Raw genomic sequence first — 86369 nt, forward strand, 5'->3', positions numbered from 1 at the left:
GTTGTTCTCCATTGCAGATACCAGCTTGAATCACGATCAGCGCCCGGTGGAAATCCCTTTTGTCAACACGGCCTAGTGGGCGATAGGCCGCCTTAAGCTTCACTCCATAGCAATCTTATGGAGTGCATCACATGTCGGAAACCTACCTCACAGACCGCCAGATTGGCGCTCGCTACGGTGTCCATCAGCTGACCCCGCGCCGCTGGCTCAAGACTGACCCGACCTTCCCCAAACCGATCCGCCTGACGCCCGGCTGCACCCGCTGGAAGCTGTCGGATATCGAGGCGTGGGAAGCCGCGAAGGCCACCGCCGCATAACGAAAAACCGCCCCCCATTGAACGGGAAGCGGCTCTATTCGTTCAAGCTGTCACATGCGCATGAATATCCCCGTCCCGTTCTGGTTTCAAGAAAGGAAACCGGACGATGAAAGTAAAGGCGAAGATCGAAACGGGCGACACGCCCATCACGTTGCATCTGAAAGGCCGTGTGGCCTGGACCTTGCTGGAATTGGTCAAGGCGGGCGACAAGGGCATCACGCCCCTGCACAATCCCGCGCCGCGCGTCTCGCACTATGTCCTGACACTGCGCCGCAAGGGCGTTGTCATTGATACCGATATGCAGCCACACGGCGGGGCCTTTCCCGGCGAACATGGCGTCTATCGCCTGAAAAGCGCGGTGACGATTGAACGGGTGGAGGGCCGCACATGATGGCCCTGCGCATTGCCCGCATTTGCCGCGAATTCGGGGTTTCCCGGTCGGTGGCCAAAAACATCGCAGCCCTTGTCTATGGGGAGGGCAAGCAATGACAGCCCTTCGGAACTCTGGTTTGCCCGAAGAGATTCGCAACGAAATGGTCCGCCTGAAAGGGGCGGGCCTGTGCCTCTTGCCATTGGGCGGCGGGGCTGACGGCAAAGCGCCCTTGCTGAAGGCATGGGCTGGCCCCGGCCTGACCCTTTCGCAGATACTGGCCCCGATGCACCGGACAGGCTCGCAGGTCTATGGTGTGCGGCTGGATGGGCTGGTGGTGATCGACTGCGACTGTGACGACCTGGATCTGGTCGCGCGGATGGAGGCGCGTTTTGGGGCCAGCCCCGTCCACGTCAAAACCCCGCGCGGCTGGCATCTGTATTACCGCGCTGCCGGAACAATCCCGAACCTGCGCGGCGAAGGTCTGCCGGTCGATATCAAGACAGGGGCGCGCAGCTATGTCGTGGGGCCGCTGTCACAGCGCCTTGACGGGGGGCTGTATGGCCCGGCCAAGGGTTTTCTGGGGAAAGATGCTCTGCCAGTCTTGCGGTGCGCCCTACAGGCCAAGGCGGTGTCTATTCCAACCGGGCATCGTCACGTTGAAATGGTGAAGGAGGCGATGCGGATGGTCGAACTGGTGGACAGTGCAGATGAATTGCAGGCCAACCTTGCGGGTATCCGTGATGACTGGTGCCAGGATCCAGCGACGATGCCGGATAGCGAATTGCGCGATATCGCTGGATGGGCTTGGAAGTGCCGTTTGGAAAACCGCGTCTACCGTGGTCGGGACAGCGCCTTTCCCATGCAACGGCTCGCCTTGGACGCATTGCGCGGCACGCCCAATGGGGCAGATGCAATTGCCTTGTTGGTGATGCTGTTAGATCAGCATGGTCACAGCCCCGGCAAACGCTTCCCCTTGGACTTTGACGCCATGCGCTTGGCGGGTTTGGTGAACCTGTCAAAGCCCCGGTTGCGCGCGGCGCGGCGCACCTTGCAAGAGGCCGGGCTTTTGCGACTGGCGGGCAAGCATAGGGCGGGATCGAGGCCACAAACCTTTGTCCTGACCCGGATGCGCCCGAACCTGACCGATGCCCAAAGCCTGCCGACACAGAACGTCAAGGCGGGAGGTATGGCGGGGGGAGGGGCTATTATTACTTATGACGCGCGATTTCAGACCTACAAAACCGGCGGGCAAGCCGATGAGTGATTTGGTTCTGACCGTGTGGGGCGCATTGGCTGATTTGGCTCAATCCGACCTCGGGCCTGCGCTGTCGCCGCGCTGGCACATCATCCTGACCGGACAGATGGCGCATATCCTTATCGGGGTGGCTTTGGGCTTGTATCGCGTTCCTGTGGCTCTGGTTTGGGCGGTGTTCTGTGGCTGGGCTGCGAAGGAATTGTTTGGCGACATTCCGAACGGTGGCGGCGCTTGGCCCGTGGTGGCTGACAGCCTGGCCGACCTTTGTTTCGGATCATTCGGCTACTTCGCCGCCAAGACAAGATTGGAGAAAGCACGCAATGGCCAAGACTGACCCCATCACGCCCCGAACAGACCCCGATACCGCGCAGCCCGCTGGCCCGGATGCACAAGAGCGGGCGCGCATCGTCGCGGTTGCGGAAAGGCGGGCGCGGCGCGCCGATGGACCGCCGATGAAACTGGAAATGGTTGACGGGGTTTTGCAGGTCACCTTCACCCATGCAGATCCTGACTTGGCAGAAGTGTTGCTGATGGCAGACCTTGGCACATGTGACCCCGATTTTATGAAGGGCATTCAAGGCCAAGTGGCCTGCATCGGTGCGCCTGGCCGAAAGATCGACGAAAGTGCGAGCAATTTCCTGCTGTCGGTGGTCCGGGGGGTGCAGCCGCGCGACGAATTGGAGGCCATGTTGGCGGTGCAGATGGGGGCAATCCACCAAGCCACCATGATGATGGCCCGGCGGTTGAACCATGTGGAGAACATCACACAGCAAGACTCCGCCGAACGCGCCTTGAACAAACTGGCCAGAACCTTTGCCACCCAAATGGAGGCGCTAAAACGCTATCGCACAGGCGGGCAGCAAAAGGTCACGGTGGAGCATGTGACAGTGAACGAAGGCGGGCAGGCCATTGTCGGAGCGGTGGCGCAAGCTGAAAACCGTTGAAAAATGCAGCCGCTGGTCGGATGATTGACGTATGGCAAGCTGACCTAGGCGCTTGATCTGGGCATATTGCTGCCTCTTTGATAATTCGTGGGTATGTGGAGATTTCTTCTGTATGGACGGTATTCACTTCGGACAGATTGTCACGGCTGTGCTGCTGGGGAACGCCCTAACCGGCTGGTTCATCCATTCGGCATGGGTCGTGACGCGCATAGAAAAGGCTGGGGGCAAGCCGTCTGACGCGCCTTGGTTGGCGCTGCTTGGGCTTATCGTCCCATGCCTTCTAGGGGCCGGGTTTGCCTATCTGCTCACCGAGGGATAACTTCTGCGCCCCGCTCGCCACCGCGAATGACGCCCTCGACAATGCGCCGCCCCTGAATGAGTTTGATTTACTTCCACATGTGGGAGGGGGTGAATGTGAATAATGACGCCAACCCCATGCAAAGGGCGCATGGCGCGCTAAGGTGCAGGGCAACTTCGAAACGCACAGGCCTGCCATGCAAAAGCCCTGCCGTTAGGGGCTGGAAGGTCTGCCGGATGCATGGTGCGGGTGGCGGCGCACCGACAGGCCCGGCAAACGGCGCTTGGGTGCATGGCGAGCGGTCGAAAGCCGCTGTCGAAAACCGGCGCAACCTTATGGCGCTTGTGAAGCTGGCACGAGATTGCATTAAGGCGGTGCCAAACTAAGTGCGCGCGTGGATGGCCATTTGTTCCGGGCAAGCCGCCAGGGTGACGCGTTGCGGTGATTTTGAACGGGTGGGGGGAGGCCGAATCCTTGAAACGTCAGATTCGGGACCGCGCGGGGTAGCAAATTTTACGCGCGGGCAGTTTGGAGGCAAAAAGCTGCAAGCAATCCGATGCAGCCCCAAGCGTTTTTTCTATGTGGGGTAGGATGTGGGGTAGATCGGCTTAAGTGCCAAATTTACCAATGAAATCAATAGGTAATGGCGGAGAGGAAGGGATTCGAACCCTCGAGACGGTTCCCCGCCTACACACTTTCCAGGCGTGCGCCTTCGACCACTCGGCCACCTCTCCGCCGACGCGTTTAGCAAAGCGTGGCAGGGGGGCGCAAGCGGAATTGCGTTAAATTCCTTACGGCAAAGAGTGCACGCCTCCAACAGCTTCAAATTAATCCATTCCAGTTGGAAGCAGCGTCGTTCCATGAATGGGCAACCTTGCTCGGTGTCTTGCGTTTAAAGATTTGATTTATTTACTAAAAATGAAAATTTTGACGTTTGGAGGTGGCGCGGCACCGGTAGGGATGGCTGGCCAGTTGGTATGGGTGAAGTTTGTCTCTGTGTACATGCTTTTCCAAGACGAATCTGGACAAGTCATCCAGGGAACTCGGTCCCACACCACGCGGTATGGGAGGTGCAGGGGATGAACCTGACGTGCGACCCTATGGAAAGTGGCTATATCCGGACAATCGCGGTTGGCGGGATCGCAGTTTTTGGGCGTCAGTACTTGGGGTCAGCTGCTAACCTGTTCGCGCAGGATTGAGGCCGTTAGCGAGATCATCAGATAAGCGCCGGAAAATATCAGGAAGGCGAGGATCGTGTTCTCGAATTTGCGGGGATAGCTGGGATCCTCTGACGCCACCGGGAACACCGAAGTGGTCAGGTAACGGGCCTGAGTCTCGGCGTCACGACGGGCCTGTTCAAGCCGCTCCAAGGCGGTTTGCAGCATCAGGTCACGCGTCGCCAGATCGGCCTCGGCCAGTTTCATCTGGACGGCTTTTTCAGCCAAAGAGTCTTCTCCCGATGCGGCGGTGGTCATTTCGGCGTTCAAAGCGGTCAGCAGATTCTCCAGCCTTCGCACATCCCCTTGAGCCCCCTCCACCTTGGCGCGGTTCGGGCGGGAGTTGTCCAACAGCGCCTGAAGCTGCAGCTTTTTCTCCTGCAGTTGCAGCTCGTAGGTGTTGATTTGGGCGCGTAGGGCGGTGATTTTGCCTTGCGGGTCGACAATATTGCCATCCTGTTGCATGCGGACCAGCTTTTCCTGAGCTTCACGCCGGGCGGTGTCGGCCTCGCGCAGGCCCTCTTCTGCATCTTTCACGGCGTTCGAGCGTTTACGCAGCGACAGGTTGTCCACCCGTTCTTCGGCGTAGCCAATCAACGCTTTGCTGAACTCTGCGGCAACCTCGGGATTGGCGGCCATGATTTCCATCTTGATCACGCCTTCGGTCGGATCATATCCGATCTCGATGTTGCGTTTGTACAGCTTGTAAGCTTCTTCGTTTGACGGGTTGTCGCTAAGTCGCTGGATCGGATCGATGAAGTCCTGCGTGTAGTGGGATTTGAACCCGACATCCTGATCCAGACGCAGCATCGCGTCCTTTGATTTCAAATAACTTTGAACGGCAATTGCGTCCTGATTGGTGGCGAACTGCGTCCCCGAAAAGAGCGACCCCATGGTACCGCTGCTTTCGGCCTTGAGGATGAGAAATTCCGACTTTGTCGAGTACATCGGCGTTGCAACGAAATAGAAATAATACCCTGCGATCAGCGTCGGCAAGCCCACGAAGAATGCCAGCCGGGTGAACAACAGCACCATTTTCTTGCGACGGCGGCTGGCCAGATCTTTCTGGATTTGCATGATTTCAGCGGCGCGGCGTTCTGCCGGGCTTGCGATCTCGGTCGAGGGAAGCTGCTTTTTCTCGATCGCAACGGTTTGCGGCAATTGCACCTTGGACTCGGGCTGGGGTTTGGCGGATTGGCCACCGGCCTTTTCGCTGTCGGCGACAACCAGCTCCAGCATGTTCGTGCGTTGAAACGGGTCGATCCCACGGGCGCGCAGCAGACGCACGGCGTCGAAATCCGAGGTCGGGGCCAAGCCGTTCTTTTGCGCGACGCGGCGGGCCATGCGCAATTGGCGACCTGTCAGACCTTCTTTGCGGATCGCGTCCATATCGGTTTCCCCGGCCACTTGGGTGGCAGAATCAACCTGACCTTCCCGCGCGGGGGCGGGTTTTGGCGCGGGCGATGGGGCCTTTGCCTGCGGCTGGACCGGTTGCTTCAATTGCTCGGGTTGAGGGCGCGGCGGCGCAGGTTTCTTGGGCGCAACAGCGCCCTCGGCCGGGCGTGTGCCTGAGGCCTCTCCTTGCGCGCCATCGATCGGATCGCGCCGGATGCGGAACTTTTTAGCCTTGGGTTTCGTAGTCATAGAGCTGTTTCGCTTCTTCCAAGGTGTCGAACATATGCAGCTTGCCATCCATCAGGACAGCCGCCTTGCGGGCGAATTTTTCGAGGATCTTCGGCTGGTGCGACACGATGATGATCGTTGTCGTCCGCAGTCGTTCAGCCAGAACATCGCCAGCCTTGCGGTTAAAGTCCACATCGGTGGAACTCGGCATGCCTTCGTCGATAAGATACATATCAAAATCGAGCGCAAGCATCAGTGCAAAAGTGAATCGCGCGCGCATGCCAGATGAATAGGTGCCAATCGGTTGGTCGAAGTATTCATTCAACCCACAAAGCCAGCGGCAGAAGGATTCCACATAGTCCGGGTCGAGACCGTAGAGGCGGGCAATGTAGCGGGCATTTTCACGCGCCGAGATTTTCGAGATCACGCCACCCATGTACCCCAGCGGGAAGGAGATACGGCAACCACGCCTGATCTCGCCTTCGTCCGGCTTTTCAAGGCCGGCCATCATCTTGATCAAGGTTGTCTTGCCGGTTCCGTTTGGGGCGAGGATGCCCAGAGATTCCCCCAATTCGACGCGGAAGGACACCCGGTCAAGGATCACCTTGCGCTGGGTGCCGGTCCAAAAGGACTTGCTGACCATGTCGAACTCAAGCATTGGGGTTGCCCCGGTTTTACCCGCACTGTCCCATATAGGGGTTTCCAAACTCCTACGGACTAAATTTGTCTACATTATGGCTCTTGGCGGAAACAAAAACAACGCGGGGCCCGTAAAGGGCCCCGCGCATGCAACAGTTAACTCTGTTGGTTTCAGAATTCGTGCTTTTCCACGCGGGTGATCTTGCCGACCACGATGGAAATGATCGCAGCGGCAAAGCTGAACAACGCACCCATTTTGGCCGCATCCTGAACCGGGCCTGCGTCAAACGCGACCGAGGCAACGAACAGCGAGACCGTAAAGCCGATCGCGGCAACACAGCCAATCACGACCAGATCGATAAGCCTCATCCCCTGGGGAATGCCAAGGCGTAGCGGCACGGCGGCGATCCAGCCGAAGATGAAAATACCTATCGGCTTGCCGATCAGCAGGCCAAACAGAACCAGCCATGTGGCATCGCCCATCGAGCTGAATTCGACCCCGGCGTTGAGAAGGCCAAAGAAGAACAAGATGATCTCTACCGGGTGCTTGAGCGCATGTTCGATCATGTTCAGAAGGTCGGTCAGGTGTTGCTCGGCCTCAGAGAAGATGCCGAAAGCGCGGTCGGCGTGGGGGATTGTTGGCACGATGGGCAGCAATCCCAGCGCTGGGTGCAGGCCGGACATCATAAAACCGTACCACGAAAAACAGCTTGCGATCAGGTAGGGCCAGAACGACAGCTTTTCACGCACCCATGTTGAGTTGGGCCTGTCCTGGTTGCCGCGGTCCATTTTGCGGGGCAGCCAGTTGGCCAGAAGGAACACCGCCAGCGCCGCGCCAACAGACAGCAGCAGCCAGATCGGCGCGAGATCGCCGCTTGGGTAGAAAATCGCAAGGATAATCAATCCGGCCGCGTCATCGGCGATGGCGAGTAGCAGCAGGAAACGCACCGCCGGGTGCCCGGCACCAAAGACGATGCGTCCAACCAGATAGCTGAAGGCAATGTCCGTGGCGGTCGGGATCGCCCAACCGTTGGCGACGGCGCTGTAAGTGTCAGACCCAAGGATCATGGCAAGGCCCAGATACACGGTGATCGGTCCCAACATCCCACCAGCCGTTGCAAACAGGGGCGTCGCAGCCTTTTTGCCGCGCAGGCTGCCGTTTTCCAGAATGACGGCTTCCCAGACTTCCTTTGCGGCGATGGCGAAGAACAGAGCCATCAGCAGGTCGTTGACCAGATAGTGAAGCGTCAGGGTGCGGTGTCCGTCGTGCAGGTGCCCGATGGGCGCGTTGTCCCAAAGGACCATATGCACAAAGTGATGATAGCTGTCCGGGTTGGTGTTCGCCCAGAAAAGAGCCGTCAAAGCGCCGATGATCAGTAGAAGCGAGTAATTCGCCAGAAAGTTCCAAACGCGATACATGTGGCCCCCTTGTGCAATCCACCCGTCCCAAACGGTTGCGTTTGGTGTTAACGGATTGCTCGGCGATGGGCAACGCACCCTGACGCCGCTTCTGAACAAAGCCGTCCGGGAGGCACCGGATCGGGTCGGCTGAAATCAGAAGGCGTGCAAACCCGAGATTGGGGGGTGCGATCATCGCGCCGGGGACCTAAATTCGCAGGATGCAGCAGCTTGCCTCTGACATCCGTGCCTGTCGCCTCTGCGCCGAGCGTTTTGCCGCCACCGAGACCGCGCACCAACCGCGCCCGGTTTTTCGTGGCCTGCCTTCTGCGCGGCTGTTGATTGCCGGGCAGGCACCCGGCGCGCGTGTGCACGAGAGCGGGCTGCCATTTACTGACCCCTCGGGGGACAGGCTGCGCGACTGGTTGGGGTTGGACGACGCGGCGTTCTACGACGAAACCCGCGTCGCCATCCTGCCGATGGCCTTTTGCTTTCCGGGGTACCGCAAGGGTGCCGATCTGCCGCCGCCACCGATCTGCGCCCGCACATGGCGCGACCGCTTGGTTCGGTCCTTTCCACACATTGGCCTGACGTTGGCCATTGGCGGTTACGCGCAAAAGTGGCATCTGCCAAAGGCCGGGCCGGTGACTGAAACGGTTGCGCGTTGGCGCGACCATCTTCCACATGTGATCCCCTTGCCCCATCCTTCGTGGCGCAATACCGCTTGGATCAGGAAAAATCCGTGGTTCGAGGCTGAGGTATTGCCCGTTCTGCGCGCCCGAGTTGCCGAGGTGATGAATGACGATGACGCCGATTGATACTGCCCACGCCGCGATGGAGGCCGCGCCGGAGGACGACGCGGCACGCCTGCGGTTCTACGAACGCCTCGCGGACGCCGAACTGTTCCTGATGCTGACCGAAGAGCCGAAGGGCGACAACATCTCGCCCGAGGTCTTTGAAGTGCAGGATTCAAGCTTTGTGTTGGTTTTCGACCTTGAGGAACGTCTGTCCGGCTTTGCCGGGCGCGCCGTGCCCTATGTTGCCATGTCAGGGCGCGCGCTGGCCCGGATGTTGGCGGGGCAAGGCATTGGTCTTGCCTTGAATATCGAGGTCGCACCCTCGGCCATCCTGCTGCCGCCGCAGGCGCTGGAATGGCTCAGCCAAACGTTGGACCATGGTCCATCCGAAGGCGAAGCGCGGCCCGAAAGCCTGCACGCCCCGCGCGATCTGCCCGAGGCATTGTTGCAGGCCCTTGATACCAAGCTTGCGGCCACGGCAGGGCTTGCCCGCAAAGCCTATCTGGCGCGGGTGACCTATGAGGGCGGTACGCAGGGGCATCTGTTGGGCATCACCGGCGCGGTGCCCGGGGCCGAAGCCGCCCTGGCGAAGGCGATCAACGAGGCGCTGGTATTCTCAGGCCTCGAGGCGGGCGCTTTGGATGTCGCCTTTCTGGCAGATAGCGATCCGCTGACGGCGCAATTGGCCGGGGTGGCGCTGCGGTTCGATTTGCCCGAACCGCCAAAGCCTGAGCGCATCGAACGGATTGCCCCGGGTTCCGACCCGGACAAGCCCCCCCTTTTGCGCTGAGCATTGCGGCATCAAACGTGCCTGCGCTTAGCGCCCCAGTTCCGATCTGAACGTCGGCAGGGTGTCGCCCGGGGCGGGTGTTGCCTCCCACACGGCGCGGGCGATGGCGCGCGCCAGACACAGGCTCGCCGCATGGCCGATCCATGCCAACTGCATTTCAGGCGCGTCCAACTGGCGCGCGCCGGTCGAGGCGGCAAAGACAAGGTCCCCGTCCATGGGCGTGTGCGAAGGCTGGATGGCGCGCGCCATGCCGTCATGCGCGGCCACGGCCATACGGTGACATTGTGCCTTGGTCAGGGCGGCGTCGGTTGCGACAATGGCGATCGTGGTGTTGCCAATTCCAGCCATCGCTTGCAGTTTCCGGCTTTCGGGAAGGGGATGAAAGCCCTTGGCCGGGTCGGGGCCGAGCCCACCGAATTCGTCGCCGAACTCGGCCGCAGAAGCCCAGAAATGCCGCCCCGAGGGCGTTGTGACGCTGCCCATCGGGTTCACTGCGACAAGCGCGCCAACCGTCGTCCCATCGTCCAGCACCAGACTGGCTGACCCTAGCCCGCCCTTGTGCATGGCCGTTTGTGCCCCGGTTCCAGCGCCGATGCTGCCCTGCGAAAAGTCTGTGTTGGCAGCGCGCAGGGCGGCTTGGCCAAGGGTGGGATAAGGGTTTTCGCGCCACTCCTTGTCGCCGCCGTTGAGCAGGTCAAAGATGATTGCCGCCGGGACAATGGGAACACGGGCCGACAGCACCGCAAAGCCGCGTCCCATGGCGTGCAATCCGTCCATGACACCCTGCGCGGCGGCAAGACCAAAGGCGCTGCCGCCCGAAAGCACCAGCGCATCGACACCGGGCGCCGTCTTGTCCGGAGCAAGCAGGTCGGTCTCGCGCGTGCCGGGTGCGCCGCCTTGAACAGCGACCGAGGCGGTGAAGGGCTGATCGCCCAGCAGCACCGTGGTGCCGGACTTCAACGCAGCATCCTGCGCGTTGCCAACCCGCAGGCCAGCGATGTCGGTGATCAGGTTTCTGGGTCCGGGGCGCATGGTTTCCTCATTTCTTGCCGGCGCGGCAGGGGCGTGTCTACGGACAAGCCCATCCTAGATGCAGCGGCCGCCGTCCACCTCCATGCAAACGCCGGTGATCATGCTGGCCTCGTCCGAGCATAGGTACAGCGCGGCATTGGCGAGGTCTTCTGGCGTCGAAAATCGGCCCAGCGGGATGGTCGCGAGGAACTTGGCGCGCATTTCCGGCGTGTCCTCTCCCATGAAGCTTTTTAGCAACGGGGTTTCGCCCGCGACAGGGTTCAGGGCGTTGACGCGGATGCCGGAAGGGGCAAGCTCGACCGCCATGGTCTTGGTTGCGGTGTTCACCCAGCCCTTGGAGGCATTGTACCAGTTCAGATTGGGGCGCGGCGAAATCCCGGCGGTCGATGAGATATTCAGGATGTTCCCTGTGCCGCGGTCCTTGAGATGCGGCACCAAGGCCCGGGCGCCAAGATAGATGGACTTGCAGTTCACCGCCATGACCCGGTCGAAGTCATGTTCCGAGATGGTTTCCATCGGGGCGGGCAGATGGGTGACGCCAGCGTTGTTCACAAGGATGTCGACATGGCCCATGACCTCGATGGCGCGGGCGATCATGGCCTCCATGCTTTCGCCGTTCGAGACATCGACAGCATGGGCGATGCCGCCGAATTCCTCGGCGACGCCGCGGGCGTTTTCCTCGTGGATGTCGGCGATCATGACCTGCGCGCCTTCGTTCAGAAAACGCCGCGCGATTCCCGCGCCAAAGCCTGATCCGGCCCCGGTGACGATGGCGGTTTTGCCCTCAAGCCTCATTGGCTGTCCTCCTTCTGTGAATGTTCAATAGGTGGCGCGGCCGCCGGATTGGTCAAAGACCGCACCAGTGGTAAAGGATGCCTCGGACGAAGCCAGCCAGCAGACCATCGCGGCGATTTCGTCGGTAGTGCCAAAGCGACCCATGGGAATCTTGGATTTCATGTAAGCGATGAAATCGTCGGTCATCTGAGACAGGATCGGGCTTTCCACCACGGCAGGGGCAACCGCGTTGACGGTGATCTGCGTGTCGCTCAGTTCCTTGCCCAGCGATTTGGTCAGGCCAATGACCGCCGCCTTCGAGGTGGAATAGGCCGAGGCGTTGGGGTTGCCCTCTTTCCCGGCGATCGAGGCGATGTTGACGATGCGGCCAAAGCCATTCGGGCGCATCAGCGCAGCGGCCGATTTGTTGCAGTAAAAGACGCCGTGCAGGTTCAGGTCGATGACCTTGTGCCAGTCCTCGATCGGATAGTCGATCACGGTGGTGTTTGGCCCGGTGATCCCTGCCGAACAGATCAGCGTGTCCAGCCCGCCCATGGCCTCGGCGTCCTGACGCATTGCGGCGTCGACGGCGGCCGGGTCGGTGACGTCAATCTGGCGGGTGCGGATGTTGTCGCCTTCGGCCTTGGCAAGGTTGTCGGCGCTGATGTCCCAGATGGTGACGGTGGCCCCTTCGGCGGCAAGGCGCCGGGTGATGGCAAGGCCGATGCCCGATGCGCCGCCGGTCACGATGGCCTTGCGGTTCTCAAATCGCATGTGATCTCTCCCCCATGTTTGCGCGCATGTTGCGCTGCGGGCGTTCTGGCGTCCAGAGGTTTTGGTATACCATTCTACCCGTGCCGGGCGGCTACGGTTTTGAGCGTCGAAAACCCGTAAAGCGCCTCAAAGCCCTTTTCGCGACCATGACCGGATTTCCCGGTGCCGCCAAAGGGCAATTCGACCCCGCCCCCCGCACCGTAATTGTTGATGAACACCTGCCCGGATCGCAGCGCCTTGGCGAGCCGCATCTGGCGGGCGCCATTTTCCGTCCAGATGCTGGCCACAAGGCCGTAGTCGGTGCCGTTGGCGATTTCCACGGCCTCGGCTTCGTCTTCAAAGGGAATGATGACCTGAACGGGGCCAAAGATTTCCTGCTGTGCCAGCGGGTGGTCGGGTGACACCGGACCGTACAGGCTGGCAGGAACGTAAAAACCGGGGCCTTCGGGCGGCTCGGCGCGGGCAATCAGGGGAAGATCGCTGGCCTTGGCCAGAAAAGCCAGAACGCGCTCTTTCTGGCGGGCGTTGATTAGCGGGCCGATGTCAGGGTCGTCCATGGCGGCGCCGATATGCTTGGCGCGGTAGGCTGCGGCCATGGCGCTGATGACTTCCTCTAATCGGGAGGTATGGACCAGAATGCGCGATGAGGCCGAGCAGGTCTGCCCCGCGTTCTGAAGGCCCGCGTTCACCAGAAAGGGCAGGGCGTCGTCAAGGTTGGCATCCTCGAAGACAATTTGCGGGCTTTTTCCGCCTAGTTCCAGCGTGACGGGCACCACGTTGGCCCCCGCTGCAATCTGGACCGATGCGCCCGTCGCCACCGATCCGGTAAAACTGAGATGCTGAATACCGGGATGCGCCGAAAGCGCCGCCCCCGCCTCGGCCCCCAGCCCGGGAACGACATTGAGCGCGCCGGCAGGCAGGCCGGCCTGAGTCGCGAGATAGGCAAAAAGCAGGGCCGTCAGGCAGGCATCCTCGGCGGGCTTCAAAACGCAGGCATTGCCCATCGCCAGTGCCGCGCCGACAGACCGGCCTATGATCTGCATCGGATAGTTCCAAGGCACGATATGCCCAGTGACGCCATGCGGTTCGCGCAGAGTATAGACGGTATAGCCGTCGAGATACGGGATGGTTTGCCCGTGCACCTTGTCCGCCGCACCGCCGTAGAATTCGCAATAACGGGCAAGGGCAAGCGCATCGGCGCGGGCCTGCGAAATCGGTTTGCCAACGTCGAGCGCCTCGAGGGTGGTCAGCAACTCCGTATGCTCCAGAACAAGCTGGCCAAGGCGGGTCAGGATGCGGCCTCGGTCGACGGCGGTGGTACGCCCCCAGTCGCCGTCCCGCGCCTGTTCGGCGGATCGGACCGCGGCATCAACATCCTCCGCACGACCGCGCGCGATCTGGCAGAGCACCTCGCCTGAGGAGGGGTTGGTCAGCGGCAAGGTGGACTGCGCGGGGCACCAAGTGCCGTCAATCAGCATGTGCGCGGTGTCGATTGGCAAGTCAGGCAGCATTGGGGCCTCCGATATCTGGCAGGGCGGGCGCGGCAGCGATCAGCTTTTGCGTGTAAGGGTGCTGGGGGGTGTCGAACACTTCGGCCGTGGGGCCGCTTTCGACGATCTCGCCTTTGCGCATGACCAGCACGCGATCGGTGATCGAGCGGACCACGGACAGGTCGTGGCTGATGAACAGATAGGTCAGCCCATAGTCGCGGGACAGTTGCGCCATGAGGTCGAGAATGGTCGCCCGGACGCGCACATCCAGCGCGCTGACCGCTTCGTCAAACAGGATGAGCTTGGGGCGGATGATCAGGGCACGCGCAATGGCGATGCGCTGGCGCTGCCCGCCGGAAAAGGCATGGATGTGTTTGTTGGCATCCGAAAACTGCAGTCCCACCGCCTCCAGCGCCTGGGCGATGGCCCGTTCCCGGTCGGAGCCGCTGGGTGGGTTGTCCAGTAGGTGGAACGGTTCGGTGATCAATCGGGCGACACGGTGCCGGGGGTTGAAGCTGCCATAAGGGTCCTGAAAGACCACCTGCATCTTGCGGCGCACATCAAGGTTTGGCTTGCCATGGGTAAAGACCGGCTGACCGCCGAGGGTAATCTGCCCTTCCTGAACCTGTTCAAGGCCAAGGATGGCGCGGGTCAGGGTGGACTTGCCGCAGCCGGATTCACCCACAAGGCCAAGCCGTTCGCCCTGTCTGATCTCAAAGCTGACCTTGTTGACCGCGCGAAAGTGTTCGCGCGGCGCAAAGGGGCGTTTGCGCGGCAAGTGGTAGTCGCGGCTGACATTCTCGACCCTCAACAACGGAGCCTCAGCCGTGGTCTCATGCAGGTCCGCCTTGTGGCGCGAGGCTTCGAACAGGGCCTTGGTGTAGGGGTGCTGCATCTGCGCGAAAAGCTGCTGCGTCGGCGCCTGTTCGACGATCTCGCCGTGATGCATGACGGCGATATGGTCCGCCATGTCCGACACCACGGCAAGGTCATGGGTGATCATCATCAGCGCCATGCCTTCGGATTTCACCAGATGTTTGAGTAGTTTGAGAATCTGTGCCTGCGTGGTCACGTCCAGCGCGGTCGTGGGTTCATCGGCGATCAGCAATTTCGGGCGCAGGGCGATGGCCATGGCAATAGCGACCCGCTGCCGTTGCCCGCCGGACAATTCGTGGGGGTAGCGGCCAAGCGGTAGATCTAGACCGACCTTTTCCAATGTCTCACTGGCGCGCGCCTTGGCCTGCACTCGCGACAGGTCAGAGTGGATCTGCAGAGTCTCCATGACCTGTGCGCCGATGGTTTGCAGCGGATTCAGGGCGGTCATGGGTTCCTGAAACACCATGCCGATGTCCCGCCCGCGATAGGCGCACAATTCACGTTCAGGAAGGGAAAGCAGGTCAGTCCCCTCCAGTCGGATCGCACCGCTGACATGGGCGGTTTGTGGCAACAGTCCCATGATGGCCAGCGCCGTCATGGATTTCCCCGAGCCGCTTTCGCCCGTCAGCGCCGTGATTTGCTGTGGGAACAGACTGAGCGAGAGATCCTTGATGACCGGCTTTTCGTGGATGGTGACGGTCAGATGATCGATGACCATTTGCGGAACATAGTTGCCGCTGTCCAGATATTGCTGCCGTTCCGGTGTCATCATGTGCGGATCACCTTGAGGCGCGGATCCAGTTGGTCGCGCAATCCGTCGCCCAGAAGGTTCAACCCCAGCACCATGAAGACAATGGCAAGACCCGGGATCAGGGCGACATGCGGGGCGAGGGCGACCATGGTTTGTGCATCGGCCAGCATGCGCCCCCAGCTTGGCGTCGGCGGTTGCGCACCAAGGCCGACATAGCTGAGGCCCGCCTCGGCCAGGATGCCCAGCGAGAACTGGATGGTGCCTTGCACGATCAACAGGTTGGTGATGTTCGGCAGGATATGCTCGGCGCTGATGCGCGGGCGGGATTTGCCGGCAACCCGGGCGGCGAGAATGAAATCGCGGGACCAAAGCGACAGCGCGGCGCCGCGCGACAGGCGGGCAAACACCGGCACGTTGAAGATGCCGATGGCGATAATGGCGTTGATCGCGCCGGGGCCAAAGATCGCGGTGATCAGGATGGCGATGACAAGGCTCGGAAAGGCAAAGATCAGATCGTTCCCGCGCGAGATCAGCTCATCCAGCCAGCCGCCCTTATGGGCCGCCGCGGTCAGGCCCAGCGGTACGCCCAGCCCCATGCCGATGCCGACGGCCACCAGCGCCACGGCAATCGAGGTGCGGGCGCCAACCATGATCATGCTCAGGATGTCACGGCCAAAATGATCGGTGCCAAGCAGATGCGCGGTGCTGGGCGGTTTGAGGCGCTGGGCGATGTTCATTGTCTCGGTATCGAAAGGGGTCCAGAGATAGGACAGCAGCGCGGCGGCGATGAACAGTGCAGTCAGCAGGGCGCCGGTAAGCAGGGTCTTGTTCATGTGCGGCGCCTCAGTCTGGGATCGACAAGCGCATAGGCGAGATCGGTCAGAAAGTTCACCATGATCACCGCGAAAACCAGCAACATGACCACGCTTTCGACGACAATCAGGTCGCGCTGGCTGATCGATTGGAAAATCAGACGGCCAAGGCCGGGCAGGTAGAAGACCTGTTCAATGATGATTGCGCCAGCCAACAAGAATGAGAATTGCAGCCCGATGATGGTCAGCACCGGGATCAGCGCGTTGCGCAGCCCATGGCGCCACAGCGCCTGCCCGCGCGACAGGCCTTTGGCGCGGGCCGTGCGGATGTAGTCTTCGCCCAAGGCGTCGATCAGCGACGATCGCAGGACGCGGGCGAGGATCGCGGCCTGCGGCAGGGCAAGCGCGATAGCCGGCAGGGTCAGGGCCTTGATCGCCTGCAACGGGTCGTCCCAGCCGGGAAAACCGCCCGAAGGCATCCAGCGCAGTTTGATGGCGAAAAGCAGGACCAACAACATGGCGAACCAGAAGTTCGGGATCGCGACCCCAAGCTGCGTGGCCGCCATAACGCCCAGATCAGCGGGCTTGCCCCGACGCGAGGCGGCCAGAATCCCGGCGGGAAAGGCGATCAGCGTCGACAAAGTCAGCGCGAAAAGTGCCAGCGGCAGCGAAATCCACAGCCGGTCGGCGATCATCCCCGAGACTTCCGTCCGGTAGGTGTAGGAGGTGCCGAAATCGCCCACCAACATGCCGCCGACCCAAGTCAGATAACGCTGATAGCGTGGCACATTCAGGCCCAATTCATCGCGCAGCGCCTCGACGGTATCGGGCTGGGCGTTGATCCCAAGCATGTAGCTGGCCGGATCGCCGGGCGCGACTTCGACCACAAGAAAGATCACCAGCGAGGCGACGGCCAAGCTGAGGATCAAGGAGGTCAATCGGCGGGACAGATAGGCCAGCATGATCACACGTTAGGGGCGCTGGGCGGGGCGGTCCAGTGGGTTGCGCATCCGGCGTAGAGAGGTGAGATGAATCCCGCCCTAAATCAGCTCATCGAGAAAGGCGAGAAGGGCTTTTGTCGTATCTTTCGGGGATTGATCGACAAAGAAATGGCCGCCCGGAACGCCTTGGCTGGTCATGTCGGAAAGCCGGTCCGCCCAAGTTGCGGGTACATCATAGGCCTTGGCCATTGCGCCATCGGCCCCGTAAAGCACCAGCGCGGGGCAGGTGATCGGGCGGGTCAGGTTCGCGGCATCCAGCGCAAAATCCACTTCGATCGCAGCGCGGTAATCGTCACACATGGCGCGGATGGTATGGGGATCGCGCCAGGCGCTGCGATAGGCGGCAAGGGCTTTGGCATCGAACTCTTCAAGACGGGCAGAGCCCCAGCCCAGCAGGCAGGACTCGTAGAAATGATCCGGATCGGCGCCGATCATATGTTCGGGAAAGGGCTCTGGCTGGGCAAGGTAGAACCAGTGATAATAGGCCTTGGCCACCGGAAAGGTCAGTTGATCCAGCAACATGTGGGTCGGGATGATGTCCATGACGGTCAGGCTTTGCACCGCATCGGGGCTGTCCAGCGCCAGCCGATGCGCCGTGCGCCCGCCGCGGTCGTGCCCGACCAGATGAAAGCGCTCGAATCCCAGGTGCGCCATCAGGGCGACCATATCGGCGGCCATCGCACGAAAGCTGTAGTTTTCCAGCCCCTTGGGTTTGCCGCTTTCGCCATATCCGCGCAGGTCGGCGGCGATGACAGTGAACTGCTGCGCCAGTTGCGGCGCAACGTGAGACCACATTGCGCGCGTTTGCGGAAACCCGTGCAACAGCAACAGCGGCGGGCCAGAGCCACCGGTCTCATAAGCGATGAACTGGCCGTTCACGGTTGTGCTGGACGCGGTGAAACCGGGAATGTCGTTGCGGATCATATGGGCCTCTTGTGACTTCGGGCGCCACGGTCTGAGGCGCCCGACGTCAGGGTAGGGGCCAAATGTCAGGTGGTCCAGTGCGGCTTAGCCAAACTTGAGGAACAGCTTGGAGTACGGCACCTTTAGCCCGCCGACCGCCGCTTTGACCTGCTCTGGGTCACCCGCCCGCGCGGCCTCGACCAGTGCTGCGACCGAACCGGCAAAGGCTTTGGACAGACCGCTGTAATCGTCACTGCCCTCTGCCTCGGTCGAGGGATTGTCCAGTAGATCCTTGGCCAGATAATTCAGAACTGCGGCGTGGTCGCGGATCTTGGCGACACCCGCCGTGTCCAGCGCAGAAACGTCCATGGCAAGCAGATCTTCCATTTCCGCGTGGTAGGCGTTCATCCTGTCCGAGAAGGTTTGCACGCCATTGCGGCGATGCAATTCGCCAAAGAGATCGCGCACCGCCTCAAGGGTTTCATGCGCTTCGGTCAGCGTTCCTTCGGTGATTTGAGCCTGCGCGGTTTCAACCGTGGCGGCGGCTTTGGTCATGGTCTCCAGCCACATCGGATCGTCCTCATATTGCGGAGGTGGGGTTTCCCCAAAGCTGACGATCATCATGTGCAACTGATCTTGCAATTTGGCAGCGGAGTCGGCCGAGACATCCTGCTTGCCTGCGTTCGTGCCAAACAGAGCCGTGCGATAGGCGCTGTACATGGCGCGGAAGTCTTTTTCAAAGTCCGCAACGGGTCCGGCAAAAGCGACCGAGCCCAAAAGGGCAGCTGCGGCGGTCAATGTGATCAAGCGTTTCATTCGCGTCTCCATAAACATTCCCAATGGTGAATGTTTCACACGGAATGGGGAAGCGAACCTTGATGCAGATCAGCAAAAGCGCGAAGAAAAAAGGCGGCCCCGGAAAGACCGCCTTTGTCGCCTGAGAACGGGCTTATTCAGACCAGCTGACCCCGGTCAGATCGGTGGCCTGTGTCGGCTGGTTCAGCCAAAGCCCCCGAAGCCGCGCATCGGCGACCGTGGGATAGGCCAGTTGGAAGAGGTAGCCGTTGACATAATCCTCGGCGATCATTTTCTGCGCCTGACGCAGCAGGGCGCTGCGCTGTTCGGGGTTCGTGGTTCCCGTCAACTCGGTCATCAGCGCCTGAAAGGCCGGGTTGTCATATTGGAAGTAATAGTCGGGGCGCGCATAAATCCCGATGTCCATGGGTTCGGTGTGGCTGACGATGGTCAGGCCAAAATCCTTGCCGCGGAACACCTCTTCAAGCCATTGCGCCCATTCGAGATTGGTGATCTCGGTCTGGATGCCCACGGCGCGCAGTTGCGCCGCGATGATCTCACCTCCGCGACGCGCGTAGGACGGCGGCGGCAGTTTGAGGGTGGTGGTGAAGCCATCGGGCAGCCCGGCCTCGGCCAGCAGCGCCTTGGCCTTTTCCGGATCGTATTCCGACATACCGGTCAGATCGACGTAGTCAGGGTTATGCGGTGCAAAATGCGTGCCGATGGGCGTGCCAAGGCCAAACATCGCGCCGTCGATGATTTCCTGCCGGTTGATCGCATGGGCAATGGCCTCGCGCACCTTCACGTTGTCCAGCGGTGGCAATTTGTTGTTGGTGGACAGGATTGTTTCACCCTCGGTGCTGCCGACCAGCACTTGAAAGCGCGGGTCCGCTTCGAACTGCGGCAGATTTTCCGGCGCGGGGAAGCCGGCAAAAGCGTCGATGTCCTGCGCCATCATGGCGGCAAAGGCGGCGGTCGGATCGCTGATGAACTTGAACGTCGCCTCGGTCAGGGCGGGTTTGTCGCCCCAATAGGCGTCGTTTTGCACCAGATGGATGCTGTCGCCCTGCGTCCAGCTGTCGAACTTGAAGGGGCCGGTGCCGATTGGAGTCTGCTTGATGCCCTCGATCGATTCGGGCGCGACGATCACCGCGTCCCCCCATGCCATGTTGAACAGGAAACTGCCGTTGGGCTTGGAGAGCGTTACGGTGACGGTCTGGGCATCGGTGGCCTCGACCGATCCGATCTCGGCGAACAGCGCCTTTTGTGCGTTCTGGCTGTCCTCGGCGCGGGCGCGGTCAAGGCTGAACTTGACGTCCTCGGCGTCCATCGTCGTGCCATCATGGAAGGTCACGCCATCGCGCAGGTGAAAGCTGTAGGTCAGGCCATCCTCGGAAATGTCCCAGCTTTCGGCCAATCCCGGCACGACCGAGCCATCGGACATGAAGCGGGTCAGCCCCTCGAAGACGTTGGAGTACAGCACCGAGTCGATGGCCCCTGCGGCGGCGGAGGTCGGATCAAAATGCGGTGGTTCAAGTTGAATGGCGATGGTCAGGTCCGTCTGCTGGGCAAAGGCGGCCCCGCTGAAACCAAGGGCCGCCGCGCAGACGGTGGCCAGAAAAGCGTTACGGGTCATTGAGGTCTCCTTGTCATATGCGGCCTGTTTGCCGGACGCTGAGTTAGTTTTCCTCGCAACTCCGGCGTCAATCAAGCCCTTGGCACGGAATCGTGCCCAGCTTGCCCAACTCCGGCCGTTTTTCATTCTTAGCAAACCAATAACCAGGTTGGAGGAACGAGTGATGTTGGGCAGGATCAAGCGCGTCTTGAATGGAACCCTCGGGCGCGAGGCCTTTGAGAATCGCAAGTCCGGCGGCGGGCGCCGACTGGGCGGTGTCACACCTCCTCCTGAGGGACCAAGCCCGGGCCCGCAGCCCCAGGTGCCCATGGTGCGCGAGATCGTGGTGCCCCGTTCGGCCATTGAGGCATGGCCCGAAACTGCCGATCCCCTGGTCGGAGCGGTGGTCGACTATGTGAATTACCTGATCAATCAGGCGAAATACAAACGGACCGAAATCAACCCGGCAGCGATGCAGGCCTTTCACAGCGATTATTATCTGGCGCAGGTGCTGAACGGCGGACACGCGCAATTCGTCGGCAACGCATCGGCATTTCTTGAGGCGACAATCGTCGATGTGCTGTCCGGGCTGCGTGCGATGCAGCAAAAAGAGTACTTCCTGCTTGCCAGTTCCATGAACAAGTGGGTGGCCGAAAATCCTGACGAAGCGGCGCAACAAACCGGCTTTGCAGGTGGGATCGCCCCGGCTCTGGCGGCGCTGGATACGCCGTTTTACAAGCTCAACCGAAAGCAACCTTTGCGCCGGGAAATCGCCGCATGGTTGGTCGCGCACCCGGATCTGAAAGTCGTGCCCGACGCCGACGTGCCAGCGGAATTGGCGCGCATCGCCGAGGTCAACACCGACGCGCCCCGTCGCCGGGCAGTGATCGAATGCGCCACAATCGCGGGTCAATTGGCCGATCCTTTGCGGATAGGCGTCTCGATGGCCTGTGCGCGGATCGACCCCATGGATTTCTTCCAATCGCTGACCGCAGGCAGTTATCGCGAAATCGAAGGCGCGCAGCGCATGGCCATTGGCGTGCGCACCTTTGGCGGGCTTCGCTATGCGGTGCCTGTCGAGGGGCAGGGGGTGCTGATCTATGAATGCATCCAACATGACAACAGCCACCTGCCAAAAAACAAGTTCGACGCGACGTTGGATGACATCCAGCGCTTCAAACCGGACGAGGTTGGAAGCTGCATTGCACGGGCCGAGCAGGACGAAATTCTTGCAGCGATTGATCAGGCCAAGCGTTTGGAGGCCGGAGCGGCCATACATCTGCTTGTTTCGCGCCAATCCTTGTTGATGGATGTGCCAGCCCTGACACTTAATTTTTTCGGAAACGCCGCCTCGGGAGGTGAGGCAATGACCTTTGCGTCAATCGTGGGCGATCAAGTGCTCCTGTTCGTGATACGCGGGGACATGGCGCTGTTGCGGGATACCAAGACGAAAGAGGACCTGGCGATAGCCAGCCGCGCCGAGGTCACGTTTCACGCCCGATCCCATGCAATCGAAACCTTGATCTGAGCCGCGACGCATCTTTGCTGGCGCTGCAATGCAGCAAATGCTAAACCTTCGCGCAACATTATTGCGTGAGGAGGCGCGATATGAGCGCAGAAACCGGCAAACGGGCGCCCATGCCCGAAGATATCCTTGCCCGCAAGGGCGGAGAGCCGATCGTCAGCCTGACCTGCTATACGACCCCAATGGCAGAACTCATGAGCCCGCATGTAGACTTCGTGCTGGTTGGGGATTCGGTCGGGATGGTGCTGCATGGGTTGAAATCCACCGTCGAAGTTACGATGGAGATGATGATCCTGCACGGCAAGGCCGTGGCGCGTGGGCTGTCCGGCGCGATGATGGTGATCGACTTGCCCTTTGGCAGCTACGAAGAAAGCCCGGTGCAGGCCTTTCGCAATGCCGCGCAATTGATGCGCGAAACCGGCGCGGGCGCGGTCAAGCTTGAGGGCGGCGTCGGCATGGCCGAGACCATCCGCTTTCTGGTGGATCGCGGAATCCCGGTGATGGCGCATGTGGGCCTGACGCCGCAATCGATCAACACGCTCGGCGGTTACAAGGTGCAGGGGCGCGGGGATGCCGGGGCGGCTTTGATGGCCGATGCAAGGGCCGTGGCCAACGCAGGCGCCTTTGCGGTTGTGCTGGAGAAGGTACCCGAGGCTTTGGCCGATCGCGTGACTGCCGAAGTGGCGATTCCAACCATTGGCATTGGCGCCAGCGCAGGCTGTGACGGTCAGATCCTTGTGGTCGACGACATGTTGGGCTTGTTCACCGCCTTCAAGGCCAAGTTCGTGAAACGGTTTGCCACATTGGGTGAGGATGCCGAGGCCGCAATTGCCGACTATGCCCGCGCGGTGAAGGCGCGGGAGTTTCCCGGGCCGGAACATGTCTTTGGCGAGGCCCCCCCGACCCAAAAGCCGGGAAAGGCCAAATGATTCCGCCGATACTCCGCACCAAGGCCGACTTGCGCGGCCGTGTGAACGATTGGAAACGCGCGGGCGAGGAGGTGGGCGTTGTGCCAACCATGGGTGCCTTGCACGACGGGCACCTCAGCCTTGTTGCCGCCGCCAAGGCCGCCTGCGACCGGGTGATCGTGACGATCTTTGTGAATCCCAAGCAGTTCAACAATCAAAGCGATCTGGACAACTATCCGCGCACGGAAGAGGACGACGCCCGCAAGCTTGAACGTTTTGACGTGGATGCCGTCTATGTGCCGGGAGGGGATCAGATTTACCCCGACGGCTTTGCGACTTCGGTTTCCGTTGCGGGGCTGACAGATGTGCTGTGCGGCGCCCATCGACCGGGGCATTTCGACGGTGTGGCGACGGTTGTGACCAAGCTGTTCACCCAGACCCGCGCAGACAAGGCGTTTTTTGGTGAAAAGGATTTCCAGCAGTTGCAGGTGGTGCGGCGGCTGTCAGCGGACCTTGATCTGGACGTCGAGGTGGTGGGCTGCCCGACGATCCGTGAAATGGACGGGCTGGCGATGTCCTCGCGCAACCTGCTTTTGTCGGACCGCTCTCGGACCAAGGCGGCGGCCTTGCATGAGGTGATGCAAGACATGGCCGAAGGGCTGCGCGCCGGTGGATTGGCCAATGACTTGGCGCAGACCGCAAGGGCGCGCATTCTGGCGGCGGGCTTTACCGAGGTCGAATATCTTGACCTGCGGGCGAATGCCGATCTGACCTTGCTGGATAAACCCGACAGGCCCGCGCGGATTTTGGCGGCGGCGTGGTTGGCCGGGGTGCGGTTGATCGACAATATCGCAGTTTGAACGCGCGAAGGCGCGCACCGCGTCCTAAGCCCTTGAACCTGTCGAGAAAGGCGTCACACTCAGGCTTTGGAGGTGCTGGCATGAGCGACGGGCTGGGCAAACGTATCGAAGACAAGCGCGATGATCTGGTCGCGCTGACGCGGGATCTGATCCGAATTCCGACACTGAACCCGCCGGGGGATCGCTATCGCGACATCTGTGATTTTCTCGAACGTCGACTGGCGCCGAATGGGTTCGACTGCCAGTTGATCCGCGCAACGGGCGCGCCGGGAGACAGCGACCGCTATCCGCGTTGGAACATCGTGGCGCGGCGGGAAGGCACTCGTCCGGGTGACTGCGTGCATTTCAATAGCCACACCGATGTGGTCGAGGTCGGGCGCGGCTGGACGCGTGATCCCTTTGGCGGCGAAGTCGAGGGGGACAAGATCTATGGGCGCGGCGCATGTGACATGAAGGGCGGGCTTGCGGCGTCGATCATCGCAGCCGAGGCGTTCCTCGAAGAACACCCCGAGTTTGCTGGGGCCATCGAAATCAGCGGCACGGCCGACGAGGAATCGGGTGGCTATGGCGGCGTCGCCTATCTGGCCGAGAAGGGGTTCTTTGACCCCGAGCGCGTGCAACATGTGATCATCCCTGAACCGCTCAACAAGGACCGGATCTGCCTTGGCCACCGCGGTGGGTGGTGGGCAGAGATCGAGACCAGGGGTGAGATCGCCCATGGCTCGATGCCGTTTCTGGGCGATTGCGCGATCCGGCATATGGGCGCGGTTCTCGATGCCTTTGAGGATCAGCTTTATCCGGCCATGGCGACACGCCGAACCGAAATGCCAGTTGTGCCGGAAGGCGCGCGTCAATCGACGATGAACATCAGCGCGATCCACGGCGGATCGGACGAGTTGCCGAAAGATTACAGCGGATTGCCTGCCTGTTGTGTACCCGACAGTTGCAGGATTGTGATCGACCGGCGATATCTGGTCGAGGAACCCTTTGAGGCGGTTCAGGGCGAGATTGTCGGAATACTGGAAGGGCTCAAGGCCGACCGGCCGCGTTTTGACTATGAGTTGCGAGAGATCAACAAGATCATCCCGTCCATGACCGACCGGGACGCGACGGTGGTTACCACCGTCGCCGAAGCGGTGCGCGAGGTTCTGGGAAAAGAGCCGGATTTTGTCGCATCGCCCGGGTCTTATGACCAAAAGCACATTGACCGGATCGGGCGCCTGAAGAACTGTATCGCTTACGGACCAGGTGTACTGGACCTTGCGCATAAACCCGACGAATGGGTCGGGATCACCGATATGGTGCAGTCGGCGCAAGTCATGGGGCGGGCTTTGGAAAAGCTTTTGTTGGTCTGAGGATAAGGGGCTGCACCGCCAGTTGTCGCGAAAATGCAGCCAGTTATTTGAAACGGATCTTTGGGGCGTTGCCGAGCGGCAAGATCCCCATCGAAATCTTGCCTTTGTCAAAGCTGAAGGTCAGGTCGAGGGTCTTTTTATTGCCAGACAGGCTGGCCACAAGGCCTATGGAGTCTGACAGGAGTCCCGCCAGCCCCTCGGGCAGATCGCCGTTGGATGTGGCGTTGTCCAGCATGTCGCGCCAATTGACCGCGCGTAGGGTGCCAATGCCATCAAGGCGGCCCTTGCTGTCGACGTCCCATTCGCCGGTGGCCTTCAGCTCCAGTTTACCTGCCTTGTATTCGGCAAGCGGCAGATTGATCCGGGTGGGTTGCGGTTTGTCGCCTTTGAGCGCGTCCTTGGTCCAGACCTTGTCAAAGGTCATTTCGGTGCGCAGGGTGACCTCGTCGAGTTTGTCGGCAGTTGTGGGGCCCAACGCGCCGCGCGAACTGGCGATGGATTGGGCGCTAAGGCCGATGCGCAGGCGGTTCGGGGTTTCCTCCTCGGCGGCGACGCCAAAGTTCAGCCCGGCCATAGCCAGATCGGTGGGGCCGGAAATGTTCAGGATTGCAGCCTCAAGGTTGGTGCGCAGGATACGATCGTCTTCGGTCACAAGCGAGGCGCGCAGCCCTTCGGACGTGATCTGGTAGGTGCCATCCTTGGTGCCCAGCGTCTGGGTGTCCGGCCAGGCAAAGATCCAATGGCCGGGAGTGTAGACCAAAGAAAACATCTGGAAAAATGGCGCTTCCCAGACAGTTTGATTGTCCGGATTCGCAAGAACCAGATCCGTGAACGTCACGTCCAAACGGTTAGGAAAGCCGCGCACGGCAAGATCGCTGTAGGAGGCTTCCCAGCCATCTTCTTGACGAGCTTCGAACCAATGCTCGAGGCTGTTGCGCAGGGAGTAGGCCTGAAAGACCCAATAGCCCGACCACAAGAGCGCCACTGCAACGATGGCAAAGAACAGACGTTTCACTTGGGGCGCCCCTTTAAACTCGTTTGTTTGTGGTGTTTACAGGTATGAAACGGCAAGGACCAGAACCATGACGCTATGGGTTTTCGGATATGGATCGCTTTTGTGGCACCCGGGGTTCGAGGTGGCCGAGCAGCGGCACGCGCGCCTTGCAGATTACTCCCGCAGCTTTTGCATGCGCTCGATCCACCATCGCGGCAGCGAGGAAGAGCCCGGTCTTGTTCTGGCGCTGGATGCACATCGCGGCGCCCTATGCGAAGGGGTGGCGCTGCGCGCGGAACCCGGCAGCGAGGACCAGACGCTTGAGTATCTGCGCGAGCGCGAGCTGGTTTCGGCGGCCTATCTGGAAAAGACCCTGACGCTGGATCTGGAGGACGGTACGCGGATCGACGCGGTGGCCTATGTGATCGACCGCGACCATGTGCAATACTGCCGGCTTTCGCTTGAAGAGCAGGCGCAGATCATCGCCAAGGCCCATGGCGGACGCGGGCCGAACACGGAATACTTGTACAATACCGCCGCGCATCTTGAGGAATTGGGCATCCCGGATGCAGAACTGCAATGGCTTGTGGATCGCGTGAGGCATCTGACCGCATAAGCCCTTGGCTTAATGGCGCTTAGCCCTTAACTTCTGCCCAGTAAAACAAACGCGTCAGGTGTCCGATGGACCAGCCCGACCTCGAGGCCGAGCTTCATTTTTCCCAACCTGTGCGGCAGGTGACCCTCATGCTTGTCGTGTTGGCACTGTCGGCTGTGGGCGCTTTTCTGGCGCTGCCAAGGGTCTTGCCGGTCTTTGAATCCAATCCCTATCTGAACGGGTTCATCCTGTTTGTCTTTGTGATGGGGGTGCTGGCCTGTTTCTATCAGGTGGTGCAACTGATCGTCTCGGTCCGCTGGATCGAACAGTTCGCCGCGCCGGGGAATCAGCAGGGCACGCGCGCCGGTGCGCCGCAGTTGCTGGCGCCGCTGGCCGCGCTGCTGCGCCGCCGCGACAAGCGGATGCAGATCACCACCACCTCGACCCGGTCGATCCTGGACAGTGTGGCGACACGGATCGACGAAGCGCGCGAAATTACGCGATATATCGTGTCCTTGCTGATTTTCCTCGGTCTTTTGGGCACGTTCTATGGCCTTGCCACCACGGTTCCCGCGCTGGTCGATACGATCCGCAGCCTTGCCCCACAGCAAGGTGAATCCGGGACCGAGGTGTTCGGCCGCCTGATGTCCGGCCTCGAAGACCAACTGGGCGGGATGGGTGTGGCCTTTGCCTCGTCGCTTTTGGGTCTGGCCTGTTCACTGGTCGTTGGGTTGTTGGAACTCTTCGCAGGCCATGGGCAGAACCGTTTCTACCGCGAGCTTGAGGAATGGCTGTCCTCGATCACCAAGCTGGGCTTTTCGCATGGCGAAGGGGACGGTGATGGCCCCGATCTGGGCGCGGCCGGCATCGTGCTTGACCGCATGGCCGAGCAGATCGAGACCTTGCAATACCTTTTCGCGCAGTCGGAACAGGGCCGCTCCGAGGTGGACAGTCGCCTTGGGCAATTGGCGGATTCGATCGAACGCATGACCGAACGGATGGAGGCGACGGCGCCCACCGCGTCGTCGATGGCACGGATTGCCGAAGGGCAGGAACTGCTGGCCGAAGCGATCCGCGAAAAGGAAACCAGCGAAGGGCTGGACCCCGAAAGCCGGATGCGCCTGCGGTCGATCGACGTCCAGATGCTGCGCCTGCTCGAAGAAATCAGCGCCGGGCGGCAGGAAAGCATGGCCGAACTGCGCACCGAAATTGGCAGTATGTCCCGCAGTCTGGCTGCCATCGCCAAGCGCGCAACAGGGGGCTAAGCCATGGCCCTGTCACGACGCACCGGCGCGCGCTTTCAGGCCAATATCTGGCCCGGATTCGTCGATGCGATGACCGGGCTCTTGCTGGTTCTGACCTTCGTTCTGTCGATCTTCATGATCATCCAGTTCGTGCTGCGCGAAACCATCACCGGTCAAGAGGACCAGCTGAACACGCTGTCCTCGGAGATCGCCGCTTTGGCCGATGCGCTGGGCGTGCAGGAACGCCGGAACACCGCCCTGACAAACCAGATGGGCGAGCTGGAATCCACGCTCTCCAGCGCCGAATCCCGGCTGGCCGAACAAGTGCGGATCATCAGCACCCTGACCGCCACCCGCGACCGTCAGGCCGCCGAACTTGAGGCCGCCCAGAGCCAGATCACTGATTTCGAAGCGCAAGTTGCGAACCTTCTGTCGCAACGCGACAACGCCCGCGATCAGGTGACCGAACTGACCAGCGCCCGTGATGAATTGACCGCCCGGCGCGAGGCGCTGGAGGCTTTGGTGGCGGATCTTCGCAAGGAAAATGCTGATGCGACGGCGCAGATCACAGCGCTGTCCGGGCGCGTGGATGATTTGTCTCAGGCGCTGACCGAAGAAGAGAAATCCAAATTGTTAGAGGCAGAGGCCGCCGCCGCCCTGCGCAAACGGCTTGAGGGGGCTGATGCGGAGCTGACCGCCATGACCATGGCCCTCGAGGCCGAGCGCAAGCGGGCCGAGGATACCTTGACCCTGCTGGCCGCTGCGCGCGAAGCGGAAACCGATCTGAACGCCCGCCTTGCCGCCGCGCTGTTGGCAGGCGAAGACGAGGCGCAGGCCCTTCAAACCAAGCTGGACGCGGCGACAACCGAGATTGCCCAGCTTTCCGCGACCTTGGCTGACACCCGCGCTGCCGGAGCCGAGACCGATGAACGGCTTGCCACCCTGCGCGAGGATTTAGCCGATGAACGTGCGGCCAGAACCGCTGCCGAACGCGCCTTGGACGAAGAGCAGAAATCCCGTGAAGCTACGGAACGCGATCTGGCCTCGGCGCAGGGGGCTGCGGGGGCGGCGCAGACGCGATTGTCCGATCTTTCGGCTCAGTTGGCGGCTGCCCTGGCGCGTCTGACCGAGGCCGAGTCGCTCCAGACTGAACTTGAGGCCCTGCGCCAGCGCAACGATTCCCTTGTGGCTGATCTGTCGGCTGCGCAGGGGGCTGCAGCAGATGGCGCGACCGCATTGACCGCCCTGCGCAGCGAAAAAGCAGCGGTAGAGGCGGAATTGACGACGGCGCGCGGCGCCGCCGAGGAGGCGCGCGCGGCGCTCGCAGACCTGCGTAACGACAACAGTCAGTTGACTGCGCGTTTGGCCGAACTTGAGGGCCGCGACAGCACGCAAGGTGACCAGATCGCCCAATTGCAGGGCCGGGCGGCGCAGTTGCAGTCGCAACTTGATACCGCGCTCGAGCGGGCCGAGGCGCGCTCCGGACGCGTAGCCGCGCTCGAAGCGGAAAATGCAGCCCTGTCCGAGCAGCTTGGCGAAGGTGCGGACGCCAACGCGCTTGCCGCGCAGAACGAACGGCTCAGCGTCGAACTGGATGTTGCCCGCGCCCGAGCGGCGCAGCGCGACACTGTGATCGCCAATTTGCAGCAAGCTCTGGCCGAGGCCGAAGCGCGTGCGGCGGAACGAGTGGATGATGCCCGCTCACTGGAAGAAAAACTGGCCGATGCCCTTGCCGCCCGCCTGGCTTCGGACGCAACCGTTGAAGAGACCCGTGCAAAATTGACTGCGGCATTGGCCGCGCAGAAGGCCGCCGAAGCCCAAGCCTCAGCGCGCTTGTCTCAGGCCGAAGAACGGCAAGTCTTGCTGTCGCAGGCGCGCGAAGAACTGGCCGTCAGTCAGGAACGCAGCAGCGAAGCGCAGAAACAGGCTGAACTTTTGAACCAGCAAGTTGCCGCGCTGCGCCAGCAGTTGGGCGAACTGCAGGCGCTGTTGAACGATTCGCGCGCCTCGGATGAGGCGGCGCAGGTTCAATTGCAAAACCTGGGCTCTGAACTGAACGCCGCGCTGGCCCGCGTCGCCGCCGAGGAACGCCGCCGCCGCCAGTTGGAAGAGGCCGAGCGCATTCGTCTCGAAGAGCAGGCCAAAGATCTGGAACGCTATCGGTCGGAGTTCTTCGGCCGCCTGCGCGAGGTCGTCGGAGACCGCGAGGGCATTCGGATCGAAGGCGACCGGTTTGTCTTTTCCTCTGAAGTTCTGTTCCCTCTGGGCGAGGCAGACCTGTCAGACCTGGGCAAATCCGAGATTGCAAAGGTCGCGGGCATCCTGCGCGAGATCTCGGATGAAATTCCTGATGGCATTGACTGGATCATTCGGGTTGATGGCCACACCGATAATGTCCCGATGCGCGCGGGTGGAAAATTTCAGGACAACTGGGATCTCAGCCAGCAGCGTGCGCTGTCAGTCGTGCGCTATATGATTGATTTTCTTGGCATTCCGCCGACGCGATTGTCGGCCAACGGCTTTGGCCAATACCAACCTGTCAATCCAGAAAACACACCGGAAGCGCGGGCACAGAACCGCCGGATCGAGCTGAAGCTAACTGAACGCTGAGCTCTATTTGACCTCGATAAAGGCGTAGCGTTTGGCAATCAGCTCACCCTTGCGGGTCAGGGTCAAATCGCCCCGGTACATGCCCGATGGCCATCCCTCAGCGGGCGCGCGTCGTCCGAAGGCGCGCATCAGGTTTATCTTGGGGGCCTTCAACACCTGCGAGTGTTCAAAGATTTCGCCCTTCGGTCCATGCGCCTTGAACTGAAGCACATCGCCGTGCTGGGCATGGAAAATTCGTCCATAAACAACCAGTGCGTCTTCCGGGGAAGCTGACGCTTTGCGCGCTGCGCCTGAGACGACGGCCTCCATGCTGGGGATATTGGTTGAAAACCCGGCAGTGAAAAATCCGGTCTTCTGATATGCGGGCGGGTCGTTCCAAAGCGTTTTCTGCTCCAATCCGCAGGTGTCTTTGGCTTCGGGTGCAAATGGGTCGATACCGGTGCCGGATCTGGTCAGGACAGACATGTGGACGTGGGGGAAATTGGTCATCCCGCTTTGGCCGACCAGCCCGATCTGCTGCCCCGTCGTGACGGTGTCTCCGCTGCGGACGGCGACAGAGCCCGTTCTCATGTGGCAATACAGGGTCTTGAGCCCGTTATCATGCCCGATCCGAACTGCATTGCCGCATTCGTTTTCGCCTTGGAAACGGTCGTAGGGGGGCAGATCGGGAACGCCGTCACGGGTTGCTTCGACCACGCCGTGCGCCGCGGCGAGGACAGGAACGCCCATGTCAGCCATCTCAAAACTTTCAACGGCGATGTCGATACCACTATGCTTATCGCGCGTTCGTAATCCGCAGGTGTAATCGGCACGGCCCGGGCTCGGGTCGGTATCAACGTAGGCTTCGATATAGCAGTCTTGGCCCAAGGTGCAGGCAATGGGCAGGTCCAGAAACGGTTCCGCCGCGAGCGGACTCGCGGCGGAAACAAGTGCAATCAGAGCTGACTTCATTCAGCCGTCAGAAGCGGAGGCTTTTTGGAACTGAGCCGCGGGCTTTCCGGGCCTTCCAGCTTCAGATCCAATTCGCCGTCCTTGACCGAGACGTTGACGATGCCACCCTTGGCCAGCTTGCCGAACAGAAGCTCTTCGGCGAGCGGCTTTTTGATGTATTCCTGAATCACACGGCCGAGCGGGCGCGCGCCCATCTTGTCGTCATAGCCCTTGTCGGCCAGCCATTCGGCGGCGGGCTTGCTCAGTTCTATGGTCACGTTGCGGTCCATCAGTTGCGCCTCAAGCTGAAGCACGAACTTTTCGACCACCTGCAGGATGGTATCCTTAGGCAGCGGAGCAAAGCTGATCACCGCATCCAGACGGTTGCGGAATTCCGGCGTGAAGGTGCGCTCGATCGCGGCGGTATCTTCACCCTCGCGGCGGTCGCGACCAAAGCCTATAGCGGCCTTTGCCTGCTCGGCGGCGCCCGCGTTGGACGTCATGATCAGGATCACGTTGCGAAAGTCCACTGTCCTGCCATTGTGGTCAGTCAGGGTGCCGTGGTCCATCACCTGCAGCAAGATGTTGTAGACATCCGGGTGCGCCTTTTCCATTTCGTCCAGCAGCAGCACACAGTGCGGATGCTGATCGACGCCGTCGGTCAACTGACCGCCCTGATCAAAGCCGACATAGCCCGGAGGCGCACCAATCAGACGCGAAACCGCATGCTTCTCCATGTACTCGGACATGTCGAACCGCAGCAACTCCACCCCTAGGGTGCTTGCCAATTGCTTGGCCACCTCGGTTTTACCGACGCCCGTCGGGCCGGCAAAAAGATAGTTGCCGATGGGTTTTTCCGGCTCGCGGAGGCCAGCACGGGCCAGCTTGATTGCCGAGGACAGTGCCTCGATCGCCTTGTCCTGACCAAAGACCACGCGCTTGAGGCTCTTTTCCAGATCCTTGAGCACCTCAGCATCGTCTTTGCTGACGTTTTTCGGAGGAATGCGGGCGATCTTGGCCACGACATTCTCGATCTCCTTGGTGCCGATGGTCTTACGGCGCTTGGATTCGGCCACAAGGTGCTGCGCGGCACCGGCTTCGTCGATGACGTCGATGGCTTTGTCCGGCAGCTTGCGGTCATTCATGTAGCGCGCCGAAAGCTCGACCGCGGATTTGATCGCATCGGCAGTGTATTTCACGCCGTGGTGGTCCTCGAAATAGGGCTTGAGGCCCTTGAGGATCTTGATCGTGTCCTCGACCGAAGGCTCGTTCACGTCAATCTTTTGGAACCGCCGCGACAGCGCGCGATCCTTTTCAAAGTGCTGACGGAATTCCTTGTAGGTGGTCGAGCCCATGCAGCGCAGTTTCCCGCCCTGAAGCGCCGGCTTCAGCAGGTTCGAGGCGTCCATAGCCCCACCCGAGGTTGCGCCAGCGCCGATCACGGTGTGAATCTCGTCGATGAAGAGCACCGCGTCCGGGTGATCTTCGAGTTCATTCACCACGGCCTTGAGCCGCTCTTCAAAGTCGCCGCGATAGCGGGTGCCTGCCAAAAGCGCGCCCATGTCGAGGCTGTAGATCGTGGTGTGGCTAAGAACTTCGGGAGTTTCGCCAGCGACGATCTTGCGGGCCAGTCCTTCGGCTATCGCGGTTTTGCCAACGCCGGGATCGCCAACCAGAAGCGGGTTGTTCTTGCGGCGGCGGCACAGCACCTGAATGCAGCGCTCAACCTCGTGATCACGACCGATCAGCGGGTCAATGTCACCATCGCGGGATTTCGCGTTCAGATCGACGCAATATTTCGCCAGAGCCGATTCCTTTTCGGCGCTTTGCGCTTCGGCTTCGTTCTGATGCGACTCTTCCTCTTCCGGAGCGCCCTGAACAGGCCGCGCTTCGCCGTAGGCCGGGTTCTTGGCGACGCCATGGGCGATGAAATTCACCGCGTCATAACGCGTCATGTCCTGTTCCTGAAGGAAATAGGCCGCGTTCGACTCGCGTTCTGCAAAGATGGCGACAAGTACGTTGGCACCGGTCACTTCTGTACGTCCCGAGGACTGAACATGGATCGCCGCGCGCTGGATCACGCGCTGGAAAGCGGCGGTCGGCACCGCTTCCGATCCTTCGATGTCGGTCACGAGGTTGGACAGGTCTTCGTCGATGAACTCGACCAGCGTGGTGCGCAGTTCTTCGGTGTCGACCGAGCAGGCCTTCATCACCCGCACGGCGTCTGGTTCGTCAATCAACGCCAGTAGCAGATGCTCCAGCGTGGCAAACTCATGGCTGCGCGAATTCGCCAGCGCGAGAGCCGAGTGGATTGCCTGCTCAAGGGTGTTCGAGAATGAAGGCACTTGAGTGCTCCTCTTGATTTGCGCCGCTCCCAAGGGACCAGCATTGCCTCATTGTCTTAAAGTTTGGTCGATATTCCCAACTCTTCAAGTTTTTTCTATGTACGCACCGGTCACTTTTGCGGTTTCTCTGCAAAAAGACGTGATCGGCGTCAAAATTTATCCTTGCGGGCACGGATTTCGGTGAAGACCTCGACGTCCGAGGCGTTCTCCATTCCCAAGGCGCGTTTCACGTCTGGATTTGAAGCCCGTAAGAAGGGGTTGGTGGCCAGTTCCAAAGAAAGCGGAACCTGGGCGGTGGGACGGCCCGCGGCGCGGGCTTGTGCGATTTCTTCTGCACGAAATTTAAGCGCAGAATTGTCCGGTTCAATAGTCAGCGCGAATTTCGCATTCGACGTCGTATATTCGTGACCCGAGTAAACAATGGTCTCGGGGGGCAGGGCGGCGAGTTTGGACAGGCTTTCCCACATCATTTCCGGCGTTCCTTCGAAGACACGCCCGCAGCCCAGCGCCATCAGGCTGTCAGCGGTAAAGACGGCGCCGCCGTTGGGAAAGTAGAATGCCATGTGTCCCAGCGTATGGCCCGGCACCATCAAGGGTACCGTGTAGGCTTCGCCCGTGCCGCCATTCATGCCCTCTTCGAGTGCCATATCCAGCGGTGGCAGTTTGGCCTCTTCGGCCTTGGGGCCCATGACTTTGCAGCCATATCGTGCCTTGATCTCTTCGACACCCTGAACGTGATCCCAGTGGTGATGGGTCAACATGATGACACCGGGCGTCCAGCCCCTCGCGTCAAGTGCATCGATGATCGGGCCAGACTCGGGGGCGTCGATCACGCATACGCCGTCGGGTCCTTTGACCAGATAGGCATAATTGTCGGACAGGCAGGGGATTGTGACGATTTCAAGGGGCATGGTCTTTCCTTCCGCGCTTTGTCAGACTGGCTGCAGTCAAACGCATCAAGGGCCGGACTGCAATGCATCTGGACGTGCAGACCTTACGGGACTTTTATTATCGCAGCGCGCTGGGGCGGGCGGCGCAGAAGGTCATTCGCAACCAGACCCTTGGATTCTGGCCCGAGGCCAAGCTGAAAGGGCAGACCGTCGCCGGATTTGGCTTTGCGGTGCCGCTTTTGCGCCCGTACCTCAAGGAATCCCGCAGGGTGATCGCGCTTATGCCTTCGCCGCAGGGGGTTATGCCCTGGCCCGCAGGGATGCCGAACGTGTCCGTCCTGTGCGAAGAGACCCAGTGGCCGATCGAGACCGGGCATGTGGATCGGCTGATCCTGATGCACGGGCTGGAGACATCCGAAAAGCCATCCGAGTTGTTGGATGAATGTTACCGGGTTCTGGGGCCAGGGGGTAAAGCGCTGTTCGTGTTGCCGAACCGGTCAGGGCTTTGGGCGCGTTCGGATGCGACGCCGTTTGGGTATGGGCGGCCCTATTCGCGCGGTCAGCTGGAAGTGCAGCTCAAGCGGCACGATTTTCTCCCCGAGGCGCATGTCTCGGTGCTGTACCAGCCGCCATCCACGCGGCGGTTCTGGATGAAGACGGCGCCGATGTGGGAACAGGCCGGGCGCGCCATTCCGGCGGTGATGGCCGGCGGCGTGATGATGGTCGTGGCCTCGAAGCGCTATCCGCCGACTCGCAAGGGACTGGGCGAGTCGGCGCGGGTTCTGAATCCGCTGGAGGTTCTTACCCCGAAGCCGGGCAAAGTGGCCAAGCCGATCTGAGCTGGCCGCTGTGCGGCGCTCGCTTTTGCAAAGCATCGCCCCGCCCACCGTCCCGTTACCGCCCGGTGGTCACGGTGATGTTGGACGGCAAGGTGCCGGGCACTGGCTCGAAGGGGGTGGCGGGCCCGCCGACAAAGCGCGCCAGTTCCACGCCGTTGCCAACGATCAGGTAGTCGTGCCGGATGCCATAATTCTGAGAGGGATCGGATGCGTTGGGCGCCACGGTAAATGACCCCGGCGTTCCGGCGGGCACCACGACGGCGATCTCGGCATCAATGGGCAGCCTGCGCATCAATCATCGCCACGGGCGTGATTGTCAGAGCTACTTCGCTACCTGCATCGCGTTCGAACACATCCTGACCGAATTGCACGTCCACCGCACTCCCGTCGTGGAAGGCCACGTCGTAGCCGCTGCCCAGCGCACCGACGAACACGTCATCGCCTTCTTCACCGAAGGCTTCCATGTGGTCACCGGTGACAGTGAAGCTGTCGTTGCCCGCGCCGCCATAATATGTTGCCAGTGCCGGATTGTCGCCCGGTTCGGGCACCAGAACCGGTTCGATCGAGCTGATGTAAGGCGTGTCCGCGGGAGCGTCGGCGGCTTCATGCAGGAAGGTGTCATTGCCAGCCCCGGCCGCAACCTCCGGTGATCCGCCGGCCGTTGTCATCACATTGCTGCCTTCGCTAAGGTTCACCACGGCGCGCCCACCCTCATGGGTGGCAGCGTCATCCTCATCGCCGAACAGGTCCCCGCATCCGCCACTGTCACGGTCTCGCCGGGCGCGACCGTGAGGAAGGGCAGGTCCTTTCCGGTAACGTAATCATGCAGATACACGTCCTCTGTCGCGAGTGACATGACCCCCGGCAAAGCGATGTCGAAACCGGCCTGCGTGTCAGTCTCGACTTCAACCTAATGGGTTTTGTTTGCAAAAGTCAGGCCGCCTGGCAGGCCCTGATCGTCGTTGCGGTGTTGGCCAAGCCGGAAGTCCAGAACCAGCTTGTCTTCAACCGGCGTATAGTCCCCGATCGTTACCGCCTGCGGCGCGCCCAGCGTGCCATAGGGGTAGGTCGCGACCTCGAAACGGTCTTCGCCGTCACCGCCGGTCATAACGGCCCCGCCATTGTTGTCGGAGAGGTTCACGCGCAGGGTGTCATCCCCTGGTCCGCCTTCCAAGGTGCATGTGGCAACAGCCGTCATCAGAGCCCATCGTGAACAGACCCGCGAACAGCAATAGCGCCAAGACCATTCCATTGATACTCTACGGTACGGTCGCAGATGTGGTCACAGAACGCCATGGATCGGCAGGCATCAAGGGCAGATTCGCGGCGCACCCGCGCGCCGTGATTGAAAACGCGCGTGGACGATCGGGCATCTGGCGGCGATCCATGCACGCGAATTCGCACTGATTTGAAGTTTCGGAATCGGTAAATCCGCCCAAAACCTCATTTTTTTGTCGTTCAAAAGGTGCACACATGGTCGCACTTTAGCCAAGTGCCTGAAAACAAGAGGTTTAGCGTAAACGTTAAAAGAGTGTTAGTATGTTGCGACGTGGGATAGGCTCTGCTACATCCGCCGCGATCTATATTGCCTTGGACCTAATCAAGGTGCGACCAAGCCCTCGGCCGCCCGGGATACCGGTGCGACACGGGGGCATTATATCGGAAGGGTGGACGTGTCTGAATCAGCATCTGTTTCCTCCGGCATCGCCGAGCGCTATGCCACCGCCATCTTCGGGCTTGTGAAGGACGGTAACGATCTTCCCAAGCTTGAAGCTAATCTTGACGACTTGTCAGCAGCGTTGGACGGCAGTGCCGATCTGCGCGATCTGATCAGCTCGCCGATCTATTCGCGGGACGAGCAAGGCGCCGCCATCGTGGCTATTGCCAAGAAAATGGGCCTGATCCCCGCTGTGCAGAATGCGCTGGGTCTGATGGCTGCCAAGCGTCGCCTGTTCGTGGTGCCCGCCATGGTGCGCCGCCTGCGCGAGATGATCGCGACAGAAAAGGGTGAAGTGACCGCAGATGTGGTTTCGGCGCAGGCCCTGACCGCGGACCAGTCCAAGAAACTTGCCGAGACGCTCAAGGCCCAGATCGGCAGTGACGTCAAAATCAATGCGACCGTTGATGAAAGCCTCATCGGCGGTCTTGTCGTTAAGGTGGGCTCCAAGATGATCGACACGTCGATCCGCGCAAAGCTCAACTCCCTCCAGAATGCAATGAAAGAGGTCGGATAAATGGGTATCCAAGCAGCAGAGATTTCTGCGATCCTGAAGGACCAGATCAAGAACTTCGGCATGGACGCCGAAGTTGCCGAGGTCGGTCGCGTGCTTTCCGTCGGTGACGGTATTGCCCGCGTCTATGGCCTCGACAACGTTCAGGCTGGCGAGATGGTCGAGTTCCCGGGTGGTATCATGGGAATGGCCCTGAACCTGGAAACCGACAACGTCGGTGTGGTTATCTTCGGTTCCGACCGGGACATCAAAGAAGGTGACATCGTCAAGCGCACCAACTCCATCGTGGACGTTCCTGCCGGGAACGAACTGCTGGGCCGCGTTGTTGACGGTCTGGGCAACCCGCTGGACGGCAAAGGCCCGCTGAACGCGTCCGAGCGCCGCGTGGCAGACGTCAAGGCGCCGGGCATCATCCCGCGTAAATCGGTGCACGAGCCGATGGCAACCGGCCTCAAGGCTGTGGACGCCATGATCCCGATCGGCCGTGGCCAGCGCGAGCTGATCATTGGCGACCGTCAGACCGGCAAGACTGCCGTTGCTCTGGACGCGATCCTGAACCAGAAGTCCTACAACGAAGCCGCTGGCGACGATGAAGGCAAGAAGCTGTACTGCATCTACGTTGCCATCGGTCAGAAGCGTTCGACCGTTGCGCAGCTGGTGAAAAAGCTCGAAGAAACCGGCGCCATCGATTATTCGATCGTCGTTGCGGCAACCGCATCCGACCCGGCCCCCATGCAGTTCCTCGCGCCCTACGCCGCGACCGCCATGGCCGAGTTTTTCCGCGACAATGGCCGTCACGCCCTGATCATCTATGATGACCTGTCCAAGCAGGCCGTGTCCTACCGCCAGATGTCCCTGCTTCTGCGTCGCCCGCCGGGCCGCGAAGCTTACCCGGGCGACGTTTTCTATCTTCACTCGCGCCTGCTGGAGCGTTCGGCAAAGCTGAACGAAGACAATGGCTCGGGCTCGTTGACGGCTCTGCCGATCATCGAAACCCAGGGCGGCGACGTTTCGGCCTTTATTCCGACCAACGTGATCTCGATCACCGACGGTCAGATCTTCCTCGAAACCGAACTGTTCTATCAGGGCATCCGTCCTGCCGTGAACACCGGTCTGTCGGTTTCGCGCGTTGGCTCCTCGGCTCAGACCAAGGCGATGTCTTCGGTTGCTGGTCCGGTGAAACTGTCGCTGGCTCAGTACCGCGAAATGGCGGCCTTTGCGCAGTTTGGTTCTGACCTCGACGCCGCAACCCAGCAGCTGCTGAACCGTGGTGCGCGTTTGACCGAGCTGATGAAGCAGCCGCAGTATTCGCCGCTGACCAACGCCGAGATCGTTTGTGTGATCTATGCCGGCACCAATGGTTATCTGGACAAGATTTCTGTCGGTGATGTTGGCCGCTTTGAAGCTGGCCTGCTGGCACACCTGCGCGGCAAGAACGCTGACCTTCTGAATGATATCGAAACCAACGATCAGAAGGTGAAGGGCGAGTTGGCCGACAAGATCAAGGCAGCACTCGACGATTTCGCCGCCGACTTCGCGTAAGGAGATAAGGCAATGCCAAATCTCAAGGACCTTAAAACCAGGATCGCGTCGGTCAAATCGACCCGCAAGATCACCAAGGCCATGCAGATGGTCGCGGCTGCAAAATTGCGCCGCGCCCAAGATGCGGCCGAAGCGGCCCGCCCCTACGCGGACCGTTTCAATGGTGTGATGGCGTCGTTGGCCGCTTCGGTCGGCACAAGTGACAGCGCGCCCCGGCTTTTGGCCGGGACGGGCAAAGACGATGTGCAGTTGCTCGTCGTGATGACTTCTGAACGTGGGCTTTGCGGTGGCTTCAACTCGAACATCGTGAAGCTTGCCAAGCTGAAGATCGAAGAGCTGCGCGCGGCTGGCAAGACGGTCAAGATCCTGACTGTCGGCAAGAAGGGCCGCGAACAGCTGAGACGGGAGTATGGCAATCTGTCCATCGGCCACGTCGATCTGAGTGATGTCAAGCGCGTCGGCTACGGCAACGCTCAGGACATCGCGCGCGATATTCTGGCCCGTTTCGACAACGGTGAGTTCGACGTGGCGACGATTTTCTACGCCAAGTTCAACTCGGTCATCAGCCAAGATCCGACAGCCATGCAGATCATCCCCGCCGCTTACGAAAGCACCGGCGAGGAAGACCAAGGTGCCTCGACGCTCTATGACTATGAGCCGAGCGAAGAGGAAATCCTTGCCGATCTGCTGCCGCGCGGTGTCGCGACTCAGATTTTCTCGGCTCTGCTCGAGAATGGCGCTTCTGAACAGGGTGCCCGGATGTCGGCCATGGACAACGCAACGCGCAATGCTGGCGAAATGATCGACAAGCTGACCATCCAGTACAACCGTTCGCGTCAGGCCGTCATCACGAACGAACTGATCGAAATTATCTCGGGCGCCGAGGCGCTCTAAGAACCGGAGACGATTAATGGCAAACGCAAAAGGCAAAATCACCCAGGTGATTGGCGCCGTGGTCGACGTGCAGTTCGAAGACCACCTGCCGGAAATTCTGAACGCGCTGAACACCGATAACAACGGCAAAAAGCTGGTGTTGGAAGTGTCGCAGCACCTTGGCGAAAACACCGTGCGCTGCATCGCCATGGACGCGACCGAAGGTCTTGTCCGTGGTCAGGAAGTGCGTGACACCGACGGCCCGATCTCGGTGCCGGTTGGCAACGCTACGCTTGGCCGCATCCTGAACGTGATCGGCGAGCCGGTTGACGAAGGCGCGCCGCTGAACGCGACCGAGTACCGCTCGATCCACCAGCCCGCCCCTTCGTTCGAAGAGCAGTCGACCGAATCGGAAGTTCTGGAAACCGGCATCAAGGTCATCGATCTGCTGGCCCCCTACGCCAAAGGCGGCAAGATCGGCCTGTTCGGCGGCGCCGGCGTGGGCAAGACCGTTCTCATCATGGAACTGATCAACAACATCGCAAAGGTGCACTCGGGCTACTCCGTGTTCGCCGGTGTTGGCGAACGGACCCGTGAAGGCAACGACCTTTACCACGAGATGATCGAATCCAACGTTATCAAGCTGGATAACCTGGAAGAAAGCCAAGTGGCGCTGGTCTACGGCCAGATGAACGAGCCTCCGGGCGCGCGTGCCCGTGTTGCTCTGACCGGCCTGACCCTGGCCGAGCAGTTCCGCGACCAGTCCGGTACCGACGTTCTGTTCTTCGTGGACAACATCTTCCGCTTCACGCAGGCCGGTTCCGAGGTGTCCGCACTTCTTGGCCGTATCCCTTCGGCTGTGGGCTACCAGCCGACGCTGGCCACCGACATGGGCGCCATGCAGGAACGCATCACCTCGACCAAGTCGGGCTCGATCACCTCGATCCAGGCTGTGTATGTTCCCGCGGACGACCTTACCGACCCGGCGCCTGCAACCACCTTTGCCCACCTTGACGCGACCACGGTTCTTAACCGCGCGATCTCGGAACTCGGCATCTACCCGGCTGTGGACCCGCTCGACTCGTCCTCGCGTCTCATGGATCCGCAGATCGTTGGTGAAGAGCACTATCAGGTGGCCCGTGACGTTCAGGGTATCCTGCAGCGCTACAAGTCGCTTCAGGACATCATCGCCATCCTCGGGATGGACGAACTGTCGGAAGAGGACAAGCTGACCGTGGCCCGTGCCCGCAAGATCCAGCGCTTCCTGTCGCAGCCCTTCGACGTTGCGAAGGTCTTCACCGGCTCGGACGGCGTGCAGGTTCCGCTTGCGGATACCATCGCATCGTTCAAGGACGTTGTTGCTGGCAAGTATGACCACCTTCCCGAAGCGGCCTTCTACATGGTTGGCGGCATCGACGAAGTGCTCGCCAAAGCCGAGAAAATGGCCGCTGACGCTGCCTAACTCAACCCAGTCGGGGGGCCGCTGTGGCCCCCTGATGTGAAAGGAGTTTCACATGGCAGAGACAATGCAATTTGATCTGGTCAGCCCGGAACGCAGCTTGCTGTCGACCCGTGTTAAATCGGTTCAGATCCCTGGTGCGGATGGCGACATGACCGCCATGCCGAACCACGCGCCGACGATCACAACCCTGCGCCCCGGTATCCTCAAGGTGGAAACCGAGAGCGGGATGGAAGAATTCGTTGTTACGGGTGGTTTCGCGGAGATTGGCGAGAGCCTGTCGGTTCTGGCTGAAAAAGCGCTGCCGCGTTCGGATATGGATCAGGCGACCTATGAGGCGTTGGTGAAAGAGGCGCAAGACCTTTATCACCAGACCAAGGAAGCCTTTCAGAACGAGCCTGGCCCGGTGGACGATGCGGCCAAGCTGCTTCAGGACATGGTCGCCGTGGGCACCCACATCGGTCTTGATCCGATGAGCCCATCGTTCTGAGATTGTAGACCTTGAATTTAAAAGCCCCGCCCGGGTCACCGGAGCGGGGCTTTTTGTTTATGGGTGCGGGTTATCATATTGAGCGCCTTCGGCGCACAGGATATCGCGGGTCGCGCCTCCGGCGCGATCCGCGGGGCACGTGGCGCGACCGTGGGCACAACATATCGGCCAAAGGTCTTGGCATTTGCCTTTTGCGTTCCAATTTTTGCCGAAATGACGAAATACTACCTCAAAGGGAAGGACTTAGAGGGCGCCCATGAAGAAGTATGTCGGATCGCTTATCGGGATTGATCAGGGCAATGACGAGGTGTTCTCGGATTTTGCCAGTGGCGGTGATATGTGGACCGGCCACGGATCGCGGGAACGGCGCAAGAAGATCAAGTTCTCGGAACCCTTCCGCTCAATCCCTTCGGTTCAGGTTTCGTTGTCGCTTTGGGACATGGATCAGGGGGCCAATGTCCGCGCGGATATAGCGGCAGAGATGGTCACCGAAACCGGCTTTGACCTTGTTTTCCGCACATGGTCGGACACGCGGGTCGCGCGTGTTCGGATGACCTGGATGGCGATTGGCGAGGTGTCGAGCGAGGACGATTGGGAGTTGTACTGATCCCTACTGCATCTGGCTTTGCAGACGCTCCAGAATGATCGGGATTTCATCCAGTGTCAGACGCCCGTGTTCATGCAGGAACGCTTGGATATCGCGCCCGGTGTAACGGCCAACAAGCCGTCCGTCTTCCTCTACCAGTTTGAGCCGGGAGAGCACGACAGCCCGTTCATGGCAGATAAAGCATTTGTCCTGAAACAGCTGGCCACCGGAATTGATCGCCTCGAAATGGGCGATCAGCGTGTCGGTTTCCGCAGAGCTGAGCCGACCGTGACCTGCGCCAAGAAGATCGGCGACCAGCTTTCCGGTGGTTTTGCCTTCAAGCCCCGCGCCGGTCATTGTCATGCTTTCAAAAACGAAATCGCCAGAGTGGGCGCGGTGACAGCCCGCGCAGGCGGATTCGTAAAGCGCATGGGGATCGATATCCTGCGCATGCCCTGCTGATGCGGCCGCAAGAAGTGCCGCAGCCATCATGAAATTTTTTGGCATGGGCGGACCTCACATTTCAGCTTTGCGGAACAATCGGACGAGTCGATGCGCCAGGCATTGACGCGGATCAACCCGGCGCGAAGCTTTTTCAGAGGATGCCTTCGTAGATCGGCCCAAGCGTGTCCGTTTCGAACAATGACGAGACCGATGTACCGTTCCAGATGTTCAGGATGCTTTGCGCGAACATCGGCGCCGTCGGAAGGATGCGGATGTTCGGAGCGCTGGCGACGGCTTCAGTGGGTTGGATCGAATCGGTCAGAACAAGCGATTTCATGACCGAATTGGTCACCCGCTCGACCGCCGGCCCGGACATCACGCCGTGGCTGATATAGGCGTGCACCTCGGTCGCGCCATGCTCCATAAGCACCTCGGCGGCTTTGCACAGCGTTCCGGCCGTGTCACACATGTCATCGACGATAAAGCATTTCTTGCCGGTCACATCGCCGATCACGGTCATTTCGGCCACTTCGCCGGGCTTTTCACGGCGCTTGTCGACGATTGCCAGTGGAGCATTGATCCGTTTAGCCAGTTCGCGGGCGCGGGCCACGCCGCCAACGTCGGGCGAGATCACCATGATATCTTCCATGTTGCCCTTGAACTGGCGCAGGATGTCCAGTGCAAAGATCGGAGAGGCATAGAGGTTGTCCACCGGAATATCGAAGAACCCCTGAATCTGCGCGGCGTGTAGGTCCAGCGTCAGAACCCGCTCGATCCCTGCTTCGGCGATCATGTTGGCAACCAGCTTGGCGGTGATCGGGGTGCGGGCCTTGGTGCGGCGGTCCTGACGGGCATAGCCGAAGTACGGGATCACCGCGGTGATGCGGCTGGCCGATGAGCGGCGCAACGCATCTGCCATGATCAGCAGCTCCATCAGGTTGTCGTTGGCCGGGTTCGAGGTGCTTTGGATGATGAACATATCCTCGCCGCGGACATTCTCGTAAACCTCGACGAAAATTTCCTGATCGTTGAAACGTTCGATGCGAGCATCGACAAGGCCAACGCTCATTCCACGATAAAGCGACATCCGCCGGGCAATCGCCGCAGCAAGGGGTTTGTTGGCATTGCCCGAGATCAGCTTGGGTTCAACGACGATGGCCATGGGCGGCAGCTCCGGAGATTGTGAAGGATTCGTAACGTTGCGGATCGCTTAGCATGGCCCTAGTTTGCCTTCCAGCATCACGCGCGAAAGGCGACGACATGGCCCACATTGACTACTTTTTTGCGACTTTGTCGCCCTATGCATATCTTGCAGGCACCGAACTGGAGGATATTGCCGCCAAACATGGCGCAACGATCACATACAAACCGCTGGACATTCTGGCATTGTTTGCGCGCACCGGTGGCACGCCTCCGGGCGAACGTCATCCCAGCCGTCAGGCCTATCGCGCGCAGGAACTGACACGCCACGCGAAAAAGCGCGGAGTGCCCTTCAACCTGAAACCAGCGCATTGGCCGACGAACATGGCGCCGTCCTCTTATGCCGTGATCGCGGCGCAAAACGCCGGGGGCGGTGATATGGGCAAACTTTGCCACGCGATCCTGCGGTCGTGCTGGGCCGATGAAAAGGATGTCGCCGACGATGCGGTGATCCGGGCGTGTCTGACCGAGGCTGGGTTTGATCCTGCGCTGGCCGACAGCGGGCTGCTGGTCGGGGCCGAGACCTATGCGCGCAATCTGGATGAGGCCGTGGACAAAGGCGCCTTTGGAGCGCCTTTCTACGTTGTCGACACCGGGCAGAATTTCTGGGGCCAGGACAGGTTGGCCGATCTTGATCAGCACTTGGCGGGCGAGCTTTGATGGAGGGAATGTTCGTCGAGGCCGCTTCAGTGAACATCCGCAGCTTTGGCCATGGGGCTCAGCACGCGCTGGCGCTGCATTGCGGGCTAGGCAGTTCCGGGATGTGGAAAGCGATGGCCAGTGGTTTGGGTGAACGCCTGACCATCACCGCGCCGGACTTTCCCGGCCATGGGCGCAGCGCGCGCTTTTCCGACGAAGGCGACGTGCATGATCAGGCTTGCGACGCGGTGCGCGGATTGCTCTCGCCCGATATGCATCTGATCGGTCACAGCTTTGGCGCAACGGTGGCGTTGCGGCTGGCCTTGGAGGCGCCGGAAAAGGTGGCCTCGCTCACATTGATCGAGCCGGTGTTTTTCGCGGCGGCCAAAGGGCGACCGGGATATGATGACCATCGTGCCCGGGAAGAAGATTTCTTTGCCGTCTGTCACAGCGGGAACATGGCCGAGGCGGCGCGCACCTTCAACCGGATATGGGGTGGCGGCATTCCTTGGGACAGGTTCCCCAAATCGGTGCAAGAGGACATGGCGCGCGGCATGCCGTTTGTCGCAGGAACCGAGCCGAGCCTTTGGCAGGATCGCAGCGGCATGTTGGCTGCGGGCCGGATAGAACGGTTGACCTGCCCCGTCGTGTTGATCCGGGGCGCCGAAACCGTGCCGATCATAGCGCAGGTGCACGAAGGTTTGCTGGACCGGTTGCCCAACAGCCGCGAAGTCGTGATCGAGGGGGCGGGGCATATGCTGACCGTGACCCATGCAGCCGATGTGGCTGGCGTGATCTCTGAGGTTGTCTGAGGCGAGGCCCCGGGGGCTTTAGGCGTTTATTTCTGGCCGATCTTTGGCTCGGTCCCGTCCTTGAGTCGCGCCAGATTGGCCCGGTGCCGCCAGTAGATCAGGAAGGTCAGGATCGTGCCCATGACCAGCAGATCGACCCGCGCCATCATGAACATCCAGACCGTGGTGGACATTGCGGCCGTCAATGCAGCCACCGAGGAAATGCGCGAGATGATCGCCGCGAACAGCCATGTCGCGCAGCACAGCAGGCCAACCGGCCAGCTCAGCGCGAGAACGACGCCGAGATAGGTCGCCACGCCCTTGCCGCCCTTGAACCTAAGCCAGACCGGATAGCAATGGCCGATAAAAGCGGCGAGCCCGGCCCATTTTGCGATGCCTGCGGGCGCCAGCGCACTGGCCAACAGGACGGCGACGGCGCCTTTCAGGGCGTCGAACAGCAGCGTCGCGGCGGCGGCTCCTTTGTTGCCGGTGCGCAGAACGTTGGTTGCGCCGATGTTGCCCGAGCCGATCTGGCGCAGGTCGCCCAAACCCATCACCCGGCTGATGATGATGCCAAAGGGGATGGATCCCAGCAGATAGCCGATGACGACCCAGAGGATCAGGGGAAGCGTTTCTGCGGTCATATGGTCCTCTTTCCTGCACGGCCTGCCATTTGGCCTTTGGTTCTTTTCATTACGCCCGGTTGCGCCAGATACTCAGCCAAGGCCTTGGCGTCCCGCCCGCTATCACGCTTCGAAAACGCGGGCGCCGCCGACCCATGTGCCCAGCACCTTGCCCTGAAGCCGCGCGCCATCAAAAGGTGTATTCTTTGATTTCGACCGCAGCTTGAAGCGGTCGAGCACCAGCGGCTTGTCCGCATCGAACAATACCAGATCGGCTGGCGCCCCGACGCTGAGCCGACCACCCGCCAGCCCCAGCCGTTTGGCGGGGTTCAGCGACAGCGCGCGGAACAAGGTGGGCAATTCAAGCTCGCCGGAATGGTAGAGGCGTAGCAGCACCGGCAGCATGGTTTCCAGACCGACAGCACCGCTGGCGGCCTCTTCGTAGGGCAGGCGCTTGCTTTCCTCGTCCTGCGGCGTGTGGAAACTGCCGATGATGTCGATCAACCCGGAGCGGATCGCTTCGATGATCGCCTGCCGGTCTTCTTCCGATCGCAGCGGCGGTTTGACCTTGAAAAAGGTGCGATAGTCCGCGACGTCCAGCTCGTTCAGCGTCAGGTGATGCATCGAGGTGCCGGCGGTCACGTCAAACCCGTTCTTCTTGGCGCGTTCCAGCGCCGGCAGGGCGCGGGCGGTGGTGATCTGGTCAGCGTGATAGCGCACGCCGGTCATCTCGACCAAGGCGATGTCGCGGTCCAACCCCATCCGTTCGGCCATTGGCGAAACCGCTGGCAGACCCCGCAGGGTGGCGAACTTGCCCGAGGTCACAGCGGCACCTTTCGACAGGAGCGGCTCTTGCGGGTGGCCCATGACAAGGGCACCAAGGCTGCGCGCATAGGTCATGGCGCGGGTCAGGACCTTGGTGTCGGTGACAACGCTGTCGCAATCGGTAAAGCCGACGGCCCCCGCATCCATGAGAAAGCCGAACTCGGTCATCTCGCGCCCTTCGCGGCCCTTGGTCAGGGCGGCCATGGGCAGGACGTTGACGGGACAGTCATCCTCGGCGCGTTCAAGAATAAAGCTCAGGACTTCGGGCGTGTCGATTGCGGGGCTGGTATCGGGGCGGGTGACGATGGTGGTCACACCGCCTGCCGCTGCGGCCAGACCGGCGGATTTGTAGCTTTCCTTGTGGCGTTCGCCCGGCTCGCCGACCTTGACACCAATGTCGATGATGCCCGGAGCCAGAAACGCGCCACCGCAATCAATGACGTCCGCGTCCTCGGTCGGGCCAAGGCGATCCTGCTCGGTCATGATTTCGACAATCTTGCCGTCGGCAACCAGCACGGCACCGGGGGCAATGCTGTCGTTTTCAGGGTCGATCAGGCGGGCGTTGAGGAAAAGTGTCTTGGTCATTCATTGCTTCCTTGCGCGCGGGCGCTTTCGATCCGGGCGATGGTGGCCTGCGGGTCAGCCTGAAACTTGATCAGGTGTTTGTCCCCGGTTCGGGTGATGATCTGCACCGCCGAGCCAAGGGCACGCAGCTTGGCGATCTGATCAAGGGGCACGATGCGGCCCGCCGGGCCATTCAGCGCGCCGTCAACCAGTTCCCAATGGGCGGCCAGTTCTTCGTCCATCAGATACCAGCCGCGAATGGCCACGGCGGCCAGCCCGCCAATGGCCCCGGTCCAGACATACGGATTGCCCGCGGCCCAAAGGATCGCCATCCCGGCCGCCATTGCTATGGCGGCCAGCGTCAGGTGCGACTGGACATAGGTGCTTCGATCCGGGGCAAAACTGGCTTGGGTCATGATGCCTCGGTTTGGAGCGAACGCATTCGTTTGTAAACCTCGCGCGCGTCCGGAATGCGGTCAAAACCGTAGGGAGTGGTACCAATCACCGTGCGGCTGATTTCGTCGCCAAACCGATGTGTATGGGTGGCGAACCAGACCGACCCCGGGGGACGGTCATCAAGAATCAGCGGGGTAAGGGCTGTAATCGGGTGGCTTTCGATGCGAACGGGCAGCAATGGCGCGTCGATGTAGATCACGGCCTGTTTGTTGGTCAGGAAATAGCGCGTGTAACGACGTATCCATGCGCGGGTAAGTGCGTAGCCGCCGATCCCGTTCAGCCCGCTAAGCAGCAGTGCAAATAGAAACGCCAGGATCAGAAGCTTAAGCCAAAGCGCGCCGGGATCAAAATTCCACATGGCCCAAAGGCCGGGGCCAGCCAGCAACGCAATCAACAGGATGTCGAAAAAGATGACCGAAGCTGGCGGGCGCGGGTGCAGGCTGGGTGAGCAATTGGGGCGGCCCTGCCACAGCAGCGTCTCGCCCGATATATCGAGCGGTGGCACGGCCCCGGCGGGATCGATCATCGCAGGATCTTGGCCAGCACAAGAAGAACCAGCAGGCCGAGGCCGATGAGTATGACCTTGAGCAGCGTAGACGTGCTGCGCCCCGGCGGGACGCCTTCGCCGCCGCCGACGATGCCCCGCGCCGATGCTGAGCGGATGCGGGCGCCGCGCCCGCGCGGCGCGTCCTCGGAGAATGTTCCGACCCAACGCAGCGGCGCGGCCACCGAAAGCGTCTGCGTCGTGTTGTCAAAGGCTTGACTGGGCAGGATCACGGCGTGCCCTTTCAAGGCGTCGATCTGCGGGCGGGCGGCATTGAAATCAGCGCCCGAGGCATTGTGCGCTTCGGCCATGTAGCGTGACAACGGCATGTCTTCGAGATCGCTGATATCGACCACATCAACAAAGGCCGGACGCAGCGCCGTGGCCCCCAGTCCGTATTTCAAGGGCCATTCGCCAGTGCCTGCCATGGTGGTAAAGCGCTCGATCGCCTCGGCGGGCAGGTCGAGGTGGAACAGCCGGACCGTTCCGGTTTCCGATCCGTTGATGTTCATTTTTGTCATGCCATGACCTCGGTTGGACGGGCGCGCAGGTTGCGGGCCAGAAGGTCCATCGCGGCCATACGCACCGCGACGCCCATTTCGACCTGATCCTGAATGACGCTGCGGTTGATGTCATCGGCAAGCGTGCCGTCGATCTCGACGCCCCGGTTCATCGGTCCTGGGTGCATGACGATGGCGTCTTCCCTGGCGTTCGACAGCTTTTCGGCATCCAACCCGTAGCGGTGGTAATATTCCCGCTCGGACGGGATGAAACCGCCGTCCATACGTTCCTTTTGCAGGCGGAGCATCATGACGACATCGACGTCTTTCAAGCCTTCGGCCATGTTGTCATAGACCTCGACGCCAAAGTGTTCGATCCCCGAGGGCATAAGCGTGGCCGGACCCACAAGGCGGATGCGGTTTTCCATCTTGTGCAGCAGCAGGATGTTCGATCGCGCCACGCGGGAATGGGCGATGTCGCCGCAGATGGCGATGTTCAGCCGGTGCAGGCGACCCTTGGCGCGGCGGATGGTCAGCGCGTCCAACAGCGCCTGCGTGGGGTGTTCGTGGCGTCCGTCCCCGGCGTTCAGGACGGCGCAATTGACTTTTTGGCTCAGCAGATCGACGGCGCCGGAATGCGGATGACGCACGACCAGAAGATCGGGGCGCATGGCGTTCAGCGTCATCGCCGTGTCGATCAGGGTTTCCCCCTTTTTGATCGAGCTCGCCTGCATTGCCATGTTCATCACATCCGCACCCAGCCGCTTGCCCGCCAGTTCGAAACTGGCCTGCGTGCGGGTCGAATTTTCGAAGAACATGTTGATTTGCGTCAGTCCCGCCAGGGCGTTTGCATGTTTGTCACGTCGCCGGTTGAAGCTGACATACTGGTCGGCAAGATCCAGAAGGGTTGTAATCTCGTCGGGGCGCAGGGGCTCGATGCCCAGAAGGTGGCGGTGGTCGAAACGCATGAGGCCCTCGTGTTGATCTAGTGCCGTAATAGAAAGCAGCGCGCCCGGGGGCAAGGGCCGGGGCGCTGGCTAGGCACAGCTTCGCGCGCGGCTAAAGCCGCACCTTTACCTTAGGTCGTGTTTGTGGCCGATCTTTGGCCGTTAGTATTTGTGAAAAGAACGCGCGCTGCGCATTTCCAATGGCCAAGTGCAAGGGATAAGGTGCTTCCGATGGAATCGGCATTGGATTGGCATACGGCGCGGGCCTTGCTTGAATGGCAGCTCGAGATGGGGGTGGACGAGGCGATCTCGGACAGCCCGGTGGATCGATTTGCCGTCGAACATGCCGCGCGCGAGCAGGCCAAGGCCAAAAAATCGCAGGTGGCCGTGGCGCGGGGCGCTCCGGGCGCGGTGCCGCAGCAAGAGGGGCCAGACCCCGTTGAAGCGGCGGTCGCCAGTGCCAAAGGCGCCGGTGATCTGGATGCGCTACGCGCTGCCATGGGCGCCTATGATCATTGTGAATTGAAACGCGGGGCGCGCAATCTGGTATTCTCGGACGGGGTGCCGGGCGCTCGGGTCATGATCATCGGCGAAGCGCCGGGGCGTGATGAGGACCGCGAAGGCAAGCCTTTCGTTGGGCGCGCCGGGCAACTGCTTGACAGGATGCTTTCGGCGATAGACTTGAGCCGCAAAGAAAGCGTCTACATCACCAATGTGGTGCCATGGCGGCCGCCACAAAACCGCGATCCCAATGCTGAAGAGATCGCCATGATGCTGCCATTTCTGCATCGGCATATTGCGCTGGCCAAGCCGGACGTGCTGGTCATCGTCGGCAATATCAGCTGTCAGGCGCTTTTGGGCAAACGCGGGATCACCCGGTTGCGCGGACAGTGGGCAGAAGTGCAGGGCAAGCCCGCGCTGCCGATGGTGCATCCGGCCTATCTGTTGCGGACGCCCGCCGCCAAACGCGAAGCATGGGCAGATCTTTTGACGTTGAAAGCCAAGCTCAGGGCGATGGCGCAATGATCGTGGAGCCTTTGGTTCTGGCGACTTTTGTGCCAGCCTCGCTGGCGCTGAACCTGACGCCGGGGGCGGACATGATGTTTTGCCTTGCCCAGGGCCTGCGCGGCGGAGCGCGGCCCGGATGGGCGGCCTCTGCCGGGATCGCGGCAGGCGGTTTGCTTCACGCAAGTCTTGCTGGGTTGGGGCTCAGCGCGCTCTTGGCGACGATGCCCGGCGCGTTCGAGGTGATCCGATGGGCCGGCGTGGCCTATCTTTTGTGGCTGGCGGTGCGGACCCTGCTGTCGCCCTTTGGCGGGCCAGATGTGGCGGGCCTCAGCGCCGCGCGGGCCTTTTCCCAAGGGTTCGTGGTCAATCTGACAAACCCCAAGGTGATCCTGTTTATCCTCGCCTTTGTGCCGCAGTTCGTTGACCCAACCCGCGCGATCCTGCCGCAGTTCCTTGTCTTCGGCGCAGCGCTATCTTTAGGGGGACTGATCGTAAATGGTCTGGTCGGGCAATTTGCGGGCCATCTGCGCGGTGCGCTGAGCGGCGGCACCATGGTGGAAAAAGCGCTGCGCTATGTGTCGGCGACGTTGTTCGCCGGGCTGGCGCTGCGGCTGGCAATCAGCACGGCCAGATGACACGTCGCGAGTGGGGGCAAAATGAGCCGTATCGACGAAAGCAAAGAGTTTATCCCTGTGCGCATCGCCGTTCTGACGGTCAGTGACACGCGCGGATTGGCCGAGGATCGTTCAGGCGACACCCTCGTGCAGCGGCTGACCGAAGCGGGGCATACTCTGGCGGATCGCAAGATCATCCGCGATGAACGCGCCGAGATTGCCGATCAGCTGCGCGCGTGGATCGCCGATCCCGAGGTAGACGTGGTGATCTCCACCGGCGGAACCGGGCTTACCGGGCGCGACGTGACGGTCGAGGCGCACCGCGATGTCTATGAAAAGGAAATCGACGCCTTCGGCACGGTTTTCACAATGGTGTCCTTCCAAAAAATTGGCACCAGCGCGGTTCAAAGCCGCGCCACAGGCGGCGTCGCGGGCGGCACCTATCTGTTTGCTCTGCCGGGCAGTACGGGTGCTTGCAAGGACGCATGGGATGAAATTTTGCGCTGGCAGCTCGATTTCCGGCACCGCCCTTGTAACTTTGTCGAGATTTTTCCGCGTCTGGATGAACATTTGCGACGGAAGTGATCCGAAGCAGCGTATAATCTCGTAATACCTTGTGTGGGCGCAGCTTGGGGCATACTCAAGCCTGTCCATGTTTTGCGGTGCTTTCCGCGGGGATTTATTGATGCGCTTCCTACGCAAAAGCCTGACCGGGCTGTTTCTGATGGCGATGACCTTGGGGCTGTTGTTCTATGCTGGAACAATGGTGCGCGACGCCGTGCAGGCGCGACTGAGCGAAGAACCCAGAGTGCCGCAAGCGCGCGAACGGGTCTTTGCGGTCAATGTTGTGCCGATCACGTTTGAAACAGTCACACCGGTTCTTAGCGCCTTCGGCGAGGTTCAGTCGAGCCGCACGTTGGAGCTGCGCGCAGCAAGCGGCGGGACGCTGATCGATCTTGATCCGGCCTTTGTGGAAGGTGGTCAAGTGACCGAAGGCCAGCTTTTGGCACGGATCGATCCGGCAGATGCTCAAGCGTCGCTTGAGCGAGCCGAAAGCGATCTTCTGGACGCCGAGGCCGAGCAGCGCGAAGCGGATCGCGCCATCGTTCTGGCCGGGGATGAACTGGAGGCCGCCCGCGATCAGGTGGCGCTGCGCGAGCAGGCTTTGAAGCGGCAAAACGATCTTGTGGCGCGCAATGTTGGCACCGCTGCAGCTGTCGAAACGGCCGAGCTGGCACTGTCGACCGCCAAACAGGCCGTGCTGTCGCGCCGTCAGGCCGTGGCCGCCGCACAATCACGCATCGATCAGGCCGCGACCCGGCTCAAGCGCGCTGAGATTGCGCTGGACGAGGCGCGCCGCCATCTCAGCAACACCGAAATCCGCGCCGAATTTGCGGGCACGCTGTCGGATGTTACAGTGGTCGGCGGGCGGCTCGTGTCCTCGAACGAAAAGCTGGCACAGATCGTCGATGCCAGCGCGCTGGAAGTGGTTTTTCGCGTCTCGACACAGGAATACGCGCGTTTGCTGGACGACAATGGACAGTTGCGCCGCGCCGATGTGACGGTGACACTGGATGTTTTTGGAACCAACCTTCAGGCCACCGGCACGATCAGCCGTGAAAGCGCGGCGGTGGGCGATGGCCAGACCGGGCGTCGTCTGTATGCAACCTTGAACGCGCCGCGCGGCTTTAAGCCCGGCGATTTCGTCACCGTCTCCATTCAAGAGGCTCCTTTGCCTTTTGTGGCGCGTCTGCCTGCCACGGCCGTCAATGCCGCTGGTGAAGTGCTGTTGATCGGTGAGGAAGATCGCCTGACCGTGGCTCAGGTCACGGTGCTGCGGCGACAGGGCGACGATGTTCTGATCCGCGCCCGCGATCTGGAGGGCAAAGAGGTGGTCGCTGAACGCACGCCGCTTCTGGGCGCCGGGATCCGCGTCAACCCACTGCGCAGCGGCACCTCTGCCACTCTGGTCGAACCCGAGATGCTGGAGTTGACCGAAGAACGCCGCGCCAAGCTGCGCGCCTTTGTCGAGGCCAACACCCGCATGCCCGCTGAGGCCAAGACCCGTCTGCTGGCGCAACTTTCGCAGGACAAGGTTCCGGCCAGCACGGTCGCCCGCATCGAAGCCCGGATGGGAGGCTGACATGCGCGCTTTGCCCCAAGGCGCCGGTGGAATCTTTTCCTATTTCGCCCGGCACCCGACACTGGCCAACCTGCTCTTGGTGATGCTGCTGGCCGCTGGGGCCTTTGCGGTTCCGAACATGCGGGCGCAGTTCTTTCCTGATGTGATCATCGACGAAGTCAACGTTTCGGTGCGCTGGGACGGGGCCGGGGCAGAAGACGTTGATTCCGCCGTCGTGCAGGTGCTGGAGCCGACCTTGCTTGCGGTCGAAGGGGTCGAAAGCTCGTCCGCGACATCGCGCGAAGGGCGCGCAACGATCGCCTTGGAATTTGAGCCGGGTTGGGACATGGCCCGCGCCGCCAATGACGTGCAGTCGGCAGTGGACGGGATCACCAACCTGCCCGAAGACGCAGAAGAGCCGGACGTTCAGCGCCGCTATTGGCGCGACAGGGTGACCGATTTGGTGATCACCGGCCCGGTCAGCACCGACCAACTGGCGCGGTTTGCCGATGAACTGGTGGTGCGTTTGTTCGCCGAAGGGGTGACCCGCACGACGATCCAGGGACTTGCCGCCCCGCAAACCGTGGTCGAAGTGCCGACGCAGAACCTGATCGCCAACGACGTCTCGATGGCCGCCATTGCAAGCGCCATAGGCGCCGAGGTCAACGCGGATCCGGCGGGCGATGTGGGCAGTTCAGGGGCGCGTGTCAGGACAGGCGTGGAAAAACGCAGCGCCGAAGACATCGCAGGGATCGTCCTGCGCTCGAACGCTGATGGATCCAAGCTGACTGTTGGGGATGTAGCGCGCATCCGGGTCGAAGGAATTGACCGGGCGCGCAGCTATTTTGTTGGTGATAACCCGGCCATTTCCGTGCGTGTCGATCGAAGCGACCGGGGCGATGCCATTGGAATTCAGGCAACGGTACAAGAGGTCTCGGGCGCGTTTCAGGCATCGCTTCCGCAAGGCGTCAGCATTGACCTGATCCGCACCCGGTCTGAGGCGATCACCGGCAGGCTGAATATCCTGCTGGACAACGCCATGATGGGGCTGGGTCTGGTTGTGGCCTTGTTGTTCCTGTTCCTCAACGCGCGCACTGCACTTTGGGTGGCGGCGGGGATTCCGACCTCGCTGCTGGCCGCAATTGCGCTAATGTATGTGTCCGGGCTGACCATCAACATGATCTCGCTGTTTGCGCTGATCATCACGCTTGGCATCGTGGTGGATGACGCCATCGTGGTGGGCGAACACGCCGACCATCTGGCGCGGCGCGGACTTGGCCCCTTTGAGGCAGCGGAAACGGCGGCGCGCCGTATGGCACTGCCTGTCTTCTCGGCGACGTTGACCACGATCATCGCGTTCTTTGGCCTTGTCGCGATCGGCGGGCGCTTTGGCGATCTGATCGCCGATATCCCCTTTACGGTGATCGCGGTGCTTTTGGCCTCATTGGTCGAATGCTTTTTGATCCTGCCGAACCACATGGCCCATGCGCTGGCCCACAGCGCCAAGAGCCACTGGTATGATCTGCCTTCGCGCCTGACCAACCGGGGGTTCCGCTGGTTTCGGGAAACGCTTTTCCGCCCCTTCATGGCGGGCGTGATCGCCGCGCGCTATGTGGTGCTGGCCGGGGCTGTTGTGGCCTTCGCCAGCCAGGCTGCTCTGTTCATTCGTGGTGATGTACAGTGGAGGTTCTTCAATTCGCCCGAGCGGCCTTCGATCACCGGGAACTTTGCAATGGCGCCCGGCGCCGTCCGCGAAGATACGCTGGCTCAGATGCGGCTGCTTCAGAAAACTACCGAAGAGCTGGGCACCGAATACGAAGAACGCTACGGCGCCAATCCGTTGCTCTATGTGATGGCCGAGATCGGCGGCAACTCGGGCCGGGGGCTGGCCGGGGCCGACAGCAAGGATCCGGATCAATTGGGCGGTATTTCCATCGAGTTAATCGAAGCGGACCTGCGCCCCTATTCCAGCTTTGCCTTTGTAGGCGAGCTTCAGGAACGCGTGACCAAGCATCCTCTGGTCGAAACGATTTCGTTCCGTGGATGGCGCTCCGGTCCCGGCGGGGATGCGTTGGACGTGCAGTTTTATGGCGCCAGCGCCGAGGTTCTCAAGCGCGCCTCAGAGGATCTCAAGGCTGCGGTCACCCGCTTCCCCGAGGTGTCGGCTGTCGAGGACAATCTGGCCTACGACAAAGAAGAACTGATCCTTGAACTGACGCCGCAAGGGCTGGCGTTGGGCTTTGACATCGACGGTTTGGGGCGCGTGTTGCGCAACCGGCTGGGCGGAATCGAGGCAGCGACCTATCCCGATGGTCCGCGCTCGGCCACGATCCGGGTGGAACTGCCCGAGGACGAGCTGACCGCCGATTTCCTTGAACGGACCCACATGCGGACGGACGCGGGCGAATACGTGCCCTTGGCCGATCTGGTCAGCGTCAAACGCCGCACCGGATTTTCGACCGTTCTGCGCGAGAATGGCATTCGTCAGATTTCCGTCACCGGCGATATTTCCGAAGATGATCCGGCCCGTGCGACGGAAATCATGAAAGCGCTGGAAGAAGAGATTTTGCCCGGAATCGCCTCGGCCCGGCAGGTGGATTACCGGATTTCCGGTTTGGCTGAGCAAGAGAACGAGTTTCTGGCCGATGCGTTAAGCGGTCTGGTGCTGGTTCTGTTGAGCATCTACCTTGTTCTGGCTTGGGTTTTCGCCAGTTGGACCCGGCCCATGGTTGTCATGTCGGTAATCCCATTCGGTCTGGTGGGCGCGATCTATGGCCATGCGGTCTGGGAGATTCCTTTGAGCATGTTCACGGTTGTCGGCCTGCTGGGGATGACGGGTATCATCATCAACGACTCGATTGTTCTGGTCACCCAGATCGACGAATACGCCGCCGAGCGGGGCATCCTGCCGTCGATCATCGACGGTGCGGCAGATCGCCTGCGACCGGTGTTCCTGACCACGGCGACGACGGTTCTGGGCCTTGCGCCTTTGCTGTATGAACGGTCATCCGATGCGCAGTTCCTCAAGCCGACGGTGGTGACGCTTGTCTATGGGTTGGGCTTTGGATTGGTTCTGGTGCTGATGGTCGTGCCTGCGCTGATCGCTGTGCAACATGACATGGGCAAGATGCGGCAGGCCTTTCAACGCGGGCTCAGGTTCCGGGCAATGGGTGTGCGCAGTATGATCTGGCTGGCGTCGCTGGCGCTGCTGGGCTGGCTGGGCGCAACCATGGGCCATGTGGCATGGACCGGAGAGCTGCCCAAGAAACTCGCGCTTCCTCAAATCGCCACGCTATCGCCGATGCTGGCGGCCTTTGGGTTGTTCATCCTTGGGGCGGCCGTGTTTACGCTGGCACTGTATGTGCTGAGTGGACTTGCGCTGATGCTGTCGCGGCGGCTGCGGCGCTCTGCAGCCTGAAAGTGGGCGGGGTAGACCCCGTCCCTAGGGCTCAGCGGTCGCAGCCTTTGATGTCCACGGCCATGCCGCTGGAAATCACGGTGATCCGCACGCCTGACCGATCCAGCGCAAAAGCGGCTCCGTCCATATGGGACAGCCGTGTTTCGCTGACCAGTTGACCGCCTTCCCAACGGCTTGTCGGCTCGGCCACCCAGACATTGGGGTCGGCGGTTTCGATCACGGTTTCAGGGGCGCCGCTGCTGCGGGGCATGTTGATCCTGGCTTTCAGGGTCATACCGTCACTGCCAAGCCCGACCTCGCATTTGACCGCTTTCACGCCGGCTTCGGCAGCGGAAAAAGGCACATCGGCCATGGCTGCGGCGATCATTGGATCTGGTTTGCCCCCCGATGCGGGCAGAATTGCCTCGACTCGTACGCGATGCGGCAGGCAGACATCCTTGCAGATGCCAATGTCGATCACGCCGCGCAGCCGGCTGTCCTTGCCAAGGTTGCGCAGGCTGACGCGCAGGGGCAGAACAACCTCGCCCTTGTAGCCAATCGAGCGCATGCCGGATTGGTGAAAGACATGCGGCGCGGGCCAATGTACCTCGACCGCGCGGGTCTGACCGCCGCGCCAGTCGAAAATCGGCGGGATGCCAGCGTCGCCGGGGGCGCGCCAATAGGTTTTCCATCCCGGGGCCAACGTCAGGTGCAATGCGGCCATATGATCGCCATTTGGCAGCCGCCAGCCGGGGCGCAGCTCGGCCTGAACGACGTCGTCATAGCCGCCAGCAACCGCGATGGCGGGCAGGCAAACAAGGGGCAGCAGGGCGCGGATTATCTTCATGCGATTTACATGGCGCTTTTTGTGGTGAATTTGAAGTCACGTATTAGCGATGCACACGGCACGGTGCCACAAGTGTCACGCCCGGCTTTCCCTTGCACGCAGCGCGTTGGAGGGCCATGTTAGAAAGACAGACACGGGAGAAAGACCGCCAAAATGACGGAGCAGACCCCTCTTGGCACAACTGATTTGATTGGGAAAATGCTGATCGCAATGCCCGGCATGGGCGATCCGCGTTTCGAGCATAGCGTTGTCTTTATCTGTGATCACTCGGACGACGGTGCGATGGGGTTGATCGTGAACAAGCCCAGTAGCGATGTCGATATCAAGTCGTTGATGATGCAACTCGATATCGACATTAGCGTGGGCCTTTCAGATCATGCCGTACATTTCGGTGGCCCGGTCGAAATGGGCCGGGGATTTGTGCTGCACTCACCTGATTATGCGTCTGCGGTGACGACTTTGCAGGTCAAAGACGACATCAGCATGACCGCCACGCTGGACATCCTCGAAGAACTGGCGCGTGGCGAAGGGCCGTCAAAGTGGCTGATGACGCTGGGCTATTCCGGTTGGGGCCCGGGGCAGCTTGAAAGCGAGTTGACGCAGAATGGGTGGTTGGTCTGTGATGCCTCGGCGCGGTTAATCTTTGACCTCCCGGACCTTGAGAAGTGGGAAGCTGCGCTTGAGACTCTCGGGGTTGCCGCCTTGGCCCTTTCAGCCGAAGGCGGACGCGCTTGAAAACACGTAAATTGGGCGCTGACCGGCCTGCTACCGCTCGGCCGCAGCCCGACTGAGCCGGTCGTTGATCGCCACGCCAAGACCGATATGCGGAATGGGCGAGACGGCGATGGTATGTGCGCCCAATGCGTCCAGCCGGTGCAGGTATTCAAACAGGTTGGCGGCGGCTTCGGTCATGTCCTCGGAGGGCGACAGGTTGAGATCGCAGTCGACCGCGCCAAAGCCTAACCGCGCTTCGCCGGGGTCCCAATCAGTGGCGTTCAGCCGGACGCTGGCGCGCGGCGCATAGTGAGAGCGGGTCTGCCCCGGCGCCGAGATTGCCTCGGTGTCGCGGCGTTCAGCCACGCGGGCGCCGAGGGTTTCGCTCAGCGCGTCAAGAGTGATCCCACCGGGCCGCAGAAGGGTCGGCTTGCCCGCAAGGCCAAGTATGGTGGATTCGAGCCCCACCTGACATGGGCCGCCGTCGACCACCGCTTCGATCCGTCCGGATAGCCCTTCAAGGACATGCGCGGCGCGCGTCGGGCTGATCTGTCCCGACCGGTTGGCAGAAGGTGCTGCAACCGGCCCGCCAAAGGCGTGCAACAAGGCGCGGGCGACGGGCGCTTCGGGCATGCGCACGGCCAGGGTGTCCAGCCCGGCTGTGACCAACTTGGAAATCTTGGCACCGTCGCGCAGCGGCAGAACCAGCGTCAGTGGGCCGGGCCAAAAGGCCTGCGCAACTGCATCGGCGTTGTCGTTCCAGACCACAAGGTCTTTTACGGCGTCCAGATCGGCGAGATGCACAATCAGCGGGTTGAAGCTGGGCCGCCCCTTTGCTTCGTAAATCCGGGCAACGGCGCGGTCATTGCCGGCATCAGCGCCCAGTCCATAAACGGTCTCGGTTGGAAAGGCGACAAGGGCGCCTTGGTGCAGCAGGGCCGCAGCCCGTTCCAGCCCTTCGGCGTCTGGCGCTAGTGTCTGGGTGGTAAGCTTGGCCATGGGTCCCCGTACCGCAATTTAGTGACGCGGCGTTTCAGTTGAAGGCGGCGCAGGGCAGTATACCGTGAACGCCACAAATTCCTTTGCTACTAGAGCGTTCTCGCCTTGCCAAGTGAACAGGAGAGCCCATGCCTTATCATGCCCCATTGGATGATTACCGCCTGCTTCTGAGCGATGTTGTCGATTTTGCTCAGGTCACCAAGACAGAACGCTTTGCCGAAGCAACACCGGATATGGTCGAAGCGATCCTGACCGAGGCTGGAAAGATGTGCCAAGAGGTACTGGCGCCGCTCAACCGCAACGGCGATCTTGATCCTGCGCGGCTGGAGAACGGGATCGTCCGAACCTCCAGGGGCTTTGCAGAGGGCTACAAGTCGATCGCTGAGGGCGGCTGGGTTGCCATTGCGGCGGATCCCGAACACGGCGGCATGGGGCTGCCGATGACGGTGACCACCGCCGTGAACGAGATGATGAGCGCGGCCTGCCTGTCCTTGCAGCTCAACCCCTTGATGACGCAGGGACAGATCGAAGCGCTGGAGCACCATGCCAGCGATGAGATGAAGGCACTGTACCTGCCCAAGCTGGTCAGCGGCGAATGGGCCGGAACAATGAACCTGACCGAACCGCAGGCTGGGTCCGACGTTGGCGCTCTGGCCTCAAAGGCCGAGCCGAATGGCGACGGTACCTACGCGATCACGGGCCAGAAGATCTATATCAGCTGGGGCGACAACGATTTCACCCAAAACGTTTGCCACCTTGTGCTGGCGCGCCTGCCCGATGGGGTTCCGGGAACCAAGGGCATCAGCCTGTTCCTCGTGCCCAAGCTGATCCCGGACGAAGACGGCAATCCGGGCGTGGCCAACAGCCTCAAGGTGGTCAGCCTTGAACACAAGCTTGGTCTGCACGGTAGTCCGACCTGCGTGATGCAATACGACGGCGCACAAGGCTGGCTGGTTGGCGAACCCCACGACGGCATGCGCGCCATGTTCACCATGATGAACAACGCCCGTCTTGGTGTTGGCGGGCAGGGGATCGGCGTGGCCGAGGGCGCCTATCAGCACGCGCTGACCTATGCGCAGGAACGCAAACAGGGCCGTTCGCCCGAGGGCACGATCATCGGTCACGCGGACGTGCGGCGGATGCTGGCCACCATGAAGGCCGAAGTCTTTGCTGCCCGCGCCATTGCGCTCGACTGTGCGGTGGCCATCGATATGGCCCGCGCCACAGGCGAGGCCGATTGGCAGGCCCGCGCGGCCCTGCTGACCCCAATCGCCAAGGCCTTTGGCACTGACACGGGGATCGACGTGGCAAGCATGGGTGTGCAGGTGCATGGCGGCATGGGCTACATCGAGGAAACCGGTGCGGCGCAGTATCTGCGCGACGTGCGCGTGACAGCCATCTACGAAGGCACCAACGGAATTCAGGCCATGGACCTTGTGGGCCGCAAGATGATGGACGGCGGCGAGGCGGCCTTCCGACTGCTGGATGAGCTTGAGGCATGCGCCGAAAGCGCCCGCGCCAGCCTGCCCGATCTGGCCGAACCGGTCTGGCAAGCCTGCGAAACCCTGCGCGAGACCATCGAGGTTCTTGTAAGCATGGACATGTCGCAGCGGTTTGCGGGCGCGGTGCCCTTCTTGCGCGGTTTTGCGCGCGTTTTGGGCGGCCACTATCACCTGCGCGCGGCGATGGCGCGGCCTGATGGGCCTCATGCGCGGATTGCGCGTTTCTACATCACCCGGCTGCTGCCTGAACACGCCGGCCTGTTTTCCCATGCCAAGGCAGGCGATTCAGAGTTGATGGCGATTTCGCCGGACGATCTCGCGGTATGATGGACGGCGCCGACACCCTGATCCGCTACCCTTGGGAAACTCCCCCCACCCCGGGCGAGGCCATCGAGGTGGCCGAAGGCGTCCTTTGGTTGCGCATGCCGCTGCCGATGAAACTGGATCACGTGAATGTCTATGCGCTGGATGACGGAGATGGCTGGACGATTGTGGATACCGGCTTTTCGACGGGAAAATCTCGGGCCTATTGGGAACAGGCCATGGCGGGGCCTCTGGGCGGCAAACCCGTCACGCGGGTGATTGTCACCCATCATCACCCAGACCACATCGGGCTTGCGGGCTGGTTCCAGTCCGAACATGGCGCGGAGCTTGTCACGACGCGGACGGCATGGCTTTTTGCCCGAATGTTGCTGCTGGATGAACAGGACAGACCGTCCGCTGAGACCATAAGCTATTGGAAGCACTGCGGCATGGCGCCCGAGGTGCTGTCGCAGCGCATGGCGGAACGTCCGTTCAATTTTGCCGATTGCGTCTATCCGATGCCCTTGGGCTTCACGCGGATCAAGCAGGGCGACACCATCAATGCGGGCGGACGAACATGGGACGTGCACATCGGCAATGGCCATGCACCGGAACACGCCACGCTTTGGTCGCGCGATTGCGATCTGCTGATTGCCGGCGACCAGATCCTTCCCTCGATCAGTTCGAACCTCGGTGTCTATGCAACCGAACCCAAGGCCGATCCCGTAGCGGACTGGCTTGAGGCCTGTGAAAGGCTCTCTGCTTTGGCGCGGCCCGAGCATCTGGTGCTGGGGGGCCACAAGCTGCCCTTCACCGGCCTTTCTGCCCGCATGCACCAGTTGATCGAAAACCACCATTCGGCGCTCGACCGCTTGCACGCGCATTTGAAAACGCCTTGCGCAGCGGGCGAATGCTTTCCACCGCTGTTCAAGCGCAGGATTGGTGATGCGGAATACGGGTTGGCGCTGGTCGAGGCGATGGCGCATTGCCTGCACCTTTGGCATGAAGGTCGCGCGACGCGCGAGTTGCGCGAAGATGGCGCTTGGGCTTTCACGGCCTGCTAAGCCTGTGCTGGTCGGCTTACGGCCGAAGTCGTGGACACCTGCCGCAAGATGACCGGCTTGCGCATTATCCCGGCCTTAGACATTCCGGGCAGCTTGGTTAAGGATGATACCAAGGACGCGCCTGTTCAACCGCAGTGAAGGAGGCTTGCCATGGATGATACCATCGCCACAACCGCCGAGGCGCATGAGGCCGATGCAATACCGCGCCGGATCGAGGTTCATACCGATGACACGCCCGCAAAGTGCAGCCCTTTGCCCGAAGCGGTTGCGCAGACACCGGTCAAGAACAAAAGCCCGGCGGAATGGGCCTATGAACGCTTGATTCTTTACATCCAGAACTTCGAAGAACAGTTGGACAATGAACACGAGGTCGCCATGGGCTTTGCCGGAGGCGAAGCCGGTGTGCTGCGCATCGAAGGGCTAGGTTATTTCGACCCGGACATCGTGACTTTTTACGGCGCGGACGCCGATGGCTTGCGGACCCAGTTGATTCAGCACGTCAGCCAGTTGTCTGTGATCCTGCGTGCCCTGCCCAAAGAGGTGGAACAAAAAGAGCCGCGCCGCATCGGTTTTCAGTTGGCAAAAGAACTGGGCACCGTCTGAAGCCGCGACATTTGCGCATCAATGCTGCCGTGACAGGGCGAAAGAAATGCGATAAATCCTCTGCGGAACGCTAAAAACAGGACTGGCAAACATGGCTGAACACAAGCACGGCACCATGGATATCACCACTCAGGAAAAGACCTTTAATGGGTTTATCACATTCACCATTCGCACGGTGATCGTGATCCTCTGCCTTGTTATTTTCATGGCCGTATTCAATTCCTGATCGCCGCCCGCGATTTGTAAACATTGTTAAAGGGGGGGTGCCAATGGGACTGCGCGCCATGGTTCTGGCCGTTTCTGCGGCCTTGATGCTTGCTGGATGCGGCGCAAATTTCTCGGGTGTTGATTCGACCCCGGAAGAGGTTGCCGCCGCAGCATACCGTCACCCCGGGCCGCCCGAGCTGACCCTTTATACCATGATCAACAATCGGTCGGGCTCTGGCGCGCATACGAGCCTTATGATCAATGCCTCGCAGCGCGTGGTGTTTGATCCGGCTGGCTCGGTTCGCCTGCGTGCAGTGCCAGAGATGCGCGATGTTCTTTATGGCATCACGCCGCAGGTGCGGGAATTCTACGAACGCGCTCATGCTCGCGAAACCTATCATGTTCGCATACAGACCATTCAGGTCTCGCCCGAGGTGGCCGAAGCCGCGCTGCGTATGGCGCAGACGCGCGGTCCGGTTGCATCGGCGCAGTGCTCGGCCTCGACCTCGGCCTTGCTGTCGCAATTGCCGGGCTTTCAATCGATCAAGGGCACCTGGTACCCGAACAACCTGGCAGATCAATTTGCCAAACTGCCCGGCGTCACCGAGCGCACGCTTTATGAGAACGACTCGGACGATAAATCCATTGCTATTGCCAAGTTCGAAGCCGAACAGGCTGCAAAGGGCAAAGTGGCTCAGACGGGCCAGTAAGCGCCCGCCAGCATGACCAGCGCCCCGGCGCCCATGCCTCCGTATACACTTTTCGTCAGATAGGCGGCTGCAAGGGCAAGAACTGCCGCGCTCAGGCGTAGCGGGTCGGTGTTGCCGCCTGTGGCCGTGGGCCAAAGCACCAGCGGAGCTACCAGCGCGGGCATGATCGCCACCGCCGTATACCGCAGATGCCGTAGCAGCCATTCCGGCATGGCGCGATCCCCGACGATGCCCAGAAACACAAAGCGCAGCCCGAAAGAGCCTAGCCCAAGGGCGCAAATCACGATCCAGAGATCGCTTTTGTCGATCATGTCCCGGTTCTCCGTTCGATTTCCGCTCCGGTCATCATGCCGCCGATACCAGCGATGATCAGGCCCAGATTGTAGGGCACCCACACAAAGAGCAGCGCAAGAACGGTGGCCATCAACGCGGCAAAGATATGGGCGCGGGTGCGCAGGGCAGGGCCAAGCATTGCGATAAAGGCGATGGGCAGCACCATGTCGAGCCCCAATTCGGCGGGAATGGCATTGCCCATATAGGCGCCGACCAATGTCGCGACGTACCATGGAGGGCAAATCGGCGTGACGACCCCCATGAAAAAAGCGAACTTCTCGGCCAGCGTCATGTCCGGGCGGCGTTCGTATTCCAGCACCGAGGCGGCGTAGGTCTGATCAACAAGGAAATAAGCAGCCACGGCGCGTTTCCAGAACGGCAGCGGCCCAAGGTGCGGCGTGATCGAGGCGGAGTACATTGCCATCCGCAGGTTGACCGCCAGCGCCGAAATCAGGACCACAACCGTCGGCGCATTGTCCGTCATCAATTGGATCGCGGTGAACTGCGCAGCGCCTGCGATCACCACGACCGAAAAGCTGAGCGTTTCAAAGACGCTCAGGCCTGCTTCGGTTGCGATCACGCCAAAGAGCAGCGCAAATGGCACGACGACCAGAAGGAAGGGGGTGCCTTCACGTACCCCGCGCCAGTAGCTTGACATCACATCCTGCTGCGCCATGACTTGACCTCTGCGAACCTTCCTTCGCCCTACCCAAGCCAAAGGCCAGATGCAATTGCCCCAAGACTATATCATCGCCCCTGACCCTACGGCACCGCGCCTGACCCGCGAGGTAACGGGCACCGACCACACCGGCGCGCTGACCGAAATCTCGGTGGTCGAGGAACGCCCCCTGACGATTTTTCTGAATTCCCAAGAGGTTGTGACGGCGATGACCATCGGGGACTACCCCGAGTATCTGGCCGTCGGCTTTCTGCGCAATCAGGGTATGCTGAAGAACGATGAGGTGATCACAGCGGTCGATTATGACGACGATCTTGAGGTGGTCGTGGTACGCACGGCGTCAAAAACCACCTACGAGGAAAAGGTCAAGAAAAAGACCCGCACATCGGGTTGCGCTGTGGGTACGGTTTTTGGCGACATGATGGAAGGGCTCGAAGGGCTGACCCTGCCGGAAACCCATGTCAAAACTTCTTGGCTCTACGCGTTGGCGCATCGGATCAACACGACACCTTCGCTGTATTTGCAGGCGGGGGCGATCCACGGTTCGGTGCTTTGCGCGCAGGACCGCCCGCTGGTCTATATGGAGGACGTGGGCCGCCATAACGCCGTCGACAAGATCGCTGGTTGGATGTTCCTGAATGGCATCTCGGCAGACGACAAGATCCTCTATACCACCGGGCGGCTGACCTCGGAAATGGTGATCAAGACGGCGCTGATGGGCATCCCGGTGCTGGCTTCGCGCTCGGGGTTCACCGCTTGGGGCGTGGAAATCGCCCGGCAGGTCGGGTTGACCTGCATCGGCCGTATGCGCGGCAAGCGGTTTGTCTGCCTGTCGGGTGAGGAGCGCCTGGACTGGGACGCAGACCCCGACAGCGTGCCCGAGGACTCCAGAAAACCCGGAAGGAAAAGTGCCGAGTGATGTACGAGTTCGATTACACCCCGACAAAGGCCGAAGTTGCCAAGGGAATGCAAATGGCCTGCCGATCAATCTACCGAGGTGGTTGGACAATATTGACCCTGTTATACGGGGTGTTCGTTGGGGCCAGCTTTGCAATGGCCGGTTTCATTATATCCTTTCTTGTGTTTCGTGCCTTCGGCTATTCCAACGCTGGCCAGCAAGCTCCGATAGGATGGTGGCTGGTCGCCATGGCGTTTGCGGCAGGGATGATGAGCTTTGGCCGAGTGATACGTCGCCGATCAGCAGAGGCCTATCTGACCGGCCCGGTCATGAAAGGCCAAAGACTAAGCCTTTCCGATGAAGGTATCAGTTTCAACAACGGACGGTCGCACAGCCTGACCGTCTGGTCGGATATCGACACGATCCAAGAGGCAAAGCAATTGATCATGCCGACCATGGGCAATCAGGGGTATGTCTTGCCGGATCGCATGTTGGCGCAGGCGGGTGATTCTTTGGAAATTCGAGATCAGATCAAGGCATGGCATTCGGCCGCGCGGAGGGCGGCATGAAGCAACCCCTTGGCGTGATCCTCGCAGGCGGGTTGGCGACGCGTATGGGCGGCGGTGACAAGGCGCTGTTGCCCCTGGGGGGGCGCCCCTTGCTGGGTCATGTGATCGAACGGCTGCAGCCTCAGGTGGCTGCTTTGGCCTTGAACGCCAATGGCGATGCCGCTCGGTTTGAAAGTACCGGCCTGCCGGTCATCGCCGACAGCATTCCGGGCTTTGCAGGTCCTCTTGCGGGGGTTCTTGCGGGGTTGGATTGGGCGGCGGAGCAAGGGGCCGAGGCCATCGTGACCGTCGCAGCCGACACGCCGTTTTTCCCCTGCGATCTGGTGCCGCGCCTGCTGCTGACCGCTGAAGGGCAGACGCATCCGCTGGTTCTTGCGGCGACCAAGGGCGACGCGCAAACCAAGTCGAAATCGCGTTCGGGGTTGATCCGGCATCCCACATTCGGCCTCTGGCCTGTTGCCCTGCGCGATGACCTGCGCGCGGCTTTGCAGGGCGGCTTGAAAAAGGTTGTCCTTTGGACCGACAAGCACGGTGGCCGCGAATGCCTGTTCCCGAGTGATCCGTTCGATCTCTTCTTCAACGTCAACACGCCCGAGGATCTGACCCGGGCCGAGGAACTTTTATGAGAATTTACGGCGTCACCGGGTGGAAAAACGCAGGCAAGACCGGGTTGATGGAACGCCTTGTGACCGAAATCACAGGGCGCGGCTTTACCGTGTCTACTGTCAAACACGCGCATCACACATTTGACGTCGATCACCCCGGTAAGGACAGCCATCGGCACCGCGTGGCGGGGGCGTCCGAGGTGATCCTGTCCTCGCGCAATCGCGTGGCCCACATGACCGAACTGCGCGGCGATGCCGAACCGCAGTTGTCTGATCTCTTGCTGCGCCTTGCCCCCGTCGATCTGGTGCTGATCGAGGGTTATAAACGCGACAACCACCCCAAGGTCGAGGCGCACCGGGCCGAAACCGGGAATGACCTGATTGCGCCGGGCGATCCGACCATCCGCGCTGTGGCCAGCGATGTGCCGCTGGAGCTTGATCGTCCGGTATTTGATCTGAATGACACCAAAGGGATTGCAGATTTTGTCCTGTCCGAGGTCGGACTTTGAAGGCATTCGATCGCTATGTGATGGTTGATTGGTCCGGGGGCAATGACACCGGGCCGCGCCCACGCAAAGATGCGATCTGGATGGGCGAAGCAGGAGAAGCGCCGCAATATCTGCGCAACCGTCTTGTGGCAGAGCAGGTGCTAAGTAACCGGATTGACATGGCTCTTTCGTGCGGTGAACGTTTGATGATCGGCTTCGATTTTCCCTTTGGGTATCCGGCGGGGTTCGCCAGGGCTTTGACAGGGCGGGACGATCCCTTGGCGATTTGGGATTGGCTTGAGGCCCGCATCGAGGATGCTCCAAAGGGCAACAACCGTGTCGATGTGGCGGGCCAGATCAATCTGAACCACGGCGCGGGCAAGGGGCCGTTCTGGTTCAACCCGCTGCGCCGCGACATCGCCGGGGTACCGCGCAACAAGGCCAATTATGCCAATCCATTTGTTGAACGGCGCATGTGCGAGAGGCACGCCAAGGGCAGCTTTACTTGCTGGCAATTGGGCGGGGCCGGGGCTGTCGGCTCGCAAGTCCTGCTGGGCTTGCCGGTCTTGAACCGGCTCCGGCGGCGATTTCATGGACAGATTGCAGTTTGGCCCTTTGATCCGTTGGACGCGCCCGTCGCCTTTGTCGAGATATGGCCGGGGTTGATCAACGCATCGGTGCGGGCGCTGACTGGTCCGGAAGATATCCGCGACGCCGTTCAGGTGCAGACGCTGGCAAAGGTGCTGGAGGGTCTTGATCCTGCGCGTCTACGGTCCATGCTAAAGGTCGATGCCCCGGAAGAGGGGTGGATCCTCGGACTGGGATTTGAAAAGGAGCTGGCCGTCTCGTGTCATTGAAACCCCCACCGTTGCGCAACGATTGTTTCGCCCTTCCTCCGGGCGTTGACTGGACGCCGGTCGATCAGGCCCTGAACATGCTGGAAGATCGCCTGACGCCTGTGGTCGGTACGCAAAGCGCGCCTTTGGCGCAAGCCATGGGGCGGGTTTTGGCGCAGGATGTCAGGGCGCGGCGCGCCAACCCGCCCGAGGCGAACACAGCGGTCGATGGCTATGGGTTTGCGGCGCAAAGCTTGCCTGACGGGGATGTTGTCTTGCCGTTGATCAGCGGGCGCTCGGCTGCAGGGGCGCCGTTTGCTGGCGCTGTGCCAGCGGGCCATGCCTTGCGTGTCTTGACCGGGGCTGCCTTGCCGGATGGCGTGGATACGGTTGTTCTGGACGAAGATTGCGCGGTGGACGGCGGGCAAGTGGCCTTTCGCGGAGGGATCAAGCCGGGGTCCAATACCCGCCGGGCCGGAGAAGACGTGGCCGAAGGGCAGATTGCGCTGGCGGCGGGGCGGTTATTGACGCCAGCCGATCTGTCGCTTGCGGCGGCGGTCGGCCTTAGCGTGTTACCGGTTTATGAAAAGCTGCGTGTCGCGGTTTTGTCGACTGGCGATGAAGTGGTCGAGCCGGGTGCCAAGGCCGCGCCGGGGCAGATTTTTGATGCCAACCGTCCCATGTTACTGTCGATGATCGCGCGTTTCGGCTTTGAGCCGGTTGATATGGGCCGGGTCGCTGACGACCGTTCGGCGCTACGCACGCGATTGGACGAGGCGGCGGACAAGGCGCATCTGGTTCTCACCTCTGGCGGCGCGTCGGCCGGGGACGAAGACCACGTCTCGGCGCTGTTGCGCGAGGCAGGGGCTATGCAGGAATGGCGGATAGCGCTGAAACCCGGACGCCCGCTTGCGCTGGGGCTGTGGAATGGCGCTCCGGTCTTTGGCTTGCCGGGCAACCCGGTGGCGGCCTTTGTCTGCGCCTTGATTTTTGCGCGCCCGGCCATGGGCCTTTTGGCAGGCGCGGGCTGGGACAAACCGCAGGGTTTCGACGTTCCTGCCGCCTTTTCCAAGAACAAAAAGCCGGGGCGCAGGGAATATCTGCGGGCGCGAATGCGCGGCGGTCAGGTCGAGGTGTTCAAATCCGAAGGCTCTGGCCGGGTGTCGGGACTAAGCTGGGCAGATGGCTTGGTGGAATTGGAGGATGGCGCGCGCTCAGTCGCTCCGGGGGATTTGGTGCGCTATATCCCGTTCGGAAGTTTCGGACTGTAGTGTTTCTGGGCGTTGATCGGTCCAAGCGGCTTAGTCGAAGGTCCCGGCGACACGGCCCAGCAGCATGAAAGCCCGCGCTGACCGGGTGCCGGCAAAATCGGTGATTTCAGTATCCGAGGCGTTGGGCTCGAAACCCGCAAAGCTGCGGTCGAAGCGGCGCAGGAAGTGGTGGGCCGCGTCGCGGAAAATGGGGTCTTGTTTCATGCGGCCCTGAGCCAGTGCCAAAGACGAACGGTCCCGTACGCCGCCAAGCGCCGCGATGGCGCGGCCGCGTGCGCCTTGGGCAAAGGCGCGCCAAACCTCGGGGCGGGCCAGATCGGGGCGCAGGTCGTCCATGTAGATGCCGTCCTGGCTCAGCAGCGTCAGAATGTCTTGAGCGGCCTGAATCAGATGCGCCGCATTGCGGTCTTTGAGAGCGCGGCGCAGGGCGTTGAAACCTTCGACATCTTCTGCGGTCTCAGGAAAGTTCAGTGCGGTGATGAAGTCCGCATTGGACAGCGGCGGTTGCAGCGCTTCGGCGGGGGTGCCAAGCGATAGAGCAGGTTGGTCATCCGTCATTGTCGCATCCGGCATCTGAGCAGGGTGCGCGGCTTCGGCCATGCGGGTCGCGCCGATCATCGCCAGCGTTGCCTCAAGGTTCTTCTGACCTGCAGCGATTTCGTCCAGTCGCTTCAGAAGCCCCGGGTGCGGCGGTTCGCTGCGGCCCTTCTGGACTTGCGACACATAGGCCTGACGGATTGCGTCAATCGCGGCCTGCAGTCGCGCGCTTTCGCTGCGCATCATCCGGGCGGAACGCGCCGACAAGGCGGCGACCCAGATCAGCGATACCGGCAAAACGATAACCATAAGGGCCAGCAAAAAACGAATCCCCGCCCCTTCGGTTGGTTGGCCGAACATAAAGTACCCGCCAGACAACAGGACCCAGATCACCGTGGCCGCAACGGCCGCCACTTCGACCCCGGTCACGGTGTTGGCCTCCGATCGGTCATATAGGCCCGGAGGTGTCGGGCGGGTTTGTTTTTCGTCGGCCATGTTTGCTGGCTTCACTTGTATTGGATGGACAGGATCTCGTAGCCCTTTTCGCCGCCCGGCGTCCGCACTTCGACGCTGTCGCCTTCGTCTTTGCCAATCAGGGCGCGCGCGATCGGGGACTTCACATTGAGCAGGCCCTTTTCGATGTTGGCCTCATGTTCGCCGACGATCTGCCAAGTCTTTTCTTCGTCGGTGTCTTCGTCGACCACTGTGACCGTGGCGCCGAATTTGACTGCGCCGGACAGGGTTTTGGGGTCGATCACCTCGGCCAGACCGAGGATGCCCTCGACTTCCTGAATGCGACCTTCGATAAAGCCCTGCTTTTCGCGCGCCGAATGGTATTCGGCGTTTTCCTTTAGATCGCCCAGCTCGCGCGCTTCGGCGATCGCCTGAATCACCGAGGGGCGCTCAACGGACTTGAGCTTTTTCAATTCGGTTTCGAGCGCGGTAAAGCCCGCGCGGGTGATAAGTATCTTTTCCATGGGGTCGTTCCAGTCTCTTGTCGTGCTCAGGCCGACCAAGCCATGCACTGTCCGCGTGTCGTGTCTTATGGGTAGAATGGCAATCGCTGGCGTCCAGTGCAACACTGTGGTGCAAAAGTCCAGCATTTCTAGTGGTTGAACCGGCGAGGCTTAGCGCATCAAGAGAGAGAGCTTGCAGTCTCATTGGCGACAATCGGCGGCAGTGATTGGTTAAAGCGCCCGCGCATGGGCCGTCGCCCGCCCCAAATCTCTGTGCGGTCGGCTGCGGGAGGTATGTTTTGCGGCTGGCAATAGGTCGCAGACAAGCATTGTAACGCCGTGTCGCGATTGACCCATGCTGCGCTGCCGCGCTAATCATGCGCGAAAGATTATTTCCAAGCCCCCGGGGAAGGAGCCGCCATGAGCGACGTTACGCGCGAGTCGATGGAATATGATGTTGTGATCGTGGGGGCTGGCCCGGCGGGCTTGTCTGCTGCGATCCGCCTGAAACAGATCGACCCGGACCTTGAGGTTGTCGTTCTCGAGAAGGGCTCGGAGGTTGGGGCGCATATCCTGTCCGGCGCGGTTCTGGACCCCTGCGGGCTGAACAAGCTTATCCCGGATTGGAAGGAAAAAGGCGCGCCGTTGACCGTTCCGGTGCGCGAGGACAATTTTTATATGCTCGGCGAAGCCGGACAGGTGAAAATCCCGAATTTCCCGATGCCGCCGCTGATGAACAACCACGGCAATTACATCGTCTCGATGGGCAATGTCTGCCGCTGGATGGCCGAACAGGCCGAGGCGCTGGGCGTCGAGATTTTCCCCGGTATGGCTTGTTCCGAATTGGTCTGGGGCGAAGCGGGCACAATTCGCGGTGTTGTCGCCGGTGAATTTGGCAAGAATTCCGATGGTACGCCGGGGGACGGCTATGAACCCGGAATGGAGCTGCTGGGCAAATATGTCTTCCTCGCCGAGGGCGTGCGCGGCAGCCTGTCCAAGCAGGTGATTGAACGCTACGGCCTGTCGGACGGCAAGGATCCGCAGAAATTCGGCCTTGGCATGAAGGAAATCTGGGAAATCGACCCGGCCAAGCACCGCGAGGGCAGCGTCACCCATACCATGGGCTGGCCGCTGGGCAGCAATGCGGGCGGCGGTTCGTTCATCTACCACCTTGAGAACAATCAGGTTTACGTCGGTTTCGTCGTCCACCTGAACTACGAGAACCCCTACCTTTACCCCTACATGGAATTCCAGCGCTTCAAACATCATCCGATGGTGGCCAATCTGCTCGAAGGCGGCAAACGCGTGGCCTATGGCGCGCGGGCGATTTCCGAGGGTGGCTATCAGTCGATGCCGCAGATGGTGGCGCCCGGTGTGGCGATGCTGGGCTGTTCGGTCGGCATGGTGAACGTGCCGCGCATCAAGGGCAACCACAACGCCATGCTGTCCGGGATCGCCGCTGCCGAGGCTGCGGCCAAGGCGATCAAGGCTGGCCGCGCGCAGGACGAGCTGCACGATTACGAGGTAGAGGTGCGCAAGGGTGCGATCGGCAAAGACCTGAAAAAAGTGCGCAACGTCAAGCCGCTTTGGTCGAAATTTGGCCTGACGGCGTCGTTGGCGCTGGGTGGCTTTGATATGTGGACCAACACCCTGGGCTTTTCGCTGCTTGGGACGCTCAAACATGGCAAGACAGATGCCGAAGCGACAAAGATGGCGGCCCTGTGCGAGCCGATCGACTACCCCAAGCCCGATGGCAAACTGTCCTTCGACCGTTTGACCAACGTGTCGTTTTCCTTCACCAATCATGAGGAAAGCCAGCCTGCGCACCTGCAGCTGAAAGATCCGAATGTTCCGATTGTCGTCAACCTGCCGAAATACGCCGAACCGGCGCAGCGTTACTGCCCCGCAGGCGTCTACGAAGTGGTCGAAAAGGACGGCGGAAAAGAATTTGTGGTGAACTTCCAGAACTGTGTGCACTGCAAGACCTGCGACATCAAGGATCCCAGCCAGAACATTAACTGGACAGTGCCACAGGGCGGAGACGGACCGAACTATCCAAACATGTAACGGGCCGTTAGGAATTTGGCGCGATATTCTCCGGCGAGTCAAATCTTGCCGGGGATGCCATGGAATTGCGTTCTGAACGTTGGCCGAGTTCTTGGGCTGTAGAGCTTGCGACGGAAAGCGGACCCGTTGTGGTGCGTATTACAAACGTCAGCCTGACCGGCCTGCGATTTGCCGGGCCTACGCCGCCTCGAATTGGGGAAAAGGTCCAGTTTTCTGCCATGGGCAAGCCAGTGTCGGCGCGTGTTGTCCGCCGCGAAAGGACCGGCGGTGCGTTGATCTTTGAACTGCCAATTACTTTGGCCCAACTGTCGAACCTACGGCAATTTCGCGACTTGCCTTCGGGCTATATGCGGCGGGCATAAGGGGCTGATCGCCTGATCGTGAGGCTGCGGCGCAGCCTGGTGCTTGTCAGTCTTGGTCACAGGCCCTACCCTTTGTCAAAATACAAACCAGAACGGAGAGCAGCAGGGTTATGGCTTGGACAAAGGCGATCCACGCAGGGCTATTGGCCGCGGGGCTAATTGCGGCGCAGGCAGCATCGGCAAATGGTGTGGCGGGTGATTACCTTGCCGGGCGTCAGGCCAGTTTTAGCGGCGATTACAAAGCTGCGGCTCGCTATTACGGTCGCGCAATCCTGTTTGACCCGAAAAAACCGGAACTTCTGGAGCGAGCCATTCTTGCCAATATTTCACTTGGCGAGATCGACAAGGCAGCTGGGCTGGCTGACAAATTGGCCTCGGAAGGGCAAGCAAGCCAACTGGGGCAGATGTCCGTGATCGCACGGGACGCCAAGGCGGAAAACTACAGCGCGATACTTCAGGCGATCAACGAAGATCGTGGGCTTGGTCCGCTGTCGGATGGTTTGGCCAAGGCGTGGGCTCAACTGGGCCAGGGCGATATGAGCGCCGCATTGGTGGCTTTTGACGATGTCGCCAAGGTACAGGGCCTGGGACCATTTGCAGTGTATCACAAGGCGCTGGCCCTGGCCTCGGTCGGGGATTTCGAAAGCGCCGAGGCGCTGTTTGCCAAGGACAGCCCTGGCGGCATGGGCATGACCCGTCGCGGCGTTATGGCCCGCGCCGAGATTCTGAGCCAACTTGACCGAAATCCGGAAGCCATCGAACTTTTGGACACCGCCTTTGGCCGCGACCTTGATCCGGGCCTGTCGCAGATGCGCGCTGAGCTGGAAAAGGGCACATCCATGCCGTTCACCCATGTGCGCTCTGCCCGCGATGGTCTTGCCGAGGTGTTCTTTACCCTTGGCAGTGCGCTTGCCAATGAATCGAGCGGGGATCTGACGCTTGTTTACACCCGGCTCGCGGAATACCTGCGCCCAGATCATGTGGATGCGATTCTTCTCTCGGCCGAGCTTTTGGGCGACATGAAGCAATATGATCTGGCCATCGAGGCCTATCAACGCGTCCCGGAAGAAGATCCCGCTTTCCATGCGGCCGAAATGGGCCGGGCCGAAGCGCTCCGGTCCGAAGGCAAGATGGAAGAGGCCGCCGTCGTTCTGAAAACGCTGACCGAAACCCACGGTGATCTGCCTGTCGTACATTCGGCTTATGCCGACTTGATGCGCCAGATGGAGCGCTTTGACGAGGCGGTCATTGGCTACACCAACGCGCTGGACCGATACGAAGAGATCACCGACCGCCAGTGGTTTCTTTATTACGCGCGTGGCATCTGCTATGAGCGCGGCGGCGATTGGGCCAAAGGGGAAGCGGATTTTCGCGAGGCGCTGAAGCTTAGCCCAGAACAACCGAACGTTCTGAATTACCTTGGGTATTCCTTGGTCGAGCAGAAAAGCAAACTGGACGAAGCGCTGGACATGATCGAACGCGCCGTCGCGGCACAACCCAACTCGGGCTATATCGTCGATAGCCTCGGATGGGTGCTGTATCGCCTTGGCCGCTACGAAGAGGCCGTCGCCCCGATGGAGCGGGCCGCCGAACTGATACCGATCGACCCGATCGTCAACGACCATCTGGGCGATGTCTATTGGTCCGTTGGGCGCAAGATGGAAGCAACCTTCATGTGGAAGCGCGCCCTGTCTTTCGTCGATTGGGAAGACGCCGCAGAAGAGGCGGACCCAGAGCGGATCAAGCGCAAGATCGAGGTTGGTTTGGATGTGGTTCTGGCCGAAGAAGGCGCGCCGCCTCTGCAGGTTGCCGATGAAAACGCCGATTGAGGCATTCGCCCCCGCCAAGATCAACCTGACCCTGCATGTGACCGGCCAGCGCGCTGACGGCTATCATCTGCTGGATTCGCTGGTCGTGTTTGCAGACTTGGGGGATCGTTTGACATTGACGCCGGGGCCCAAGATGTCGATGGGGATCACTGGCCCCTTCGCTGACGGTGTCCCGTGTGACGCCCGCAATCTGGCATGGCGTGCTGCCGAGCTGGCGGATTGGACCGGACATATAGCTTTGGACAAGCAGCTGCCACATGGCGCCGGGATAGGCGGCGGATCATCGGACGCGGGCGCGGTGCTGCGGGCTTTGGGCAGCAATGCAGATGCCCTGCAGCTTGGCGCTGATGTTCCGGTTTGCCGCTTGGCAAGAGCCTCTCGCATGTCTGGTATCGGCGAGGAATTGGCGCCTATAGAATTCGGCGAGGAGATCGGCGCGATTCTGGTCAATCCGGGTGTGCATGTTCCGACCCCCGCAATGTTCAAAGCCTTGGAGAGCAAACAAAATCCGGCCATGCCTGACATTCCGACTCAGGGTGGACTTGGGAAGTTAATGCACTGGCTCGATCAACAGCGGAACGATCTGCAAGTCCCGGCGATCTCCGCGCAGCCGGTGATGGGGCAAGTGCTTTCAGCTTTGGACGCCACCAACCCATATCTTTCGCGGATGTCCGGCTCTGGAGCGACTTGCTTTGCCCTTTACGAGTCACCGGAAAGCGCAAAATTTCACGCGGCACAGCTGCAGGACCTGCACCCGGCTTGGTGGGTGCGCGCGACGCTTCTTAGGTGACCCGCGCCACCACGTAATCGTTCAGATCAATCAACAGATCGCGCATCTCGCTTTGCGGCAGGATTTCCATGGCGGTCTTGGCCTTTGCGGTCCATGACAGTGCCTCTTGCCGGGTGGCCTCCAACGCGCCGTGGGTGTTTAGCAGCTCCAGAGCGCGCTCAAGATCACCGTCGCGCTGGTCGCCCTTTTCGATCACGCGCTTCCAAAAGGCGCGCTCTTCATCGTTTGCAGCGGCATAGGCCTTGATCAACGGCAGGGTCAGCTTGCGTTCGCGGAAATCGTCGCCAATGTTTTTTCCCGTCGCATCGCCGCCCCAGTAATCCAGCAGATCGTCGACAATCTGGAACGCGATCCCCAACGCGTCACCGTAATCGAAAAGCGCCTGAATTTCCTCTTCGGGGCGATCCGCGATGACGCCGCCAACCTCGGTCGCGGCAGAGAACAACGCTGCCGTCTTGCCGCGGACGACTTGCAGATAGGTCTTTTCACTTGTTTTCAGATCCTGTGCGGCGGTCAGCTGCAGAACTTCGCCCTCGGCAATCGTGGCGGCGGCGTTGGACAGGATGCGCAACACCCGCAGGTTGCCGGTATCGGTCATCAATTGAAAGGACCGGGCGAACAGGTAATCGCCAACCAACACGCTGGATTTGTTGTCCCAGAGCAGATTCGCCGTTGGCCGTCCACGGCGCTTTGCGCTTTCGTCAACCACATCATCATGAAGCAGCGTCGCGGTGTGGATAAACTCGACCGTCGCTGCCAGATGCACATGGTAGGGGCCGGTGTAGCCGCACATCTTGGCGGTGGCCAAGGTCAGCATCGGGCGCAACCGCTTGCCGCCTGCTTCGACCAGATGTGCGGTGACTTCGGGGATGCGCGGCGCGTGCTCAGAGGTCATCCGCTCGCGGATCAGGGCGTTCACATCGGCCATTTCGTTGGCCAGTAGTTCAGCCAAGCGTTCGTGCGGCTTGGTCACGGAGTTCATCACGTTCATCACACTCCCGTGCAAGGCTCGACATTTGCCAAGCCTTGTCCTTAAATCCCCAATATGGAAGAGCTTTTGCGCACCAATGACATAACACTCATCCCGCTCGCCCGAACCCTTCTGGACGAAGCGGGTATAGACAGCTTTGAATTGGACGTAAACATGAGCGTTCTCGAAGGCTCAATCGGCATTTTGCCACGGCGCCTGATGGTGCGCTCGGCTGAGCTGGAACAGGCGCGGCGCGTGCTTCGTGACTTTGGGGTGAAATTTGAGGGTTGAGCCCTTTGATCCGGGTGCACTTGTGCGCGACGATTTCCTAGGTGGGCAGGTTCGGCTGTGGCAGCCGCGTGATGGCTATCGCGCCGGGGTTGATCCGGTTCTGCTTGCGGCCTCTGTCCCTGCCAAACCGGGGCAGTCGGTGCTGGAACTGGGGTGCGGGGCAGGGCCAGCGCTGTGCTGTTTGGGCGCGCGGGTGGCGGGGCTGACGCTGGCCGGGATCGAGCTGCAGCCTGGCTATGCCGATCTGGCGCGGCGCAACCTGCGAGAAAACGCTCGGGAGGCCGTGATCTGGGAGGGCGATCTGAGCGACCCGCCTGTCGAGATGCGCCAGCGCAGTTTTGACCATGTGATGGCGAATCCCCCCTATTTTGACGCGGCTCGGAGACGGGGCGCTGACGACAGCGGGCGCGAGATTGCTCTGGCCGGGCCGACGCCGATGGAGAATTGGGTGCAAACTGCCACGCGCAGATTGGCCCCGCGGGGAACCGCGACATTTATCCAGAGAACCGAGCGCCTGCCCGAGATGCTGGCGGCGATGCATCGTCACCTCGGCTCATTGGAGTTGTTGCCCCTATTGCCGCGCGAAGGTCGCGCGCCGCGCCTCGTTCTGTTGCGTGGTCGCAAGGAGGGAAGAGCGGATTTTCGCTTTTATCCCGGCCTTATTCTGCACCGCGGCAAGGCCCATGAAGGCGATTGGGAGCAATATACAGAGAAGCTGACAGAAATTCTTAGGCATGGTCGAGAATTAAGCTTCTCTTAACCACTCTGCCGTTCACTCGGGCATTGTAACATTTCCGAGACAAAATGCTGCATCTGCGGCGTGACTTCTTAGATGAGTTGTGTTGCACTGAACCCCTGAGCAAAAAAGGAGTATGCCATGAGCTTGAGTTCGCACCTGCAGGAACTGAAGAAGAAGCATCAATCTTTGTCGGAAGCCGTAAAGGAGGCGCAGGCCGCTCCCGGCGTTGATGACCTGCGAGTCGCCGAGCTGAAGAAGCAAAAGCTGCGTCTCAAGGAAGAAATCTCCAAGATCGAAATGCAGCCAGCACTTTAGATTTTCTTTGTGGCCCTGATTGGGTCAAGACATAGAGGTCTGCCCGTGCGGCGGGCAGACCCACTGAGGAAACCGGAAACGCGTTTCTTAAATCCAATCCCTTGAAAAACCAGTGAATCGCGGGCCTAGTCTTTGATCGGCTCCAGCATCTGTTCCAACTTGGCACGAAGGTGTTCGTGTTGGCTGGGCAGCTTCAGCGCCTCACCCAGATGCGCTGTGTCTTCGTCGCGGTCAAAGCCAGGCTCGTTTGTGGCCACTTCGAACAGAACGCCGCCTGGAGTGCGGAAATAGATCGCCCAGAAATAGTCGCGGTCGATCACTGGCGTCACCTGATATCCGGTGTCCATGAGAGCTTTGCGCACCTCTAGCTGCTTTTCGCGGTTATCCACGGAAAACGCGATGTGATGCACGCTGCCTGCGCCCTGATCGGCGTGGGGGGCGTCGGTTGTGGTCAGGTCGATGACGTTGGCCTCGTTGCCGCCGGGCACGTGAAAACGGGTTGTGCTGCCTTGGCTGTCGTCCTTTTCGTAACCCATGAAGCGCAGAAGTTCTGCGCTGGCCTCGGCATCGCGTTGGGTCAGGCGCATATCGGCCGAGTGGAAGCCTCGAATCGCCACGTCCTCAGGAACGTCGTCGGTTGCCCACGGGGTGCGGTCGTCCTGGGCTTCGACCAAGGCAAATCCATCGCCGTCGGGGCCGCGAAACATCAGGCGGTTTTCTCCAAGTCGGGTGGTGCGTTCGAGGCCTGAAACTTTAAGTTCCGCGAGCCGCTTTTCCCAGAAAGGCAGGGCACCGTTGGGGACGGTGAAGGCTGTCGTGGCAACCTCGCCGGTGCCAGCGCGACCGCGACGGGCGTTCGGAAAGGGGAAATAGGTCATGACGGTGCCGGGCGTGCCCTGTTCGTCACCGTAGTACAGGTGGTAGACATCGGGTGCATCAAAGTTGACGGTCTTTTTGACACGGCGCAGGCCAAGGGCCTTGGTGAAGAAAGCGTTATTTTCCTGCGCGCCACTGGCAAGCGAGGTGACATGGTGCAGGCCGTTTATCTGGTTCAGCATTGGGAGCCTCCTGAATTGCTTTGCACTTCAATATAGCGCGCATATTCGCGTGATAATGCCGATGATCGCGCGGGTTTGGTGCGAAGGCGCACAGAAAAGGCGTCCCCAAGGTGGGAACGCCTGAGTATTGGGTCCGTCTGTGCGGCGCTCGCGCTGCGCACGTCGCCCCGCCCGCCGTCCCATGGGGCGGCAGTCTGTGATTACACGAAGAACTGAGCGCCGTTGGCCGAGATGGTCGAGCCGTTGATGAAGCCCGCGTCGTCAGAGGCAAGGAAGGCCACGCAGCGCGCGATTTCTTCGGGTTCGCCGAGACGGCCCGCCGGGATGCCTGCCACGATTGAATCGCGGACTTTTTCAGGGATCGCCATGACCATTTCGGTTGCAATGTATCCCGGGCAGACCGCGTTCGCGGTGATCCCTGCGCGGGCGCCTTCTTGAGCCAGCGACTTGATGATACCCAGATCGCCCGCCTTGGTCGCAGCATAGTTTACCTGGGCGAACTGGCCTTTCTGGCCATTGATCGAAGAAATCACGATGACACGGCCAAATTTGCGTTCGCGCATGCCGGGCCAAACCGGGTGCACGGTGTTGAAAACGCCAGTCAGGTTGGTGTCGATCACTTCTTTCCACTGCTCGGGTGTCATCTTGTGGAAGGGCGCGTCGCGGGTGATGCCAGCGTTGGCGACAACCACGTCAATGGGGCCGAGGTCAGCTTCGACCTGCGCGATACCAGCTTTGGAGGAGTCGTAATCCGCGACGTTCCACTTGTAGGTTTTGATGCCGGTCGCCTCTGTGAACTTGGCTGCGGCTTCGTCATTGCCCGCATAGGTCGCGGCGACTTCATAGCCGTCTGCCTTCAGGCGTTTCGAAATGGCTTCGCCGATACCGCGGCTGCCGCCGGTGACAAGTGCAACTCGTGCCATGGGATGTCCTCCAGTTTAATAAATCTTTAGTAAGGTTGTTATCCTGTGGGGAGTTTGTGCGCAAGATTATTGCGCAAACGTCCTCCCACAATTTCACCGTTCAAAAAAAGGGGCGCTGGTTGGCGCCCCTTATGTATCGGATATCAAGCCGGTTACGGACGCTCCACACAGAGCGCAACGCCCATGCCGCCGCCAATACAAAGCGTGGCGAGACCTTTTTTGGCGTCGCGGCGCTGCATTTCGAACAGAAGGGTGTTCAGGATACGCGCGCCCGAGGCGCCGATCGGGTGGCCGATGGCAATGGCGCCGCCGTTCACGTTGACGATCTCCGGATCCCAGCCCATTTCCTTGTTCACGGCGCAGGCCTGCGCCGCAAAGGCTTCGTTGGCTTCCACGAGGTCCAGATCTTCGGGCTTCCAGCCAGCTTTTTCCAGCGCCTTGCGCGATGCATAGATCGGACCGACACCCATGATCGACGGATCAAGGCCGGCGGTTGCGTACGACGCGATGCGGGCCATCGGAGTGATGCCACGCTTTTCCGCGTTGTCAGCCGACATCAGCAAGACACCAGCCGCGCCGTCATTCAGGCCCGAAGCATTGGCCGCAGTAACAGAGCCGTCCTTGGTGAAGGCCGGGCGCAGTTTCTGCATGGCTTCCATGGTGGCACCGTGGCGGATGTACTCATCCTTGTCGACCACGATGTCGCCCTTGCGGGTCTTGACAGTGAAGGGGATGACTTCGTCGTCGAACCTGCCGGCCTTTTGGGCGGCTTCGGCCTTGTTCTGCGAGGCAACAGCAAATTCGTCCTGCATGTCGCGGGTGATCTGCCATTGGTTGGCCACGTTCTCGGCGGTCTGGCCCATGTGATAGCCGTTGAAAGCATCCCAAAGACCGTCGCGGATCATGGTATCGATATATTTCATATCGCCCATCTTGTGGCCGGCGCGCAGATTGGCAGCGTGGGGCGAGAGCGTCATATTTTCCTGACCACCGGCGCAGATGATGTCCGCATCGCCAAGTTGAATGTGCTGAGCACCAAGGGCGACAGCGCGCAGGCCCGAGCCACAAACCTGGTTGAGGCCCCATGCGGCAGCTTCAATCGGCAGACCGGCGTTGATATGCGCCTGACGGGCCGGGTTCTGACCCTGTGCGGCTGTCAGCACCTGGCCGAGAATGGTTTCCGAAACCTCGGATTTATCGATACCGGCGCGGGCAACCAGTGCTTCGAGCACGGAAGCGCCAAGATCATGTGCGGGGGTATTGGCAAACGAGCCACCGAAACTGCCGACGGCAGTACGTGCGGCGCTTGCGATTACGACATTGGTCATGTGATTTCCTCCAGCCAAGCGAGTATGCGAAGGCATACAGTGATTCCGCGCGGGACGGAACCTCAGCATTTTTCGCGTTATGGGCGAGGGGCTATCCTATTCTGCGACGCAGCGTAAGCGGACGTTCTGTCTCAGGCCGCGCTGTCAGGCGTGTCGGCGCCTGCTGTCTTCCCGCCAGGCCGGGCGCACGGTGGGCGCGGCAAAGTAGTAACCTTGCAGGCAATCGATGCCGATCTGTTTCAGGCAGTCTGCATCGGCGACGTTTTCCACGCGTTCCGCCACGGTGAACATATCGAATTGTTCGGCAATGGATTGCATGGCTGCGACCAGAACCTGATTGTCTGGGTCGCGGGCAATGCCAGTGGTGAACTGGCCGTCGATCTTCAGAATATCAAAACTGAATTCCTTGAAGTGCCGCAAAGCAGTAAATCCGGCGCCAAAATCGTCCATCGCAAAGGAAATCCCCTGGTTTTGCAGATCACGCATGAAGGTAATCACCAGTTCTGGCACCGTCATGGCCGATGTCTCGGTGATCTCGAGAATCAGGCGTTCGGCCACAGTGGGATCCCCTGACAAACCGCGGCTGAGCGTTCGGGTCCACTTTTTATAGCCGATCGAGCGGGCAGACATGTTGATAGACAGGCGCAGGTTCGGCACGCGCGACAATTCGGCCAGACCTTTTTCCAAAGCGATGCAATCCAGCAGGCGCCCGTATTCTGTATCCTCAACAGTTGTGATGAAGTCATTGGCAGGTATCACCCGGCCGGTTTCATCAAGAACCCGGATCAACCCTTCGTAAAAGGCGACTCGCTCTTGATCCCGGGCCTGCACAACCGGTTGATAGGCCAGCATGGTTTGCCGATGTTCGATGGCACGGCGGACCATGTCCATCGTGTTGGCATCCCTTGTGGACAAGGCGTGATCAAGGGCATTCCGAGGCCCCTCGACAATCTTTGCGAACTGCTTGTTTTCCCGAGCCACTTTCGTCTCCGTCAAAGCTGCTTTGTCCGTTTTGCGCCTCAGGCCTTAAACAGTTCTTAACGTGCGAATTTGACACAAGTGGTCGTTAGTTCCACGGCCGCTTGACTCCGCAATCGCAGCCCGTATAAGCGCGGCTTCATTGGTGTTGGTGGCCCTCGTAAGAGGATGCCTGTCGACCTGGCCAAATCCAGGGAGAGGACAACGCCCTTCGAAACCATAAACGAAGGAGATCAGCCGTGACCAAACGCACGTCTGCCAAGTACAAAATTGACCGCCGGATGGGTGAAAACATCTGGGGTCGTCCGAAATCCCCCGTCAACCGTCGTGAATACGGCCCCGGCCAGCACGGTCAGCGCCGCAAGGGCAAGATGTCCGACTTCGGCCTGCAGCTGCGCGCAAAGCAGAAGCTGAAGGGCTACTACGGCGATCTGACCGAAAAGCAGTTCAAGAAAATCTACACCGAGGCCGCTCGTGTGAAGGGTGACACCGGCGAGAACCTGATTGGCCTGCTCGAGCGCCGTCTTGACGCCGTTGTTTATCGCGCCAAGTTCGTGCCGACCGTTTTCGCAGCACGTCAGTTCGTGAACCACGGCCATGTCCTGGTGAACGGCAAGCGCGTCAACATCCCCTCCTACCGTGTAAAAGAGGGCGACGTCGTCGAAGTCCGTGAGAAGTCGCGCCAGATGGCTGCTCTGCTGGAAGCGACCCAACTGCCCGAGCGTGACGTTCCGGATTACATCGAAGCGGATCACTCCAAAATGACCGCGACCTTCGTCCGCGCCCCCGGTCTGGCCGATGTGCCTTACCCGGTGATGATGGAACCGAACCTCGTGATCGAATACTACGCTCAGAACTAAGTTCTGCGCTTCCTTGGTTTGCGAAGGCCGTCCCTTGTGGGCGGCCTTTTGCTTTGCGACGCGATGATTGGGCGTATCGGCAACGCAAAGAAAAAGCCGCGTCCCATCGGGGCGCGGTCTTTGTCATGATCTGCCTGAGGTAAACTCAGATATAGAGCGTGTCGCGCAGGACGTGGCGTACGATGTCTTCGCGCTTCAGGCCCATTTTGGCCAGATCGGCGTCGGATTTCGCACTCAGACGCTCCATCTCGCGCATCCGCGGGTTCGCTTCTGCAATTGCGGTCAGTGCGCTCAGGATGCGGTTGCCAAGACCGGCCAGCGGCGACGTGGGTGCGGTGGTTGTATAGGGGGCGTTGATATGTGCCATGATAGTGCCTCGTGTTCTGATTGGGTCAGTAACTGATACCCAAAATATGCCGCGATGCAGCATTTGACTAGGCGCGCCACGGAATAGCCGCTCTTAGCGAAATGCATAGGTAACAGAGTGTTAACCAACCAAATTGAGGCGACCCGGGGGCCGCCTCGGTTTGGTGATGAAATAACTGACTACAAAGCACACAAAGAACGCCAAAAACGCTTAATACTTGCGCTGGCTGCGCGGTCACACTCGCCTGCGCAGGCTAAGCTGCTTCAATGACAGTTTTGCGAAGATTCCTAGGCCAGCTTGTACCGAGCCAGGCTGTGGAACATTCCGCTGTGGTCTTCGCCGCACAGCGTCAACGCGTCTATGTGGAAAGGCGCGGGAAGCAGTGGGGCAAGAATAGGGGCCAAAGCATTTTGCGTATGTTTGGCCGCAGAACTGGGCAACTGACCGGTCAGGGTCATGTGAAAGCGAAATTCGTCCATGACATAAGGATACCCCCATTGCTCCAGCAAGGCGTCCTGCGCAGCGGTCAGGGGGCGACTGCGACGGCGTTGCAATTCCTCATCCGAAAGCGCCGCGCGAAAGTGGTCGAAGTCTTCCACCACCCGGGCGGCCAGCGCCTTGAGCGGAGCGGTGTCGCCCGTGGGCACAAGCGCAAGAAAGCGTCCAAGCCGGGCCAGTTCCAGCCCGTCCAATTGAACCGCCCTTGTCTTGGCGCAGAAAGCGGCCAGCGCAATGTCCAGACTTTTTGCTGTTTCGCCCTCGGTCAGATGGAATGGCGGTTTGATCGTGCCGTGAAAGCCGTATTTGCGCGGCGTCTGGCTCAGATCATGGGCCGGGGCAGGCAGGTTTGCGACCTGCGGAGCATCGGGGCGCTCGCCGGTGGAGAGGTTCCAGCCCAGCCAGGCTGCCCCGAATTCAGACAGCGGTCCGGCGGGCAGAGTGTAGTAGATGGCATATCTGGCGTAGGGCATGGTCGCGGCCTGATTTTGGCAATCCTTGTCCATTCACGGTGGCAGCCAAAGCGGCATTTGCCAAGTATCATAAGCGGTTAATCCGCCTATGGCCTGTCAGTTCGGCCAGTTCTTTGCCAGCGTGCCTTTCGCCTGCTCTTCCTTCACGACCGCGCGATAGTGGCGCATGTTGTGGTCCGGGCCAAAGCTGGATCGGCTGGCATGGGCGCGGTGCACGGTACCCATATGGTTGAAAGAGCCGGGCAGGCGGCAAACGGGATCATCGTCCCGGTTGATGCAAAGGCAGAATTCGTCGTTCTTGATCGCACCGCGCGCTTTGCGCGGGCGCGGTGCGCCAAAACCGATCCCGGCGATGCCCCAGCTTTTGCTCAGGATCTGGGTGGCCGCCGCCCCAAGCGAATGACCGATGACATAGGTTGGTTTTGTGCCGCTTTCTTCGACCCAATCGTAGATTGCCTTGGCGTGCCGCAGAAACCCCTGATGCCAGATCGTCCCAGAGGCGCCTTTTTCGGTGGTATTGTCCCGGACGCTGTAGCGTTTCCCGGCAATCCAGATAACTCTGAGATTGAACTTAAGGTAATCCATCACAGAGTTCGATCCGGGTATCAGCAACACGCCATTGTCGAGCAGATGCGCCTGCACGTCCCCTTTGTCAAACGACCGCGCAATGCGTGGAGCCACCGAAGGGTGTGTGGTTGCCTTGTAAGACGACTCGGCCAGCTGTGCGGCGGTTGCGATGGGATAGCGATGCATGAGGCAAACTGTGCCGCGAGAGTAGCGGCATGGCAACAACCAAAGGCGATTGTGATCCCGGCAGGATTCGAACCTGCAACCTGCCCCTTAGGAGTAAGTGTTCCTAGGGTCAGGATTCATAACCAGTAGATGACGACTGCTGCGATGGCGATGGCCGAAAGGAAGACTTTTGGGCACCGGTCGTAGCGGGTTGCCACGCGCCTCCAGTCCTTGAGCCTGCCGA

At 60.7% G+C, this 86369-nt stretch carries 91 protein-coding genes, 1 tRNA gene and 1 pseudogene; 49 read left to right on the forward strand and 44 right to left on the reverse strand.

Features of this window, described 5'->3' with window-relative positions:
• The first annotated feature begins 131 nt into the window (after positions 1-131).
• The 6 genes from ACOYQJ_RS19530 (at position 132) to ACOYQJ_RS19555 (ending at position 3208) form a co-directional block, all read left to right on the forward strand.
• Complete coding sequence (locus ACOYQJ_RS19530) at positions 132-317, forward strand: helix-turn-helix transcriptional regulator (RefSeq protein ID WP_422907686.1); 186 nt, start codon at positions 132-134, stop codon at positions 315-317.
• Positions 318-423: 106 nt separating this feature from the next.
• On the forward strand, positions 424-708 hold the full coding sequence (locus ACOYQJ_RS19535; protein ID WP_422907687.1) for a winged helix domain-containing protein: 285 nt from the start codon (positions 424-426) through the stop codon (positions 706-708).
• A 94-nt stretch (positions 709-802) separates the two neighbouring features.
• Positions 803-1954, forward strand: a complete 1152-nt coding sequence (locus ACOYQJ_RS19540) for a bifunctional DNA primase/polymerase (protein ID WP_422907688.1) — start codon at positions 803-805, stop codon at positions 1952-1954.
• Positions 1905-2279: a hypothetical protein gene (locus ACOYQJ_RS19545; protein ID WP_422907689.1), complete on the forward strand. Its 375-nt coding sequence runs from the start codon at positions 1905-1907 to the stop codon at positions 2277-2279. Before ACOYQJ_RS19540 ends, ACOYQJ_RS19545 begins: the two co-directional genes overlap by 50 nt.
• Positions 2266-2889: a hypothetical protein gene (locus ACOYQJ_RS19550; protein ID WP_422907690.1), complete on the forward strand. Its 624-nt coding sequence runs from the start codon at positions 2266-2268 to the stop codon at positions 2887-2889. The genes ACOYQJ_RS19545 and ACOYQJ_RS19550 overlap by 14 nt, the downstream gene beginning before the upstream one ends.
• A gap of 112 nt (positions 2890-3001) precedes the next feature.
• Positions 3002-3208: a hypothetical protein gene (locus ACOYQJ_RS19555; RefSeq protein WP_422907691.1), complete on the forward strand. Its 207-nt coding sequence runs from the start codon at positions 3002-3004 to the stop codon at positions 3206-3208.
• 623 nt (positions 3209-3831) lie between these two features.
• Here the strand turns inward: ACOYQJ_RS19555 and ACOYQJ_RS19560 are convergent.
• The 4 genes from ACOYQJ_RS19560 to ACOYQJ_RS19575 all read right to left on the reverse strand — a co-directional run bounded on the left by ACOYQJ_RS19560 (position 3832) and on the right by ACOYQJ_RS19575 (position 8085).
• A tRNA-Ser gene (locus ACOYQJ_RS19560) sits at positions 3832-3921 on the reverse strand.
• Positions 3922-4356: 435 nt separating this feature from the next.
• A complete protein-coding gene (locus ACOYQJ_RS19565; protein ID WP_422907692.1) occupies positions 4357-6048 on the reverse strand; it encodes a KpsE/RkpR family capsule polysaccharide export protein in 1692 nt (563 codons plus the stop codon).
• Positions 6026-6685 carry an ABC transporter ATP-binding protein gene (locus ACOYQJ_RS19570; RefSeq protein ID WP_422907693.1) on the reverse strand — a complete coding sequence of 220 codons (660 nt, stop codon included), beginning with the start codon at positions 6683-6685 and terminating at the stop codon, positions 6026-6028. Before ACOYQJ_RS19570 ends, ACOYQJ_RS19565 begins: the two co-directional genes overlap by 23 nt.
• A gap of 152 nt (positions 6686-6837) precedes the next feature.
• The gene (locus ACOYQJ_RS19575) at positions 6838-8085 is read right to left on the reverse strand and encodes a Na+/H+ antiporter NhaA (protein WP_422907694.1); all 1248 of its coding nucleotides are present in this window, start codon (positions 8083-8085) and stop codon (positions 6838-6840) included.
• Positions 8086-8285: 200 nt separating this feature from the next.
• Between ACOYQJ_RS19575 and ACOYQJ_RS19580 the strand changes: the two genes are divergently transcribed.
• On the forward strand, positions 8286-8882 hold the full coding sequence (locus tag ACOYQJ_RS19580) for a uracil-DNA glycosylase family protein (protein ID WP_422907695.1): 597 nt from the start codon (positions 8286-8288) through the stop codon (positions 8880-8882).
• On the forward strand, positions 8863-9651 hold the full coding sequence (locus ACOYQJ_RS19585; protein WP_422907696.1) for an SseB family protein: 789 nt from the start codon (positions 8863-8865) through the stop codon (positions 9649-9651). Before ACOYQJ_RS19580 ends, ACOYQJ_RS19585 begins: the two co-directional genes overlap by 20 nt.
• 27 nt (positions 9652-9678) lie before the next feature.
• On the opposite strand, the gene ACOYQJ_RS19590 is transcribed toward ACOYQJ_RS19585, so the two are convergent.
• From ACOYQJ_RS19590 to ACOYQJ_RS19635, 10 genes are all read right to left on the reverse strand, one after another.
• Positions 9679-10683 (reverse strand): P1 family peptidase, encoded by a 1005-nt coding sequence (locus ACOYQJ_RS19590; protein ID WP_422907697.1) that lies wholly within the window; start codon positions 10681-10683, stop codon positions 9679-9681.
• Between the two features lie 54 nt (positions 10684-10737).
• The gene (locus ACOYQJ_RS19595) at positions 10738-11478 is read right to left on the reverse strand and encodes an SDR family oxidoreductase (protein ID WP_422907698.1); all 741 of its coding nucleotides are present in this window, start codon (positions 11476-11478) and stop codon (positions 10738-10740) included.
• Positions 11479-11502: 24 nt separating this feature from the next.
• Positions 11503-12231 carry an SDR family NAD(P)-dependent oxidoreductase gene (locus ACOYQJ_RS19600; protein ID WP_422907699.1) on the reverse strand — a complete coding sequence of 243 codons (729 nt, stop codon included), beginning with the start codon at positions 12229-12231 and terminating at the stop codon, positions 11503-11505.
• 74 nt (positions 12232-12305) lie between these two features.
• The gene (locus tag ACOYQJ_RS19605; RefSeq protein WP_422907700.1) at positions 12306-13742 is read right to left on the reverse strand and encodes an aldehyde dehydrogenase family protein; all 1437 of its coding nucleotides are present in this window, start codon (positions 13740-13742) and stop codon (positions 12306-12308) included.
• Entirely contained in the window at positions 13732-15369 is a 1638-nt protein-coding gene (locus ACOYQJ_RS19610) for an ABC transporter ATP-binding protein (protein ID WP_422907701.1), read from the reverse strand. Before ACOYQJ_RS19610 ends, ACOYQJ_RS19605 begins: the two co-directional genes overlap by 11 nt.
• On the reverse strand, positions 15366-16181 hold the full coding sequence (locus ACOYQJ_RS19615) for an ABC transporter permease (RefSeq protein WP_422907702.1): 816 nt from the start codon (positions 16179-16181) through the stop codon (positions 15366-15368). The genes ACOYQJ_RS19610 and ACOYQJ_RS19615 overlap by 4 nt, the downstream gene beginning before the upstream one ends.
• Entirely contained in the window at positions 16178-17122 is a 945-nt protein-coding gene (locus ACOYQJ_RS19620) for an ABC transporter permease (protein ID WP_422907703.1), read from the reverse strand. The genes ACOYQJ_RS19615 and ACOYQJ_RS19620 overlap by 4 nt, the downstream gene beginning before the upstream one ends.
• A gap of 78 nt (positions 17123-17200) precedes the next feature.
• Complete coding sequence (locus ACOYQJ_RS19625; protein WP_422907704.1) at positions 17201-18085, reverse strand: alpha/beta fold hydrolase; 885 nt, start codon at positions 18083-18085, stop codon at positions 17201-17203.
• A gap of 84 nt (positions 18086-18169) precedes the next feature.
• A complete protein-coding gene (locus ACOYQJ_RS19630) occupies positions 18170-18880 on the reverse strand; it encodes a hypothetical protein (protein ID WP_422907705.1) in 711 nt (236 codons plus the stop codon).
• A 133-nt stretch (positions 18881-19013) separates the two neighbouring features.
• Entirely contained in the window at positions 19014-20495 is a 1482-nt protein-coding gene (locus ACOYQJ_RS19635) for an ABC transporter substrate-binding protein (RefSeq protein ID WP_422907706.1), read from the reverse strand.
• Between the two features lie 163 nt (positions 20496-20658).
• Between ACOYQJ_RS19635 and ACOYQJ_RS19640 the strand changes: the two genes are divergently transcribed.
• The 4 genes from ACOYQJ_RS19640 (at position 20659) to ACOYQJ_RS19655 (ending at position 25122) form a co-directional block, all read left to right on the forward strand.
• Positions 20659-22002, forward strand: a complete 1344-nt coding sequence (locus ACOYQJ_RS19640) for a DMP19 family protein (RefSeq protein WP_422907707.1) — start codon at positions 20659-20661, stop codon at positions 22000-22002.
• 80 nt (positions 22003-22082) lie between these two features.
• On the forward strand, positions 22083-22928 hold the full coding sequence (panB, locus tag ACOYQJ_RS19645) for a 3-methyl-2-oxobutanoate hydroxymethyltransferase (RefSeq protein WP_422907708.1): 846 nt from the start codon (positions 22083-22085) through the stop codon (positions 22926-22928).
• On the forward strand, positions 22925-23767 hold the full coding sequence (gene panC, locus ACOYQJ_RS19650; RefSeq protein WP_422907709.1) for a pantoate--beta-alanine ligase: 843 nt from the start codon (positions 22925-22927) through the stop codon (positions 23765-23767). Before panB ends, panC begins: the two co-directional genes overlap by 4 nt.
• An 80-nt stretch (positions 23768-23847) precedes the next feature.
• Positions 23848-25122, forward strand: coding sequence for an acetylornithine deacetylase/succinyl-diaminopimelate desuccinylase family protein (locus ACOYQJ_RS19655; protein ID WP_422907710.1), 1275 nt, complete (start codon positions 23848-23850; stop codon positions 25120-25122).
• Between the two features lie 43 nt (positions 25123-25165).
• Here the strand turns inward: ACOYQJ_RS19655 and ACOYQJ_RS19660 are convergent, their stop codons facing one another.
• Complete coding sequence (locus tag ACOYQJ_RS19660) at positions 25166-26137, reverse strand: DUF2125 domain-containing protein (protein WP_422907711.1); 972 nt, start codon at positions 26135-26137, stop codon at positions 25166-25168.
• A 67-nt stretch (positions 26138-26204) separates the two neighbouring features.
• Between ACOYQJ_RS19660 and ACOYQJ_RS19665 the strand changes: the two genes are divergently transcribed.
• The 3 genes from ACOYQJ_RS19665 to ACOYQJ_RS19675 all read left to right on the forward strand — a co-directional run bounded on the left by ACOYQJ_RS19665 (position 26205) and on the right by ACOYQJ_RS19675 (position 30565).
• Positions 26205-26732, forward strand: coding sequence for a gamma-glutamylcyclotransferase (locus ACOYQJ_RS19665; protein ID WP_422907712.1), 528 nt, complete (start codon positions 26205-26207; stop codon positions 26730-26732).
• Between the two features lie 65 nt (positions 26733-26797).
• Positions 26798-27976 (forward strand): flagellar protein FliT, encoded by a 1179-nt coding sequence (locus ACOYQJ_RS19670; RefSeq protein ID WP_422907713.1) that lies wholly within the window; start codon positions 26798-26800, stop codon positions 27974-27976.
• A 3-nt stretch (positions 27977-27979) separates the two neighbouring features.
• A complete protein-coding gene (locus tag ACOYQJ_RS19675) occupies positions 27980-30565 on the forward strand; it encodes a peptidoglycan -binding protein (RefSeq protein WP_422907714.1) in 2586 nt (861 codons plus the stop codon).
• Between the two features lie 3 nt (positions 30566-30568).
• Here ACOYQJ_RS19675 and ACOYQJ_RS19680 read toward each other — a convergent pair whose 3' ends face one another.
• The 3 genes from ACOYQJ_RS19680 to gloB form a co-directional block, all read right to left on the reverse strand.
• Positions 30569-31516 carry a M23 family metallopeptidase gene (locus ACOYQJ_RS19680; protein ID WP_422907715.1) on the reverse strand — a complete coding sequence of 316 codons (948 nt, stop codon included), beginning with the start codon at positions 31514-31516 and terminating at the stop codon, positions 30569-30571.
• Positions 31513-33840 (reverse strand): ATP-dependent Clp protease ATP-binding subunit ClpA, encoded by a 2328-nt coding sequence (gene clpA, locus ACOYQJ_RS19685; protein WP_422907716.1) that lies wholly within the window; start codon positions 33838-33840, stop codon positions 31513-31515. Before clpA ends, ACOYQJ_RS19680 begins: the two co-directional genes overlap by 4 nt.
• 149 nt (positions 33841-33989) lie before the next feature.
• Positions 33990-34751: a hydroxyacylglutathione hydrolase gene (gene gloB / locus ACOYQJ_RS19690; protein ID WP_422907717.1), complete on the reverse strand. Its 762-nt coding sequence runs from the start codon at positions 34749-34751 to the stop codon at positions 33990-33992.
• Between the two features lie 62 nt (positions 34752-34813).
• Between gloB and ACOYQJ_RS19695 the strand changes: the two genes are divergently transcribed.
• On the forward strand, positions 34814-35569 hold the full coding sequence (locus ACOYQJ_RS19695) for a class I SAM-dependent methyltransferase (RefSeq protein ID WP_422907718.1): 756 nt from the start codon (positions 34814-34816) through the stop codon (positions 35567-35569).
• Positions 35570-35624: 55 nt separating this feature from the next.
• On the opposite strand, the gene ACOYQJ_RS19700 is transcribed toward ACOYQJ_RS19695, so the two are convergent.
• The 3 genes from ACOYQJ_RS19700 to ACOYQJ_RS19710 all read right to left on the reverse strand — a co-directional run bounded on the left by ACOYQJ_RS19700 (position 35625) and on the right by ACOYQJ_RS19710 (position 36767).
• Positions 35625-35861: a hypothetical protein gene (locus ACOYQJ_RS19700; RefSeq protein WP_422907719.1), complete on the reverse strand. Its 237-nt coding sequence runs from the start codon at positions 35859-35861 to the stop codon at positions 35625-35627.
• On the reverse strand, positions 35842-36237 hold the full coding sequence (locus ACOYQJ_RS19705; RefSeq protein WP_422907720.1) for a hypothetical protein: 396 nt from the start codon (positions 36235-36237) through the stop codon (positions 35842-35844). Before ACOYQJ_RS19705 ends, ACOYQJ_RS19700 begins: the two co-directional genes overlap by 20 nt.
• 242 nt (positions 36238-36479) lie before the next feature.
• A complete protein-coding gene (locus tag ACOYQJ_RS19710; RefSeq protein WP_422907721.1) occupies positions 36480-36767 on the reverse strand; it encodes a hypothetical protein in 288 nt (95 codons plus the stop codon).
• Between the two features lie 469 nt (positions 36768-37236).
• Between ACOYQJ_RS19710 and ACOYQJ_RS19715 the strand changes: the two genes are divergently transcribed.
• The 6 genes from ACOYQJ_RS19715 to ACOYQJ_RS19740 all read left to right on the forward strand — a co-directional run bounded on the left by ACOYQJ_RS19715 (position 37237) and on the right by ACOYQJ_RS19740 (position 42771).
• Positions 37237-37803 carry a F0F1 ATP synthase subunit delta gene (locus ACOYQJ_RS19715; protein ID WP_422907722.1) on the forward strand — a complete coding sequence of 189 codons (567 nt, stop codon included), beginning with the start codon at positions 37237-37239 and terminating at the stop codon, positions 37801-37803.
• Positions 37804-39342, forward strand: coding sequence for a F0F1 ATP synthase subunit alpha (atpA, locus tag ACOYQJ_RS19720; protein ID WP_422907723.1), 1539 nt, complete (start codon positions 37804-37806; stop codon positions 39340-39342). It begins immediately after the preceding gene.
• 12 nt (positions 39343-39354) lie between these two features.
• On the forward strand, positions 39355-40236 hold the full coding sequence (locus tag ACOYQJ_RS19725; protein ID WP_422907724.1) for a F0F1 ATP synthase subunit gamma: 882 nt from the start codon (positions 39355-39357) through the stop codon (positions 40234-40236).
• Positions 40237-40252: 16 nt separating this feature from the next.
• Positions 40253-41677, forward strand: coding sequence for a F0F1 ATP synthase subunit beta (atpD, locus tag ACOYQJ_RS19730; RefSeq protein ID WP_422907725.1), 1425 nt, complete (start codon positions 40253-40255; stop codon positions 41675-41677).
• 52 nt (positions 41678-41729) lie between these two features.
• Complete coding sequence (locus ACOYQJ_RS19735) at positions 41730-42164, forward strand: F0F1 ATP synthase subunit epsilon (protein ID WP_422907726.1); 435 nt, start codon at positions 41730-41732, stop codon at positions 42162-42164.
• Positions 42165-42420: 256 nt separating this feature from the next.
• Positions 42421-42771: an H-type lectin domain-containing protein gene (locus ACOYQJ_RS19740; protein ID WP_422907727.1), complete on the forward strand. Its 351-nt coding sequence runs from the start codon at positions 42421-42423 to the stop codon at positions 42769-42771.
• A 3-nt stretch (positions 42772-42774) separates the two neighbouring features.
• Here ACOYQJ_RS19740 and ACOYQJ_RS19745 read toward each other — a convergent pair whose 3' ends face one another.
• On the reverse strand, positions 42775-43257 hold the full coding sequence (locus ACOYQJ_RS19745; protein ID WP_422907728.1) for a hypothetical protein: 483 nt from the start codon (positions 43255-43257) through the stop codon (positions 42775-42777).
• An 88-nt stretch (positions 43258-43345) separates the two neighbouring features.
• Positions 43346-44356, reverse strand: a complete 1011-nt coding sequence (locus ACOYQJ_RS19750) for a ribose-phosphate pyrophosphokinase (protein ID WP_422907729.1) — start codon at positions 44354-44356, stop codon at positions 43346-43348.
• Positions 44357-44454: 98 nt separating this feature from the next.
• On the opposite strand from ACOYQJ_RS19750, the gene ACOYQJ_RS19755 reads away from it, so the two are divergent.
• Entirely contained in the window at positions 44455-45054 is a 600-nt protein-coding gene (locus ACOYQJ_RS19755; protein ID WP_422907730.1) for a 2-hydroxychromene-2-carboxylate isomerase, read from the forward strand.
• The gene (locus ACOYQJ_RS19760) at positions 45054-45845 is read left to right on the forward strand and encodes an alpha/beta fold hydrolase (protein ID WP_422907731.1); all 792 of its coding nucleotides are present in this window, start codon (positions 45054-45056) and stop codon (positions 45843-45845) included. The genes ACOYQJ_RS19755 and ACOYQJ_RS19760 overlap by 1 nt, the downstream gene beginning before the upstream one ends.
• Positions 45846-45871: 26 nt before the next feature.
• Here the strand turns inward: ACOYQJ_RS19760 and plsY are convergent, their stop codons facing one another.
• The 6 genes from plsY to ACOYQJ_RS19790 all read right to left on the reverse strand — a co-directional run bounded on the left by plsY (position 45872) and on the right by ACOYQJ_RS19790 (position 50304).
• A complete protein-coding gene (gene plsY, locus ACOYQJ_RS19765) occupies positions 45872-46468 on the reverse strand; it encodes a glycerol-3-phosphate 1-O-acyltransferase PlsY (RefSeq protein WP_422907732.1) in 597 nt (198 codons plus the stop codon).
• Positions 46469-46570: 102 nt separating this feature from the next.
• A complete protein-coding gene (gene pyrC, locus ACOYQJ_RS19770; RefSeq protein ID WP_422907733.1) occupies positions 46571-47857 on the reverse strand; it encodes a dihydroorotase in 1287 nt (428 codons plus the stop codon).
• A complete protein-coding gene (locus ACOYQJ_RS19775; protein WP_422907734.1) occupies positions 47854-48252 on the reverse strand; it encodes a hypothetical protein in 399 nt (132 codons plus the stop codon). Before ACOYQJ_RS19775 ends, pyrC begins: the two co-directional genes overlap by 4 nt.
• On the reverse strand, positions 48249-48818 hold the full coding sequence (locus ACOYQJ_RS19780) for a hypothetical protein (protein ID WP_422907735.1): 570 nt from the start codon (positions 48816-48818) through the stop codon (positions 48249-48251). Before ACOYQJ_RS19780 ends, ACOYQJ_RS19775 begins: the two co-directional genes overlap by 4 nt.
• Entirely contained in the window at positions 48815-49357 is a 543-nt protein-coding gene (locus ACOYQJ_RS19785) for an aspartate carbamoyltransferase catalytic subunit (protein ID WP_422907736.1), read from the reverse strand. The genes ACOYQJ_RS19780 and ACOYQJ_RS19785 overlap by 4 nt, the downstream gene beginning before the upstream one ends.
• Positions 49354-50304: an aspartate carbamoyltransferase catalytic subunit gene (locus tag ACOYQJ_RS19790; RefSeq protein WP_422907737.1), complete on the reverse strand. Its 951-nt coding sequence runs from the start codon at positions 50302-50304 to the stop codon at positions 49354-49356. Before ACOYQJ_RS19790 ends, ACOYQJ_RS19785 begins: the two co-directional genes overlap by 4 nt.
• Before the next feature lie 210 nt (positions 50305-50514).
• On the opposite strand from ACOYQJ_RS19790, the gene ACOYQJ_RS19795 reads away from it, so the two are divergent.
• The 5 genes from ACOYQJ_RS19795 to ACOYQJ_RS19815 all read left to right on the forward strand — a co-directional run bounded on the left by ACOYQJ_RS19795 (position 50515) and on the right by ACOYQJ_RS19815 (position 57445).
• Complete coding sequence (locus ACOYQJ_RS19795; protein ID WP_422907738.1) at positions 50515-51309, forward strand: uracil-DNA glycosylase; 795 nt, start codon at positions 50515-50517, stop codon at positions 51307-51309.
• A complete protein-coding gene (locus tag ACOYQJ_RS19800; RefSeq protein ID WP_422907739.1) occupies positions 51306-51926 on the forward strand; it encodes a LysE family translocator in 621 nt (206 codons plus the stop codon). The genes ACOYQJ_RS19795 and ACOYQJ_RS19800 overlap by 4 nt, the downstream gene beginning before the upstream one ends.
• A 21-nt stretch (positions 51927-51947) precedes the next feature.
• Positions 51948-52490 (forward strand): molybdenum cofactor biosynthesis protein B, encoded by a 543-nt coding sequence (gene moaB, locus ACOYQJ_RS19805; protein WP_422907740.1) that lies wholly within the window; start codon positions 51948-51950, stop codon positions 52488-52490.
• Positions 52491-52590: 100 nt separating this feature from the next.
• Positions 52591-54048, forward strand: a complete 1458-nt coding sequence (locus ACOYQJ_RS19810; protein WP_422907741.1) for an efflux RND transporter periplasmic adaptor subunit — start codon at positions 52591-52593, stop codon at positions 54046-54048.
• Between the two features lies 1 nt (position 54049).
• Positions 54050-57445, forward strand: a complete 3396-nt coding sequence (locus tag ACOYQJ_RS19815; RefSeq protein ID WP_422907742.1) for an efflux RND transporter permease subunit — start codon at positions 54050-54052, stop codon at positions 57443-57445.
• 31 nt (positions 57446-57476) lie between these two features.
• On the opposite strand, the gene ACOYQJ_RS19820 is transcribed toward ACOYQJ_RS19815, so the two are convergent.
• Positions 57477-58271 carry a protein-disulfide reductase DsbD domain-containing protein gene (locus tag ACOYQJ_RS19820; protein WP_422907743.1) on the reverse strand — a complete coding sequence of 265 codons (795 nt, stop codon included), beginning with the start codon at positions 58269-58271 and terminating at the stop codon, positions 57477-57479.
• A 153-nt stretch (positions 58272-58424) separates the two neighbouring features.
• Between ACOYQJ_RS19820 and ACOYQJ_RS19825 the strand changes: the two genes are divergently transcribed.
• Positions 58425-59006, forward strand: coding sequence for a YqgE/AlgH family protein (locus ACOYQJ_RS19825; protein ID WP_422907744.1), 582 nt, complete (start codon positions 58425-58427; stop codon positions 59004-59006).
• Between the two features lie 30 nt (positions 59007-59036).
• Here the strand turns inward: ACOYQJ_RS19825 and ACOYQJ_RS19830 are convergent, their stop codons facing one another.
• On the reverse strand, positions 59037-59984 hold the full coding sequence (locus ACOYQJ_RS19830) for an L-threonylcarbamoyladenylate synthase (RefSeq protein WP_422907745.1): 948 nt from the start codon (positions 59982-59984) through the stop codon (positions 59037-59039).
• A gap of 128 nt (positions 59985-60112) precedes the next feature.
• Here ACOYQJ_RS19830 and ACOYQJ_RS19835 point away from each other — a divergent pair, with 128 nt between their 5' ends.
• The 5 genes from ACOYQJ_RS19835 to ACOYQJ_RS19855 all read left to right on the forward strand — a co-directional run bounded on the left by ACOYQJ_RS19835 (position 60113) and on the right by ACOYQJ_RS19855 (position 64373).
• A complete protein-coding gene (locus ACOYQJ_RS19835) occupies positions 60113-61813 on the forward strand; it encodes an acyl-CoA dehydrogenase (protein ID WP_422907746.1) in 1701 nt (566 codons plus the stop codon).
• The gene (locus ACOYQJ_RS19840; RefSeq protein ID WP_422907747.1) at positions 61810-62853 is read left to right on the forward strand and encodes an MBL fold metallo-hydrolase; all 1044 of its coding nucleotides are present in this window, start codon (positions 61810-61812) and stop codon (positions 62851-62853) included. Before ACOYQJ_RS19835 ends, ACOYQJ_RS19840 begins: the two co-directional genes overlap by 4 nt.
• A gap of 150 nt (positions 62854-63003) precedes the next feature.
• Positions 63004-63456, forward strand: a complete 453-nt coding sequence (locus tag ACOYQJ_RS19845) for a DUF6173 family protein (RefSeq protein ID WP_422907748.1) — start codon at positions 63004-63006, stop codon at positions 63454-63456.
• Between the two features lie 91 nt (positions 63457-63547).
• Positions 63548-63682 carry an aa3-type cytochrome c oxidase subunit IV gene (locus tag ACOYQJ_RS19850; protein WP_422907749.1) on the forward strand — a complete coding sequence of 45 codons (135 nt, stop codon included), beginning with the start codon at positions 63548-63550 and terminating at the stop codon, positions 63680-63682.
• 43 nt (positions 63683-63725) lie between these two features.
• The gene (locus ACOYQJ_RS19855) at positions 63726-64373 is read left to right on the forward strand and encodes a hypothetical protein (protein WP_422907750.1); all 648 of its coding nucleotides are present in this window, start codon (positions 63726-63728) and stop codon (positions 64371-64373) included.
• Here ACOYQJ_RS19855 and ACOYQJ_RS19860 read toward each other — a convergent pair.
• Together ACOYQJ_RS19860 and ACOYQJ_RS19865 are read right to left on the reverse strand one after the other, a co-directional pair.
• Complete coding sequence (locus ACOYQJ_RS19860; protein WP_422907751.1) at positions 64358-64684, reverse strand: AzlD domain-containing protein; 327 nt, start codon at positions 64682-64684, stop codon at positions 64358-64360. The two genes, ACOYQJ_RS19855 and ACOYQJ_RS19860, sit on opposite strands and share 16 nt — an antisense overlap.
• The gene (locus tag ACOYQJ_RS19865) at positions 64681-65382 is read right to left on the reverse strand and encodes an AzlC family ABC transporter permease (protein ID WP_422907752.1); all 702 of its coding nucleotides are present in this window, start codon (positions 65380-65382) and stop codon (positions 64681-64683) included. The genes ACOYQJ_RS19860 and ACOYQJ_RS19865 overlap by 4 nt, the downstream gene beginning before the upstream one ends.
• A gap of 49 nt (positions 65383-65431) precedes the next feature.
• Between ACOYQJ_RS19865 and ACOYQJ_RS19870 the strand changes: the two genes are divergently transcribed.
• Genes ACOYQJ_RS19870 through ACOYQJ_RS19895 form a run of 6 tightly spaced genes read left to right on the forward strand, consistent with a single transcriptional unit; the run spans position 65432 to position 70052 of the window.
• On the forward strand, positions 65432-66304 hold the full coding sequence (locus ACOYQJ_RS19870) for a formate dehydrogenase accessory sulfurtransferase FdhD (RefSeq protein WP_422907753.1): 873 nt from the start codon (positions 65432-65434) through the stop codon (positions 66302-66304).
• A complete protein-coding gene (locus ACOYQJ_RS19875; RefSeq protein WP_422907754.1) occupies positions 66301-66852 on the forward strand; it encodes a YcxB family protein in 552 nt (183 codons plus the stop codon). The genes ACOYQJ_RS19870 and ACOYQJ_RS19875 overlap by 4 nt, the downstream gene beginning before the upstream one ends.
• Entirely contained in the window at positions 66849-67478 is a 630-nt protein-coding gene (gene mobA, locus ACOYQJ_RS19880) for a molybdenum cofactor guanylyltransferase MobA (protein ID WP_422907755.1), read from the forward strand. The genes ACOYQJ_RS19875 and mobA overlap by 4 nt, the downstream gene beginning before the upstream one ends.
• The gene (gene mobB, locus ACOYQJ_RS19885; protein ID WP_422907756.1) at positions 67475-67966 is read left to right on the forward strand and encodes a molybdopterin-guanine dinucleotide biosynthesis protein B; all 492 of its coding nucleotides are present in this window, start codon (positions 67475-67477) and stop codon (positions 67964-67966) included. Before mobA ends, mobB begins: the two co-directional genes overlap by 4 nt.
• The gene (locus ACOYQJ_RS19890) at positions 67963-68802 is read left to right on the forward strand and encodes a molybdopterin guanine dinucleotide synthesis (protein ID WP_422907757.1); all 840 of its coding nucleotides are present in this window, start codon (positions 67963-67965) and stop codon (positions 68800-68802) included. Before mobB ends, ACOYQJ_RS19890 begins: the two co-directional genes overlap by 4 nt.
• Positions 68793-70052, forward strand: coding sequence for a molybdenum cofactor synthesis domain-containing protein (locus ACOYQJ_RS19895; protein WP_422907758.1), 1260 nt, complete (start codon positions 68793-68795; stop codon positions 70050-70052). Before ACOYQJ_RS19890 ends, ACOYQJ_RS19895 begins: the two co-directional genes overlap by 10 nt.
• Before the next feature lie 30 nt (positions 70053-70082).
• Here the strand turns inward: ACOYQJ_RS19895 and ACOYQJ_RS19900 are convergent, their stop codons facing one another.
• Both ACOYQJ_RS19900 and greA read right to left on the reverse strand, forming a co-directional pair.
• Positions 70083-71084, reverse strand: a complete 1002-nt coding sequence (locus ACOYQJ_RS19900; RefSeq protein ID WP_422907759.1) for a hypothetical protein — start codon at positions 71082-71084, stop codon at positions 70083-70085.
• A gap of 11 nt (positions 71085-71095) precedes the next feature.
• Positions 71096-71566, reverse strand: coding sequence for a transcription elongation factor GreA (greA, locus tag ACOYQJ_RS19905; protein WP_422907760.1), 471 nt, complete (start codon positions 71564-71566; stop codon positions 71096-71098).
• Positions 71567-71965: 399 nt separating this feature from the next.
• On the opposite strand from greA, the gene ACOYQJ_RS19910 reads away from it, so the two are divergent.
• The 4 genes from ACOYQJ_RS19910 (at position 71966) to ACOYQJ_RS19925 (ending at position 76593) form a co-directional block, all read left to right on the forward strand.
• On the forward strand, positions 71966-73612 hold the full coding sequence (locus tag ACOYQJ_RS19910) for an electron transfer flavoprotein-ubiquinone oxidoreductase (RefSeq protein WP_422907761.1): 1647 nt from the start codon (positions 71966-71968) through the stop codon (positions 73610-73612).
• Positions 73613-73671: 59 nt separating this feature from the next.
• Entirely contained in the window at positions 73672-73974 is a 303-nt protein-coding gene (locus tag ACOYQJ_RS19915) for a PilZ domain-containing protein (protein ID WP_422907762.1), read from the forward strand.
• 110 nt (positions 73975-74084) lie between these two features.
• Positions 74085-75803 (forward strand): tetratricopeptide repeat protein, encoded by a 1719-nt coding sequence (locus tag ACOYQJ_RS19920; protein WP_422907763.1) that lies wholly within the window; start codon positions 74085-74087, stop codon positions 75801-75803.
• Positions 75787-76593 (forward strand): 4-(cytidine 5'-diphospho)-2-C-methyl-D-erythritol kinase, encoded by an 807-nt coding sequence (locus tag ACOYQJ_RS19925; RefSeq protein WP_422907764.1) that lies wholly within the window; start codon positions 75787-75789, stop codon positions 76591-76593. The genes ACOYQJ_RS19920 and ACOYQJ_RS19925 overlap by 17 nt, the downstream gene beginning before the upstream one ends.
• On the opposite strand, the gene ACOYQJ_RS19930 is transcribed toward ACOYQJ_RS19925, so the two are convergent.
• Entirely contained in the window at positions 76586-77584 is a 999-nt protein-coding gene (locus tag ACOYQJ_RS19930) for a polyprenyl synthetase family protein (protein WP_422907765.1), read from the reverse strand. The two genes, ACOYQJ_RS19925 and ACOYQJ_RS19930, sit on opposite strands and share 8 nt — an antisense overlap.
• Before the next feature lie 54 nt (positions 77585-77638).
• Between ACOYQJ_RS19930 and ACOYQJ_RS19935 the strand changes: the two genes are divergently transcribed.
• From ACOYQJ_RS19935 to ACOYQJ_RS19945, 3 genes are all read left to right on the forward strand, one after another.
• Positions 77639-77854, forward strand: a complete 216-nt coding sequence (locus tag ACOYQJ_RS19935) for a putative signal transducing protein (RefSeq protein WP_422907766.1) — start codon at positions 77639-77641, stop codon at positions 77852-77854.
• Complete coding sequence (locus ACOYQJ_RS19940; RefSeq protein WP_422907767.1) at positions 77844-78614, forward strand: tRNA1(Val) (adenine(37)-N6)-methyltransferase; 771 nt, start codon at positions 77844-77846, stop codon at positions 78612-78614. Before ACOYQJ_RS19935 ends, ACOYQJ_RS19940 begins: the two co-directional genes overlap by 11 nt.
• Positions 78615-78731: 117 nt before the next feature.
• The gene (locus tag ACOYQJ_RS19945; protein ID WP_422907768.1) at positions 78732-78908 is read left to right on the forward strand and encodes a YdcH family protein; all 177 of its coding nucleotides are present in this window, start codon (positions 78732-78734) and stop codon (positions 78906-78908) included.
• Between the two features lie 125 nt (positions 78909-79033).
• Here the strand turns inward: ACOYQJ_RS19945 and ACOYQJ_RS19950 are convergent, their stop codons facing one another.
• The 4 genes from ACOYQJ_RS19950 to ACOYQJ_RS19965 all read right to left on the reverse strand — a co-directional run bounded on the left by ACOYQJ_RS19950 (position 79034) and on the right by ACOYQJ_RS19965 (position 83198).
• Positions 79034-79966, reverse strand: a complete 933-nt coding sequence (locus ACOYQJ_RS19950) for a VOC family protein (protein WP_422907769.1) — start codon at positions 79964-79966, stop codon at positions 79034-79036.
• 200 nt (positions 79967-80166) lie between these two features.
• On the reverse strand, positions 80167-80889 hold the full coding sequence (gene phbB, locus ACOYQJ_RS19955; RefSeq protein ID WP_422907770.1) for an acetoacetyl-CoA reductase: 723 nt from the start codon (positions 80887-80889) through the stop codon (positions 80167-80169).
• A 152-nt stretch (positions 80890-81041) separates the two neighbouring features.
• Complete coding sequence (locus ACOYQJ_RS19960; protein ID WP_422907771.1) at positions 81042-82217, reverse strand: acetyl-CoA C-acetyltransferase; 1176 nt, start codon at positions 82215-82217, stop codon at positions 81042-81044.
• 144 nt (positions 82218-82361) lie between these two features.
• Positions 82362-83198 carry an EAL domain-containing protein gene (locus ACOYQJ_RS19965; protein ID WP_422907772.1) on the reverse strand — a complete coding sequence of 279 codons (837 nt, stop codon included), beginning with the start codon at positions 83196-83198 and terminating at the stop codon, positions 82362-82364.
• 236 nt (positions 83199-83434) lie between these two features.
• Here ACOYQJ_RS19965 and rpsD point away from each other — a divergent pair, with 236 nt between their 5' ends.
• A complete protein-coding gene (gene rpsD, locus ACOYQJ_RS19970; RefSeq protein WP_422907773.1) occupies positions 83435-84055 on the forward strand; it encodes a 30S ribosomal protein S4 in 621 nt (206 codons plus the stop codon).
• A gap of 145 nt (positions 84056-84200) precedes the next feature.
• Here the strand turns inward: rpsD and ACOYQJ_RS19975 are convergent, their stop codons facing one another.
• From ACOYQJ_RS19975 to ACOYQJ_RS19990, 4 genes and pseudogenes are all read right to left on the reverse strand, one after another.
• Positions 84201-84422, reverse strand: coding sequence for a DUF1127 domain-containing protein (locus ACOYQJ_RS19975; protein ID WP_422907774.1), 222 nt, complete (start codon positions 84420-84422; stop codon positions 84201-84203).
• Positions 84423-84709: 287 nt separating this feature from the next.
• Positions 84710-85393 carry a DUF1045 domain-containing protein gene (locus tag ACOYQJ_RS19980; RefSeq protein ID WP_422907775.1) on the reverse strand — a complete coding sequence of 228 codons (684 nt, stop codon included), beginning with the start codon at positions 85391-85393 and terminating at the stop codon, positions 84710-84712.
• A 96-nt stretch (positions 85394-85489) separates the two neighbouring features.
• A complete protein-coding gene (locus ACOYQJ_RS19985) occupies positions 85490-86146 on the reverse strand; it encodes an alpha/beta hydrolase family protein (RefSeq protein ID WP_422907776.1) in 657 nt (218 codons plus the stop codon).
• 116 nt (positions 86147-86262) lie between these two features.
• A pseudogene (locus ACOYQJ_RS19990) lies at positions 86263-86369 on the reverse strand (IS5/IS1182 family transposase); the annotation flags it as partial.

The organism is Pacificoceanicola algae, from assembly GCF_049341065.1.
Classification (GTDB): Bacteria; Pseudomonadota; Alphaproteobacteria; order Rhodobacterales; family Rhodobacteraceae; genus Pacificoceanicola.

Excerpts from the sequence above, each read along its gene's own strand:
- ACOYQJ_RS19530 (WP_422907686.1), top strand. The coding sequence starts at position 132 with ATGTCGGAAACCTACCTCACAGACCGCCAGATTGGCGCTCGCTACGGT.
- ACOYQJ_RS19535 (WP_422907687.1), top strand. The coding sequence starts at position 424 with ATGAAAGTAAAGGCGAAGATCGAAACGGGCGACACGCCCATCACGTTG.
- ACOYQJ_RS19540 (WP_422907688.1), top strand. The coding sequence starts at position 803 with ATGACAGCCCTTCGGAACTCTGGTTTGCCCGAAGAGATTCGCAACGAA.
- ACOYQJ_RS19545 (WP_422907689.1), top strand. The coding sequence starts at position 1,905 with ATGACGCGCGATTTCAGACCTACAAAACCGGCGGGCAAGCCGATGAGT.
- ACOYQJ_RS19550 (WP_422907690.1), top strand. The coding sequence starts at position 2,266 with ATGGCCAAGACTGACCCCATCACGCCCCGAACAGACCCCGATACCGCG.
- ACOYQJ_RS19555 (WP_422907691.1), top strand. The coding sequence starts at position 3,002 with ATGGACGGTATTCACTTCGGACAGATTGTCACGGCTGTGCTGCTGGGG.
- ACOYQJ_RS19565 (WP_422907692.1), bottom strand. The coding sequence starts at position 6,048 with ATGACTACGAAACCCAAGGCTAAAAAGTTCCGCATCCGGCGCGATCCG.
- ACOYQJ_RS19570 (WP_422907693.1), bottom strand. The coding sequence starts at position 6,685 with ATGCTTGAGTTCGACATGGTCAGCAAGTCCTTTTGGACCGGCACCCAG.
- ACOYQJ_RS19575 (WP_422907694.1), bottom strand. The coding sequence starts at position 8,085 with ATGTATCGCGTTTGGAACTTTCTGGCGAATTACTCGCTTCTACTGATC.
- ACOYQJ_RS19580 (WP_422907695.1), top strand. The coding sequence starts at position 8,286 with ATGCAGCAGCTTGCCTCTGACATCCGTGCCTGTCGCCTCTGCGCCGAG.
- ACOYQJ_RS19585 (WP_422907696.1), top strand. The coding sequence starts at position 8,863 with ATGACGATGACGCCGATTGATACTGCCCACGCCGCGATGGAGGCCGCG.
- ACOYQJ_RS19590 (WP_422907697.1), bottom strand. The coding sequence starts at position 10,683 with ATGCGCCCCGGACCCAGAAACCTGATCACCGACATCGCTGGCCTGCGG.
- ACOYQJ_RS19595 (WP_422907698.1), bottom strand. The coding sequence starts at position 11,478 with ATGAGGCTTGAGGGCAAAACCGCCATCGTCACCGGGGCCGGATCAGGC.
- ACOYQJ_RS19600 (WP_422907699.1), bottom strand. The coding sequence starts at position 12,231 with ATGCGATTTGAGAACCGCAAGGCCATCGTGACCGGCGGCGCATCGGGC.
- ACOYQJ_RS19605 (WP_422907700.1), bottom strand. The coding sequence starts at position 13,742 with ATGCTGCCTGACTTGCCAATCGACACCGCGCACATGCTGATTGACGGC.
- ACOYQJ_RS19610 (WP_422907701.1), bottom strand. The coding sequence starts at position 15,369 with ATGATGACACCGGAACGGCAGCAATATCTGGACAGCGGCAACTATGTT.
- ACOYQJ_RS19615 (WP_422907702.1), bottom strand. The coding sequence starts at position 16,181 with ATGAACAAGACCCTGCTTACCGGCGCCCTGCTGACTGCACTGTTCATC.
- ACOYQJ_RS19620 (WP_422907703.1), bottom strand. The coding sequence starts at position 17,122 with ATGCTGGCCTATCTGTCCCGCCGATTGACCTCCTTGATCCTCAGCTTG.
- ACOYQJ_RS19625 (WP_422907704.1), bottom strand. The coding sequence starts at position 18,085 with ATGATCCGCAACGACATTCCCGGTTTCACCGCGTCCAGCACAACCGTG.
- ACOYQJ_RS19630 (WP_422907705.1), bottom strand. The coding sequence starts at position 18,880 with ATGAAACGCTTGATCACATTGACCGCCGCAGCTGCCCTTTTGGGCTCG.
- ACOYQJ_RS19635 (WP_422907706.1), bottom strand. The coding sequence starts at position 20,495 with ATGACCCGTAACGCTTTTCTGGCCACCGTCTGCGCGGCGGCCCTTGGT.
- ACOYQJ_RS19640 (WP_422907707.1), top strand. The coding sequence starts at position 20,659 with ATGTTGGGCAGGATCAAGCGCGTCTTGAATGGAACCCTCGGGCGCGAG.
- panB (WP_422907708.1), top strand. The coding sequence starts at position 22,083 with ATGAGCGCAGAAACCGGCAAACGGGCGCCCATGCCCGAAGATATCCTT.
- panC (WP_422907709.1), top strand. The coding sequence starts at position 22,925 with ATGATTCCGCCGATACTCCGCACCAAGGCCGACTTGCGCGGCCGTGTG.
- ACOYQJ_RS19655 (WP_422907710.1), top strand. The coding sequence starts at position 23,848 with ATGAGCGACGGGCTGGGCAAACGTATCGAAGACAAGCGCGATGATCTG.
- ACOYQJ_RS19665 (WP_422907712.1), top strand. The coding sequence starts at position 26,205 with ATGACGCTATGGGTTTTCGGATATGGATCGCTTTTGTGGCACCCGGGG.
- ACOYQJ_RS19670 (WP_422907713.1), top strand. The coding sequence starts at position 26,798 with ATGGACCAGCCCGACCTCGAGGCCGAGCTTCATTTTTCCCAACCTGTG.
- ACOYQJ_RS19675 (WP_422907714.1), top strand. The coding sequence starts at position 27,980 with ATGGCCCTGTCACGACGCACCGGCGCGCGCTTTCAGGCCAATATCTGG.
- ACOYQJ_RS19680 (WP_422907715.1), bottom strand. The coding sequence starts at position 31,516 with ATGAAGTCAGCTCTGATTGCACTTGTTTCCGCCGCGAGTCCGCTCGCG.
- gloB (WP_422907717.1), bottom strand. The coding sequence starts at position 34,751 with ATGCCCCTTGAAATCGTCACAATCCCCTGCCTGTCCGACAATTATGCC.
- ACOYQJ_RS19695 (WP_422907718.1), top strand. The coding sequence starts at position 34,814 with ATGCATCTGGACGTGCAGACCTTACGGGACTTTTATTATCGCAGCGCG.
- ACOYQJ_RS19700 (WP_422907719.1), bottom strand. The coding sequence starts at position 35,861 with ATGCGCAGGCTGCCCATTGATGCCGAGATCGCCGTCGTGGTGCCCGCC.
- ACOYQJ_RS19705 (WP_422907720.1), bottom strand. The coding sequence starts at position 36,237 with ATGACAACGGCCGGCGGATCACCGGAGGTTGCGGCCGGGGCTGGCAAT.
- ACOYQJ_RS19710 (WP_422907721.1), bottom strand. The coding sequence starts at position 36,767 with ATGACGGCTGTTGCCACATGCACCTTGGAAGGCGGACCAGGGGATGAC.
- atpA (WP_422907723.1), top strand. The coding sequence starts at position 37,804 with ATGGGTATCCAAGCAGCAGAGATTTCTGCGATCCTGAAGGACCAGATC.
- ACOYQJ_RS19725 (WP_422907724.1), top strand. The coding sequence starts at position 39,355 with ATGCCAAATCTCAAGGACCTTAAAACCAGGATCGCGTCGGTCAAATCG.
- atpD (WP_422907725.1), top strand. The coding sequence starts at position 40,253 with ATGGCAAACGCAAAAGGCAAAATCACCCAGGTGATTGGCGCCGTGGTC.
- ACOYQJ_RS19735 (WP_422907726.1), top strand. The coding sequence starts at position 41,730 with ATGGCAGAGACAATGCAATTTGATCTGGTCAGCCCGGAACGCAGCTTG.
- ACOYQJ_RS19740 (WP_422907727.1), top strand. The coding sequence starts at position 42,421 with ATGAAGAAGTATGTCGGATCGCTTATCGGGATTGATCAGGGCAATGAC.
- ACOYQJ_RS19745 (WP_422907728.1), bottom strand. The coding sequence starts at position 43,257 with ATGCCAAAAAATTTCATGATGGCTGCGGCACTTCTTGCGGCCGCATCA.
- ACOYQJ_RS19750 (WP_422907729.1), bottom strand. The coding sequence starts at position 44,356 with ATGGCCATCGTCGTTGAACCCAAGCTGATCTCGGGCAATGCCAACAAA.
- ACOYQJ_RS19755 (WP_422907730.1), top strand. The coding sequence starts at position 44,455 with ATGGCCCACATTGACTACTTTTTTGCGACTTTGTCGCCCTATGCATAT.
- ACOYQJ_RS19760 (WP_422907731.1), top strand. The coding sequence starts at position 45,054 with ATGGAGGGAATGTTCGTCGAGGCCGCTTCAGTGAACATCCGCAGCTTT.
- plsY (WP_422907732.1), bottom strand. The coding sequence starts at position 46,468 with ATGACCGCAGAAACGCTTCCCCTGATCCTCTGGGTCGTCATCGGCTAT.
- pyrC (WP_422907733.1), bottom strand. The coding sequence starts at position 47,857 with ATGACCAAGACACTTTTCCTCAACGCCCGCCTGATCGACCCTGAAAAC.
- ACOYQJ_RS19775 (WP_422907734.1), bottom strand. The coding sequence starts at position 48,252 with ATGACCCAAGCCAGTTTTGCCCCGGATCGAAGCACCTATGTCCAGTCG.
- ACOYQJ_RS19780 (WP_422907735.1), bottom strand. The coding sequence starts at position 48,818 with ATGATCGATCCCGCCGGGGCCGTGCCACCGCTCGATATATCGGGCGAG.
- ACOYQJ_RS19785 (WP_422907736.1), bottom strand. The coding sequence starts at position 49,357 with ATGACAAAAATGAACATCAACGGATCGGAAACCGGAACGGTCCGGCTG.
- ACOYQJ_RS19790 (WP_422907737.1), bottom strand. The coding sequence starts at position 50,304 with ATGCGTTTCGACCACCGCCACCTTCTGGGCATCGAGCCCCTGCGCCCC.
- ACOYQJ_RS19795 (WP_422907738.1), top strand. The coding sequence starts at position 50,515 with ATGGAATCGGCATTGGATTGGCATACGGCGCGGGCCTTGCTTGAATGG.
- ACOYQJ_RS19800 (WP_422907739.1), top strand. The coding sequence starts at position 51,306 with ATGATCGTGGAGCCTTTGGTTCTGGCGACTTTTGTGCCAGCCTCGCTG.
- moaB (WP_422907740.1), top strand. The coding sequence starts at position 51,948 with ATGAGCCGTATCGACGAAAGCAAAGAGTTTATCCCTGTGCGCATCGCC.
- ACOYQJ_RS19810 (WP_422907741.1), top strand. The coding sequence starts at position 52,591 with ATGCGCTTCCTACGCAAAAGCCTGACCGGGCTGTTTCTGATGGCGATG.
- ACOYQJ_RS19815 (WP_422907742.1), top strand. The coding sequence starts at position 54,050 with ATGCGCGCTTTGCCCCAAGGCGCCGGTGGAATCTTTTCCTATTTCGCC.
- ACOYQJ_RS19820 (WP_422907743.1), bottom strand. The coding sequence starts at position 58,271 with ATGAAGATAATCCGCGCCCTGCTGCCCCTTGTTTGCCTGCCCGCCATC.
- ACOYQJ_RS19825 (WP_422907744.1), top strand. The coding sequence starts at position 58,425 with ATGACGGAGCAGACCCCTCTTGGCACAACTGATTTGATTGGGAAAATG.
- ACOYQJ_RS19830 (WP_422907745.1), bottom strand. The coding sequence starts at position 59,984 with ATGGCCAAGCTTACCACCCAGACACTAGCGCCAGACGCCGAAGGGCTG.
- ACOYQJ_RS19835 (WP_422907746.1), top strand. The coding sequence starts at position 60,113 with ATGCCTTATCATGCCCCATTGGATGATTACCGCCTGCTTCTGAGCGAT.
- ACOYQJ_RS19840 (WP_422907747.1), top strand. The coding sequence starts at position 61,810 with ATGATGGACGGCGCCGACACCCTGATCCGCTACCCTTGGGAAACTCCC.
- ACOYQJ_RS19845 (WP_422907748.1), top strand. The coding sequence starts at position 63,004 with ATGGATGATACCATCGCCACAACCGCCGAGGCGCATGAGGCCGATGCA.
- ACOYQJ_RS19850 (WP_422907749.1), top strand. The coding sequence starts at position 63,548 with ATGGCTGAACACAAGCACGGCACCATGGATATCACCACTCAGGAAAAG.
- ACOYQJ_RS19855 (WP_422907750.1), top strand. The coding sequence starts at position 63,726 with ATGGGACTGCGCGCCATGGTTCTGGCCGTTTCTGCGGCCTTGATGCTT.
- ACOYQJ_RS19860 (WP_422907751.1), bottom strand. The coding sequence starts at position 64,684 with ATGATCGACAAAAGCGATCTCTGGATCGTGATTTGCGCCCTTGGGCTA.
- ACOYQJ_RS19865 (WP_422907752.1), bottom strand. The coding sequence starts at position 65,382 with ATGGCGCAGCAGGATGTGATGTCAAGCTACTGGCGCGGGGTACGTGAA.
- ACOYQJ_RS19870 (WP_422907753.1), top strand. The coding sequence starts at position 65,432 with ATGCAATTGCCCCAAGACTATATCATCGCCCCTGACCCTACGGCACCG.
- mobA (WP_422907755.1), top strand. The coding sequence starts at position 66,849 with ATGAAGCAACCCCTTGGCGTGATCCTCGCAGGCGGGTTGGCGACGCGT.
- mobB (WP_422907756.1), top strand. The coding sequence starts at position 67,475 with ATGAGAATTTACGGCGTCACCGGGTGGAAAAACGCAGGCAAGACCGGG.
- ACOYQJ_RS19900 (WP_422907759.1), bottom strand. The coding sequence starts at position 71,084 with ATGGCCGACGAAAAACAAACCCGCCCGACACCTCCGGGCCTATATGAC.
- greA (WP_422907760.1), bottom strand. The coding sequence starts at position 71,566 with ATGGAAAAGATACTTATCACCCGCGCGGGCTTTACCGCGCTCGAAACC.
- ACOYQJ_RS19910 (WP_422907761.1), top strand. The coding sequence starts at position 71,966 with ATGAGCGACGTTACGCGCGAGTCGATGGAATATGATGTTGTGATCGTG.
- ACOYQJ_RS19915 (WP_422907762.1), top strand. The coding sequence starts at position 73,672 with ATGGAATTGCGTTCTGAACGTTGGCCGAGTTCTTGGGCTGTAGAGCTT.
- ACOYQJ_RS19920 (WP_422907763.1), top strand. The coding sequence starts at position 74,085 with ATGGCTTGGACAAAGGCGATCCACGCAGGGCTATTGGCCGCGGGGCTA.
- ACOYQJ_RS19925 (WP_422907764.1), top strand. The coding sequence starts at position 75,787 with ATGAAAACGCCGATTGAGGCATTCGCCCCCGCCAAGATCAACCTGACC.
- ACOYQJ_RS19930 (WP_422907765.1), bottom strand. The coding sequence starts at position 77,584 with ATGAACGTGATGAACTCCGTGACCAAGCCGCACGAACGCTTGGCTGAA.
- ACOYQJ_RS19935 (WP_422907766.1), top strand. The coding sequence starts at position 77,639 with ATGGAAGAGCTTTTGCGCACCAATGACATAACACTCATCCCGCTCGCC.
- ACOYQJ_RS19945 (WP_422907768.1), top strand. The coding sequence starts at position 78,732 with ATGAGCTTGAGTTCGCACCTGCAGGAACTGAAGAAGAAGCATCAATCT.
- ACOYQJ_RS19950 (WP_422907769.1), bottom strand. The coding sequence starts at position 79,966 with ATGCTGAACCAGATAAACGGCCTGCACCATGTCACCTCGCTTGCCAGT.
- phbB (WP_422907770.1), bottom strand. The coding sequence starts at position 80,889 with ATGGCACGAGTTGCACTTGTCACCGGCGGCAGCCGCGGTATCGGCGAA.
- ACOYQJ_RS19960 (WP_422907771.1), bottom strand. The coding sequence starts at position 82,217 with ATGACCAATGTCGTAATCGCAAGCGCCGCACGTACTGCCGTCGGCAGT.
- ACOYQJ_RS19975 (WP_422907774.1), bottom strand. The coding sequence starts at position 84,422 with ATGGCACATATCAACGCCCCCTATACAACCACCGCACCCACGTCGCCG.
- ACOYQJ_RS19980 (WP_422907775.1), bottom strand. The coding sequence starts at position 85,393 with ATGCCCTACGCCAGATATGCCATCTACTACACTCTGCCCGCCGGACCG.
- ACOYQJ_RS19985 (WP_422907776.1), bottom strand. The coding sequence starts at position 86,146 with ATGCATCGCTATCCCATCGCAACCGCCGCACAGCTGGCCGAGTCGTCT.